Source organism: Curtobacterium sp. GD1 (assembly GCF_020882855.1).
Taxonomy (GTDB): Bacteria; Actinomycetota; Actinomycetes; order Actinomycetales; family Microbacteriaceae; genus Curtobacterium.
In genome coordinates this window covers 1-113,928 of sequence record NZ_JAFEVQ010000007.1, presented here as the reverse complement: position 1 = coordinate 113,928, position 113,928 = coordinate 1, and the positions used below count along the sequence as shown (strand labels likewise).

Sequence of the window (113,928 nt, the reverse complement as noted above, 5' to 3'; positions counted from 1 at the left end):
AGTTCCGGGTCGAACTGGCCCTGGTGTTCGTCGTGCTCCTCGCCGCCGCGAACCTCCGGGGTGTCCGCGAGTCGAGCAAGGCCTTCGCCGTGCCGACCTACCTCTTCGTGGCGAGCGTCTTCGTGATGGTCGTCGTCGGGCTCGTCCGGGCCGCGGCCGGCAACGCCCCGGTCGCGGAGTCCGCCGCCTACACCGTGCAGAACGTCGAGCACACGACGCAGGCAGCGTTCATCCTGCTGCTCCTCCGCGCGTTCGCGTCCGGCTGCTCGGCGCTGACCGGTGTCGAGGCGATCGCGAACGGCGTGCAGGCGTTCCGCCGCCCGAAGATCAAGAACGCGCAGATGACCCTCGTGTTCATGGGGTCGATCGCGATCGTGCTGTTCGTCGGCCTCATCACGCTCGCCCTCATCTCCCGCGTGCACTACGCCGAGAGCGCGTGCGACCTGCAGGGCTTCGCGCAGTGCGCCACGACGCCGCAGCGTTCCCTGATCGCGCAGATCGCGGCCGCGACGTTCGGCGACAACACGGTCCTCTTCTTCGTGATCCAGGCGACGACCGCGGCGGTGCTGCTGCTCGCCGCCAACACGGCGTTCAACGGCTTCCCGCTGCTCGGGTCGATCCTCGCGCGCGACTCGTACGCCCCGAAGGCCCTGTCGACCCGCGGCGACCGGCTCATCTACTCGAACGGCGTGATCGTGCTCGCCCTCGTCGCGGCGGCGTTGCTGATCGTGTACCGGGCGAACGTCACGAGCCTCATCCAGCTCTACATCATCGGTGTGTTCGTGTCGTTCACGCTCGGGCAGACCGGGATGATCGTGCACTGGACGCGGTTGCTGCGGGCGGACCGGGCGGGCACCGCGGACGGTCCGGTCAACCGTGGGCAGGTCATGCGCTCCCGTGCCATCAACGCCACCGGCGCGACCTTCACGTTCGTCGTCCTCGTCATCGTCACGATCACGAAGTTCACGCACGGCGCCTGGCTCGTGTTCCTGATCATGCCGATCCTGTTCGTGCTCATGCTCGGCGTGAACCGGTACTACCGCGACGTCTCGCACGAGATCGAGGCCGACGAGGAGACCCGGTTCGGCGCGACCGGCGACCACGCGATCGTCCTGGTGAACAAGCTGCAGAAGCCCGTGCTCAAGGCCCTCGACTACGCGATCGCCGCGAAGCACGCGAGCTTCGAGGCCCTGCACGTCGCGATCGACGACGCCGATGCGGCCCGACTCCGGGCGCAGTGGGAGGAGTACGGCATCGAGGTCCCCCTGACCATCGTGCCGAGCCCCTACCGCGACATCTCGATGCCGCTCATCAAGTACATCAAGGCACACCGGATGGAGCACGGCTCCGAGGTCGTGACCGTCTACACGCCGGTCTTCATCGTCGGGCACTGGTGGGAGACCTTCCTCCACAACCACCGCGGTCGTCGCATCCGGAAGAAGCTGTTGCTCGTGCACGGCGTGACCGTCGCGCTCGTGCCCTGGCTGCTCGACTCCTCCGAGCTCCTGTACGGCCGGCGATCCCGCCCGCTCCCCGGCCAGGAGCGTCGCGGCGAGCCGATCCGCCCGGCACTCCGCCGCTCCCCGCACGGCGTCGTCCAGCACGACGCCGAGGACGACCGGCTGCTCCGGTCGGCCCAGCGGAACAGCCTGCAGCCGCGCCGCGCGACCCGTCCGGCCGGTCCCGCCGAGGGCGTCGACCCGACCCAGTGCACCGGCGAGATGCACGTCCTCGTCCCGTCGCCTCCACGCGGCGACGGTCGGTCGTCGTAGCATCTGTCGTCATGACGATCTCCGACCTGCGCACGTTCGCCACGTTCGACGGGCACGGCGGCAAGGTCTCGAAGCGCGTCGAGGTGCTCGACCACGAGCCGACGCCCGGCGGCCCGCACGAGGGACTCGTCGCCGTCCGCGGCCCGCACCCCCTCGGTGCGCTCGACGAACGGGCGGCCGAGGACTCGACGCACCGCATCGGCTGGGTCGACCCGGCGACGCTCCGCGACTGGTACCGCCCGGACCGCGTGGTGGTCTCCCGCATCGAGGCGCGTCGGTCCGGCATCGAGCCCGGCACGTACGCGGATTCGCGCGGTCGCGGTCGGGTCCGGATCGACGGCCTGGAGGCGCGGCTCGCCCCCGACGGTCGGCCCGCCTTCCGCGCACTGGCGGGTTCCGCGGACGCCCCGGTCGTCGACGTGCCGCTCCCCACCGACCAGGCGGTGCGGCTCGTGGCGGTGCGCGCGGTCGACGAGGGCCTCGAGATCGTGACCACCCCGGTGTCGCCGTTCCTGTCGCCCGGTCGGTACCCGGCCTTCGGCGACGACGTCGTGGGGCTGCCGCCGCGCTCGGGCACCGGGCACGTCCTGGTCCGCGCTGCCGTCCTGATCGACGGAACCCTGCACGAGGTCGAGCGGATCGACGAGCGTGCCGCGACGATCTGGATCCGCCGCGAGGACCGGTCGGTCCCGATCGCGGTGAGCTCGGTCGGTCCGGACCTGGTGCGGTACACCGCGGTCGCGGACTGACCGCGGGTGCTGCCGCGGGTGGGCGCTCCCGCGGGCGTGGGCGCTGCCGCGGGCGTGGGCGCCGCGTGTCCGGGGGACGCCACGGTGGGGTTTCCGGTCGGGGGTGCGGCGTAGCGTCCACGCCATGAGTGACGCAGACCCGATCGACGACCGCACCGACCAGCCCGAGACCCTCGGCGGCGCCCGCCCCGACCCCAGCACCGACGCCAGCAAGGACCCCGAGCAGTGGGTCACCGGTGACGAGCCCATGACCGGGCCGCAGCGCAGCTACCTCGACACCCTCGCCCGCGAGGCCGGCGAGGAACTCCCGGCCGACCTCACCAAGGCCGAGGCCTCGGAGCACATCGACCGCCTGCAGCAGCAGACCGGACGCGGCGCCGATTCCTGAACGCGGGTCCGCGCTTCTGCGGACCCGGGCCTGGGCATGTTCTGGTGATGTCCGGGAAGTCCCCCGGACGGGGGTGGATGATGACGCGTCACCGGTTAGCTTCGACGGCATGCGAACGACATCGACCTCCATCGGCCTGACCGTGCTCCGCATCGTCCTCGGCGTGGTGTTCATCGCCCACGGCGCCCAGAAGTTCGCGCAGGGGATCGGCTCCGTGTCCCAGGGCTTCTCCGGCATGGGCGTCCCCCTCGCCGAGGTCGCGGCGCCCCTCGTCGCCGGGCTCGAACTCGTCGGCGGGGTCTTCCTCGTGCTCGGCGTCGCGACCCGGATCGTCGGCGTGCTGCTCGCGGTCGACATGGTCGTGGCCGGCCTGCTCGCGCACGCGTCCGCGGGGTTCTATTCGCAGGACGGCGGGTTCGAGTACGTCCTCGTGCTCGCGGTGGCGTCCCTCGCGGTGGCGCTGACCGGGCCGGGGCGGTTCTCGCTCGACGCCGTGTTCCTGCTGGCCTCGCGCCGGCGTCGTGGCGTCGAGGAGCCCCTGCCCGCCTGACGCCGGCGCCAGTGTGCGAGGTTCCGCGCTCGGTGGGACGGCCTCCGCCCCGCACCGGGCGCGGAACCTCGCACGGTGCGTCGGCGAGGTCGCACCGTGCGAGGTCAGTCGGACCCGACCGCCGGCGCCGACCCCGCATCGTCACCCGCGAGCACGTCCATCACCTGCCGGGCGATCCGCCGACCGGCACGGTTCGCCCCGATCGTCGACGCCTGCGGCCCGTACCCCGCGAGGAACAACCGCGGCTGGTCCACCGACCGACCGTCCTCGACCACGATGCCCCCGGCCGCGGTCCGCAGGTGCAACGGCGCGAGGTGCCGCAGGTCCGCACGGAACCCGGTCGCCCAGATCACGGCGTCGGCGTGCACGTGCTCACCCTCGGCCGTGACCACGCCGGTCTCGTCGAGCCGGGTGAACATCGGCGAGTCCTGCAGCACACCCCGCTCGAGCCCGGCACGGATCCGGCGCGACACTGGGACACCGGTGCCGGAGACGATGCTCGGCAGGGTCTCCCCCGCCCGGGCGGCCCGGTCCTGCTCGTCGACCGCCGCCACCGCGGACTCGAGGTCGAGCGCCGCCGACTCCGACCACACCACCGGCCGCCGGGTGAACCACCGGGTCCGCGCGGCGACGCCGTCGAGCTCGAGCAGGAACCCGATCGCGCTGGTGCCACCGCCGACGACCACCACGTCCTGACCGGCGAACTCCGCCGCACTCCGGTACTCCGTCGTGTCCAGCTGCCGACCGCCGAAGGCATCGCGACCCGGGTACCACGGGACGAAGGGCGTGCCCCACGTTCCGGAGGCGTTCACGACGACCTCGGCGCCGATCCGGCTCGTGCGCCCGTCGGCGGTCCGGACGGTGACGCACAGGCCTCCGGACGCTCCGGGGCTGTCCCCGATGCGCGACACGGACGACACCGAGACCGGACGACGGACCCGCAGGTCGTAGTGCTGCTCGAAGCGCCGGTAGTACTCGCCGACGACGTCCCGCGCCGGTCGCGACCGGTCCGCGTCGTCGAACCGGAGGCCCATCGCGTTCATCCCGGGCAGGTCGTGCACGCGGTGCGCGGCTCCGAGGCGGAGGGCCTCCCACCGGAACTGCCAGGCTCCACCCGTGCTCGGCGCCCGGTCGAGCAGCACCAGATCGCTCCCCGGCGTCAGGCCGAGCCGGCGGAGGTGGTATCCCACCGAGAGGCCGGCCTGACCCGCGCCGATCACCACGACCCGGGCGTGCTGGTCGGCCGGGGCCTGCGCGTCGTCTGTCATCACTTCGATTCTGCTGTGGGCGGGGCCGTCGCGGCGACGTCCAGATCGGGGTACATGGTAGAGTGATCGGCAGATTTCAAACCACGAAACCGTTCGGTTCCCCGGGTGACTCCTCTCCCGCCAGGACCGGACCAGAGCCGATCACGAGGGGGTCACGCATGGGGCGCGGCCGTCAGAAGGCGAAGCACACCAAGGTCGCCCGGGAACTGAAGTACTTCAGCCCGGAGACGAACTACGGTGCGCTCGAACGAGAGCTCTCCGCCGGGCAACACTCGGACGAGAACTCCTACGTCGACCGCTGGGCAGACCAATACGGTGATGACCAGCTCGAAGAAGACGACGAGTTCGAACCGCAGCAGGACCAGAACAAGTCCGCCTGACCCAGGCTCGATGACGACGCCGCGCACCCTCCGGGGCAGCGCGGCGTTTCGTCGTGCGTGCCGCCCGGTGCCGCCCTGTCGCCGTGCCGCCCGCGTCTGACGTCGGCCGGGGCCCCGCGGACCCGGAACGACATCCTCGACGTCGTACGACAGCGACGATGTCGCACCCGCGCGCCCGCAACGACCCACTCACGCAAAGAACGACCACCCCGAGGTCGCACGACCTGCCGCGCCCGTTCTGCCCCGGTCGCACGAACTGCCGCCCGGAAGGAGTCCGGACGGCAGTTCGTGCGACCTCGAGCCCGCGCGGCCCGCGCCCCCGCGCTCAGCCCGCGTACGCCCCCACGAGCCGCACCGCGCCACCGTCGACGCCCTTCGCGCCCTGCTCGAACCCGTCGAGGTCACGCGCCGAGGTCGAGATCGTCCCGACCGCCCACGACGGCAGCCCGGCGGCCCCGAGCGACGCGATGACGTCCGACGCCGCAGCGGCCGACACGACCGCGAACATGCCGATGCCGAGGTTCCAGGTGCCCTCGGTGTCCTCGATGGGCGTGCCCGCCATCGACGCGAGCACACGGAAGACGGGGAGCGGCTCCCACGTGGAGCGATCGACCTCGACCCAGGACCCGACGGGCAGCACGCGCGCCAGGTTCGCCGCGATGCCACCACCCGTGACGTGCGACAGCGAGTGCACGGCGCCCGGGTGCTGCTCGATGAGCGACAGCAGCGGCGTCGTGTAGAGGCGCGTCGGCTCGAGCAGGGCTTCCCCGACGAGGCCGCCGAGCTCCGGCAACGAGTCGGTGTACCCGACGCCGCGCGACGACAGGATGTGCCGCACGAGCGAGTACCCGTTGGAGTGCAGCCCGGAGGACTCGATCGCCACGACGACGTCGCCGTCCTGCACGAGGTGCGCGCCGAGCTGCGACCCGGCCTCGACCGCACCGACCGCGGCACCGGCCACGTCGTAGTCGTCCGGCCCGAGCAGCCCGGGGTGCTCCGCCGTCTCGCCCCCGACCAGCGCGGTGCCGGTCTCCGAGCAGCCGCGGGCGATGCCGGCGACGATGTCCGCGATGCGCCCGGGGACGACCCGGCCGCAGGCGATGTAGTCCGTCATGAAGAGCGGCTTGGCGCCGACCACGACGATGTCGTCGACGACCATGCCGACGAGGTCCTGCCCGATCGTGTCGTGCTTGTCGATCGCCTGCGCGATGGCGACCTTCGTCCCGACGCCGTCGGTGGAGGTCGCGAGCAGCGGCCGTGAGAAGTCCTTCAGGAACGAGACGTCGTAGAGCCCGGCGAAGCCACCGACGCCGCCCATGACCGACGGGGTGTGGGTGGCCGCGACTGCGGACTTCATGAGTTCGACGGCCAGGTCACCGGCGGCGGTGTCCACTCCGGCTTCGGCGTACGGGTTGGGCATGCTGAGTCCTTCGCGGTGACATGGCAGACTTGTTCGGTACCCCCCGATTCTACGGTCTGGAGCACACCCGCGAATGTGCGGCATCGTCGGCCTCGTTGCACAGGGCCCCGCCAACCAATCCATCTACGACGCACTGCTCCTCCTGCAACACCGGGGACAGGACTCGACGGGCATCGCCACGGTCGAGGGTCACATCCACCACATGCACAAGACCCGCGGTCACGTGCGGGAGTCCTTCCGCACCCGTGACATGCGCGCCCTGCTGGGCACCATGGGCCTCGGGCACGTCCGGTACGCCACCAAGGGTGCCGCCAGCAACGAGGAAGAGGCCCAGCCGTTCTACGTGAACGCGCCCTACGGCATCGTCCTCGTGCACAACGGCAACCTGACGAACACGCGGGAACTCACCCGTGAGCTGTTCGACATCGACCGGCGGCACCTCAACACGAGTTCCGACACCGAGCTGCTGGTGAACGTGCTCGCGCACGAACTCCAGGGCCAGGTGCGCGGCAAGGACCTCGACCCCGGGCAGGTCTTCGACGCCGTCGAGCGCGTGCACGAGCGGGTCGAGGGCTCCTACGCCGCCATCGCGACCATCGCCGGGCACGGGCTGCTGGCGTTCCGCGACCCGTTCGGCATCCGCCCGCTGATCCTCGGGCACAAGTTCGACGAGGCCGGCAAGCCGGAGTGGGTCGTCGCCTCCGAGTCCCTCGTGCTCGAGTCCGGCGGCTACGAGATCGTCCGCGACGTCGCCCCCGGTGAAGCGATCTTCATCGAGATGAACGGCCAGATGCACGCCCGTCAGTGCGCGAGGAACCCGCGCCTGGTGCCGTGCTCGTTCGAGTACGTCTACCTCGCCCGTCCCGACTCCGTCATGAACGGCATCTCGGTCTACGACGCCCGCCTCCGGCTGGGCAACCGCCTGGCGGACACGATCGCGCAGTACGCCCCCACGGGTGACATCGACGTGGTCATGCCGATCCCGGACTCGAGCCGCCCGGCCGCGATGCAGGTCGCGCAGAAGCTCGGCATCGAGTACCGCGAGGGCTTCTACAAGAACCGCTACGTCGGCCGCACGTTCATCATGCCGGGGCAGGCGGAGCGCAAGCGGTCCGTGCGCCAGAAGCTCAACGCGATGTCGTCCGAGTTCAAGGGCAAGAACATCCTCATCGTCGACGACTCGATCGTGCGCGGCACCACGAGCCGCGAGATCGTCGAGATGGCCCGCGCCGCCGGTGCGAACGAGGTCACGTTCACGAGCGCCGCTCCCCCGGTCCGGTACCCGCACGTCTACGGCATCAACATGCCGACCCGCGCGGAGCTCATCGCCCACGACCGGAAGATCCCGGAGATCAACAAGGTGCTCGGCAGCGACCACCTGATCTACCAGGAGATCGGCGACATGCGCGACGCGATCATCGAGGGCTCCGACGTCACGGACCTCGAGATGAGCTGCTTCACGGGCGAGTACGTCACGGGCACGGTCAGCCCGGAGTACCTGTCCTGGGTCGAGGCCAACCAGCTCAGCTGAGCGACGGTCGCGAACGCGACCCAGCAACGGACTGGAGGCGCGGTGCCAGCTGGCACCGCGCCTCCCGTCCGTTCGTCCGGTCGCGTCTACCGCGCCTGGTCGCCGTGGTCCTCGATCTCGCCGTCCACCGTCTCGGGCGGCAGCTCGACCTCGACGCGCTCCGCCGTGAGGCGAGCCGCACGGCGCGAGAACACGCGGTCCAGGACGACGGCGACGACCGCGCCGACGAAGGCGCCGATCGTGACGCCCCACAGGCTGAAGTACCCCACCAGGCTGCCGAAGCTCGCGGTCTCCTGCGTGTCCCCGCGGTCGATGTCCATGGTGAGCGACACCACGATGAGCGTCGCGATGAAGCCGAGCACCGCACCGCCCACGATGAAGACGCCGAACTTCGGGGCGCGACGGATCGTCACCTCGTCGGAGGAGGAGGCGGCGTTCGGCGCCGGAGCCGGTCGTTCGTCGGGTCGATCGGTGTTGCTCACGGTCCCATTGTCCCCCACTGTGGGACGTGCTCCGGTCTGTGCGGCCAGGTCGATCCGGGAGAGGATGGTCCCTACCGATCGGTATCCACGGGGAGGAGGTACGGCAGATGCGCGAACGGACCACTCGTGGTTCCCGGATCCCGGCGCGGATCGGCTGGCCGATCCTCCAGCGTCGCGAGGAGGACCGAGCCGTCTCGGTCGTCGCCGAGCACCGGTGGAGCGTCGCGCTCGTCGGGGCTCCCGGTCTCGGCAAGAGCTCGGCGGCGGTGCGGGTCACCGACCGCGTCTCCGGGCGTGACACCTCCGGCCGGACCCTCGTCGTGCCGATCACCGCCGTCGCCGCCAGCCGCTCGATGCCGTTCGGCGCGGTGGCCGAGCGCTTCGGGGAGCTCCCCGGGTCGCTCGCCGAGCTCGTCGGTGCCGGGGGTGCCGAGCAGCGCCTCCGCGAGAGCGAGGAGCTCACCGATCGCGACGTCCTCCTGCGCGTGGACGACGCCGACCACCTCGACGCGATCTCGGCGCGGTACGTGGCGTGGCTCGTCCGCGAGCAGGGTGCCCGTCTCGTGCTGACGTGCCGCGACTTCACCGCGCTCCCCGAACCCCTGCGCGCCCTGTGGCAGGACGACCTGCTGGAGCGCATCGACCTCGAACCGCTCGACCTGCACGAGACCTCGTCCCTCATCGCCGAGGCGCTCGGTGCCCAGCTCGAGACGGCGTCGGCGGAGCGGGTGCACCGCGCCACCGCCGGCAACCCGCTCTACATCCGCGAGGTCGTCCGGTCCGCACTCGCCTCCGGTGCCCTCGACCAGACCGCGACGGGCTGGTACTGGCGGGGCCGGGTGACGGCGTCGAACAGCCTCGCCGACATGTACCGGACCGAGCTCGGCTCGCTGCCGGAGGACCTCCGCGACGTGGTCGACATCGTCGCCCTCGCGGACCCGATCCCCCTCGCGCGGCTGATCGGGCTCGTCAGCGGCGGGGACGTCGACCGGGTGGTGGCGCTCGGCCTCGTCCGGATCGACTCGCTCGACGACGGCGCCGCGGTCGTCCGTCCGTCGCACCCGCTCGTCGGCGAGGTCGTCCGGGCACTCGTCCCGGTCGCCCGGCGCACGGCGCTGTTCGCCCGCGCCAACGCGTTCCGCACCGACCGCCCCGAGGGCGCCCCGCCGGCGGCCCGGCTCCGTGCCGCGCTGTGGTCGCTGGAGTGCGGCGTGCTGCCCCCGGTCGACCAGTTGCTCGACGCCGCCCAGGTCGCCGTCCGGCTGCAGGAGCACGAGAGCGGCATCGCCCTCGCCTCGGCGGCCCTGCGCACCACGCTCAGCCCGAGCGAACGGGTCGCCGCGCACTGCCTGCGGTCGCTCGCGCACTCGTACAGCACTGGTCGCGAGGCCGGTCGCGCCGACGCCGAGGCCGCCTGGGCCGTGGTGTGCTCGGCCCCGACCGAGGTCGACGACCACGCCGTGATCGAGGCGTGCGAGACCCTCGCGAACATCCGGCAGTTCCACGACGACGACGTCCTCGCCGCGGTGGCCCTCACCGACGTCGCCGCACGGTTCGTCTCCGGCGACGCCGTCGAACGGCTCCGGCTGCTGCGGCTCGCCCACCTCGGCTGGGGCGGCAGCTTCGACGAGGTCCGTGCCGAACTCGAGCGCTCGGGCATCGTGCACGCGGCGACGGTGCCGTTCGCCTTCCTCTGCCTGGCGCCGTGCGCGGTGATGGCCCTCGCGACCGGGGGCCGGCTGGACGAGGCGGCGGCGTTCGGCCGGGCCTGCCTGGCGACCGCGGTCGAGCACCTCGAGGACGCCCCCTGGAGCGTCGGCGAGATCGTCTCCGTGCTGCACCAGCTGCAGGTCTGGCGGGGCGACATCGCCGACCTCATCACCGAGGTCCCGGTCCGCCGGTCCAGCCCCTACCTGAAGTACGACTTCACGCTCGAGCTCATCGGCGAGGGCAACCTCGCGCTCGGCCAGCGGCGCTGGGACGACGCCATCGCCGCGTTCTCGGCCGCCTGCGAGCGGTACGACGTGGCGGACCACGGCGGGTTCGCGGCCTACCCGTGGGCACGGCTCGCGATGTCGTACGCCTACGCCGGCCGCGCCGAGGAAGCGTCCGCAGCGCTCGAACGCGCCCGGTCGACGCCGCTCCGGGCGATGCGGATCATCGGCGAGCAGATCGCGGTGACGATCGCGTGGACCGAGGCCGTGCTCGGCAACCCGGCGGGCCTGCGGCACGCGGACGACATCATCGAGCGCGGGACGGCGAGCGGGTCCTGGACGCACGTCATGTACGCGCAGACGCTGCACTACACGAACGACATGCTGAACGGGCGGGACTCCGCCGCGTCCCTCGAGCGGATGCGCGACGCCGCCACCCGGGTCGACGGACCGCTCGCGGGAGCCATCGTCGAGTACGCCGAGGCGATCCGCGCCGACGAACGGACCCGGATCATCGCGGCCCAGGGCGTGCTCGCGTCGCACGGGATGGCGGTGTCGGCCGGACGGGTGAAGCCACCGCTGACCAACCGCGAGTACGAGGTCGCGGAGCTCGCCGCACAGGGCATGAGCAACCGTCGCATCGCCGAGGTGCTCGGCCTCAGCGTGCGCACGATCGACGCCCATCTGTCGCGGGTGTTCACGAAGTGGGACCTGCACGCGCGCACGGAGCTCGCCGAGCTGCTCTGATCGGCGAGTCGTCCGGGCGCAACCGCGCCTCCGGAAGCCGCAGGTTCGTTGCGGAATGCAGCACGACTCGCCGGAACGGTTGACAGGATGTACGGAATGTCGCGTACCTTTGACCCTGTCGCCGGGTTCGGACCCGTTCGGGTCGGGTCCGAATCCCGGCGACTTCTACGGTATTCGCCGTGTCGGTGACGTCACATCAGTAGGTACTACCTAATTCGGTGAGGCCGACTAAGTACTTGCGTCCGTATGGACCAGGAGGCGCGGGGCGGGCTGGCACCGTTCCTCCCGTCTGGCACACGCGACCGTCTGCTGGCTGCTCCGCGACCGTCTGCTGTCCCGCTTCGGGGCCGTCTGCTGTCCCGTGTCGGCGGCCGTCTCAGACGGCCAGACGCACCGGCAGGAAGTCCGTCAGGTCCGCACGTGACCCGGACGCGCTGACGCGCGACTGCGCGACGGCCTCGTCCCAGCGCAGCTCGCCGGTGGCGAGCGCGAGCCACGTGGCCGCGTCCGTCTCGACCACGTTCGGCGGCGTCCCACGGGTGTGTCGGGGACCGGGGACGGCCTGGACCGCCGCGAACGGCGGGACCCGCACCTCGACGCTGTTGCCGGGCACGTCCTCCGCGAGGCGCTGCAACGACCACCGCACCGCGGTCGCCAGGGTCGGCCGAGCGGTGGCCCCCTGTTGCACGGCGGTGAGCGCGGCGCGGCCCTCCGCGTCCTCGATCCTCCTGGGTGGCATGTCCACAGGCTAGCCGTCGCATCGCAACGGGCGAGTCGGGATCGGTAGGGTGATCGGGTGCGAATCCTCGTCCTCGGTTCCGGTGCCCGCGAGCACGCGATCATCACGGCCCTCCTCGCAGAGCAGGCCGGTCACGTCATCACCGCAGCGCCGGGCAACGCCGGCATCGCGGCCGACGTCGAGACCGTCTCGATCGACCCGACGAACGGTGCCCTCGTCGCCGAGTACGCGCTCGAGAACGGTGTCGAACTCGTCGTCGTCGGTCCCGAGGCGCCGCTCATCGCCGGTGTCGCCGATCCGGTTCGCACGCGGGGCATCCCGGTGTTCGGTCCGAGCAAGGCCGCCGCGCAGCTCGAGGGCTCCAAGGCCTTCGCGAAGCGGATCATGTCCGAGGCGGCGGTGCCCACCGGGCGCCCGGTGTACGCCGGCACCGTCGACGAAGCCGTCGCCGCGATCGACGAGCTCGGCGCCCCCTACGTCGTGAAGGCGGACGGGCTCGCCGCCGGCAAGGGCGTCCTCGTGACCGAGGACCGCCAGGCAGCGATCGACCACGCCACCTACTGGCTGCAGCACGGCCACGTCGTGGTCGAGGAGTTCCTCGACGGCGAAGAGGTCTCCCTGTTCTTCCTGAGCGACGGGCACGACGTCCGGCCGCTCAGCCCCGCACAGGACTACAAGCGACTGGGCGACGGCGACGTCGGGCCGAACACCGGTGGCATGGGCGCGTACTCGCCGCTGCCCTGGCTCGCCGACCGCTGGGCGTCCGAGCAGGCCTTCGTGGACGAGGTCACCGACCTGGTCGCGCTCCCCACCGTCCGTCGGCTCGAGCACGAGGGCACGCCGTTCGTCGGCCTCCTCTACTGCGGACTCATCGTCACCGAGCAGGGCGTCCGGGTCATCGAGTTCAACGCGCGCTTCGGCGACCCGGAGACCCAGGTCGTCCTCCCCCGCCTGGCGACCCCGCTGAGCGGGCTGATGCTCGCCGCGGCCACCGGGCAGCTCGGGGGCACCCCGGCGCCGTCGTTCCGCGACGAGGCCGCCGTGACGGTCGTGCTCGCGAGCGAGGGCTACCCGGAGAACCCGCAGACCGGTCGGCCGATCACCGGGATCGACGCCGCGAACGCGCGCGAGGGGGTCTCCGTCGCGCACGCCGCCACCGGGGTCCTCGACGACCAGCTCGTCGCGACCGGCGGGCGGGTGCTGAGCGTCGTCGCCACCGGGTCCTCCTTCGCCGAGGCCCGCGACCGCGCCTACGCCGGCCTGGGCGACATCACGCTCGCGGGAGCACAGTTCCGCACCGACATCGCCGCGAAGGTCGCCCGATGAGCCCGGCGCCCGTCCTCGACGGCTGGCAGCACGTCTCCTCCGGCAAGGTCCGCGAGCTCTACGTCCCCACCGGCACCGCCGACGTCGCGAGCGCCACCGAGCTGCTCCTCGTCGCGTCCGACCGGGTGAGCGCCTACGACTTCGCGCTCGAGCCGCCGATCCCGGGCAAGGGCGAGCTCCTCACCCGGCTGTCCCGCTTCTGGTTCACCCAGCTGGCCGACGTGCCGAACCACCTCATCGCGCCGTCCGCCGGCGGGACCCCGGTGCCGTCGTCGGTGGCATCGCGTTCCATGCACGTCATGCCGCTCGAGATGTTCCCGGTCGAGTGCGTCGTCCGCGGGTACCTCGTCGGCAGCGGGTGGGCCGAGTACCAGCAGTCCGGCAGTGTCTGCGGCGTGCCCCTCCCCGCTGGTCTGTCGAACGGCGACCAGCTGCCCGAACCGATCTACACGCCGGCGTACAAGGCGCCGCACGGTGAGCACGACGAGAACATCTCGTTCGAGCAGACGGTCGACCTCGTCGGGTCCGACGTCGCGACGCAGCTGCGGGACCTCTCGCTCCGCGTCTACTCCGAGGCGGCGGCGATCGCGCTCGACCGCGGGGTGGTCATCGCGGACACGAAGTTCGAGTTCGGGCGTGATGCCTCGGGGCAGATCCGGATCGCCGACGAGGTCCTGACGAGCGACTCCAGCCGCTACTGGGACGCCCGGTCGGGGAACCGCACGGAGTCGTTCGACAAGCAGATCGTCCGGGACTGGCTCAGCGCGAACTGGGATCGGCAGGGGACGCCGCCGGTGCTGCCCGAGGCGATCGTGGGGCGGACGGCCGAGCGCTACCGCGAGCTCATCGAGCGCCTGGGCGCGTAGCGCCCGCGCCGGCGCGGGCGCGCGCGGCGCCGCGAGCGGGCACAACACGCCGCTCACGTCCGCCGAGGGGGCACGAAGTGCCGCCCGCCGGCGCCGAGCGCGACAGAACGTGCCCTCTCGGCGCCTGACCCGCGCGACCGCCGGACGGGAGGCGCGGCGACAGGCCGACCCGCGCCTCCAGGCCGCACGCACGCCGGACGACCCGCGCGCGGGCACAACACGCCGCTCACGTCCGCCGAGGGCGCACGAAGTGCCGCCCCGCGGCGACGAGCGCGACAGAACGTGCCCTCTCGGCGCCTGACCCGCGCGACCGCCGGACGGGAGGCGCAGCGCCAGGCCGACCCGCGCCTCCAGGCCGCACGCACGCCGGACGCCCCCGCGAACGAGCACAACACGCCGCTCACGTCCGCCGAGGGGGCACGAAGTGCCGCCCGCCGGTGCCGAGCGCGACAGAACGTGCCCTCTCGGCGCCTGACCCGCGCGACCGTCGGACGGGAGGCACGACGCCAGGCCGACCCGCGCCTCCAGGCCGCACGCGCGCCGGGTGCCCCCGCGAACGAGCACAACACGCCGCTCACGTCCGCCGAGGGCGCACGAAGTGCCGCCCGCCGGCGCCGAGCGCGACAGAACGTGCCCTCTCGGCGCCCCGCCCGCCCGCGCCCCGTCAGTCGCGCGCGACGACCACGACCGTCAGGTCGTCCCCCGGGTCGTGCGTCGCCGCACGCGCCCGCACCCGCCCGAAGAACACGTCGAGCTCCGGCGCGTCCCGCCACATCGCCCCGAGCGCACCGAGGGACGCGAGCGTGGAGTCCCACAGCTCGAGCGCCCCGTCGCTCACGACGATGAGGACGTCCCCGCGCTCCAGCTCGAGCGTCCCGGTGACCCGCGCGGCACCGACCGGGTGCAGCCCGATCGGCAGGTCGTACGAGCGCAGCACGGTCTCGGTGCCGTCCGAGTGCAGGTGCAGCACGAGACCGTGCCCCGCGTCGGTGAACTCCATCCGCCCGGTCGAGGTCGTCAGGCGGCCGTGGAACAGCGTCGCGAAGGACTCGGCACGACCGAGGTCCGGGGCGACCTGGGCCTCGAGCGCCGCCACGGCATCGCGGGACGACGAGGTCCCCCGGGCGAGCAGCGCGCCACGGATGGTCGCGGCGAGGAGCCCGGCGGACATCCCCTTGCCCATGACGTCGGCGACGGTCACCGAGAGCGACGCCCCGTCGACGTGCCAGTCGTGGAAGTCACCGGACACGACCCCGTGCGGCTTGGACATGCCGCCGACGCGGTACCCGGGCAGGTCGACACCGGCCGGCTCGAGTCCAGCGAGCACCGAGCGGAGACGGTCCTCGTCGGCGCCGGCGGCGAGCTCGCGCTCCGCCCACACGCCGAGCTCCTGCAGCAGCGCGAGGTCGTCGTCGTCGAGCGTGCGCGGTGCCGGGTCGATGAGGCAGAGCGTGCCGACCTTGACGTCGTCGTCGCCCACCCGCAGGGGCACCCCGGCGTAGAACCGCACGTTCGGGTCGTCGACGACCATCGGCATGTCGGAATACCGGACGTCGGCGCGGGCATCGGGGACCACGACGGGGCCGTCGACCGCGAGGGTCCGGCCGCAGAACGTGTCGTGCAGCGGGATGGTCGGGCCGAACACCGTGTCGCTCTGCTGCGACTTGATGAAGACCTCGGACTCCCCCGCGAGGTTGAGGAACGAGCCGGTGACGCCGAACGCCTCGCGCGCGATCCGCGTGATCCGTTCGAAGCGTTCCTCGGGCCCGCCCTCGACCACGTCCAGCGCGGCGAGGAGCGCTGCCCGCCGGACGGCGTCCGTGGCGGGTCGGTCGGTGACGACGGGCTCGTGGTGCATACACCCACGCTAACGCGCCTACCGGACAGTGGCCGTCCCCAGTACGGAGGACGCCGGGGTCGGCCGTGACAGATGTCATGCCCGATCCGTGACGCACGGCAGAGGGGCACGTCCGCACGCAGCGTCAGGCTGTGGACCATGAACGACACACCGGTCATCCAGCTCCGCGACCTCCGCAAGCGCTTCGGCGCCGTGGCCGCGGTCGACGGCGTCGACCTGACGATCCGTCCGGGCGAGGTCGTCGCCCTCCTCGGCCCGAACGGCGCCGGCAAGACCACGACCGTCGACCTGGCGCTCGGGCTGTCCACGCCGACGACCGGCCAGGCCCTGCTCTTCGGCGAGGAGCCCCGCGCCGCGGTCGTCGCCGGCCGGGTCGGCGCGATGCTCCAGGGCGGCGCACTCCTGCCGGACACGACGGTCCGGGACGCGGTCGCGCTCGTCGCCGCGGCACACCGGCGTCCGATGCCGGTCGACGAGGCCCTCCGGCGAGCGCGGTGCACCGAGATCGCCGGACGCCGGGTCAACAAGCTCTCCGGCGGGCAGCTGCAGCGCGCACGGTTCGCCGTCGCCGTGGTCTCGGACCCGGACCTCCTGGTGCTCGACGAGCCGACCGCGGCGATGGACGTCGAGGCCCGGCACACGTTCTGGTCGTCGATGCGCGAGTTCACCGACGCGGGGCGCACGGTCGTGTTCGCGACGCACTACCTCGACGAGGCCGACACCTTCGCCGACCGCATCGTCATCATGCGCGCCGGCCGGATCGTCGCGGACGGCACGCCCGCCGAGATCAAGGCGATCACCGCCACGCGCGCGGTCCGGTTCTCCGGGCTCGGCGCCGACGCGCACGTCGCGTTGCGCGGTCTGCCGGGAGTCGTCTCCCTGGAGGCGCGGCACGACTCCGTCACGCTCCGCTCGGACCGCAGCGACGACACCCTCAGGGCCCTGCTCGCCACGTTCCCGCAGGCGCACGACATCCAGGTGGTCGCCTCGACCATGGACGACGCCTTCCTCGCGCTCACCGCCGACCCCGCCGCAGCTCCCACCGACACCGCTCCCGAAGGAGTCCTCGCATGACCACCGCCACCGCCTCCGGCCGCCTGCCGATCCGCTACGTGTACCTCGAGACGAAGCGGCAGCTCCGCAACGTCCGCGCGATGGTCTTCACCTTCGCCGTCCCGGTGATCATGCTGCTCGTGTTCGGCTCGGCGTTCGGTTCCCAGACCGACCCGACGACACACCTGCAGTACCTCACCGTCACGACGCTGCAGATGGCCTCGTACGGCGCGATGATGGCCGCGCTCAGCCAGGCGTTCGCGATCGTCAACGAACGGTCGATCGGCTGGAACCGGCAGCTCCGCGTGACGCCGCTGTCCGGGTGGGGGTTCATGGTGTCGAAGGTGATCGCCGCGATGGCCTTCTCCGCGGTGTCGATCGTCATCACGGTGCTCGTCGCGACCGTGGTCCTGCACGCCTCGCTCGACCCGCTGCACTGGTTCGCCGCCGGGTTCGGCATCTGGTGCGGGGTGATCCCGTTCGCCCTCATCGCGATCCTCATCGGGCAGTTCGCGAAGCCGTCGTTCGCGCAGCCGCTCTTCATGGTGGTGTTCATGGGCCTGGCGATCCTCGGCGGCCTCTGGGTCCCGCTGTCGGTGATGCCGGGCTGGATGGGGAGCGTCGCGCACCTGCTGCCCTCGTACTGGCTGAACCGGATCGGGCAGATGGGCGCCGGTGCGACCGGGTCCTCGGGCATGACCGAGCCGGCGATGGTCCTGGCGGGCTGGGCGATCGTCCTCGCCGCGGTGATCGTGTGGCGCTACCGCCGCGACGCCGCACGACAGTGACCGACGGTCCTACGCTGGCACCGATGTCCGAGGCGACCAGCACGACCGAGGCGCGCGGTGCGGAGCACGCACCACGCGCCTCCAGGTCGTCCCGCCCGTCACCGCGATCGTTCCCGTGGGCCGTCCCACCGGGCGCGAGCGACGACGACATCCGCGTCGGGCGGCGCCGCTGGTACACCGGTGCGGTGTTCGCGCTCCTCTGGCAGGTGCTCGAGATCATCGCGGTCTGGGGCGACGGCCGGAGCCTCCGGGCGCACGTCCTCTCCACCGTGGCCCTCGCCGTCGTCTACGCCGCGTACCTGTTCGCACCGGAGCTCATGTGGCGACGGAGCCTGCGCGGACGAGTGGTGGTCCTCGCCGGGGTCGCCCTGCTCGCGGGGCTGCTGCTGTTCGTGGTCGGGCCGCTCGCCGTCTGGACCTGGCTGCTCGTCGCCGCACTGTCCGGGTTCGTCGCGGAACGGTTCTGGGTCGCCGGCGTGGTCGTGCTCGCGATCCTCGGCGCACAGTTCCTCGTCGCCGCGAGCACCGGCTGGGACACTGCGGTGAACAGCGGCATCCTGTTCGCCCCGGTCATCACCGTGTCCGTCGGAGCGTCGATGCTCTTCTTCGGCCGGCAGCGCGAAGCGGAACAGCGGCTCGGCGTCGCGCAGGACGAGATCACCCGGCTCGCCGTCGTCGAGGAGCGCGCACGGTTCTCCCGCGACCTGCACGACGTCCTCGGCCACTCGCTCACCGTCGTGGCGATGAAGTCCGAGCTCGCCGCACGGTTGGTGGACGTCGACCCGGCACGGGCGAAGACCGAGATGCAGGACGTCGAGCGGCTCTCCCGCGAGGCCCTGCAGGGGCTCCGGCGCGCGGTGAGCGGCTACCGCGAGGCCGACCTCGACGCCGAACTCGTGTCGGCACGGGCGGCGCTCGAGGCCGCGGCGATCGACGCGGTGCTCCCCCGCGACGGCGACGCGGCGGCCGACGACGTCCGGAGCCTGTTCGCGTGGGTCCTGCGCGAGGGCGTCACGAACGTCATCCGCCACGCGGCAGCCAGTCGGGTCCGGGTCACGCTCACCCGGTCCGCCCTGACGATCGAGGACGACGGCACGGGTCTGCTCGACCCGGACGCCGCTTCCACCACCCCGGGCAACGGGCTGCGCGGGCTCCGCGAGCGTGCCGACGCCGTCGGGGCGACCCTGACCACCGGCACGAGCGACCTGGGCGGCTTCCGGCTGCGGGTCGAGAGGAACCGACGATGACCGAGACCATCCGTGTGCTCCTCGCCGACGACCAGGCGCTCGTCCGCGGTGCGCTCGCGTCCCTGCTGTCGCTCGAGCGGGACATCGAGGTCGTCGCCCAGGTGGCCCGCGGCGACGAGGTGCTCGAGGCAGCACGGTCGTCCGGCGCCACCGTCGCCCTGCTCGACGTCGAGATGCCCGGCGCCGACGGGCTCACCGCCGCCGCTGCCCTCGCCCGCGCGCTGCCCACGTGCCGATCGCTCATCGTGACGACGTTCGGCCGGCCCGGGTACCTCCGGCGCGCGCTGGAGGCCGGGGCCGCGGGCTTCGTCGTGAAGGACACCCCCGCCGAGCAGCTCGCCGACGCCGTCCGACGCGTCGCGGGCGGGTTCCGGGTCGTCGACCCCGTGCTCGCCGCGGAGTCCCTCGCCGCCGGCCCGTCCCCGCTCACCCCGCGGGAGACCGACGTGCTCATCGCCTTCCGCACGGCGCCGACCGTGGCCGGGGTCGCCGGGTCGCTGCACCTGTCCGAGGGCACGGTCCGCAACCACCTGTCGTCCGCGATCGGGAAGACCGCCGCGCGCAACGCGACCGAGGCGCTCCGGGTCGCGGCGGACAACGGCTGGCTGCTCGGGACGGCGTAGCCTTGCCGACGTGCTCCGACGTGTCGCCCCCGTGTTCGTCCTCGGCGTCGCCGCGGCCCTGACGCTCACCGGCTGCGGTGCGCACGACTCCACCGGGCAGCTGTCCGTGACCGTGTCAGCCAACGCCGCGGACCACCCCTACGAGGTGAAGGTCTTCACCGCCGAGACCGGGAAGCTCTCCGAGCACCAGCGGGTGTTCCCGGGCGGCACCGCGGACTTCGCCGGGGTTCCGCTGGGCAAGGTGACCGTGCGGGCGAACGAGCTCTGCCCGCAGGAAGCGACCGTGTCGAACGGCGAGGTCGCGACGGTCACGCTGACGACGACGGGCTGCTGACGCACAGGAGGCGCGGTGCGGGTCGGACCCGCACCGCGCCTCCTGTGCGGGGTCCGGCTGGTCAGCCCTCGGAACGGCCCGACCGCCGGAGCGTCTGGTGCGGACTCTCGCCGAACCGCTGCCGGTACGAGGCCGCGAACCGGCCGAGGTGCGCGAAGCGCCAGCGCCGCGCGATGTCGCGGACCGTCACGACCCCGCCCCGGCGGGACGTGAGTTCGAGGTGCACGCGGTCGAGGCGGACCTCGCGGAGGTAGCGCATCGGCGTCACGGCGAGGCGCCGGCGGAACAGGTCCTGCAGACCCCGTTCGCTGAGCTCCGCGCCGGCGGCGATGTCCGCGACTTCGAGGTCCTCGTCCGCGTGGTCGTGCACGAAGCGGATGGCGCGACGCAGCCGGTGCTCGACGTCGGAGCGGGACCGGGTGAACGTCGACAGCACGACCGTGGCCACCCGCCGGTTCAGCGCTGCCCGCTCGGTGGCGTCGAGGTCGGGGTCGAGGATGCGGTCGGTCACCTCGCGCAACAGCGTCAGCAGGGGCTCGACGCCGGGGTCGGCGGCGTCCGGTTGCACGAACTCCGACGGCTCCTCGGCGTCGCCGAGCATCGCGGGCGCGACGTGCAGGAGCGTCATCGCGGTCGCGTCGGTGTCGAACGCGTACGCGACGGGCGCCGACAGCATCATCGGTCGTCCGGGCCCGACGTCCCACTCGCTGCCGTCGTCGGCGGTCAGCGTCGCCCGGCCGTTGGCGAGCACGAAGACGACGTGGTCGGGGCGGGGGCCGATCGTGCCGGCCTGCGGCCCACCGGTGCGGATCTTCCGGAGGGAGACGTGCTCGTCGCCGCCGGAGCGGTAGTCGAACGGCTGGTCGGAGGACGTCACGAGAGCCTCCGTTCGACGATCCGCGCGCCGGGTCCGGCGGGCCACCGAACGCTACCGTGACCGTCCGGCGCACGCGAGACCCCCGTCCGCGTCGCGCAACGGGTCGGCCGTTCGCCGTCGATCACGGGTCCGGGACCGCGTCCCAGACGTCGCCGTGCCGTGACAGCACCGTCCACCGCGACACCGGCCAGGTCGTGACGAACGCCCGACCGACGACGTCCGACACCGGGACGGTCCCGTGCGCCCGGGAGTCGGCGGAGTCGTACCGGTTGTCGCCCATCACCCACAGCCGGCCCTTCGGCACGGTCACCGAGAAGTCGGTCAGCGCGACCCGGTCGGAGCCGGGCTGCAGCACGACGTACGACTCGTCGACCGCGTGACCGTTCACCGACAGGCGCCCCTGCGCGTCGCAGCACGACACGGTGTCGCCGGGCAGGCCGATCACCCGCTTGATGAGGTCGTTCCCCTGCCCGGGCCCGAGCCAGCCGCCCGGGTCCTCGAAGACGACGACGTCGCCGCGTCGGAGCGGCACCACTCCGGGGACGAGTTCGTTGACGAGCACCCGGTCGCCGACCAGGAGCGTGTTCGCCATCGACAGCGAGGGGATGAAGAACGACCGGACGAGGTACGACTTCACCAGGAAGGACGCCAGCAGCGCGACGACCACGATGATCGCGAGGTCACGGAGGAACTTCCAGCGGGCACGCCTGCGGGGCTCGGCGACGGCTTCGTCGCTCAATGCGTCAGCACCACCTTGACGACACCGATGACGAACGCGACGGCGGCGAGCACGATGCCGCCCCAGAGCCCGAGGAACGTCGGCCGCTTGCCGCTGAACCGCTGCATGAACACACCGACCATGCCGATGCGGACCACGAGGATCACGAGCGCGGCCGTCTGCGCCCACGACGCGGGCAGCCAGCCGATCCACGCGACGGCGTACAGCACCGCGGGGATGAGGCCGGACGTGGCGATCGGGTTCGCGTTGCGGACGATGGTGACCACGGACTCGCGACGGACGTCGTCGGACGCGTCGTCGTCCCCGAGCCCGTGCGCGACCAGGTGCGACAGCACGTGCGCGAGGTACGTGAGCACCGCGGTGCCGAGGACCGCCCACACCGCCGAGCCGTGGTGGATCGCGGCGGGGTCCACGGCGATCGCGGCGGCGAGCACGGTGATGTTGCCGTAGACGTACGACGACATCCGGTCGCGCATCTGCTCGATCGGCAGGTCGCGGCGGTCCGGACGGCCACCACCGCGGCCGTCCGCTCGGTCCGGCAGTCGTCGTGTGCGTGGCATCCCTCCATCTTGGCCCTGCCCGGGGCCGCGCAGCCGACAGGACACCGAGTGCGATGGCACGCGCCGTGCTCGCGATGGCACACGCCACGTGTGCGATGGCAGACGTCACGCCCATTTGGTTGACGCGTCAACCAAATGGGCGCACACTGGTCGCATGACCACGCAGGACCTCCTCGCCGCCGACACCTCGATGGGCGCCGTGACGCTCCGGGTCGCCGACCTCGACCGCATGATCGGCTACTACCGCGACGGCGTGCGGCTGTCCCTCCTGTCGAACGAGGGCGGTGTGGCGGTGCTCGGGCGGGGCACGACCCCGATCGTCATCCTCGAGCACGCGCCGTCGATGCAGCACGCCGGGCCGCACGACGCCGGCCTGTTCCACACCGCGATCCTGTTCGACACGAAGGCCGACCTGGCCGCCGCGCTCTACTCCGTCGCGACCCGGTACCCGCAGACCTTCACGGGCAGCGCCGACCACCTCGTCAGCAACGCCTTCTACTTCACCGACCCCGAGGGCAACGGCGTCGAGCTCTACTGGGACCGCGACCGCACCGAGTGGTCGTGGACGCACGGCATGGTCGACATGGCCACCATCTCCGTCGACCCGAACGCCTTCCTGCAGGAGCACCTCACGCAGGACGCCCTCGACGGCGCAGCAGCACGCCCCGGACGTGTCGGCCACGTGCACCTGTCGGTCGGGGACGTCGCCACCGCCGAGGAGTTCTACGTCGACCGGCTCGGCTTCGCGACCACGGCCGGTTGGGGTGAGGCGCTGTTCGTCAGCGCCGGCGGCTACCACCACCACATGGCGATGAACACGTGGAACTCGCGCGGGGCCGGACGTCGCCAGCTCGCGCTCGGACTCGGTCTCGTCCGGATCGAGGTGCCCGGCGCGGACGACCTCGGCGCCCTGGTCGAGCGGATGCACGACTCCGGGGTGCGGTCGGCGGACGACGGTCGGACGGTCGCCTTCGAGGACCCGTGGGCGAACCGGATCGAGGTCACGGCGCCGGGTCGCGGCTGACCCCACCGCACCGGGACGGACGGTCTCCGGCAGGATGGACCCGTGACTGAGGACATCCGGTGGGAGGTGGTCGAGGAGAGCACGCTGTCGCTCCCCGACCACGAGGCGATCGCAGCGCTCCTGGGGCAGGCGTTCCCGGACTGGTCGCACTGGTACGTGGGCGGCCGCAGCTGGGCGGGCATGCAGCCCGAGCGGCGCGTGCTCGCCCGTGACGCCGACGACGTCGTCCTCGCCCACGTCGGGATCCGCCGGATGTTCATCACCGTCGGCGGCCGGGACGTCCTCGTCGGCGACACCGGCCTCGTCGCGGTGTCGCCACGACTGCAGGGCACCGGCAAGGGCCGCGACCTGATGGAGCGTGCGCACGCCGTGCTCGAGGGGCTGGCGGTGCCGTACGGGTTCCTCGGCGCCGGCGAGAACCGGGTGCCGTTCTACGCGAACCTCGGCTGGCACGTGTTCGACGACGTCGTCGCGGACTACACGGCCTTCACGGCCGAGGGCGCCGGGCTGCCGATGACCGACCAGGGCGGCTGGATGGTGCTCCCCGTGGCCGAGCGGCTCGAGGACTGGCCGGCCGGCCCGATCTGGCTGAACGGCCAGCAGGTCTAGGGATCGCACCGGACCTGCGCAGCAGGACGACGACTGCACGCGGTGGACCGTGCGCAGTCGTCGTGGGACCGCGCACAGACGGGAGGCGCGGTGCGGGTTCGACCCGCACCGCGCCTCCCGTCTGGTGGAAGCGGGGCTTACGCCTCGACCGCGACCTTCTCCGGGTCCTCGTTCGAACCGGGCGCGCTCGGCGCGACCGCTGCGCGCACGCGCGCGCCGAGGTCGGCGTCGACGTTCGTCCAGTAGGCGAACACCCGCTCGCGCAGGTCGTCGCGCGTCACCTTCGAGACGTGCCCGGCGATGTTGCCGACCAGGCGCTCACGGGCGGCGTCGTCGAGGACCTCGCGCACCAGGGTGCCGGCCTGACCGAAGTCGTCGTCCTCGGGGTGGAGGGTCGCGGCGGAGCGCTGCAGCGCGCCGTCGGACTCCCAGCCGGGGGTCTCGTCGGTCGCGGCCGGGTCGGCGTGCGCACCGCCGAGCGAGTTCGGCGCGTACACCGGGACCTCGGACTTCTGGAAGTCGAAGCGCATCGCGCCGTCCTTCGAGTACGAGTGCACCTCGTTCTTCGGGGCGTTCACGGGCAGCTGCGCGTGGTTCGTGCCGACGCGGTAGCGGTGCGCGTCCGCGTAGCTGAAGATGCGCGCGAGGAGCATCTTGTCGGGGCTCGCCGCGATGCCGGGAACGAAGTTCGAGGGGGCGAAGGTCGCCTGCTCGATCTGCGCGAAGTAGTTCTCCGGGTTGCGGTTGAGCTCCATCGTGCCGACCTCGATGAGCGGGTAGTCCGCGTGCGGCCACACCTTCGTCAGGTCGAACGGGTTGAAGCGGTAGCCCTCGGCATCGGCGTAGGGCATGACCTGCACCTTGAGGGTCCAGCGCGGGTTGTCGCCGCGCTCGATGGCCGCGTGCAGGTCACGGATGTGGAAGTCCGCGTCCTCGCCGGCGATGCGGTCGGCGTCCTCCTGCGTCAGGGTCTTGTGGCCCTGCTCGGTGAGGAAGTGGTACTTCACCCAGAAGCGCTCGCCCGAGGCCGAGATCCACTGGTAGGTGTGCGAGCCGAAGCCGTCCATCTCGCGCCACGACGCCGGCAGACCGCGGTCGCCCATCAGCCACGTGACCTGGTGGGCCGACTCGGGCGACAGGGTCCAGAAGTCCCACTGCATGTCGTGGTCGCGCAGGTGCGAACCCGGCAGGCGCTTCTGCGAGCGGATGAAGTCCGGGAACTTGATGCCGTCGCGGATGAAGAACACGGGGGTGTTGTTGCCGACGAGGTCGTAGTTGCCGTCCTCGGTGTAGAACTTCAGCGCGAAGCCGCGCGGGTCGCGCCAGGTGTCCGGGGAGCCCTGCTCGCCGGCGACGGACGAGAAGCGGGCGAGCATCTCGGTCTGCTTGCCCGGCTGCAGGAACGCGGCACGGGTGTACTTGCTGATGTCCTGCGTGACGGTGAAGGTACCGAAGGCACCGCCGCCCTTGGCGTGGACGACCCGCTCCGGGACGCGCTCACGGTTGAACTGGGCGAGCTTCTCGACCAGGTAGTGGTCGTGCAGCGCGAGGGGGCCGTCGGCGCCGACACCCATGGAGTGCTGGTCGCTCGACACCGGCGCGCCGGAGTTGGTGGTCGTGGTGGGGGTGCCGGCCGGCTGGCCGGGCGTCGTGTTCTGGTCGGACACGGTTCCTCCTTGGGTGGAACGGTTGGTTCGGTCAGGGGTGCTCGGGTTGCTCGTGGTCCCGGTTCGGTGCCGGGAGCGGGAACGACTGCGGTCGTCCCCGGGTCGGGGTGTCGGCGGTCAGGCCGGGACGGCCAAGGTGTCGTCGCGTTCGGCGGCGGCGCACTGTTCGCAGATGCCCCAGTAGGTGACCTCGGCCGTGGTGACGGCGAAGCCGTGCGTCTCGGACGGGGTGAGGCACGGCGCGTGGCCGACGGCGCAGTCGACGTCCTCGATCGCGCCGCACATCGTGCAGACGATGTGGTGGTGGTTGTCGCCGGTCCGTCGCTCGTACCGGGCGGGGCTGCCCGCGGGCTCGATGCGCCGGACCAGTCCGACGCCGGTCAGTGCCGCGAGGACGCCGTACACCGCCTGGTGACTCGTGGTCGGCAGCTCGGCGGCGAGCGCGGTGACGATGTCGTCGGCGGTCGCGTGCGGCATGGTCTCCGTCGCACGGAGGACCGCCAGGCGTGGTGTCGTGACCCGGAGACCGGAGGCGCGGAGCAGGTCGGCGTCGACGTCCATGCTGAGCCTTTCTTTTGCAGAGATCAAGACAACACCGCCACTGTACACCAGGCGATCCGATGGTCGAGCGCGAACGGTGGGGCATGACAGATGCACCACCAGTCGCTCCCGTCCCAGCCGCGCTCCCCGCCCGCCTCGTCGCCGAGGCCGCGGGGACCTTCCTGCTCGTGTTCGCCCTCGTCGGCGCCGCGACCTCCACCGCCGTGTTCCCCGACGAGCACAACACGCTCGGGATCGGGCTGCTCGGGGTCGCGCTCACCCTCGGCCTCGTGGTGATGATCGGCGCGAGTGCGTTCGGTCCCGTCAGCGGGGGACACTTCAACCCCGCGGTGACGATCGGCCTCGCGGTCGCCGGCCGGCACCGGTGGGCGGACGTCGGCCCGTACCTCGTCGCCCAGTTCGTCGGCGGCACGGCCGGGGCTGCCGTCCTCGTCCTGTTCGCCGGACTCGGACCGGCCACCGCCCTGCAGAGCACGCTCGACGGCGGCTTCGCCTCGAACGGCTTCGACGCGCAGAGTCCCGGCGGTTCCACCCTGCTCGGCGTCGCCCTCGCCGAGACGATCGCGACGGCCGTCTTCGTGACGGTGATCCTCCGCGTGACCGGAGCCCGCGGGAGCGCGGTCCCGGCGCCCGTGGTCATCGGCGCGACCCTCACGATCCTGCTGCTGACGCTCATCCCGATCTCGAACGCGTCCCTGAACCCGGCGCGGTCGTTCGCCACCGCGGTGTTCGCGGGGCCGGACTGGCTCGCGCAGTGGTGGGTGTTCCTGGTCTTCCCCGTGCTCGGCGCCGTCGTCGCGGGAGCCGTCGGTCGGATCGGACGGACGTCACGCGCGGACGACGCGACGGTCGAGCTCGACGCGCCGCGGGCCTGAGCCGACCCGGGCGCGGGCGGGCCGGGCGACCGGCTCGACCCGCGCCTCCCGGAGCTCGTCCGCAGCGGCGCGACGTGCGGAACGCATGCCAGGCGCAGGCCAGTCGCATGCCCCTGGCGGAATACGATGTGTCACGATCCGGTCGCGATCGGCTGGAACGACGCTGGGAGGGCGGGAACCCGCGCTACCGTCCCGACATGTCCATGCAGCAGGGCCTGCCGCAGCAGGCGCACAGCGCTCAGGACGTCCGGGGGATCATCGCGCAGCGGGACCTGGTCGTCGACCTCATCCGGACGGCCTGCGTCGTCCTCGTCGTCTTCGTGCACGTCACGATGGTCGGTGTCGCCGTGGGGGCGGGCGGCATCGCGGTGACGAGTCCGCTCCAGGAACTCCCCTGGTACGTCGCCGCGACCTGGATCGGCCAGGTGATGCCGCTCTTCTTCGTGGTCGGCGGCTTCGCCAGCGCCGTGGGGTGGCGTTCCACGGTCGCGCGGGGCGGCGGCGCGCGGGACTTCATGGCGACGCGGCTCGTGCGGCTGTTCCGGCCGGCGATCCCGCTCTTCGCGGTGCTCGCGCTCGGGCTGGGCGTCGCCACGCTGCTCGGCACGCCGCCGGAGCTCCTCGCCGAGGTCGCGTTCGGCATCGGCTCCCCGCTCTGGTTCCTCGCCGCGTACGGGATCACCCAGTGCTGCGTGCCGGTCATGATGCGACTCCACGAACGCGCTCCGTGGCGCACGCTCGGCGCACTGCTCGTGCTCGCCGCGGCCGTCGACGGCGTGCGGTTCGCCACCGGGACGGCAGAGGTCGGTCTCCTCAACCTCGGCCCGGTGTGGCTCTTCGCGCAGCAGCTCGGCTTCCTCTGGGCCGACGGCTGGTTCGCCCGACGATCGCGCGTGCTGCTCGTCGCCGTCGCCGCGGCCGGGTACGGCGTGCTCGTACCCCTGACGTCGATCGGGCCCTGGGCTCCGGACATGCTGCAGGACCTCAACCCGCCGATGCTCCCGCTCGCCGTGCTGGCCATCGCCCAGGCCTGCCTCGTGCAGGTCGTGCACGCCCCGCTCACCCGGCTGATGCGCACCCGCGCGGCCCAGGGCGCCGTCTTCCTGCTCGGCCGGGACGGGATGACGATCTACCTCTGGCACCTGCCGCTGTTCATCGCGCTGAACGGGGTCGCCCTGCTCGTCGGCGTGCCGTTCCCGGCGCCGGGGTCGCCGACGTGGTGGGCGACCCGTGGGGTGGCCCTCGTCGTCCTCCTCGCGGTCGCCCTCGGCACCGCCCGGGCGCTGCGCCGGTTCGACCGGCCGCTCCCCCGACTCGTCCCCGGCACCGATCGCCCGGCCTGGCCCGTGCTCGCCGTCGCGGCGCTCTGCACGATCGGGCCCGCCTTCGCGGTGATGCAGCTGCACCTGTCGTTCGGGGTCGCCCTGCTCGGTGCGCTGGCCGTGCCGGTGGGGGTCCGGCTCCTGACGAGGACCGTGCCGACCCGGAGCGCCGCCCGGATCTGAACCGGTTCTCACCGGCAGGGGCTGCTCCGGGGTGCGTACCGGGCGGAGGATTGTGGTCGGCCGCACGATCCTCGAGGAGGCACCCCACGCCGTCGACACCCGAGTTCTGGAGCACGTGGCACCTCGACCCGCTCGCGGCCGTCCTCATCGCCGTGGCCGCGGTCACCTACGGCTGGTGGGTCGTCGGTGCCGCCAGGCGGGGCACCCGGTGGCCGTGGTGGCGGACGCTCGCCTTCGTCGGGGCGCTCGTCCTGTTCGGCATCCTGCAGTTCGGGATCGTCGGCATCCACGACCAGGACCTCCGGTGGGCGTTCGTGCTGCGGTTGGCCCTGCTCTTCTTCGCGGTCCCCACCTTCGCCGCGTTCGCCGCGCCCGTCTCGTTGCTCCGCTCGGGAGGCCCGGCTCGTCTCGCGCAGGCAGCCTCCGCAGCGCTCGCATCGCGTCCGGCACGGGTCCTCGGCAACGCGGTCGTGTCGCCGCTGATCGCCCTCGCGCTGTTCTGCGTGCTGCTCACCCCGTTCTCGGCGACGATCCGCGAGTCCCCGGTCTGGGCGACGGCGATCACGGTGTTCGTGCCGATGCTCGGGTTCGCCCTGCTGACCCCGCTGTCCGAGCCGGGGATCCTCCGCTCGTCGACGTTCGTCACGATGGAGTTCCTGCTCGCGTTCGTCGAGCTCATGGCGGACGCGATCCCGGGCATCGTGCTCCGGATCACGAACCACGTGCTCGACGGATCGGTCACGGCGGCGGTCGGGCAGCCGTGGTTCCCGTCGCCCCTGCGCGACCAGCACCTCGCCGGGGACCTGCTGTGGTTCATCGCCGAGGTCGCAGACGTCCCGGTGCTCATCTCGCTGTTCATCCGGTGGCAGCGGTCCGATCGCCGCGAGGCCCGCACCGTCGACGCCCTCACCGACGAGGAGATGGCGGAGCTCACCCGGGCGCACCTGCAGCGCCGCGGGTGAGGCGGTGTCGGTGTCGGTGTCGGTCGTGACGCCGCGACATCGACATCGTGCCGGTCGATCGACGGGTGTCTTGTCGACCGATGCACACGCAGTGGATGCACGCGCAGAGAACGACGTTCCACGAGTCGATCACGACGTGTCTTGTCGCGAAGTCGCCCCGCACGCGACGGAGCCCCGCGCCGCACAGTGCGACACGGGGCTCCGGGGCTCCGGGCTGGCTCGGATTAGGCGTCGGCGTGCCGCCCGTGGTGGTCGGTCGCGGCGAGCTCGGCCTCGGCGGTCTCCGGCGCGGGTGCCGCGGCGTGGACACCGTGACGCTGCTCGGACCCCACCACGCTGCCGTCGGACGCAGACGCGGGCGACCCGTCGGACGTGCCGCCGGTCTGCTGCCACGCCACGGTCTGCTTCGGCTTCGCCAGGAACAGCGCGGCGACGATCCCGATGCCGAGCACCACGGCCGGCAGCACGAGCGACTGCCCCATGGCGGTGGCGAACGGCTGCTGCAGGAAGGCCGGGAGCGCCCCGACCTGCTGCTCCGCACCGCCGGCGCTCGTGCCGCCGGTGGACGCCGGGAAGTTGGCCGTGATCCGCGCCTCGATCAGCGCCGCGATGCCGGCCGAGCCGAGGACGGCACCGATCTGCCGCGTGGTGTTGTAGACGCCCGAGCCGGCGCCGGCGAGCTTCGGCGGCAGGTTGCGCGTCGCGGAGACCGAGAGCGGCCCCCACATGCAGGCGTTCGCGAGGCCGAGGAGCGTCGACGGCAGGAGCACCCAGCCCCAGTCGGCACCCGATGCCAGGAGCGACCCGAACCAGAACAGCGCGCCGGAGAAGCAGGCGAGTCCGAACGCCGCGACCCAGCGGAGGCTCCACCGGTTGAGGTTCTTACCGACGAGCGGGGCGAGGCCGGCCGAGAGCACGGCCTGCGGGACGAGGAGCAGCGCCGCCTGGGTCGGGCTGAACGTCAGCACGTCCTGCGCCCAGAGCATGATCGGCAGGGCGAACGACGAGATGGCGACGCCGACCGCGGTGATGGCGATGTTCGCGAGCGTGAAGTTGCGGTCCTTGAAGAGGCCGAGCGGCAGGAGCGGCTCACCCTTCTGCACGCCCTGCCACACCACGAAGGCGATGAGCACGACGATGCCTGAGATGATGAGCGACCAGACCGAGATCGGGCCGGTGATGGTCCCCCAGTCGTAGGTCTCGCCTTCCTGGATGCCGAAGACGAGCAGGAACATGCCGACGGCGCTCAGGACGATGCCGAGGGTGTCGAAGCGGTGCCCGTGCCGGTCGAACGACGGGACGAAGCGCTGCGCGAGCACGAACGCGACCACACCGACGGGGACGTTGACGAAGAAGATCCACTCCCAGCCGAAGCCGTCGACGAGCAGGCCGCCCACGATCGGCCCGACGAGCGAGGCGACACCGGCGACGGCACCCCAGAGGCCCATCGCCGCGCCGCGGTTCTGCGGCGGGAAGATGCGCGTGATCACGGCCATCGTCTGCGGCGTCATCATCGCCGCGCCGAGCCCCTGGACCACACGGGCCACGATGAGCACCTCGATCGAGCCGGCGAGCCCGCACCAGAGGCTCGAGAGCGTGAACACCACGAGCCCGATCTGGTACATGACCTTCGGGCCGAAGCGGTCACCGAGCCGGCCGGTGATGAGGAGCGGCACGGCGTAGGCGAGCAGGTAGGCGCTCGTCACCCAGATGACGGAGTTGATGCTGGCGTCGAGCTTCGCGGCGATGGTCGGCGTCGCGACGGACACGATCGTCGAGTCGACGAGGATCATGAAGAAGCCGACGACGAGGGCCCAGAGGGCCGGCCACGGCTTCTTCTCGGTGGTGGTCCAGACGGAGGTCATCGAGTGGGTTCCTTGCTGTTCGTGGTGGTGCCTGTGTCGGTGGGGACGGCCGGGCCGTCCCAGGGGATGTCGCCGCTCGCGATCCGGTCGGCCGCGGCGTCGAGCCACTCGATCTGCGCGGTGAGCATGGCACGGACGTACGACACGTCCAGCCAGAAGCGGTCCGCGAGACGCTTGGCCTGGAGGCCCGTGGCGGCTTCGTCGTACTGCTCGCGTTCCGTCCGGAGTGCGCGGGCGCGGGCGCGCAGGGCGGTCGCCGCGTCCTCGGCGCTCAGGTTGTCGACGTGGGAGACCGCGAGTTGGAACTCCGGGTACTCGTCGGCGGGCTCGGCGATCATGCGGCGGAGGCCGTCCTCGAGCGCGGTGCGCCCGTGGTCGGTGATCGCGTAGGTGGTGCGTTCCGGTCGGTTGCCCTCGCGCGCGGTGCCGAGCGCCTCGGCGTAGCCGAGGTCCACCAGGCGACCGATCTGGTGGTAGAGCGTGCCCGGTCGGACCTTGACGTTCTGGTCCTCGCGACGCTGCAGCATCGTCTGGAACATCTCGTAGGGGTGCATGGGCGACTCCGCGAGGAGCCCGAGCGCGGCGAACGCGAGGGGCGTGAGCGACGCCATCCGTGCCTCCTGGACTGGTCCGTACCGATTATTCCAAGTGGAATGTACGCCTTCGAACAACCGAGCGCAAGCGCGTCCGACGCGCCGCGCGCGCCCCGTAGACTGTTCGCGTCCCACCCATCCCCGAAGTGCTGGAGTGAACACGTGCCAACGATCGTCGTCGAGGTCATGCCGAAGGCCGAGATCCTCGACCCCCAGGGCAAGGCGGTGGGCAACGCCCTCGCCCGTCTCGGCAAGGCAGACCTGACCAACGTCCGCATCGGCAAGCGCTTCGAGGTGGCCGTCGACGGCCCGGTCGACGATCAGAAGCTGGCCGAGGTCCGCGAGATCGCCGCCGACGTCTTCTCCAACGCCGTCATCGAGGACGTCGTGTCCGTGACGGTCGAAGGCGAGTGACACCGGTGCGCATCGGCGTCATCACGTTCCCGGGCTCGCTCGACGACCGCGACGCCCAGCGCGCGGTCCGTCTCGCCGGCGCCGACCCCGTCGCGCTCTGGCACGGCGACCACGACCTGCAGGGCGTCGACGCGATCGTCCTCCCCGGCGGGTTCTCCTACGGCGACTACCTGCGTGCCGGTGCGATCGCGGCGAAGGCCCCGATCATGGCCGAGGTCATCGACGCCGCCGGCAAGGGGATGCCCGTGCTCGGCATCTGCAACGGCTTCCAGATGCTCGCCGAAGCACGACTGGTCCCGGGCGCGCACACCCGCAACGCGCACCAGCAGTTCATCCGGCGCGACCAGAAGCTCCGCGTCGAGACCACCGCCACGGCGTGGACGAGCGGCTTCACGGCCCAGCAGGAGATCACCATCCCGCTGAAGAACGCCGACGGCCGCTTCGTCGCGGACGCCGACGAGATCAAGCGCATCGAGGACAACGGCCAGGTCGTGTTCCGCTACGTCGGCGTGAACCCGAACGGGTCGATCGACGACATCGCGGGCGTCTCCAACGAGCGCGGCAACGTCGTCGGCCTGATGCCGCACCCCGAGCACGCGACGGAGCCCGGGTTCGGCCCGGACACCCCCGCGGCGATGGCCTCCGGCACGGACGGCCTCACCTTCTTCACCTCCGTGATCGAGTCGACGCTCGTCAAGTGACGACCACGCCGACGAACACGACTCCAGTGACAGGGAACGACACCACCGTGACGACACACGTCCGCCCGAAGCCCGACACCGTCCAGGACGCCGCAGCCACGCCCGACAAGGAGCAGCCGTACGAGGCGCTCGGGCTGAAGGCCGACGAGTACGCGAAGATCCGCGAGATCCTCGGCCGCCGCCCCACCTCGGGCGAGCTGGCGATGTACTCCGTGATGTGGTCCGAGCACTGCTCGTACAAGTCCTCGAAGAACTACCTCCGGCAGTTCGGCAAGAAGGTCACGCCGGAGATGACGAAGAACCTCATGGTGGGCATGGGCGAGAACGCCGGTGTCATCGACGTCGGCAACGGCTGGGCGGTGACCTTCAAGGTCGAGTCGCACAACCACCCGTCCTACGTCGAGCCGTACCAGGGCGCCGCGACCGGTGTCGGCGGCATCGTCCGCGACATCATCTCGATGGGCGCCCGCCCGGTCGCCGTGATGGACCAGCTCCGCTTCGGCGCGATCGACCACGAGGACACGCAGCGCGTCGTCCACGGTGTGGTCGGCGGCATCTCGTTCTACGGCAACTGCCTCGGCCTGCCGAACATCGGCGGCGAGACCTACTTCGACCCGGTGTACCAGGGCAACCCGCTGGTGAACGCCCTGGCGGTCGGGGTCCTCCGCCACGAGGACCTGCACCTCGCGAACGCCTCGGGTGCCGGCAACAAGGTCGTGCTCTTCGGTGCCCGCACCGGCGGCGACGGCATCGGCGGCGCGTCGATCCTGGCGTCCGACACCTTCACCGAGGGCGGCCCGACCAAGCGTCCCGCCGTCCAGGTCGGCGACCCCTTCGCCGAGAAGGTCCTCATCGAGTGCTGCCTCGAGCTGTTCCAGAAGGAACTCGTCGAGGGCATCCAGGACCTCGGTGCCGCCGGCATCTCGTGCGCCACGAGCGAGCTCGCCTCGAACGGCGACGGCGGCATGCACATCTCGCTCGACGACGTCCTGCTGCGCGACCCCACGCTCACCGCCGAGGAGATCCTCATGTCGGAGAGCCAGGAGCGCATGATGGCGGTCGTCCGCCCCGAGAAGCTCGACGAGTTCCTCAGCGTCGTCGGCAAGTGGGAGGTCGAGACCAGCGTCCTCGGCGAGGTCACCGGCACCGGCCGGCTCGTCATCGACTGGCAGGGCCAGGAGATCGTGAACGTCGACCCGCGCACGGTCGCCGTCGACGGCCCGGTCTACGACCGCCCCGTGGCCTACCCGACCTGGATCGACGCGCTGCAGGCCGACTCGGCTGCATCGCTCGACCGCCCGGCCGACGGCCCCGCCCTCAAGGCGCAGTTCCTGCAGCTGCTCGGCTCCCCGAACCTGGCGTCGAAGAACTGGGTGACGAACCAGTACGACACCTACGTGCTCGGCAACACGGCGCTCTCCTTCCCCGACGACGGCGGCATGATCCGCGTCGACGAGGAGACCGGGCTCGGCGTCACGATCGCGACCGACGCGAACGGCCGCTACTGCCAGCTCGACCCGAAGCAGGGCGCCCGGCTGGCCCTCGCCGAGGCCTACCGGAACGTCGCCGTCACCGGTGCCGTCCCGGCCGCCGTGACCGACTGCCTGAACTTCGGCTCCCCCGAGAACCCCGAGGTCATGTGGCAGTTCTCCGAAGCGGTCGAGGGCCTCGCCGACGGCTGCATGGAGCTCGGGATCCCGGTCACGGGCGGCAACGTGTCGTTCTACAACCAGACCGGCACCACCCCGATCCACCCGACCCCGGTCGTCGGTGTCCTCGGCGTGATCGAGGACGTCGCGCTGCGCGTGCCCTCCGGCTGGCAGGACGACGGCCACAACATCTACCTGCTCGGCACCACGTCGCTCGAGCTCGACGGGTCGGCCTGGGCCGGCACCGTGCACGGACACCTCGGTGGCCGTCCGCCGGCGGTCGACCTCGAGCGTGAGAAGGCCCTCGCGGACCTCCTGCACGCCGCGGCGAACGAGCAGCTGCTCACGAGCGCCCACGACCTGGCGGACGGCGGCCTCGGCCAGACCCTCGCCGAGTCGGTGCTCCGGTTCGGGCTCGGTGCCCGCGTCGTGCTCGACGAGCTCGAGGCCCGCGACGGCGTCGACACCGCCACCGCACTGTTCTCCGAGTCGACCGGCCGCGTCATCGTGACCGTCCGGCGCGAGGACGACGTCCGCTTCCAGGGCCTCTGCGACGGCCGCGGCTTCCCGGTGCTCCGCATCGGTGTCACGGACGCCACGAGCGGGTCGCTCGAGGTCCAGGGTGCGTTCGAGGCGACGATCGACGAGCTGCGCGGCACCCACGGCGCCACGCTCCCGAGCCGCTTCGGGGACGTCATCGTCGAGGACGTGACCGAGGGCTACGTCGGTCGGGGTCCGCTCGACGACCACGGCTCGTTCTCGCCGCGGACCGACTCCTGAACGGGTCGGACCGGAGCGCCACGACGACGGGCACCGACTGATGCCCGTCGTCACCCTGCCGTTCCGTGGACTCGTCGATCGCTTCGGCCCCGTGCCGGAAGGCATCGAGCTCGACGTATGGGACGTCGAGGCACCGTACGGACGCCCCGACGACGTGGCCATCGCGTTCCTGCCGTTCTACTTCGGTGGCCGGCACCGGTGGCAGTACGTGCACGACCTGCCGAACCTGCGGCTCCTGCAGCTGCCGAGCGCCGGGTACGAGCACGCGGTCCCGCACGTCCCCGGCCACGCGCAGCTCGCGAACGGCCGCGGCATCCACGACGACGAGACCGCCGAACTCGCGGTGGGGCTCGCGCTGACGTCACTGCGCGAGCTCGGGGCGTTCCAGGCCGACCGTACGAACGGCGTCTGGGACGCCCGGACCACCCGGTCCCTCGCCGACCGTCGCGTGACCGTGGTCGGCTACGGCGCGATCGGGTCCGCGATCGCGACCCGCTTCGAGGCGTTCCGCACCGAGGTCACCGTGGTGGCGCGGACCGCGCGTGAGCAGGACGGCCGGCAGGTCCACGCGTTCGGCGAGCTCCCGGAGCTCGCCGCGACCACCGACGTCCTGGTGCTCATCGCCCCGCTGACGGACGAGACCGAACGGCTGGTGGACGCCGACCTGCTCGCCGCGCTGCCCGACGGCGCCCTCGTGGTGAACGTCGCCCGCGGCAAGGTCGTCGACACCGACGCCCTCGTCGCCGAGCTGCGGTCCGGACGGCTCTCGGCAGCGCTCGACGTCACCGATCCCGAACCCCTGCCCGACGGGCATCCGCTCTGGACGACGCCGAACACGGTCCTGACGCCGCACGTCGGCGGCAACACGGACCTCAGTGTGCCGCGGTCGATCGAGCTGATGCGTCGTCAGGTGGCCGCGTTGGCCGAGGGCCGACCGTTCGAGAACGTCATCGAGTCCTGACCACCCGGCCGGCCGGCCGGTCAGTCGGTCAGTCGGTCAGCAGCGCCATCCCGAGGCTCGGTGCGACGTCGTCGAAGCCGAGCGACCGGTAGAGGCGCTGCCCGGGCGGGTCGCCGACGAGGGTGACGTACGCGCCACGGGGTGCCCGGGAGCGGATGTCCGCGACGAGCCAAGCGACCACCGCACGACCGATCCCCCGGCGTTGGTGCGCCGGGTCGGTCGCGATGTCGGCGATGTGGAAGTACCAGCCGCCGTCGCCGATCGTCCGGCCCATCGCGACGGGCCGCCCGTCGGGATCGAGGACGTGGCAGGCGGACCAGCTGCCGGCGATCGCCCCGGCGCCCTGGTCGGCGTCCTTCGGCGTCAGGCCGGAGTCACGGCGCAGCCGGAGGTAGTCGTCGAGGGGAGGCGGGCCGGGGACGAGGGTGTAGGACGCGTCCATGGGGTCGGACTCAGACCGGCACAACGACCGGGACGACGCACGCCGGCGTGCCGACCGCGATCTGCGCGACGGCCTCGCCCGGGACACCGTCCTCGCCGAGGGACAGGACCGCGATGGCGTCGGACATCTGGTTCGCCACGAGGAGGAACCCGGGCACCCGCGCGAAGTGCCGGGGCCACACCCCACCGGAGGACGCCGACCCCACGAGCGACAGCCCGCCGTCGGATGCGTCGAGCACCACCACGAGGTCGCGCCCGCGCACCGCGACGTACACGCGCCCGGCGTCGTCGACCTCGATGTGGCTGAGGAGCGACTCGCCGACCTCGCCGGTGAAGGTCGCCGCGGAGGCCACCGACACGAACGACCCCGAGCCGTCGCGGCGGAGGCGGTGGACCCGGCCGTCGAGCTCACCGGCCACGATGAGGTCGCCCTCGTACCAGGCGAGGTGCCGCGGTCCGACACCCGGGGTGACGTGGTGGACGCGGACCTGCTCGATGGTCGGGGCGTCCGTGATCCGGAACTCGTGCAGGGCGTCGCCGCCGAGGTCCGCCACGAGCACGGTGCCGTCCGGCGTCGCGGTCGACTGGTGGGCGTGCGGGCCCTCTTGCCGGTCCTCGACGGGGCCGGTGGCGTCGGGGAGGACCTCGGTGACGAGCGCCGACGCGGGCACCGTCACCTGGTCGTCGCTGCCGTGCGCGCCGATCAGCCCGTCGCTGCCGAGCACCGACGCGGCGTGCGACTCCGCTGCGGCGAGCGAGATCGCAGTGACGGTGCCGGAGACGTAGTTGGTGACGACGAGCGCGCCGGACGGGTCGACGCGCACGTGGCACGGGGCGTCGCCGCCGGCCGGAGCGTCCCAGAGGTGTTCGAGCGACGAGCCGCCCAGGCGAAAGGCCGAGACACCGCCGTCTGCCGTCTCGGACACGGCGTAGACCCGGTCACCAGAGACGGCCAGGAACGACGGGTCGTCGATGACCGCGACCGTGCGAGCCGTCGGCGCGCCGCCGTCCGCGCCCCCGACCGGTCCGCCGGGCACGATCGAGATGCCCGTCGCGTTCCCGCCGCCGGTGGCCGTGTACGAGCCGACGAGGAGCGTCGGGAGCGCGTCGCTCACTCGTCGCCGCCGGCGATCTGCTCGTGGTGGTGGATGACCTCGGCGACGATGAAGTTCAGGAACTTCTCCGCGAAGGCGGGGTCGAGGTGCGACTCGGCGGCGAGGGAGCGGAGTCGTGCGACCTGGATCTGCTCGCGGCCCGGGTCGGCCGCCGGCATCCCCGCTGCTGCCTTGAGGTAACCGACGCGCTGGGTGTACTTGAAGCGCTCGGCGAGCATGTGGATGACCGCGGCGTCGATGTTGTCGATGCTCTGGCGGATGCTGGCCAGTTCGGCGACGGCCGCCGGGTCGTACTGGGGCGTGGTGTCGTCGTCGCTCATGCTCCGAGCCTAACGGCCGCGACCGCTCGGCAGGTGTCGGTTACGTCGTCGGCCCGCGACCGGAACCTGAGCGAGACCTGAGCACGCCTTCGGAACTGCGAGAATGGGGACCATGTCGGTCCTGCTCGTGATCTCGTGCGTGTTCGCGGTCCTCGCGGGCCTCGTGCACGTGTACATCTTCTTCCTCGAGTCCGTCGCGTGGACGAGTCCCCGTGTGCGGAAGATCTTCGGCCTGTCGTCCGAGACCGAGGTCCAGGCCACCCGCTCGATGGCGTTCAACCAGGGCTTCTACAACCTGTTCCTCGCGATCGGCGCGATCCTCGGTGTGGTGCTCGCCGTCACGGGCAACGGGGCCACCGGGTGGACGCTCGTGGTGTTCTCGACGGCGTCGATGCTCGGTGCCGCCGTGGTCCTGCTCGGGACGGGTCGCCGGTACCTCAACTCCGCGTTCGTGCAGGGGTCGTTCCCGCTGATCGCCCTGCTCTTCGCGTTCCTCGGTTCGACGTTCGGCGCCTGACCGCAGCGTCGCGACGCGACCACAGGAAGACGGGAGGCGCGGTGCCAGCTGGCACCGCGCCTCCCGTCGTTCCGCATCGGCGTCAGCCGAGCTTCGCCTGGAACTCGTCCGGCAGCTTCTCGAGCGCCCACTCGATCGCGGCGGTGGTCCCCATCGAGAACGCCGACGACACGTCCGGGTCGTCGAACACGATGGCGTGCCCGGCCTCGACCGACGGCACCTTCTGGAAGAGCGGGTCGGACTCGGCCTTGGACGCCTCGACGTAGATCGGCAGGATCAGCGTGAGGTCGGCGTCCAGCAGGTCGAGGTTCTCGTCCGACAGGTGCACCGAGAACGCCTTGCCGGCCTGCTCGTCGATCGCCTTCGGGATCGTGAAGCCGAGGTTCCGCATGAACGTCGAGCGGCTGTCCGTCGAGGCGTAGGCCCCGAAGCCCTCGGACGTGTAGGCACCGACGACCGCCGACTTGCCCGCGAAGTCCGGGTGCGCCTTGCGGGCGGCGGCGTAGGCGTCGTCGAGGCCGGCGAGGAGCTTCTTGCCCGCGGCCTCCTTGCCGAGCGCCTTCGCGATCATCGTGGTCTGCTGCTCGGTCGAGGCGAGGTAGTTCTCGCCGCCCTTCGGGATCGCCACGGTCGGTGCGATCGCGGAGAGCTTCGCGTAGCGGTCCTTGTCACCCGACGACTTCACGTCGAGGATCACGTCGGGCTTGAGCTTGAGGATGTCCTCGTAGCTCGGCTCGAGCGTCTGGATGATCTTCGGCGACTTCGTGTACGCGCCCTTGAGCCACGGCCCGACGCCGTCGCCACCGAACGCGAGCCAGTCGCTCGCCCCGACGGGCTGCACGCCGAGTTCGAGCGCGGTCTCGGCGTCGCCCCAGCCGAGGGCGACGACGCGCTTCGGCTGCGAGTCGATCTTCGTGGTGCCGAGGGCGGTGGTGATGGACACCGGGAACTGGCCGTCGGCGGACGTGGTCGCGGCGTCGTCGGACGACGAACCGGAGCCGGAGGCGCACCCGGCGAGGACGAGGGACGCTGCGACGACGGCTCCGGCAGCGGCGAGCGCTCGGCGGAAGCGGGAGGGAGTTCGGATCACGAAGGTAAGCCTAACCTAAGCGCTCGGCGCGGAACACGCCTGGATAGGCTGACGGGGACATGTACTCCGACCCCTCCCGGACCCGCCTCGCGGTGCTCGGCTCCCCCATCGCCCACTCCCTCTCCCCCACGCTGCACGCAGCGGCCTACGACGTGCTCGGGGTGCCGTTCACGTACGGGAGGCACGAGGTCGCGTCCGGCGGACTGGACGCGTTCGTCGCGGGGCTGGGTCCCGACTGGCGCGGCCTGAGCCTGACCATGCCGCTCAAGCGCGAGGTCCTGCCGATGCTCGACCGGACGACCCCGCTCGTCGACGAGCTCGGGGTCGCCAACACCATCGCGTTCCGCACGGTCGGCGACACCGTCCTGCGGTCCGGCGCGAACACCGACGTCGAGGGGATCGTGCGCCCGGTCGAGGCGCTCGGACACCTCCCGGGCGAGGCGACCGTCCTCGGCGGCGGTGCGACCGCGGCGAGCGCCCTCACCGCGGCCGTGCGGCTCGGGGCGTCGCTCGTGCGGGTGTTCCTGCGCGACACCGCGAAGGCTGGACACCTCGTCGACCTGGCCGTGCGGCTCGGGGTCTCGCTCGAGGTGCTCCCGCTGACCGAGCTGCCGGGGAGCCGTCACGGGTTCGTCGTCTCGACGCTGCCCGGGGGTGCGGCGGACACGCTCGACCTCGTGCCGTCAGGGCCGGACGCGGTGCTCTTCGACGTGGCCTACGAGCCCTGGCCGACCGCCGTCGCCACGCGGTGGGCGGACGCCGGCGGGCGCGTGCTGAACGGGCTCGACATGCTCGCCGAGCAGGCCCTCGGGCAGATCCGGTTCTTCCTGAGCGGTGACCAGGACGAGCTCCTGCCGGCCGAGGCCGACGTGCGGAGGGCGATGCGCGCCTCCGTGGGCCTGCCGGAGACCATCGGGGCCTGAGCCTCGGTCAGCGTCGAGCTCGTGCCTCGGCGTCGAGCAACGCGACCGAGACGTCCCAGAGCCGCTCGGCGGCGGCCGGCTCGAGCGCCCACGGGAGCACGCCGTGCAGCCCGTCGGTGATGCGGTCGACGACGGCGGCCTCGTGGCAGTCCTCGAAGTACCGGCCGCTCACGCCGTCGAGCTCCGGAGCGGTGGCGAGGAGCACCGACGTCGCCGCGCCCTGCTCCGGGGACTTGACGACGTCCACCGCGGAGACCTTCGTCGCCGCGAGCACCTCCGGGTCCCAGTGCTTCTGCAGCCCCGTCCAGATCCCTCCGGGCATGCACGCGTTCGCCGTGATCCCGTCGGCGGTCCATCGTCGACCGACCTCGACGGCGAAGAGCACGTTGGCGGTCTTGGACTGGGCGTAGGCGAGCCCGGGCTCGTACGGGCGACGCCGGAAGAACAGGTCGTCGAACACGACCGGCGAGCTGCCGTGCCCGCTCGACGACAGCGAGACGATCCGCGCACCGGAGGCCGCGGCGAGCGCCTCGTGCAGCCCGATGGCCAGCGCGAAGTGCCCGAGGTGGTTCGTGGCGAACTGCGTCTCCCACCCGGCCGAGGTGTACGACTCCGGGCTGTCCATCACCCCGGCGTTGGCGACCAGGACGTCGAGGGGCCCGGACCACGACGCCGCGAACGCTTCCACGGACGCCGGGCGGTCGAGGTGGAGCTCGGCGACGTCGGGCGCGGTGCGTCCGGTGGTGCGGGCGATGTCCGCCGCGACCCGCTGTCCGGCCCCGACGTCGCGGACCGCCAGGGTCACGGTCGCACCGGCCCCGGCGAGCGCTCGGGCCGTCTCCACGCCGATGCCCGAGGCGGCCCCGGTCACGACGGCGGTCCGTCCCCGGAGGTCGAGCCCCGCCACGACCTCGGCGGCGGTGGTGTGGGCGCCGAAGGCGGCGAGGTCACGGTCCGGCACGGTGTACTCCTGTCTGCGGACGGAGGCGCTCAGGACACCGCGCCGTCCACGTAGGACCACCGGCCGTGCTCGCGCACGAAGTCGCTCGTCTCCTCGAGTGTGCCCCGCTCGTCGTCGGTGCGCCACCACGCGCGGAAGGCGACGGTGCCGCGGGAGTCGAACGGGCCGCCGGACTCCGTCGACAGGACGTCCAGCCGCGTCCAGCGCTGGGCCGGGTCGAGCTCGAGGCTCGCCGGGCGGGTGCGCGGGTGCCACGTCTGCAGCAGGTACTCGGGCAGGCCGAGGGCGAACGCGCTGAACCGCGACCGCATGAGCCGCTCGGCGGTCGGGGCCGCGGCGCCCGCGTGCAGCGGGCCGCAGCACTCGCCGTAGGGGTTGCCGCTCAGGCAGGGGCAGCGCGACTCGTCGGTGACCACGGGCGGAACGCTAGTCGACGATCGACAGCGCGACGGTGATGTTGCCGCGGGTGGCGTTCGAGTAGGGGCAGATCTCGTGCGCGCGCTCGGCGAGACGCTGGCGCTGCTCGGGTCGGGCGACCGGCGCGTAGACGTCGAGCTCGACCGCGAGGCCGAAGCCCCCGTTGCCGGTGCCGCCGATGCCGACCTCGGCCGAGACCTCGGCGCCGGTCGTGTCGACGTCGAGCTCCCGGCCCGCGGCGTGGAGCGCCCCGAGGAAGCACGCGGCGTACCCGGCGGCGAAGAGCTGCTCGGGGTTCGTGCCCTCGCCGCTGCCGCCCATCTCCTTCGGCGGACGGGTGTCGAGGTCGAGGCGGTCGTCCTCGCTGCGCACGTGTCCGTCGCGGCCGCCTCCGGTGGCGTGGGCGGGGGCGGTGTAGACGATGTCGAGACTCATGGCACGAGCGCACCGTGTGTTCCTGGACGACCGCTGGAGCGGGGCGCAACGGCGGGCGGCGGCGGTCGGTCGATGAGGACGCGTCGGGCGTGTCCGGCCCCACCGCTGTCAGCTTCACGGAGTAGACGGAACCTCGTGTTCAGACTCGGGTGGCAGGTGCTGCGGGAGCGGATCGCCACGGTGGTCGATCCCGCACGCGCCCGTCGTGCCGTGTGGATCGCCGCCGCGTGCTCCGTGGTCGTGCTGGTCGGCGCCGTCGTGCTGCAGCTCGCGTTCGGCTGGGCCGGTACGGGGCCCGTCCGACCGGTCGTGGTCATCGCGCTCGTGTCCCTCGGCCTCGGATCGATCGTGTTCTCCGCCTTCCGGACCGACCGTCCGCTCGACCCGGCAGCGACCATCAACGGGCGACAGGTCCGGCCGGACTGGCAGATGAGTGTGCGGTGGTCGGTGGAGCCCTACCTGGGCAGACGGCAACGGCCGGTGGCGCCCGAGGACCGCGCGGCCGTGCTGACCGACGTCGGACTCCTGCAGCGCGGGCTGGTCCGGCGGCTGACGCGGCTCACCCCGCTCCTCGGCGGGGTCGCACTGCTCGGGATCGCGGCCGTCGCGCGCAGCGACGTGCGGCCGATCGCGCTGCTGTGGGCAGCGGTGTACGTCTGCACGCTGCCCGACCTCGTGGTGCGGCTCGGCCGCTCGGAGCGCGCGCGGCTCGCAGCCCTCGCGGTCGATCCACCGGCCGGAGACGCCGATACGGGGAAGCACGGGGTCGACGGCTCGAAGGTGCGGCTCCCCGGTGGCTGAGGCCCGCGAGCAGGAACCCCGGACCGTCTTCCGCGCCGGGTGGCAGGTGTACCGCGAGCGGCTCCCCGAGCTCGTCGACCGGCGCCACCACCGCCGTGCCGTCCGCGTCGGGATCGTCGTCGCGGTCGTCGCGTTCGCCGGGCTGCTGCTCCTGGGGGCGTTCGTCGAGCGCCTCGACGGAGCCGTCCCGGTCGCAGCCGGGGTCGTCGTGGCGCTCCTGGTCGCCGCGGGCATCGGGTGCGTCGGTGCCGCCCTCACGCCGATCGGCCCCCGGGGATGGTCGCTCCCACCCGTGCCCGGTATCGGGTGGCGTACACAGGAGGCGATCGCCCGGTACTTCCGCCGCAACCCGCCGCCGGTCGCGCCGGAGCACCGCGACGCCGTGCTGCAGGGCATGCCGGCGACCCGCGACCTGCTCGTCCGAGCGGCGTACCGCTCGCTGTTCCTCACGGGCGGGTGGATCGGCATCGTCCTCGGCACCCTGGTGTTCGACGTGGCCTCGTCGGTGGGCAGCGACACCGTGATCCTGTTCCCGGGCGTCTGGATCTTCTCGATCGTGATCACGAGCGGCACGGGGGTCATCGGCATCCGCACGCTCGGGCGCCAGGAGCAACTCCGCGTCGAGGCCGAGGCGTTGCCGCCCGTCCCGCCCGCGCCGCGCCGAGGCCGCCCCGACAGCCCGAGCGGCAGCAAGCTGGCGCTCCCGGGCGAGTGAGCGCGTGAGCGCGTGTCGGTGGCACCGGGCACACTGGGCGCATGTGTGGAAGGTTCGTCGTCTCCGACACCACGGCCGATCTGCTGCCGGAACTGATCGGTGAGCTCGCCGACCGGACCGAGCACGTCGACGAGGACACCGGCGTGGTCGGCACCGGCCTGGTCCCGAGCTGGAACGTCGCACCGACCGACCCGGTCTTCGCGGTCCGGCAGCGGCACGGGCAGCGCGAACTCCCGCAGATCAGCTGGGGTTTCGTGCCGAGCTGGGCGAAGGACTTCCAGAAGCAGCGCCCGAAGCCGATCAACGCCCGCATCGAGACCGTCGCGACGAGCGGCATGTTCAAGCGGGCGTTCGCGACGAACCGCTGCATCGTCCCCGCCCAGGGCTACTACGAGTGGGTCGTGCGCGAGGACGGCAAGGAACCGCACTTCGTCCACGAACCCGGCGGTGCCCTCGCGATGGCCGGCGTCGTGAGCGCGTGGCCCGACCCCACGAAGCCCGACGGCGACCCGGACAAGTGGCGGCTGTCCCTGGCGATCATCACGCGGGACGCCCACGTGGCCCCGGGCGAGGTGCACGACCGCATGCCGGCGTTCCTCACCCCGGACGGCTACGACGCCTGGTTGGACACCGAGCAGGGCGGCCTCGGACAGGACGACCTGCTCGCCCTGCTCGACCACGAGTCGCTGACGGTCGCGGCGGGCCTCGAGCAGTACGAGGTCTCGCGTGCGGTGAACAGCGTCAGGAACGACGGGCCGCAGCTCATCGAGCGGGTCGCCTAGCCACGCCGCTCAGCAGACGTCGGACCCCGGCGTGGTCATCCCCACGGTCACGTCCGACAGGTCCTGGGTCCGCAGGGTCCCCAGCGGCCCGGTCGTCGTCACCCGGAGCCCGGTCAGGTGTCCGCCGTGCGCCAGGCTCCTCGAGCGCATCTCGGCGACGACCCGGACGTCGTGGTGCGGCGCGATCACCGTACCGTCGGCGTCGAGGACCTGCGCGCCGTCGACGACGCTCGCGGTGTCGCCCATCAGTGCGCCCGTGCCGGATCCCCGGACCTTCTCCGCGAGGACGACGCGCACCGAGCGGAGCCCGGAGTCCCACGTCGCACGGACGCCCCGGAGCGTGACGGGCCGGTCGGACGGGTTCCGCAGGACGAACCCGGCGGACATCCGGGTCTCGTCACGTCCGGCCTCGTCGTCCGACCACCCGCCGCAGACGCCGCTCGCGCCCAGCGCGCGCAGCGGCGCGGGCGACGAGGTGACGACCACGAGCCCGGCGAGCAGGACGAGTGCCGCGACGACGCACGTCGCCAGCACCGCGCGTGCAGACGGGCCCGCTCGGTGCGGAATGGTCGCGTGCTCGTCCGACGTCATGGTCCCCCCGGTCCGGGCCGAGCGTCGGCCCACGTCGAGAGCATGACAGACAGGAGGCCCGGATCACGTCAGCCGATCGGCTGACGCGGTCCGGGCCGCAGTCCAGAGCGTCAGGCGCCGTCGCGACGCACGTCCGGCAGGAGCACGTGGAGCCGCTCGGCGAGCCGCAGCTGGGCTTCCTCGAGCGACCGGAAGTCGCCGACGTACTGCCCGAAGGTGTCGGATACGAAGTAGTGCGCACCCTGGCGGTCGACGGTCCCGCCGTAGTAGCCGCCGTAGTTCGCCGCCCAGAGCCCCGTGTCCGGCCGCGACCAGAGGATGCGCGGGTGGACCGGCTCGTCGACGTCGGTGTCGACGACGACGTCGACCTGGGCGTCCATGCCGGTGATCGCGACCATGGTGGCGGTGTCGACGGTCACCTCGGTGTGCTGGTGGTGGTCGACGGGCGTGCTCATGGTCGTGCTCCTCTTGGTGCGTGCTGCTGTGGTGCGGCGTTCCGTGGTGCGGGTGGTGCGGGGTGGTGCAGTGCTCCGGGGAGCGACGTGCTAGTCGACCGGGCGGATCACGGACGGCAGCATCACGTGCAGCTGGTCCGCGAGCTTCGCCTGTGCCTGCTCGAGCGACGCGAAGTCGCCGACGACGAGGCCGAACGTGTCCGAGGCGACGTAGCGGTCGTCGCGCTTGTCCACCGATCCGCCGAAGTACCCGCCGTAGTTGGCGACCCACTCGCCGTCGTCCTCCTGCGTCCAGGTGAGCTTGGCGCGGGCAGGGCGGGCGTGCGGTTCGGCCTGGGCTTCGAGGATGGCGATCGTGTCGACGGTCTCGGTGTCGAGCGTGACCTCGGCTCGGGTGTCGGTGCTGACGGTGGTGCTCATGTCGCTCTCCTTCGCGATCCGGGGTACATCGGCTGACATGAGAACGCTACGAGACCGCCCCCTCCACCCGCCAGCGACGCCCGCCGATTCACGGGTTCCGTCAATGCGCCCCATCGGCGAAGCCCGGGTTTCCGGGGTCGGGCGTCGCACTTCCGGGGTACAGGGGACAGATCGGGGTACTCGTTCTCCGGCCAATCCGCTGGAGGACCGTCAGGCGCTCGTTCGGCCGGCAGCCCGGCGGTACGTCCCCGGTGTCATCCCGGCCAGCGGCGTGAACTGCTCGATGAACTGGCTCGTCGTCGCCCATCCGCAGGCCGCCGCGACGTCGGTGACGCTGTGTCCTCCCGCGAGCAGCACGAGCGCACGGTGCACCCGGAGCTGCAGGCGCCACTGCCGGTACCCCGTGCCCGTCTCCTGCCGGAACAGCCGGGTCAGCGTCCGTTCCCCGAGCCCCGCCCAGGCCGCGAGCTCGGCGAGCGACAGCGGGGTCGACAGGTCGCGCTCGACCCGTCGCACCACCCGGCGCAGCCGGGGGTCGCGCGGCTCCGGCAGGTGCAGCGGCTGCTCCGGCGCGGACGCGACCTCGTCGACGACGACCGCACGGAGGTGGGACCTGGCCGTCTCGGAGCGCGGCGCCGGTGTCGTGAGGGCGAGCAGCGCCTCCCGTGCGAGCGGTGAGACGGACAGGACCGCAGGGCCGGACGGGAGGCGCGCGGCGGCCTCCGCGGACAGGTACACGATCCGCATGTCGGTCACCCCGTGGGCCCGGTGCCGGTGCTCGGCACCGGCCGGCACCCACGCGACCCGGTTCGACGGCGCGATCCACGCACCGTCGGCGGTGATGAGGGACAGCACGCCCGTCGCCGCGTGCACGAGGTGACCGAGCGGGTGCGCGTGGGGCGGGACCGTCTCGGCGTGCTCGAAGCGGTACGCCGCCTCGGTGCGGTCGTCGACGATCCGCTCGTGGGCGTGGCTGGAAACCGACATCGAGCGGCAGCATACGTGTTCCGGGCCGGTCCCGCCGGATGGTGGGATCGATGCATGACCACCGCTTCCACCACCGTGCCCGACACGAGGCCCCGCCGGCGACTCCTGGCCGCCTGGTACGTCGGCGCCGGACTCCTGCTCGTCGCGCTGAACCTGCGGATGGGCGTGGCGTCGGTGGGTCCGGTCCTCGGTGCCGTCGAGCGCTCCCTGCACCTCGGGCCGTCGGCGGCGAGCCTGCTCACCACCATCCCGGTGTTCGCGTTCGGGGCGTTCGCGTTCCTGACGCCGCTGCTGACCCGGCGGATCGGGCTGCACCGGCTGCTCGGCCTGACCATGGCCGTGCTCGCGGTCGGCATCGCGCTGCGGATCGAGCCCCACGGCTGGGCGCTCTACGGCGGCACCGTGCTGGCCGGCGCCGCGATCGCGGTGGCGAACGTCCTCATGCCCGCGGCGATCAAGAGCGACTTCGCGCACCGGGTCGGGCTGATGATGGGGCTGTACTCGACGGCGTTGTTCCTCAGTGCCGCGATCGCCTCGGCGGCCGTCGTCCCGCTCGCGGCCGCGTTCGGGTCGTGGCGACCGGCGCTGGCGTTCTGGGCGGTGCCGGCGGTCGTCGCGTTCCTCGTCTGGTTGCCGCGGGCGCTGCGGAACCCGGGGCACACCGGGCGCTCGCGGACGGTGGACGACGCTCCGGTCGAGGCCGCCGACGAGCCGACGTTCGCCCGCCTGTTCCGCGACCCCGTGGCGATCGCGGTGACCGGGTTCATGGGGTTGCAGAGCCTGTCGTACTACGCGTTCCTCACCTGGGTGCCGACGGTGCTGCAGGACGCCGGGGTGACCGCGCACGAGGCCGGCCTGATGCTCGCGTACTCGAGCCTGCCCGGGATCGTCACCGGGGTGACCGGGCCCGCGATCGCGCGGCGACTGCGACCGACGTGGGTGCCGGTCGTCGTCGTGGTGGTGGTCTGCGCGGTGGGGTTCGTCGGCCTGCTCGTGGCTCCGGCCGCCGGGGCGTGGCTGTGGATGACGTTGCTCGGGCTCGGGCAGGGCGGCGCGATCAGCCTCTCGTTGAGCTACATCGTGTGGCGGTCGCCCGATGCCCGGCACACCGCACACGTGTCGACGATGGCGCAGGGGACGGGGTACCTGCTCGCGGGGCTCGGACCGCTCGGGATCGGGTTGCTGCACACGGCGACCGGGGGCTGGACGGTGCCGGTCGTGGTGCTGCTGGCGCTGCTGGGGGTACAGCTCGTGGCCGGCGTCGCCGCGAGTCGCGAGCGGCAGGTGCTGGCGCGGCGCTGAGCGGCGGGCGGCCGGGGCGCAGGGCGCCCGCGCGTCAGCGCCCGGCGCGCAGTGTGCCCGCGTGTCAGCGCACGGTGCGCAGGTGCCCGCGCGTCAGCGCCCGGCGCACAGTGTGCCCGCGCGTCAGCGCCCGGCGCACAGTGTGCCCGCGCGTCAGCGCACGGCGCGCAGCGCGTCCGCGACCACCACGAGCGCCGCGGCGATCTCGTCTGCCACCCGCTCGTGCGTCGCCGTCGACCGGCGGTACGGGTCATCGACGTCGTCGCCCGTCGGGTCCGCGAGCGGCGGCACGGTCCCCCGCAGCCGGGCGACGAGTTCGACGAGCTCCTCGGGCGTGGACACGCCGCCGAGCTCGGCCGGTTCGAGCCCGTCGAGCACCCGGGCGAACTGCTTGACCGTGAACGCGCGCTTCGCCGTCCGGGGCGCGAGCGAGACCACGGCCGCACGGTGCGAGCGCTCGGCGGTGAGCACGAGGTCCGCCGACCCCGCGATCGCCGCGGTGAGGTACCGCGCACGGTGCCCGTCGGGCGACCCGCCGAGTCGCACGGACTGCGCTGCGGCGGCATCGTCCATCGGAGCGCCGTCCTGCGCGATGGTGCCGGCGGACTCGACCACGAACGCGGGTGCGTCCGGGCCGAGTCGCGCCGTGAGGACCTGTGCGCCGAGCGGCGAACGGCAGATGTTGCCGCTGCAGACGAACAGGACGCGCATCGTCAGGCTGCGGTGTCGCCGAGCAGGTCGTGCCGCACGACGATGGCGTCACGCCCGGGGCCGACACCGATCGCGGAGATCCGCGCCCCGGACATCGCCTCGACCGCGAGCACGTAGTCCTGCGCGTTCTTCGGCAGGTCCTCGAACGAGCGGGCACCCGTGATGTCCTCGGTCCAGCCGGGGAACTCCTCGTAGACGGGCTTGGCGTGGTGGAAGTCCGACTGGTTGACCGGGACCTCGTCCACGCGGACGCCGTCGACCTCGTACGCCACGCAGACGGGGATCGTCGACAGCCCGGTGAGGACGTCGAGCTTCGTGAGCACGAAGTCCGTCACGCCGTTGACGCGCGCCGTGTAGCGGGCGATCGGGGCGTCGTACCAGCCGCAGCGGCGCGGGCGACCCGTGGTGGTGCCGAACTCGAAGCCGTTCGCCCGGAGGAACTCCCCCGACTCGTCGAACAGCTCGGTCGGGAACGGACCGGCGCCGACGCGGGTCGTGTACGCCTTGACGATGCCGATGATGCGCTCGAGCTTGCCCGGGCCGATGCCCGAACCGGTCGCCGCGCCACCCGCCGTCGCCGACGAGGAGGTCACGAACGGGTAGGTGCCGTGGTCGACGTCGAGCATGGTGGCCTGGCCGGCCTCGAACAGGACGGTCTCGCCACGCTCGAGCGCACGGTGGATCTCGAGCCCGGTGTCGGCGACCATCGGACGCAGGCGGTCCGCGAAGGACAGCAGCGACTCGACGACCTCGTCGGCGTCGATCGCGCGCCGGTTGAAGACCTTCACCAGCAGGTGGTTCTTCTGGTCGAGGGCCGCTTCGACCTTCTGGCGCAGGATGTTCTCGTCGAAGATGTCCTGGATGCGGATGCCGACGCGGTTGATCTTGTCGGCGTAGGTCGGGCCGATGCCGCGACCGGTGGTGCCGATCTGGCGCTTGCCGAGGAACCGCTCGGTCACCTTGTCGATCGTGCGGTGGTAGTGCGTGATGACGTGGGCGTTCGCCGACACGAGCAGCTTCGAGGTGTCGACGCCGCGGGCCTTCAGCGCGTCGAGCTCCTGGAAGAGGACCTCGAGGTCGACGACCACGCCGTTGCCGATGACGGGCGTGACGCCCGGTGTGAGGATCCCCGAGGGCAGCAGGTGCAGGGCGTACTTCTCGCCGCCGACGACGACCGTGTGCCCGGCGTTGTTGCCGCCGTTGAACTTCACGACGTAGTCGATGCGGGACCCGAGGAGGTCGGTGGCCTTCCCCTTGCCCTCGTCGCCCCACTGGGCTCCGATGATCACTGCAGCGGGCATCTGGTTCTCCTCACGTTGGCGGAGGACCTCACACGACCAGTCGGGCCGGTGGTCCACCCGAGTCTATCGGACGGCCACCGGCACGCTACCTGCCGGTCGCCCGGTGCGGCCGTCGCAGCGCCCGCCGTCGGACCGACGGACGGTACCGGAGACGGACTGGAGGCGCGGTGCCAGCCGGCACCGCGCCTCCAGTCCCCGAGCGGGTCGCGCCCGCGCGCTCAGCTGCGGAAGAAGTCCTGGTACGACGGGTCGCCCACCGGGGCCGAGTGGCCCGGCTCGGCGAGGCGTTCCTCGATCATCGACTGGATGACGTCCGGCGGGGTGAGCCCACGGCGACGCCACTCCATCGGGTTGGCCCGGAGCTGCTTCAGGGTGGTCTGCGTCTGCATGCTGCAACCCTCCCACCGGATAACTAGTTTGTCTAACTACATGTCCTCTTGACGCACTGCGGGCCCCGCCGCTGGGGTGCGACGGGGCCCGAGTGGTGGTGTCGGTGCCTAGCGGCGAGCGACCTTGGCGGTCGACTTCGAGGTCGACGTGCCGTCCTGGTAGCCCTTCGCCGTCGCGACGACCTTCACCGAGAAGGTGTGGCCGGCGTCGGACGTGCCGAGCTTGTAGGACGAGCTCGTCGCGCTCTTCACCGCCTTGCCGTCACGGAGCCACTGGTACGAGTACGTGACGCCCGAGCCGTTCCACGTACCGTGGTTCGCCTTGAGCTTCGTGCCGACCGTCGGCTTGCCGCTGATGGAGACCGCACTGCCCTTGACGAGCGTCAGTGCCGGGGCCACCCAGGTCGCCGCGGCGCTCTGGGCCTGGCTGCCGACCGCGTTGCCGAGGTGTAGCAGCAGGATCCGGGCGCTGGCCACACCGGCGCCGCGGGTGACCTGGAGCGTGCCCTTGTCGGCGAACAGCGTGCCGCCCTGGCCACCCTGCGCGAACGTGAGCGTCGGCTTGGCGAGGTTGAACTTCGCCGTCGAGGTCACGTCGACCACCGAGGACCCGCTGGTGGCCGCACCCGGCGCGTACGCCGACTCGGTCTCCACCCGGTACGAGATGGTCTTGCCCGCGGCACCGATCGCCGAGGCCGTCACCGGCAGCACCTTGACGGCACTGTCGAACGTGTTGACGTCCTGGCCGGGGGCACCGCCGTTGAGCGGGAAGGCGTCGACCACCGGGTCGATGTCGGGGTCGTCGACGGCCTGCGCAGCCTTGGCGAGGTCGATCGTCGTGACGAGCGTCGCGTCGACCACGGACGACTTCGCGTCGTAGACGAGGTAGTCGTCCTTGCCGTCGCCGTTCGTGTCGATGAACACCTCGACGTTGGTCACGGCGCCCGGGTTGGCGTCGGGACCGGCCGTCTGCACACCGAACGCGAGGGTGTCCGACGCCTTGTCGTAGCTGACGCCGTAGGCACGGACGTCAGCGGCCTTGAGCGACTGCGACGCCGAACCCGTCGGGAACGACTCCACGCCGTCCGTCCCGCCGAGCACGAACGGTGCGACCGCGGCGTGGTAGCCCGAGGTCAGGCCGCCCTGGTCGACCGTGCGGCCGCTCAGCGCGAGGTTCGCGGTCTTCTGGGACCCGGTGAAGGACACACCCGAACCGCGCACGGCGCTGACCGGCTTCGGCGCGACGTACGTGCCGAGGCGCAGCGGGTCGAGCGTCTTGTCGGTCGGGGTGAAGGTCACGAGACCGGTCGCGGCGGTGACGAACTCCCGCTGGTAGCCCTGCTGCACCGACTCCTGGGTGGGGTCGATGACGCGGCGGAGCTGCGTCGGGTCGGCGACCGTGAAGGTCAGGTCCACGACGGCACCGCGACCGGGGCCGACGGTGACGCGCTTCGTGCTGAGCGAGAACGCGACACCCGGCTGGGACACCTGCGGCTGGTAGGCCACGTCGTAGGTGTGGGCCGTGGAGTCGGTGTTCTCGATGAGGAGCGACCGGGTCTCGCTGGTCTTGCCCGCGACCTCGACGACACCGAACGAGGCGGTCACGAGCTGACCGTTCTCGACGCTCTTCACGGTGGTGTCGGCGGTGACGGCCTGCAGGGCGTCGACGCGGCCGGTGCCCTGGCGCAGCAGGGTCGCCGTGCCGGAGCCGTCCTTGACGTCGTGCGTGGCCGTGTTCATGAGCGCGGCCTTGACGTCCGGGGCCGACCAGGTCGGGTGCGACTCGAACGTCAGCGCGGCGATGCCCGCCACGTCCGGCGTCGCCATCGACGTGCCGCTCATCGACATGCGGTCGTCACCGGTGCCGTTGGCCGCGGAGATCACGTTGACCCCGGGGCCGGCGATGTCCGGCTTGACGATGTCACCGAACGAACCGTGGACACCGCGGCTGGTGAACGACGCGAGCGTGTTCACGGCCTCGGGGTCGGTGGCGAGTTCGAAGCCCTTGAGCTCGTCGGCGAACTTCACGTGCAGGGTCCCGGCCTTGGCAGAGGCCAGGAGGCTCGTCACGCTGTCCTTGGTCAGCTCGGCACCCGGGATGGTCGCGTTCCCCGCGATGCCCGAGCTGAAGGTGTTGATCGTGCCCGCGAGGAGCACGCCGACGCCGCCGGCGGCCTGGACGTTGTTGAACCGGACCCCGGACCCGCACTCGAGCGCGGCGTCGGTCCACTTGAGCCAGACGACCTTGCCTGCGACGGCCGCGGCGTCCGCACCCGTGAAGGGCGTGCAGCCGTCGACGTTCGTGGTCGGGACGACGACGTCGCCCTCGACCGGCAGCGTGCCCTGGAAGTTCTGTGAGTACTGCGCGCGGTAGGTCTTCGCGACGGCGGACGGGGCGGTCACCTGGACACCGTCGTAGAGCGACTGGCCGGTGGCGCTGGCGGCGACCGTCAGGGCACCCTCGGCGTTCCCGGGCGAGCCACCGATGTCGGTGAAGTCGTCGGCGTTGCCCGAGGCGATCACGGGCAGGACACCGCGGGCGGTGAGCGCGTCGATCTTCGCGTTGTCGGGGTCGTCCGGTGCGCCGTAGTCGGAACCGAGCGACAGGTTGAGGACGTTGATGTCCTTGCCCTCGGTCAGCGACTGGCCGACCCAGTCGAGCGCGGCACCGGTGAGGTCGGTCGAGCCGCCGCCGTCGCCGAACACCTTGAGGGCGTAGAGGCCGGCCTCGGGCGCGGTGCCCGGACCGATCCACATGTCCTGCACCTGCTGCGTGGTGAGCTTGGTGTAGTCGCCGTCGAAGGTCTGCTTGTCGGCGTCGAGGCCGTAGCCGGCGATCGTGCCGGACACGTGCGTGCCGTGGTCGCCGCCCTTGCCGTCGATCGGGTTGTCGTCCGGCGCGGGCACCGGCTGGTAGGTGTCGGGGTCGGTCGGGTCCGCGTTGTAGGTCGGCCCGGCGAAGTCGTACCCGCCGAGGAACTTCTGCGGGTCGTACGAGCCCTGAGCAGGCGCACTCGTCGAGGCGAGGGCAGCGTCGTAGGCGGCCGTGGTGCCGGGGCCACCGAAGTCCGCCTGGGTGTAGTCGAGGCCGGTGTCCAGCACGGCGACGTTGACGCCCTTGCCGGTGTGGCCGGTCTGCTGCCACGCGTTGAGCGCCCGCGTGTAGACGTCGCTCGCCGCGTTCTTCGGGCTGACGCCGTCCGCGCCCGGCTTCACGAGGCTCGGGTCGACGCCGGACGGGGCCGCCGAGGCGTCCTCGTTGACCGTCGGCTCGACGACCTTCTTCGGCGTGAGCGGGATGATGCTCGCGACGTCGGAGCGCGCCGCGACCTTCCGGAGCGCCTCGACGTCGGCGACGACGGCGATGCCCGGGACGGTGTACTCGGTCGAGTAGAGCTCGGTGGCGTCCGCGTCGGACTGCTTGACGGCAGCGCGGACCGCGTCGACGGTCGAGCCGATCGCCTTGACGCGCTGCTTCGCGGCCGAGGACTGCGTCTTCGACTTCGTCAGGTCGCCGCCCTTGGCCTTCGCGTCGACCTCGAGGGCGCCCTGGCCGGTCGTGCGCACGAACGCCGCGATCGTCTTCTGGGGCTTCGCGTCACGCAGCGGCTGCGCGATCTTCAGGTCGGCGGGCGAGAGGCCGGACGGGGCCGCGGAGGCCGCCCCACCGACGGCGAGCCCACCGCACGCGAGGGCCGCGGCGGCGATGCCGGCGGTCAGCACGCGTGCGATGCGATGCGGGTTCGGGTTCGGGTTGTCGTTCGGTGTTGCACGGTTCAAAAGGCGCACTCCTGGCTCCGTCCGTGTTCTTCATGGAATTGCTGTGAAGTTATGCGCTTGCTCTCAGGGAGCGCAGTCGGCACTTTGGGGGACCACCCCCGGTCGGGGGTGCTGGAACTGATAACTTGCACACGTGTGTGCACGTTATTACGATGGGGTGCGTGACCACTCCTGACCAGCCCGCACGCGCTCCCCGCCGGGACGCGACGGAGAACCGGGCTGCCCTGATCGAGGCGGCGAAGACCGCACTGCAGGCGGACCCGGACGTCTCGCTCGAGACGATCGCGTCCGCCGCGGGACTCTCCCGGCGTGCGGTCTACGGACACTTCCCCTCCCGTGACGACCTCGTGCGCGAGGTCGTCACCGCCGGGGCCGCTCGTGTCGCCGGTGCGATGCCGACCGCGGCGGACCTCGGCGCACTCCCACCGGCCGCTCGGCTCGCCGCCATCGCGGTGACGCTGTGGTCCGAGGTGTCCCACGTCCGGTCGATGGCCCGGGTCGCGATCCGCAGCCCGTTCAGCGAGTCCGTGGCCGCGGTGTTCGCTCCCCTGCGCGCCCAGGTCCGCGACGCGTGCGCCCTCGGGATCGCCGACGGCACCATGCGCGACGACGTCGACCCCGCGACGCTCGGCCGGCTCGTCGAGGGCGCCTGCATCGCCGTGCTCGACGAGGCCACGCGCTCCGGCACCTCGGACGACGACGGACGCCGCATGGTCGTCCTCTCGGCGCTCGGGATGGCCGGCATCGACTGGCGCACCGCTTCGCTCTCCGAGCCGGCCGCCTCCACCACCACGAAGGTCTCCACAGAGAAGGACCGCGCATGACGCTCGAACTCGACCACGTCGGCATCGGCGACGAGCCCGGTGCCGCGCTGCCCGTCGTCTCCGCCGTCGCCGCCCCCGGCCGCCCCGGTGTCGTCGCCGTCGAGACGGAGCAGGCACCCGTGCTCGCCTCGCTCGTCGCCGGCGGGCGCATGCGGCCCGAGACCGGTCGCGTGCTGCTCGACGGGCACGACGACGCCGCGGCGGTCCGGAGGACGTTCGCCCTCGTGGACACGCCGGGCATCGCTGAGCCCTTCCCCGTGATGAGCCTCAAGCGCATCGTGCGCGAGGAGCTCGCCTTCGCCGGACAGCGGCCCTCCCGCGAGCACGTCGACACCGTGCTCGACGAGCTCGGGCTGCGGGACTACGCCGACACGCACGTGCAGCGGGTCCCGACCGACGTGCGGGTCCGGCTCCTCGTCGAACTCGCCCTGCTGCGGGACGGGGTGACCGGGCTCGTCATCACCTCGCCCGAACGGCACGGCGGCGCCGTGGAGGGGTGGTTCGCGGTCGTCCGCGACGTCGCCCGCCGCGGCGTGACCGTCGTGCTCGTGACCTCCAAGGCCGCAGCCGCGACCGTCGAACACCTGCTCGACACCATCCAGACCGAGGACCCCGAGGACGTGGCCCGACCTGACGGAGACGACCCGCGCCTCCAGTCCGACACCGACCACCTGCCCACGGAGGCGACCGCGTGACCACCACCTCGCTCGTCCGCGCCGAACTGGCGCGACTCACCGCGACCCCGCTCGCACGACTCGCGTTCATCGCGCTCATGGTCGTGCCGCTGCTGTACGGCGGCGCCTACCTCTGGGCGAACCGCGACCCGTACGCGAAGCTCGACCAGGTCCCCGCCGCCATCGTCGACCAGGACGCCGGGGCGACGCTCGACGGCGACCACGTCGACTACGGCAAGGACGTCACGAAGGAGGCCATCGACGGCGCCGACTTCAAGTGGACGAAGACGACCGCGGCCGACGCGCGCTCCGGCGTCCGGAACGGCACGTACGACTTCGTCGTGACGATCCCGCACGACTTCTCGGAGTCCCTCGTCTCCGCACAGTCCGACGACCCGAAGCGTGCCGAGCTCGTGATGACGACGGCGGACACGAACTCGTACCTCGCCTCGACCATCGCGGAGCAGGCGGGCAAGACGATGCGCACCGCCGTCGCCGAGCGGGTCGGGAAGCAGGCGGCGAAGACCCTGCTCGTGGGCCTCGCCGACGTGCGCGACAGCCTGGGCGACGCGGTCGACGGCGCGGGGCAGCTCGCCTCCGGTGCGAGGTCCGCTGCGTCGGGCGCGGCCACGCTCGCGGACGGCACCGGCAAGCTCGCTTCCGGGGCGGCGACGCTCGCGGACGGGACCGCCGCGTTGCCGTCGCAGACCGCTGCGCTCGACCAGGGCGCCCAGCAGGTCGCCTCCGGGGCGGCGACGCTGTCCTCGGGGCTGCAGACGGCCAAGCAGCAGACCGCGTCGCTGCCGGCGCAGACCGCGCAGCTGAACGAGGGCGCACAGCAGGTCGCCGCCGGCAACAAGGCACTGGCCGACCAGACCGATCCGGCGCTCGACGCGCTGAACGGCCTCTCCCCCGACACCGTGACGGCGGCGATCACGAAGGCCGCCGCGGACCGTGGAGTGGAACTGACGCCGGAGGTGCAGGCGGTCATCACCTCCACCGTCGAGGCGCAGCTCGGTGACGACAAGACGAAGGCTGATCTCGCGAAGGCCAAGGCCGCGCTCGAGGGCGTCGACCAGCTGCGCGACGGGTCCGCCCAGGTCGCGGCCGGCACCTCCGCCCTGGCGACGGCGGCCCCCACCCTGGCCAGCGGGGTCTCCTCCGCTGCGGACGGTGCCGCGCAGTTGGCGTCCGGCTCGTCGCAGGTGGCCTCTGGCACCTCGCAGCTCGCGTCGGCCGCGCCCACGCTGTCGTCCGGTGCGGCTTCCTTGGCGTCCGGAGCGGCCTCGGCCGACGACGGCGCGAAGTCGTTGGCGTCCGGGCTGACGAAGCTGCAGAGCGGCTCGTCCGAGCTCGCCTCGAAGCTCCACGAGGGCCGCACGAAGATCCCGGCGTCGAACGCCTCGCAGCGTGAGGACCAGGCGTCGGTGATCTCGGACCCGGTCAAGGTCGGGGACGACAACGTCGCGGCGGCGGACAACTACGGGGCCGGTCTCGCGCCGTTCTTCATCTCCCTCGCGGCCTGGATCGGCATGTACGCGCTGTTCCTCATCCTCAAGCCGATCTCGAAGCGGGCGATCACCGCGGTGCGGAAGCCCCTCGCGGTGGTGTTCGGCGGATGGCTGACGCCGGCGCTGCTCGGACTCGTGCAGATGGTGGCGCTCTTCTTCATCGTCCGGTTCGCCCTCGACCTGAACGTCGTGCACGCCGGGGCGACGATCGGGGTCATGGTGCTGGCATCGGCGACGTTCGCGGCGATCATCATGGCGCTGAACGTGCTGCTCGGCTCGGTGGGGCAGTTCCTCGGCCTGGTGCTCATGCTCGTGCAGCTCGTCACCGCCGGCGGGACGTTCCCGTGGCAGACGCTGCCGGGGCCGTTGGCGGCGCTGCACTTCGCGCTGCCGATGACGTACTCGGTCGACGCGATCCGGCAGACGATGTACGGCGGGGACCTCGGTGCGGCGTGGTCGGACGCGGGCGTGCTCGCGTGCTGGCTGCTCGGGGCGCTCCTGGTGTCGTTCGTCGTGACGGCGCGGCAGACGCGGTCGCGGACGCTGCGCGACCTGCGCCCGAGCCTGATCGGGTAGCGGGGGCGCGGGCGCGCGCCCCGCCGCGCCGCTTCGTGAGCAGAAATGGTCGGGTGACCTCAGGGAACCCGACCGTTTCTGCTCACGAAGTGCTTCGCCCGAGCGGCAGCTCGACCATGTCGCCGCCGAGGTAGCGGAGGTCCTCGGCGGGCAGGGCCGCACGGGCGTCGGGGTCCAGCACGCCCGAGGCGTCGTCGACCGGCACGAAGCCGATCCGCTCCCCTGCGGTGAGGTCGGCCGGGGACCCGGTGTTCCGGGACAGCGCCCACACGACGTGGTGCCCCGGGCCCCGGAGCGCGATGGTCGCCAGCACCAACCGCACCAGGTCGTCCGGCGAGCTCCACATCAGGAGCGCACGACCGGACGACGGCTGCTCGCCGAACGCCCCGATGCGTGCCGAGACGATCGACATCCCGAATCGGTCAGCGAAGAGACTGCCGAGGAGTTCCATCCCGGCCTTCGTCACGCCGTAGTACGTGTCCGGACGGGGCAGCCGGTCCCCGGGCACGCTCCCCGGTTCGTCGAGCGGCTCGGGCACTCGGCCGACGGCGTGGATCGAGCTCGCCTGGACGACCCGGAGGACCCCGGCCGCGGCCGCTCGCTCGAGCACGTTCTTCGTCCCGGTGAGGTTCGCCGCGACGAGGTCGTCCCACGCGGCCTCGGTCGGGATGCCCGCCAGGTGGACGACGGTGTCGACGCCGATCAGCGCGTCGTCGAGGGCATCGGCGTCGTGCACCGACCCGGGCACGAAGCGCTCACCGCCGGTCGGTGGGTCGTCCGGCGTGCGCTCGTCGAACAGCACGAGGTCGTGACCGGCCGCGAGGAGTCGGGGCCGGATTGCAGCGCCGATGCGTCCTGCGGCCCCGGTGATGAGCAGCGTCGCCATTGCCCGGACGCTACCCCCGGCGTGTGAGCACCGACCGCAGGTGTCCGATGGCCTCGGCGAGGTACCGGGTGAGGTCCGAGCGCGACCACCGGACGACGACCCAGCCGAGGCGCTCGGCCTCGCGGTAGCGCCGGAGGTCGCTGGCCCACTGCGCGGCATCCGTGCGGTGGTGGTCGCCCTCGTACTCGATGAGGACGCGGTGCCGCGGGTAGGCCATGTCGACCCGACCGACGAAGGACCCTGCCTCGTCTCGGATCTCTACCTGTAGTTCCGGTTCGGGAAGGCCCGCGCGGATGATCGCGAGCCGCGCCCGCGTCTCCTGGGGCGAGCCGGCACCGACCCGGACCAGCTCGATCGCCGTCCGCAGCTTCCGGACGCCTGCTCGGGCTCCGGCCCGGACGAGTGCGGTCCGGAGGTCGTCGATCGTCGTGCGACACCGTGGCTCGGTCACGATCGCGTCGCCGAGCACGACGAGCTCGTCGGTCGTCAGCATCGCGCCGCAGTCGACCCACAGCGCTGCGGGAGTGCTCGCGGGCATGCCCCACCGCTCGGCGACGTCCGCTCGGTCGGGCGTGATCCGGTGTCCGACCACGCCCGTGCGACGCGGTTGGGCGGTCGGGATCGGACTCGTGACGTGCACCGGCGCCTCGTCGTCGACCGGGACGGGCAGCCCCCAGAGCACGGCGGCGGAGACGTGGCTGACGAACTGTCCGGGCAGCAGGACCGGCCGGAGGGCTCGGATCCGGTGCACGGCGTCGGGTGGGCGGTCGCGGGCCCACCGGATCGAACGGGTGGGCCGGACGAGGTCGCTCCGTCGGAGTCGCTGTCGGGAGACTCCTGCGCGGTCCGCGGCGTGGACGTCGAACGCGCGGTTGCGGAGCGCGGGCGGAAGCGGGCGTGGTCGCATGCGGTCACCCTCGCGCCCCGCGCTCCCGCACCGCCCGCGTACCGAAGCACTCGTGCACAACTCGCACCGCGCCTCCCGTGTGGAGGAGTGACCACGCGCAGATCGTGAGCAGAAGATGTCGGGTCGGCACCACGCACCCGACCATTTCTGCTCACGAAGCGGCCGCGCGCCCGGCGCGCCGCACGCGCGCCACCCCCGCTACCATCGACGGGAGAGCCACGGAGGTCGATGCAGATCATGGGAGCCGGCAAACCCGCGACCATCTACGACGTCGCCGCGCGCGCCGGGGTCTCGAAGTCCCTCGTGTCGCTCGTCCTGCAGCGCTCCCCGCGGGTGAGCCAGCAGCGGCGTGACGCGGTGCTCAAGGCGATCCAGGAGCTCGACTACCGCCCCTCCACGGCCGCGGTGTCGCTCGCGGGCACGCGCTCCCGGACGATCGGCGTCGTCCTCGACGACTTCCGGAACCAGTGGTTCGTCGACCTGCTGACCGGGCTGCGCGAGGCACTGCAGGACCAGGGCCACCGACTCGTCGTCGCCGACCGCTTCCTCAACACCGGGCTCGACGCCTCGCCGGTCGAGGGCTTCCTGTCCATGCGCGTCGAGGGCATCGTGATCGCCGGCGAGCCCGACACCGACCTCGCGATCCCCGCCTCGACCCCGCTCGTCATCGCCGGCGGCCGCGTCGCGATCCCCCGCGCGGACACCGTGGCGAACGACGACCGCGCGGGCGGGGCGATGGCCGCGGAGCACCTGCTCGCGCTCGGCCACACGCGCCTCGGGTTCGTCGGCGCCTCGTCGGCCGCGTCCGACGAACGACGCACGGGGTTCAGCGCCGGTGTCGACGGCCGCGCCGAGGTCGCGACGGTCGTGCTCCCGGGCGAGCCCACCGAGGAGGCGGGGTCGCGCGCCCTGGCGCAGCTCCTCGACGCGCACCCCGAGGTGACGGCGGTCTTCGCCGCGAACGACGTGATGGCGCTCGGCGCGCTGTCCGAGCTCGCCGAGCGTGGGCTGCGCGTCCCCGAGGACGTGTCGGTCATGGGCTACGACGACACCCCGCTCGCGGCGACGCGGTACGTGGGGCTCACGAGCATCGACGACCGCAGTGTCGAGATCGGGCGCGGCGCCGGCGAGCGACTCCTCGCGCGGATCGCCGACCCGACGTCGGCGGCGACCGAGGTCCTGGTCGAGCCCCGGTTGGTCGCGCGGCGCACCACCGCGGCGCGCTGACGCCTACGCCGACGCCGACGCTGACGCGCCGGACGACCAGCGCTCCACCGCGGCGCGCTGACGCCGACGCGCCGGACGACCACCGCACCACCGCGGCGCGCTGACGCCTACGCCCCGGACAACCCGAGCGACCGCCCCTGCTCCACGGCCTCGCGCCGCGTCGACACCCCGAGCTTCCGGTACACGCTCCGCACCTGGGTCTTCACGGTGTTCACCGACACGTGCAGCTCGGACGCGATCCCCGGCACGCTCAACGGCTCCCCGAGCAGCCCCAGGACGACCGACTCCCGCTCGGACAGCACCACGCCGACGTCCGGCCCCGGGAACACCGACCGCAGCCCGCTCAGCGACGCCCACAGCGCCCGCACCCGCTCGTCCCCCGACGCCTCGACCAGCTGCCGGACGTCGTCCCGCGGCGGCGTGAGCAGCTCCCCGCGGAGGCCGTGCCGGTCGAACAGGTCCATCGCCTCGTGGAAGGCCGCGACCGCGCCGAGCACGTCACCGGTCCGTCGGAGCGCCACGGCCCGCAGCAGCACGAGGAGCGCGGTCGTGCGGGCCTGGTAGACCCCGTGCACGGTGACGGCGTTGACGATGGCGAGTGCCCGGTCCGGCTCGGCCCGGGCGAGTGCGAGGCCCATGTGCTCGGCGGCGTTCCAGACCTGCACCGGCCCGAGCGCCCCGAGCGCGCGCTCGGCCTGCGACAGCTGTCCGGCGGCGAGTTGGAGCCGCACCCGGGCGAGGGCGAGCATCCGAGCGCCGACGCCCCCGGCGGTGCTGCGCTGCCGGTAGCGCTGCACCCCGGCGTCGTGCGCGGCGAGCTGGTCGGCCGGCGGGACCCGCCCGGCGACGGTGCTGGCACGGGCGCGGAGGGCGAGCACGATCGGCCAGTGCTCGAATGCGCCGAAGAGCGGGTCGACCCTGCGGAGGATCTGCTGCACCTCGTCCGGCTCGCCCTGCTCCAGCGCGACGATCGCCGTCGCGAGCGCGCCCGTGGGCACGTCGAGCGGTCGTCCGCCGTCGAGCAGCCGGCGCGCGACGTCCACCTCGCCGCCGAGGGCGTGCACGAGCGCCGTCAGCCCCTCGGCGGCCGCACGCTGCAGGTCGCCGTCGGCACCCTCGACGGGCTCGATGCGGGCGAGGGTGGCGAGTGCCCCCTCGCCGTCGCGGTCCGCCAGCTCGGTGGCCGCGATCTGCTGAAGGACGAACGGGAGGCGCGGTGCGAGTCGGTCGGCGGACGTCGCGTCGAGCGCGTCGAGCCGGGTCCGGGCCGTGGTCGCCGCCGCCACGGCGCCCACGTCGTCGCCGACGATCCGCCGGGCCTGTGCGTCGATCGCGGCGAGGAACACGGCGTCGGCGGGCGGGGCGGTGGGCAGGACGGCGGCCACCGCGGGGATGACGGCGGCGTTCACCCGGGAGGCTCGTGCGTGGTGCCGGTCGGCGGCCGACTCCGACCGGGCGATCGCGGCGAGCACGACGGGGTGCCGTGCCGCGCGCTTCGGACGGATCGGGTCGAGGAGCCGGGCGATCGCCGGGGCCCCGGGGCCGGTGATCCGTGTCCACGCGGCGGTGAGGACGTCGGAGAGCAGGTCGAGGTCGTCCAGCTGGACGGCCGCGTCGATGGCGGTGACGGTGTCGTCGTGGGTGATCGCCCACGCCGCGGCCCGACGGACGACCTCGCGGTGGCGCTCGGCGTCCGTCGCGGCACCGGCGGCCCGGAGTGCCCGGGCGATGCCGTCGAACCAGGTGAACCCGTCGTCGTCGAGCTGTCCGAGGCCGGCGTCCGCGGCTGCCCGGTGCACCGAGGCGAGGTCGACGTCTGCGTCCCCGCCGAGCTCGGCCAGGAACTCGTCCGGGGCGGACGGCACCACCGCGGCCCGTTCCCCGAAGGTCCGCAGCCACGGGTCCTGCACGGTCTCGCGGACCCACGCACCGGTCGCCGCCGTCGCCGCGTGGTCGAACCGTGCGGCGAGGTCGACGGGTGGCCGGTCCTCGTCGGCGACCGTGGCGGCGGCAGCGGCGAGCACGCCCGCGACACCGCCCACCTCGGCAGCGGTCCGGGCGACGAACGCGGGGGCGATCACGACACCGACCGCACGGCCGAGCAGGGCGGCGGTCTCGGCGGCGTCGAACGCGAGGTCCCCGGGGCCGATCACGGTGGCGTGCGTCTCGTCGGCGACGGCGTCGAGCACGGCCCCCGGCCGTCCGGCGAGGACGACGGGACGCTCCGCGCCGGCGGCGAGCAGGGCCCGTGTGCCGGCCGTCCCGAGCAGGTGGGCGTCGTCGACGAGGAGGGCGCGCCTCCCGGCCCGCTCGTCGTCGGCCACCTGCCGGAGCTGCCCCGTGGCGCCCGCGGCGTGCTCGACCGGCACCGACGTCCGGTCCGCCCAGTCGGCGACGAGCGTCGTCACGCCGGACCGCGGTGGGCCGGCGACGACGACCACCCCGCCGGCGCGGACGGCTCGCTCGATCGTCGACACCAGCCGCGCGCGGTGGAGGAGCGGCGTGGCGCGACGGACACCGCCCACCTGGGCGGTCGCGTGCGGGCGAGGGAGGGGCACCACCGGTGGACGGGCCGTCAGGCCGCGAAGCGCTCCACGCGCAGCACGCAGGAGAGGCCGCTCTCCGAGGTGTCGATCGTGGTGTCCCAGTCCTCCGACGCACCGGCGCCGACGGCGGCGACGTCGACCTCCTTCACGGCGCGGGTGTCCGACTGCCCCTTGAGCAGCGAGACGTAGATGCGGTAGCCCTGGCCCGTCTTCTCGGGGTTCTTCACGGTCCCGGCGACGGCCCACGACGAGCCGGAGCGCTTGCACGAGGTGACCTGCACGTCGGACTTCGCGCCCACGAACTCACCGGTGCCGCCGGCCGGGGTCTCCACGTCGGTGATCGCCGGACGCTCCGTGGCGGCCGTGGTCGAGGACGCCGAGGGCTTCCCGTCGGGGCCGTCACCGCCCGAGCAGCCGGCGAGGCCGACGCCGAGGGCGGCGACCCCGGCGAGTGCCAGGAGCCGGACGGACAGGGAGCGCGAGGGGCGCAGGGTCATCGGTGTTCCTTCCTGGGGCGACGGCGGCTCCCGATGACCGCCGTTGCGATGCCGAGTGCCACGAGGAGTGCGGCCACGGCGATTGCCGGCACGGGGTCGGACCCGGTGAACGCGAGGGCAGGGACCCCCGCGGCCGGGTGGACCGCGATCCGGACGGTGTCGGGCGCTGAGGTGATCGGGCCGGTGCCGGGCAGGGTCCCGGGCGTCGGCGTCCCGATCGCCGTCGCGCTGTTCTCGACGCTACCCGAAGCGCCGTCGGCCTGACCGACCACGTAGGTCGCCGTGGCGGTCACGCGCTGCCCGGGGGCGAGGACGCCCGCGGCGCCGGGCCACTGCCCGTAGACGACGTCGGAGAGCCCGGCGAGCCGGTCGTCGACGTGCACGCCGCGCAGGGTGACGGTGCCGGTGTTCACGAGCGTGAAGCCGTACTGCAACTGCTGCCCCACGGCGCCGTCGGTCCCGGTGGCGTACTGCACGGTCTTGTCGATCGTGAGCGAGCCGCGGCCGGCGACGGGTGCGGTGGCCGAGGAGGCTCCGCTCGTGACGTCGGTGCCGTCCGGTCCGGTGCCACCGACGGTCGCGGTGTTCACCACGCCGCCGGCGTCGACGTCCGCCTGGGTGATGCGGTAGCCGGCGGTACCGGTCGCCTGCTCACCGGGGGCGAGCGTGCCGGCGGTGCCCGGCCAGGTCCAGGTGACGTCGGTGAGCCCGGCGAGGCCGTCGTCGAGCGTGACGCCCGTGATCGGCGCGGAGCCGTCGTTCGTCACGGTGAACGTGTAGTCCACGCGGTCCCCGACGGCGCCGGTCGCCCCGGCCGCGAGCACCCCGCGCTTGTCGAGCGTCAGGTGCGGCGCGTTCGGCAGTGAGACCCCGGCCTCGGAGGTGTCGGTGACGGTGCTGCCACCCGGAGCGGTGCCGACGACCGTCGCCGGCGAGGACAGCGACCCGGCGTCCACGTCCGCCTGGGTGACGACGACGGTCGCGTCCACCTCGACGGTCTCGCCCGGCAGGAGCACGCCCGGTTCGCCCGGCCAGGCGTAGGTCATCGCGGAGACCCCCGCTCCGGCGTCGCGCACGGTGACGCCGCGCAGGGTCGTGTCCCCGCCGTTCGTGACGACGTAGTGGTACCGGACGGTGTCGCCGGCGGCGCCGGTCGTCCCCGGGGCCAGGGTCGCGGTCTTCACGATCGAGATCCCCGCGGCCGCGGTGCCCGTCGGGACCGTCGCGGCGCCGCCGCCGTCCACCACGACGCCGTCCGGTGCCGTGCCGGTCGCCCGTGCGGTGTTCACGACCCCGCCGGCGTCGACGTCCGCCTGGCCGACGGTGCTCGTGCCCGTGACCCGAGCGGTCTCGCCCGGCGCGAGGGTGCCCTCCGCCGCCGGCCACGCCGTGTCGGTGGTCCGGAAGCCGGCGAGGTCGTCGGTGACCGCGACCCCGGTGAGCGTGACGATGCCGCTGTTCCGGACGTCGATCGTCCAGCGGAGCTCGGTGCCACGGCCCGCAGTGGTCCCGGATGCGGGTGCGCCGGACTTCGTGACGGTCAGGGCCGGGGTCCCGGTGACGGTGGTCGACCCGGCGTCCGAGGCCCGCACGGTCGCGCCGGCCGGGCTCGTGCCGGTCGTGGTCGCCGTGCTCGAGACCGAACCGCGGTCGACGTCCTGCTGGGTCAGCGTGTACGTCGCCGTGGCCGTGGCGGTCTGCCCGGGTCGGAGGACACCGGACGTCGCGGGCCAGTCGACCGAGATCGCGCCGAGGCCGGGCTGGCCGTCCGCGACGGTGACCCCGCGGAGGGTCGCGGCCCCGGTGTTCGTGATCGTGAACGTGAACGCCACCTGGTCGCCCGCACGCCCCGGGGCACCGTCGGCGAGGCGCTGGGTCTTCACGATGTCGATGCCGGCGTCGGCCGCGGCGAGGGGCACCGTGGCGCTGCCCGCGGCCGAGACCGGGCCACCGGTCGGCGGGTTCGCCGTCGCCGTCGCGGTGTTCACGACGCTGCCGGCGTCGACGTCCTCCTGCGTGACCGTGTACGCCGCGGTCGCGACGACGTCAGCCCCGGGGGCGAGCGTGCCGTCGAACCCGTCCGGGTACGCCAGCGCGCCGAGCCCCGGCAGCGGGTCGCTGGCGGCGACGTCGCGCAGGGTGGTGGTGCCGGTGTTCCGGATCGTCAGGCGGTAGTCGACGGCGTCGCCGACGGACCCGGCCGCACCGTCCGCGAGCGCGCCGTCCTTGCCGACGGTGAGCGCCGGGGCGCCGGGCAGCACGAGCGTCGCGTCCGCGCTGGCCGTGACGTCGGTGCCGGTCGGCGGCGTGCCGTTCGTGGTCGCCGCGCTCCCGGTGCTCCCGCGGTCGACGTCCGCCTGGGTCAGCGTGTACGTCGCGGTCGCGGTGACGACCTGCCCCGGTGCGAGCGTGCCCGGGGTCCCGGGCCAGTCGTACGACACGGTGCCCACGCCGTCCTGCGCGTCGGCGACCGTGACGCCGGAGAGCGTCGACGTCCCGCTGTTCGTCACCCGGTAGGTGAACGTCACGACGTCGCCGGCCCGCGGGGCGGTGTCGCCGTCCGGCAGCGTGGCGGTCTTCGTGATCCCGATGCGGGCGTCGGCGGGGCCGGTCTCGACCGTCGCCGTCGCGTCGGCGGTGACGACGGCGCCGTCCGGCGCGGTCCCGGAGGCGGTGGCCGGGTTGGTCACCCGTCCCGCGTCGAACTGGGCCTGCGTGATCGTCGAGGTCGCCGTCGCGGTGACGGTCTGCCCCGGTGCGAGCGCGCCCGGGGTGCCGGGCCAGGTGCCGAACGTCACGTCGCCGGTGCCCTGGAGCTGCTGGGCGATCGCGGTCCGGTCGAGGGACACGGTGCCGGAGTTCGTCACGGTGTACGTCCACTGCACGGTGTCGCCCACGGCGCCGGTCGCGCCGGGTGCGAGCGCACCCTGCTCGGCCAGCTCCAGGGCCGGGCGCGCGGTGATCGCGACGGCGGCGGTGTCGGCAGCGTCGACGGTCGCGCCACCGGGTGCGGTGCCGGTCGCGGTGACGCGGGAGACCTGGGTCCCCTCGTCGACGTCGGCCTGCGTGAGCGCGTAGGCCGCGGAGGCGCGTGCGGACTCCCCGGGTGCGAGCACCCCGGTGGTCCCCGGCCAGGCGATCGTGATCGCGGACGTGCCGGTCTGCGCGTCGGCGAGCGTCACACCGCGGAGCGTCGACGTGCCGGTGTTCGTCACGACGTAGCCGAACTCGACGGTGTCGCCGGCCCTGCCGGTCGCGCCGTCGGCCAGGCTCGCGGTCTTCGTGACGGCGATCTGCTGGGTCGAGGCGCGCAGCGCGACCGTCGCACCGTCCCGCTGCGGACCGGGGTCGCTCACGCCGGTCGGCACGGTGGCGTCGGCGGTCGCGGTGTTCACGACGCTGCCGGCGTCGACGTCCGACTGCGTGACGGTCGAGCGTGCCGTGGCGGTCACCGACTGCCCGGGCAGGAGCTGCCCGGCGGTGCCGTTCGGCCACGTCCCGACGACGGGCGCGGAGACCCCGGGCAGGGCGTCCGCGACCGAGACGTCGGTGAGCGTGACGGTGCCGGTGTTCGTCACCCGGTACGTCCAGTCGATGCGGTCGCCCAGGTCGCCCCGGTCGCCGTCCGCGAGCACGCCGGTCTTGTCGAACGTCCACGACCCGGTGCGGACGGTGTCCAGGCCGCCGTCGGCCGTGGCGGTGACGACCTCGCCGGAGGGGACGGTCGCCGTCGTCGTGGCGGTGCTCGCGATCGAGCCCCGGTCGACGTCCGCCTGGGTGAGCGTGTACGTGGCGGTCGCGGTGACGGACTGCCCGGGCGCGAGCGTGCCGACGGTGCCGGGCCAGGTGCCGTAGGTCACGGCGCCGAGGCGCGTCTGGTCGTCGTCGAGCGTGACGCCGGTGAGCGTGCGGTTCCCGGGGTTCGAGACGGTGAACGTGAGCGTGACGGTGTCGCCGGCGACCCCGGTGCCCGAGGTGACGCGCTCGTCCTTCACGAGCGCGATCGCGTCGGACGGGTCCGCGGTGCGGATCGTCGCGCCGTCGGTCGCGGTCACCGGTGCGCCGGTCGGCGGGTTGCCGACGACGGTCGCCTGGTTGACGACGCTGCCGGCGTCGACGTCGGCCTGGGTGACCGTGTACGTCGCCGTCGCGGTGACGACCGCGCCCGGCGCGAGGGTCCCCGCCGTGCCCGGCCAGTCGGCGTCGATCGCGGAGAGCCCGGCGAGCCGGTCGGACGCCGTGATCCCGGCGAGGGTGACGCTGCCGGTGTTCTCCGCGCGGAACGTGTAGCGCACGGTGTCGCCGACGCGACCGGTCCCCCCGTCGGCGTACGCGGCGGTCTTCGACAGCGTGATCGACGGCGACGGGGCGATCGTCACCGAGCGGGTGTCGGCGTCGCTGACGCCGGTGCCGCCGGGGGCGTTGCCCGTGGCCGTGACGGTGCTCGTCAGGGTGCCGCGGTCGACCTCGGCCTGGGTGAGCACGTGGGACGCCGTCGCGGTGACGGTCTCCCCCGGTGCGAGGCGCCCGGCGCTGCCCGGCCACGTGCCGTACACGACGGTGGACGCGTCGGTCTGGTCGTCGCGGGCGGTGACGCCGGTCAGGGTGACGTTGCCGGTGTTCGTGATCGCGTAGGTGTACTCGACGCGGTCGCCGGCGACACCGGTCGCCCCGCTCGCGAGCGCCGCGGTCTTCACCACGCCGATGCGCGGGCCGGACGCGGCGGTCTCGACGGTGGTGCCGTCGGTCCCGGTCACGTCGGAGCCGTCGGGTGCACGCCCCACGACGGTCGCGGTGTTGGTGACGGCGCCGGCGTCGACGTCGGACTGCGTGATCGTGTACGTCGCCGAGGCGGTGACGGTCTGGCCCGGGGCGAGGACGCCGACCGCTCCCGGCCACTCGTCGACGGTCGGGTCGCTGAGACCGGGCATGCGGTCGATGAGGTCGAGCAGCGTGACGGTCACGTTGCCGGTGTTCGTGGCCGTGAAGGTGTAGCGGATGCCCTCGCCCGCGGACCCGGTCGCACCGGGCGCGAGCCGACCCTGCTTGAGCAGGGTGAGCCCTGGAGCCTGGGCGAGGTCGACGCCGGCGGTGTCGGTGGCGCGCACCGTGCCTCCCGTCGGTGCCGTGCCGGTGGCGGTGGCGGCACTCGCGACGCGACCCGCGTCGAGGTCCGCCTGCGTGAGCGCGTACGTCGCGGTCGCGGTGACGGACCGGCCCGGAGCGAGCGTGCCCGCGGTGCCCGGCCACGTGCCGTACGTGACCGCGCTCGTGCCGGTCTGGGCGTCCGCGACCACGACGTCCCGGAGCGTCTGGTTCCCCGTGTTCGTGATCGTGTAGCCGAGCCGGACCGTGTCACCGACGGCCGGGGTGCCGGTCGCGGTGCGCTGCTCGGTCTTCGTCAGCGCGATCGCGGGCGCTCCGTCGTCCGTGCGGATCGTCGCGCTGTCGGATGCCGTGACGTCCGCGCCGCGCGCCGGCGTCGCCGTGACGGTCGCCTGGTTGACGACGGCGCCCGCGTCGACGTCGGCCTGCGTCACCGTGTAGCCGGCCGTCGCGGTGGTCGACTGTCCCGGTGCGAGCGAGCCGTCGCCGTTCGGGCCGGCCTCCACCGTGATCGTGCCGAGTCCGGCGAGGCGGTCCGTCACGCGGGCCGAGCCGAGCGTGACCTGGCCCGTGTTCGTGACGGTGAAGGTGTAGCGGACGGTGTCGCCGACGCGGCCGGTGCCGCCGTCGACGTACGCGGCGCGCTTCGTGACGCCGACGCCCGCGGCCGCGGTGAGCGCGACGGAACCCTGCGCCGTGTCGCCGACCCGGGTGCCGGTCGGGCCCGTGCCCGTCGTGGTCGCGGTGCTCGCGACGCTGCCGCGGTCCACGTCCGCCTGGGTCAGCGTGTACGACGCCGTGGCCGTGACGGACCCGCCGGGCGCGAGGGTGCCGACGGCGGTCGGCCAGGTGCCGAACACGATGTCGGACAGCCCCGCCTGGGCGTCCTCGAGCGCGACGGCGGACAGCGTCGCCGTGCCGGTGTTCGTGATGGTGTACCCGAACCGCACGGTGTCGCCGGCGGTGCCGGTTGCACTGCCGGCGAGTTGCTCGGTCTTGTCGAGCCGGATGCCGGGCACCGCCGTGGCGAGCGCGACGGTCGCGGCGTCGGACGCCGTGACGGTGTCGCCCGCGGGGGTGCGGCCGGTGACGGTGGCGTCGTTCAGGACGCCGCCGGCGTCGACGTCGGCCTGGGTGACGCGGTACGTCGCGGTACCGGTGACGAACTGCCCGGGGGCCAGCCGTCCGGCGGCGGTCGGCCAGTCGGCGACCTCGACGTCGGACACCCCGGCGAGGACGTCGGCGACCTCGACCCCGCTGACGGTGACGGTGCCGGTGTTGGCGACGCGGAACGTGTAGCGGACGGTGTCGCCGACGGCACCCGTCGAGCCGCCGAGGCTGCCGGTCTTGTCGATCGACAGGGCGCCACGCGGTGCCACGGTCACGCCGCCGTCGTCGGACGCGGCCACGTCGGCGCCGCGGGGCGGCGTGCCCGTGGTCGTCGCGGTGCTCGCGATGCTGCCGCGGTCGACGTCCTGCTGCGTGAGCGCGTACGTGGCGTGGGCGACGACGGACTGCCCGGGCGCGAGGCGTCCGGCGGTGCCACCGGGCCAGGCGTCGAACCGGACGGCGGACAGACCCTGCTGCGAATCGGTGACCCCCACGCCGCTGAGCGTGACGTCGCCTGAGTTCGTGACCGTGAAGGTGAGGTCGACGGTGTCGCCGGCGGCGCCCGCTCCCCGGTTCGTCTCGGTCTTCTGGATCCCGATGCCCGGCGCTCCGGTCGTCGTGACGACGGTGCGCGTCCCCGATCCGGACACGGTCGTGCCGGCGGGGGTGGTGCCCGTGGTGGTCGCGGTGTTCGCGATCGACCCGGCGTCCACGTCGTCCTGCGTGACCGTGCGGTCCGCCGTGACGACGACCGCCTGGCCGGGCGCGAGGGTGCCCGCCGTGGCGTTCGGCCACGTCGTGGTGGGGGTGCCGAGCCCGTCGAGCGGGTCGTCGACCGTCACGGCGGTGAGGGTGGTCTGCCCCGCGTTGGTCGCGGTGACGGTGTACCGGACGACGTCGCCGACCCGGACGGCACCGACGTCGCCGGCGCCGACGACCGCGGCCGTCTTGCGCGTCGACACGGCCGAGGTCGGGTCGAGCACGACGCTGCCGTCGTCGGTCGCCGAGACCGCGGCTCCGCTGCGCCGGTCGGTCGCGGTGGTGGTGGCACCGCTGGACAGTGCGACGTGGCCGTCGGTGTCCGCCGCGGCACGGTCGACGTCCGCCTGGGTGAGCCGGTGGCTCGCGGTCGCGGTCACCGACTGGCCCGGGGCGAGCGTGCCGGTCGTCCCGGAGGGCCAGGCGCCGAACACGATGCCGGACAGCCCCTGCTGCTCGTCGGTCAGCCCGACGCCCGTCAGCGTCGTCGTACCGGTGTTCGTGATCGTGTACCCGAAGCGCACGGTGTCACCGGCGACGCCCGCGGACCCGTCGGCGACGGCCTCGGTCTTGTCGAGGGTGATCGTCGGGGCGCTCGCGTCGACCGCGGTGGTGCTCGTGGCGGTCTTCGTGATCGCGGCGCCCGCGGGCGGGCTGGCGACGGCGTTCGCGGTGTTCACGACGCTGCCGGCGTCCACGTCGGCCTGGCTGATCGTGTACGCCGCCGTGGCCGTGGCGACCTCGCCCGGTGCGACCACCCCGGGGCGGGACGGGTCCGGCCACGTGTACGACAACACCCCGACGCCCTGCAGCTGGTCGGTCATCTGCAGCAGGTCGAGCGTGGTGTTGCCGGTGTTCCGCGCGGTGAGCGTGAAGCGGAGGTCGTCGCCGACGGCCGCACTGCTGCCCGCGGGCACGCCGGACTTCGTGAAGTCGAACGTGTTCACCTGCGTGACGGGCACCGTCCGGTAGCTCGTCGCGGTGACGGCCGCGCCGCCGTTGGACGGGGTGCCGCGGGTCATCGCCGGGCTCGTGACGTACCCGGCGTCGATGTCCGCCTGGGTCAGCGTGTGCACGGCGGTGGCGGTGACGGTCTGGCCGGGGGTGAGCGTGCCGGTGGTCCCGGACGGCCACGTGCCGTACGTCACGGCGCCGTCGCCGGGGTCGGCACCGGCGTCGGTGATGCCCACGCCGGTCAGCGTGAAGTCGCCGGTGTTGGTCACGGTGTACGCCAGGTCGACCGGGTCGCCGGGCCGCGGCGCACCACCAGAGCCCGGGACGGACGCGTCCTTGACGATGCCGATCGCGGCGGTGTTGTCGGCGTCGGTGGCGATCGTCACGGTCGCGTCGCGGCTCGTGGTGGCTCCGGCGGGTGTGGTTCCGGTGACGGTCGCCGTGTTCGTGATCGCGCCGGCGTCGACGTCGGCCTGCGTCACCGTGTACCGCGCGGTGGCCCGGAGCCGCTCGCCGGGTGCGAGGGACCCGGCCGTGCCGCCGGACCACTCGAGGTCGCGGAGCTGGCCGGCGGCCGCCGCGTCGGCGACCGGGGTCGAGGCGCCGAGCCCGATGAGCTGGTCGCGCAGGGCGAGGCCGCTCAGGGTGACGGAACCGGTGTTCGTCGCGAGGAACGAGAAGACGACGGTGTCGCCGACCCGGCCGCTCTGCACGGCGCCGTCGGCGGACTGGCCGTAGCGGGCGGTCTTCGTCAGCGTCACGGCCGGGGTCGGCGTGATCGTGACGCCGTCGGTCGCGGTCGCGGTGACGCGGGTGCCGGCCGGGGTGGTGCCGAACGCGGTCGCCGCCGAACGGATGCCGCCGGCGTCGACGTCGGACTGGCTGAGCGTGTAGGTCGCCGTGGCGGTCGCCGAGCGACCGGGGGCGAGCGTGATGGTGGTGTCGCCGTCGGCGAAGACGACGCTCGAGATGCCACGCTGGGCGTCCTGCACGCCGACGACGGTGAGCGTCACGTTGCCGGTGTTCGTGACGACGTAGCGCATGTCGACCTGGTCGCCCGCGGTCGCTGCGCGGGTCGTCGAGCCGTCGGCGTCGAAGGTCTCGGCCTTCGTGACGGCGAGCCCCGGTGCCGCGCTGGAGGTGGGGACGGTCGCGGCGGCCGTGGCGGACACGGTGGCCGGGTCGGTGCCGGTCGGTGCGGTGCCGGTGACCGAGGAGGTGTCGACCAGGGCGCCGGCGTCGACGTCGGCCTGGGTGACGGTGGAGGTGGTGGTCGCGGTGACGGTCTGGCCGGGTGCGAGGGTGTTCGGCGCGTTCGGCCAGGCGTACGTCACCGTCCCGCCGAGCGCGTGCACGACCTCGGGCACGGTGAGCGTGACGGAACCGGTGTTCGTCGCCTGGTACGTCCACGTGACGACGGAGCCGACGCCGCCGGACCCGCTCGTGACGGACCCCGTCTCGGTCAGGGACACCGCCGGGGTGCGCTTCGTGCCCACCGAGCCGGTGTCGGTCGCGCGGACGGTGGTGCCACCGGGCGACACAGCCGTGGTGGCGGCGTCGCTCGAGACGGTGCCCCGGTCCACGTCCGCCTGGGTGAGCGTGTAGGTCGCGGTGACCGTGACGGACTGCCCGACGCCGAGGGTCCCCGCGGTGCCGGACGGCCACGTGCCGTAGGTGAACGCGGAGTGGCCGGACTGCTCGTCGGTCAGGGTCACGTTCGTCAGGGTCTGGTTGCCGCTGTTCGTGATCGTGTACCCGAGCCGGACGGTGTCACCCGCGACGCCGGTGGCACTCGTGGCGAGGCGCTCGGTCTTCGCGAGGGAGATCGCCGGCGCACCCGAGGCCGGGGTGACCGTGGCCGCGCCGGTGGCCCGGACGGTGCCGCCGGTCGGGGTGGTCGCCGTCGAGGTCGCGGTGTTGACGATGCTGCCGGCGTCGATGTCGGACTGGGTGACGGCGTAGGTCGCGGTCCCGCGCACGGTCTGCCCCGGCGCGAGGGTGCCCGTGGTGCCGGACGGCCACGTGCCGAACGTGATCCCGGACAGCCCGGCAAGCTGGTCGCGCACCCCGACGCCCGTGAGCGTGGTGGTGCCGGTGTTCGCGACGTCGAAGCGGTACGTGACCGTGTCGCCCGCGGCGCCGGTCCCCCCGACGACGGCGCTCTTCGACACCGCGATGCCCGGCGCCGGCGTGATCGTCTGCGCGGCGGTCGCGGGCGTGGACACACCCGTCCCCTGCGGCGTGGTGCCGGACACGGTCGCACGGTTCGCCACGGTGCCCGCGTCGACGTCGCCCTGGGTCACCGTGTACGACGCGGTCGCCGTCACGGACTGCCCCGGTGCGAGTCGCCCGGCGGCACCGGGCCAGGTGTACGTCAGCGTCCCGAGCCCCGCGTGCGGGTCGGTGATCGTGACGCTGGTCAGGGTCTGGTTGCCGGAGTTCGTGGCGCGGAACGTGTAGTCCAGGGTGTCGCCCGCGCGGCCGGTGTACCCGGTGCCCGTGGCGACCGACTTGGTGAACCCGAGCGCGGGCGACCCGGTGAGCGGGATGGTGCCGGAGCCCTGCGCGGTGGCGGTCGAGGTGCCCGACGGGCCGGAACCGGTCGCCGTCGCGGTGTTCGTCACCGAGCCGGCGTCGAGGTCGGTCTGGGACACCGTGCCGGTCGCCGTCGCGGTCGCGGTCTGCCCCGGGGCGAGCGTGCCGGCGGTCCCGGGCCACGAGTACGTCAGCCCGGACAGCCCGGCGAGCGAGTCCGTCGCCCCGACCGAGGTCAGGGTGGTGGTCCCGGTGTTCGTGATGCGCAGGGTCCAGGTGGTGCGGTCACCCGCGGTGCCGGTCGACCCGGCGTCGAGCGCGCCGGACTTCGCGACGCTGATCGCGACGGTCCGGTCGACGGACACCGACGCGGCGGTCGCCTGCGAGACCAGGGTGTTGCCGGGGGTGGTGCCCGCGACGGTCGCGGTGTTCCGGACGGTCCCGGCGTCGACCTGCGCCTGGGTCAGCGTCGAGGTCGCGGTGGCCGTGACGGTCTGCCCCGGCGCGAGGCGTCCGGTGGTCCCCGGCCACGAGTACGTGATCGCCGACAGGCCCGCGAGCTGGTCGGTGATCGCGACGCCCGTGAGCGTGACGTTGCCGGCGTTCCGGGCGCTGAACGTCCAGTTCACGGTGCCACCGGCGGTCGGCGAACCGGACCCCGCGACGGCACCCGTCTTCGTGAACGACAGGGCGCCGGACGACGGGACGGGCAGCGTGTTCGGGCTGCTGGCCGTGACGGACCCCTGCGCGGGCGTGGTCGCGGTCGCGCGGGCCGTGTTCACCACGCTGCCGGCGTCGACGTCGGCCTGGGTGAGCGTGTACGTCGCGGTGGCCGTGACGGTCTGGCCCGGAGCGAGGGTGCCCGCGGTCCCCGAGGGCCAGGTGCCGTACACCGGCGTGGAGACACCGGCGAGGGCGTCGCCGATGCGCACGGCGGTGAGCGTCTGGTTGCCGGTGTTCCGCGCGGTGAACGTGTAGTCCACGGTGTCACCGGCGCGACCGGTCGCGCCGGACGCCAGCGCGCCGGTCTTCGACACGGCGATCCCCGGCGTCGCGGGCACGGTCGTCCGTGCGGTGGCGGCGTTCGTCGCGGTGGTGCCGTTCGGGGCGGTGCCGGTCGCCGTCGCGGTGTTCTGCACGAACCCGGCGTCGACGTCCTTCTGGGTCAGCCTGTAGGTCGCCGTCCCCGTGGCGCTCTGCCCGGGGGTGAGACGCCCGGCGGTGCCCGGCCACGTGTACGCGATCGTCGACAGCCCGGTGAGCGGGTCGGCGACGGTCACCCCGGTGAGGGTGGTGTTGCCGGAGTTCCGGACCGTGAACGTGTAGTCCACGGTGTCGCCGACGGCGCCGGTCGCCCCGGACGCCAACGCGCCGGTCTTGGCGATCGCGATGCCCGGTGCGCGCGACACCGCGACGGTGGCGGAGGTCGTCGACGACGCGGGCTGGCCGGAGCCGTCGGCACGGGTGTTGCCCGCGCCGGTCGCGGTGTTCACCACGCTGCCGGCGTCGACGTCGGACTGGGTGAGCGTGGACGTGGCCGTCGCGGTGACGGTCTGGTTCGGGTCGAGCTGTCCGGTGGTGCCGGGCCAGCTGTAGGTCAGCGCGGAGATGCCGCTCAGCCCGTCGGCGATCGCGACGCCGTACAGCGTGGTGTTGCCGGTGTTCGTGGCGCTGAACTGCCAGTTCACGGTGTCGCCGACCTTGCCGGAGGCACCGGTCGCCAGCGCGCCGGTCTTCGTCACGGCGATCTTCTGCGCGGCAGCGATGTTGACGGTCTTCGAGGTCTGGCCGCTCGTCACGGCGGTGCCGGACGGGTTGCTGCCGTTCGCGGTCGCGGTGTTCGTGATCGAGCCGGCGTTCACCTGCGCCTGGGTGAGCGTCGAGGTGGCCGTCGCGGTGACGGACTGGCCCGGCGCGAGCTTGCCGGTCGTACCGGAGGTCCAGGTGCCGTACGTGATCGCCGAGATCCCGGCGAGCGGGTCGGCGATGGTGACGCCGGTGAGGGTGCGGTTGCCCGCGTTCGTCACGGTGAAGGTCCAGGACACGGTGTCACCGGCCCGCCCGGTCGCGCCGGACGCCAGGGTCCCGTCCTTGACGATGGTCAGACTGGAGGCATCGGTCACCGCCACGGTCGCCGTCGCGTCCGGCGCGGTGACGGTGCCGCCGGTGGCGCCCTTCGCCGCGGCTCCGGCGGTGTTCACGACGCTGCCCGCGTCGACGTCGGTCTGGGTGAGCGCGGAGGTCGCGGTGGCGGTCACCGTCTGCCCCGGCGCGAGCGTGCCGCTCGTGCCGGACGGCCAGGTGCCGTAGGTGAGCGCGGAGACGCCGGCGAGCCGGTCGGTGATCGAGGCGGCGGTGACGGTCTGGTTGCCGGTGTTGCGCAGCGTGAACGACCAGTTCACGGTGTCGCCGGCCTTGCCCGTGGACCCGGCGGCGACGGCACCGCTCTTGGTCAGGACGAGTGCGTTCGCGGCGGGGATCGCGACGGTGGCGGTGGCGGTGGGTGCCGTGACGGTGCTGCCGGTGGCGCTCCGACCGGCGGCGGTCGCGGTGTTCGTCAGCGTCCCGGCGTCGACCTGCGCCTGGGTGAGCGTCGAGGTGGCGGTCGCGGTGACCGTCTGCCCGGGGGTGAGTCGGCCGGTGGTGCCGGACGGCCAGGTGCCGTAGGCGATGGCGGAGACGCCGGCGAGCTGGTCGGTGATCGCGGCACCGGTGATGGTCTGCGCGCCGGAGTTCGTCAGGCGGAAGGTCCAGTTCACGGTGTCGCCGGCCCGGCCGGTGCTCCCGGACGCGAGGGCGCCGGCCTTCGTCAGCGTCAGGGCGTTCGCGGCCGTCAGCGGCTGGGTGCGCGACGCGGTCGCGCTGGGCTTCGGGCCGCCGTCCGGGTCGGTGCCGGTGACGGTGGCGGTGTTCGCGACCGAGCCGGCGTCGACGTCGGTCTGCGTCAGCGTGTAGGTGGCGGTCGCGGTGACGGCCTGGCCGGGCTGGAGCGTCCCGCTGGTGCCGGACGGCCAGGTGCCGTAGGCGAGCGCGGAGAGCCCCGACAGCGGGTCGGTGATCGCGACGCCGGTGAGCGGCGAGGTGCCGGAGTTCGTGGCGGTGAACGAGTAGTTCACGGTGTCGCCCGCCTTGCCGGTGGCGCCGGAGGCGAGGGCGGAGGTCTTCGTGAGCGCGAGCGACGACAGGTACGTGTTCGTCGCGTTCGTGTCGGTGACGGTGATCGTCGGGTCGCCGGTGACCTGACCGGTCGCGGTCACCGAGCTCGTGGTGGACGCGGCGGTGGGTGGCGGCCCCGTGCACCGGACCGTGGCGGTCGCACCGGAGGCGAGTGGCCCCGCGATCGTCGTCGACGGCGTGCAGGACTCGGTGTCCGGGAAGGTCAGCTGGATGTTCGACAGCGACACCGAGCCGTTGTTCGTCACCGTGATCGTGAACGAGGTGTTCTCGGTCGCGGTGCGGTACTGGTCGTTCGTGCTGCCGTCCAGGGTCTTCACCACGCTGAGCGCCGCGGTCGGGACGGACAGCACGGCGTTCTGCAGCAGGTAGGAGTCACCGCTCGTGCCGACGGTGAGCGTCATCGACGTGTCGCCCTTGTCGACCCCGCTGAGCGTCTGGGTGTGCACGTCGACGCTCTGGTTCGTGAAGGTCGACGTGTCGCCGGTCTGCGTGTACCGCACCGACCCGTCCGCCTGGCCGACACCGATGTTGCCGGAGGCGTTCTTCGTGTTGAGCACCTCGGTCGGACTGCCGCCCTGCGGGGTGTATCGCATGTAGTCGCCCGTGATGCCGCGGTCGCCCTCGTACAGCGTGTAGCCGAACTTCACACCGGGCTGCAGCGCCGAGAACCCGGTGAAGTTGACGGTGAGCGGGCTGTCCGACGCGGCCTCGCGCACGTGGCCCTGGTAGTAGATGACCCGGTGCGGGGCGCTCGCGGCGTTGCCCGGCACGTACTTGCCGTAGTCGTAGACGACCGTGAGCGACCAGCCCGCGTAGCAGCCGGCGCCGACCGCTGCCCAGATGTTGCCGGCGCTGATGGTGAGGGCCGACCCGGTGGTGGCGTTCGCGAACGCGCCCGTGACGTCGGCGGAGGCCGAGTAGTACAGCGCGCTCGCCTGCGACGCCGGGTCCTCGAGCAGGGCCTGCGGCGCGACGGTCTGGATCGCGCCGGAGCCGACCTTGAACTGCACGCCCTGGGTCCGGTAGCCCGCGGCGGCGTCCGGTCGGGTGGCGTACCACTGCGAGCCGTTCGCCGAGTTGCCCGAGCAGGTCACGTTGCCCGCGCCGGTGAAGACACCCGTGTTGGCGCTCCAGTCCAGGTACGCCTTCGCGACGGTGGCCCCCGCCGGGATCGTCAGCGCGCCGGTCGACGAGTTCGTGGTGAAGCCGGAGACGGTGTTCGAGTTCACCATCTTGAAGTAGTCGTTGTACGACGTGGAGACGCCCGTGCCGGGGTTGTTGGCGTGCAGGTCCGTGCAGCTGCCGCTGGTGTTCGTCGCGGTGAGCGCGGAACCGGTGCAGGCGAGCACGCCGTTGCCCGTCATCGTGAAGTCGCCGTTGACCGTCGCCTGGTAGTTCGGCGACTGGTCCGAGCCGGTGCCCCACTGCACGACGGCGGCCTGGGCGACGCCCTCGGTGCCGAGTGCGACGCCCGCGGTGGGGATGAGCACGGCGAGCGCCATCGCGATCCCACGGAACCAGCGGGGACGGGCGATGGTCTCCGCGCGGTGGCGGGGACGGGGTGCGAGCAGCAAGCAGTGACCTTCCGGGCACGACGAACAGACCCTTGGGAGTGGTCGGGTCCACGCTGCCGGGTGGGATCAGGGATGTGACGACCGCCTCACAGGTCGTCCTGTCGATCTTCTGTCGCTTCTCTGACACCCGTCGCGCAAACGGGGGTTTTTCACCCTGCGATTCACCCCGTTCGGGGGACAACCCTCAGTCGGTGGCGGCGTGCTGGACGACCCAGCTGTGCATGACGATCGCCGCGGCCGCCGAGGCGTTGATGCTCCGCGTCGACCCGAACTGCGTGATCTCGAGGTGTCCGTCCGCCCCGGCGACGGCCTCGTCGGTCAGCCCGGGGCCCTCCTGCCCGAACAGGAACACGCACCGTTCCGGGATCGGCGCCGTCTCGATGCGGGACGCCCCGGGGGTGTTGTCGATCGCGATCACCGGGCGGCCCTCGTCGCGCATGGCCTCGAGGAAGGCGGCGACGTCGGGGTGGTACCGGACGTGCTGGTACCGGTCGGTGACCATCGCGCCGCGCTTGTTCCACCGACGGCGCCCGACGATGTGCACGGTGCCGGCGAGGAACGCGTTGGCGCTCCGCACGATCGACCCGATGTTGAGGTCGTGCTGCCAGTTCTCGATCGCCACGTCGAACGCGTGGCGGTGCGTGTCGAGCTCGGCGACGATGGCGTCCATCGACCAGTATCGGAACCGGTCGACGACGTTGCGGGTGTCCCCGGTCGCCAGGAGCTCCGGGTCGAGCCGCGGGTCGTCCGGCCAGGGCTCGGGGTGCGGCCCGACCCCGTTCGTCGTCCGCTCGTGGGACGGTTCGGGGACTGCGGTCACGCCACCAAGCGTACGGCGGGGTCGCCGGTCACCGGATCCGGGACTCGATCCCCGCGATGAGGACGTCGAGCCCCAGCGCGAACCGGTCCTCGTACGAGTGCGAACCGAGGATCTCCGCCACGAGCTCGTGCCGCTCCGGACGACCTGCCGCGGCCGAGCCCCGGCCGACCTGCACGCCGGTGTGCCCGACCACGAAGTCGTACACGACGAAGAACGCGTACATCGCCTCGGCGTCGGGCAGGCCGGCCGACCGGAGCGCACCGACGACCTTCGCCACGACGGCGTCGGACTCCGTCGACACCAGGGCCCCGCGGCGGCTGTGCGACTCGAGCACGAGGGGGTGGGTCAGCATGAGGTCGCGGAAGGTCGTGGCGAATGTCCGGACGACCGCGTGCCACTCGTCCGGCCAGACGAACGTCGCGGTGAACTCGTCGACCGTGCGGCGGACGAGCTCGGCGTGCAGGTCGTCCAGGCCGCCGATCGTCCGGTGCACGGTCATCGGTGCGACGCCGAGCCGGACGCCGAGCGCGCGGAAGGACAGCCGGTCGAGGCCGTCCTCGTTCGCGATGGCCGTCGCGGCGTCGATCACCTGCTCGCGGCTGAGGACGTTGGGGCGGCCACGGCGCCGTCGCGGAGTCGCCTCGGCCTGCTCCGGCGCCGTGAGGGGCCGGGGTGCGACGGGCGGGGTTCCGGGTTCGACGAGCACGGGGCGTCCTCCTTCTTCCAGTACGTGTCCCGAAAAGCCTAGGGCAAAGCCGACCGGCATTCGGTGTCTCGACCATCTCGGGTCCGCGACCGGCGCGCAAGAGCCGATCCGTGCCTCCCGGCCTTCTCCGAGCCGACGCCGAGCCGGGCCGTCACGGGCGCGCACTAGGGTGAGGGGCATGGCAACCCGCGACGAGGTCGAGTGCTGGCTGACCGACATGGACGGCGTGCTCGTGCACGAGAACCAGGCGCTCCCCGGGGCGCCGGAACTGATCCAGCAGTGGCTCGACGAGGGCACGGAGTTCCTCGTCCTGACCAACAACTCGATCTTCACCCCGCGTGACCTCAGCGCCCGGCTCCGCTGGTCCGGCATCCACGTCCCCGAGGAGCGCATCTGGACGAGCGCCCTCGCCACCGCCGACTTCTGCAAGTCCCAGATGCCCGGCGGCTCCGCGTTCGTCATCGGCGAGGCCGGCATGACCACGGCCCTGCACGAGGCCGGCTTCATCATGACCGAGACCGCCCCCGACTACGTCGTCGTCGGTGAGACCCGCAACTACTCGTTCGAGGCGATCACCAAGGCCGTGCGCCTCATCCGCGACGGTGCCCGCTTCATCGTCACGAACCCCGACGCGACGGGCCCGTCGGCCGAGGGGGTCCTCCCGGCGACCGGCGCCATCGCCGCGATGATCGAGAAGGCCACCGGCAAGCAGCCGTACGTGGTCGGCAAGCCGAACCCGATGATGTTCCGCTCGGCGATGAACCGGATCGGCGCCCACTCCGAGAACACCGGCATGATCGGCGACCGGATGGACACCGACGTGCAGGCCGGCATCGAAGCAGGACTCCACACCGTCCTCGTCATGACCGGCATCAGCGACCAGGCCGAGATCGACCGCTACCCCTTCCGCCCGAGCGAGGTCATCTCCGGCGTCCACGAGCTCGTCCGCACCGAACCCTTCGAGGTGGAGCTGTAGCGATGCGCTGGGACCCGTCGCGGTACGCCGCCTTCGCGGACGACCGCGCGCGGCCCTTCCACGACCTCGTCGCGCAGATCGCGTGGCCGGCGGGTGCGGGCCAGGAGGCGCCACGTCGCGTCGTCGACCTCGGCTGCGGCCCCGGGACCCTCACCGCCACGTTGGCAGCGCGGTGGCCTTCCGCGTCGGTGGTCGGGATCGACAGCTCGGCGCAGATGCTGGCGTCGGCGCCGACCGGCCCCGGGTTGTCGTTCGAGCTGGGCTCGATCGAGGACTGGACACCCGGCCCCACGGACGACGTCGTCGTGACGAACGCGGCGCTCCAGTGGGTGCCGTCGCACGTGTCCCTGTTGCCGCGGTGGCTCGACGCGATGCCGTCCGGGTCGTGGTTCGCGATGCAGGTGCCGGGCAACTTCGGGTCGCCGTCGCACGCGCTCATGCGGTCCGTCGCCGCCTCCGGGCCGTGGGCGCCGGCGTTGGCCGGTGTCCTCCGCGAGGACCCGGTGCTCGACCCGGCGGGCTACCTCGGCATCATGCTCGACGCCGGGTTCGAAGCCCGCGCGTGGGAGACCACCTACGCCCAGCTCCTGCCGGGCGTCGACCCGGTGCTCGACTGGGTGCGCGGGACCGGGCTCCGGCCGGCGCTGCAGGCGCTGGACGCCGCGGACCCGTCCGGCGCCCTGACCGGGGCGTACGAGGCGGAGTACGCGGCGGCGCTGCGGTCGGCGTACCCGGCGGGGGCGCACGGCACGGTGTACCCGTTCCGGCGGGTCTTCGCCGTCGGCCGCAAGCCCTGAACCGAGCCCCGTGATCGCCGCCGCTCATCGGGCGCGGCAACGCGTTGCCACCTGGTTGCTCGACCGCGTCGCCGCCACCAGACTCGGAACTCCTGAAACATCAGATTGGAGTTCCACGATGAAGCGAATCCTCTCGGTCGCCGCGGTCGGCACGATGGCGCTCGGCCTCTCGGTCGCTGCACTGCCCACCGCCGCGTCCGCCTCGGCGCCCGGACCTCGGGACCCGTCAGCCCCCGGCTGTTCGACGACGACGATGGTCGCCGACCACCTGAAGGGCTGGGTCCACTGGACGATCGAGTGCACCGAGGCCCGCACCGTCGTCGTCGACGCGACGGCGTTCTCGGGCACGCCCGACGACCACGTGATCGTGGACGAGCAGCAGGCCTCGCGGTTCGTCGCCGCGGGCGACACGTGGACGGACTTCGTCAGGCTGCCGACGGCGGGGGTCGACCAGTTCCGCGCACAGGCGGTCACGTTCGTCACCGCGGACCCGTTCGAGCGTCCGGCGATCATCGGCGGCGCCACCGGCTGATCGCCGCCGCTCGGCGCCCTACTCGACCGTGACGAGGGTGCCGAGCGGCAGGGCGTCCACCGCCGCCACCGCCTCGGCGTCGAGCCGCACGCAGCCGTGCGACACCGCACCCGAGGTCGTCGCGTTCCAGTGCAGCCCGATCAGCCCGCCGTCGTGCCCGCCGTACGGCTCGTCGGCCGCGCTCGAGTGCAGCGAGGTCAGCTGGATCGGGTGGTCGCCGGTCCCCTGCGCGGGGTCGACGTACCGCTGCTCGAGGTAGCCGGTGACCCCGGTCGGCGTCGGGGTGTCCGCCGTGCCGACCCCGGCGCGGAACCGCTGCACGGCCCCGCCGTCCGACGAGACGATCGACACGGACTGGTCCGTCGTCGAGATGACGACGCGGGAGGTCGGGGTCGACACCTCCCGGAGCGACGCCACCGGTACCCACGCCGAGGTCTGCGCCGCCGCCGATCCGTCGGCGGCCGAGGGCAGCTCCTGGCGCGCCGGGGTGAGGACACGCTCCCAGTCCCCGTCGCGCTCGACCCCGACGACCGTGGTGGGCTGCCGGAGGAAGTCGGAGGCGGCGAACCGCGCGACCGGTGTGGTCCGCGCCGCGCCGAACAGGGGTGCGTCGGCCCGGAGCCGGAACACGGTGTCCGAGGTGATGGTCCGGTCGAACGGCATGAGCCCGCCGATGACCGCCGAGTACTGCGCCTCCGGCAGGGCGGCGAGCGCGGCGGCCCCGACGTGCGGCACGGCCGGGGTGACGTGGGACCGCGTCGCCGACGCCGACGGGACGGGCGCCGAGGCGACCGGGGTGGACCCGAGCAACGGGACGGCGACCGCCCCGGCGAGGACGACCGCGGCAGCGACGCCGGTCGCGGTCCAGAGGGTGCGTGTGCGCATGGGGGGTGCTCCAGGGGTGACGGGAACGGGAAGGCGGCCGGCGCCGCCGCACGCGACGGACGCCGGCCGGCCCGCGATCAGCCGGAGACGACCGGCAGGTGGATGCCCGTCCCCGGGTCGGCGACGGTGCCGGTGCCGCCGCTGCCGGCTCCCGTGCCACCGGTGCCCGTGCCCGACCCGGCAGCGGCCGGGGTCACCGTGATCGCGAGCGGTGCGACGAGCGCCGAGGCGCCGGAGGCGTCGACCACGTCGATCGTGTGCGCTCCCGTGGCCGTGCCGGCCGGGATGGTGACGCTGCCGGACACCGTGCCGTCCGCCGCGACGGTGAGCGTGCCCACCGTGACCGGGGTGGAGTGCAGGACGACCCGGACCGAGGCCCCCGGGGTGAACCCGGTGCCGGCCAGCGCGAGCGACCCTCCGGCAGCGACCGAGGTGCCCTTCGGCGCCGTGAGGACGCCGGTCACGACGCGAGCGGTGCCGCCGGTCGAGAGGACCTTCGCGGAGCCGTCGGCCGACACCGCGACCGTGGCGCTCGTGGCGGCGGCGAGGTCGAGGCGCTCCCACGAGCCCGCGGCCGAATCGGACTGGTCGAGCGGGTAGCCCGACGCGATCTCGGTCTGGGCGAGCACGGCGGTGCGCTGCGCGTCGGTCAGGGTCGGGAACGCGGTGAGGAGCAGGTTCGACGCACCGGTCGGCACCGAGGGGGCGAGCCCGGTGGTGCCGGTCGCCGCGAAGCCGTAGGTCATCCGCTCGCGGTAGACCGCCGCGGCCGAGGCGCGGTCGGTGACCACCTGGGCGGTGCCACCGGGGATCGCGGCCCCGCCGTACGGGTCGTCCGAGTACGCCGTCGAGTGGGCGATGCAGTTCGCGAGCGTGTCGCCGCACTGCTGCTCGAGGTACGAGACGAGTTCCTTCCGCGCCGGCTCGAGGACCTCGGTGCGGTACTGGGTGTCCGACCAGCGGGCCGCGAGTGCCGCTTCGCCGTCGATGCGCCCGCCCATGATGTCGAGCGGGTAGTGGACGCCGAGCACGATGCGGTCGTTGCCGGCCTCGGAAGCGCGGGCGAGCAGCTCCGGCGCCAGCTCCGGCACGAGCGTGGCGAGGGTGATGCCCGCCTGGTACGCCGTGGTGGTGTGGCCGCTCGGGTACGAGCCGCCCGTGCAGATGCCGGCGGTGCCGTACCCGGGGTCGAGCACGACGTCGTTCGGCGAGAACTCGTGCGACGTGTCCGTGGCGACCGGCACCCGCGTGATGTCGAGCGTCCCGTCCGCCGATGCCCAGGCCCTGCCGGCGCGGTTCGCGGCGAGCGACGACGCGTTCACCTTCGCCGGGGCGCAGCCGGTCTGGTCGTCGGTCGCGGGCAGCGTCGCGGTGCTGCTCGCCGGCAGGTACGGCCGCGGGTAGCTGTAGTGCGCCTTCGCGTCACCCGTGCTGACGTACGCGCCGCTCGTGCCGTTCGAGGAGTTCACCACCGCCGAGGTCAGCGGCAGCTTCCCGGCGTTCCGACCCTCGACGTAGATCTTCTCGAGTGCCGGACCGAGCCCCTGCGACACCGTCATCGACTGGTCGTAGGCGGTGTTCGTGGCGTTCTGGTACTCGGAGTCCTGCAGCGCCTTCAGCTGCTGCGCCTTCGTGGCGTGCTGGTTGATCCACGAGGTCAGCCGGTCGTTCTCCGCCAGCGTCCCGGCATCGAGCACGGTGCCGTGCAGGTCGTTCGTCCCGCTCGACTTCCAGTAGTGGTCGTACCCGCTCAGCAGGGAGACGAGGTCGGGCTTGGCGGTGTCGCTCGGGTACCCCGCCGCGGTGGCGACGAGGGGCGAGCCGACGACGAGGGCGGTCGCGACGGCGGCGACGGTCACCCCGCGGAGTGCTGATCTGTGCATGCGCCGAACGCTAAGGACGGGTGGTTGCCGAGCGGGGAACGGTGCACCAAGCCGAGGTGAACCGGACCGCAGCCTGTGCGCACTCGCAGCCCCGCGCCTCCCGTCCGTCCGTCGTCAAGACACGGCGGACGGGAGGCGCGGCTCGTCGCCCAGCACCGCGTACGCCCCCATGGGCGGCACGGTCCGCCACCGGCGCCGCAGGCGGCGCGGCCGGTCGTCCCGCCACGCGATCACCCCGCCGGCGACGACCCCGAACGCGAGGACCGCGAAGGACAGCAGCCCGATCACGCCGACGACGGCGAGCTTCGACGGGTCCTGCACGTCCGTCGTCGCCGAGAGGCCGATCGCCCCGAAGTCCCAGAACGCGTGCAGCAGCCCCGGCAGCAGCAGGTTCCCGGTCAGCCGACGCGCGACGTAGAGCGTCGAACCGAACGACGCCGCGAACACGACCTGCACGAGCGTCACCCCGAGACCGGCCCCGGCGAGGGCGTTGAGCAGGTGCAGCACCCCGAACAGCGCGCACGACGCGATCCACACGCCGAACTCGGGCAGGCGCCGCCGGAGCCCCACGAGCAGGACGCCGCGGGTCATCAGCTCCTCGAAGACCCCGACGAGCAGCACCCCCACGGCGAGCAGCAGGAAGTAGCGGACCGGCAGCGCCGACCAGTCCACGAGCGGCAGCCGCACGATGCACACGACCACGATGAGGATCGGCGCCACCATCGTCCACCGCAGGCGCGTGCGCGTCGGGTCGACGGTCGCGATGCGCCACCAGCCGAGCCCGGTCACGACGAGGCAGAGTGCGACGGCGGCGATGCCCTCCGGGACGACGAGCGACCGGACGACGCTGTCCACCGTCTGTCCGAGGGTCGGGTAGTCGTCGCTCGGCCGGGCCCGCCAGGCGCTCACGGCCGCGAACACCACGAGCGGCGCGAGGCCGACGAGCAGCGACGGCGGAACGGGCCAGCGGCGGCGGCGACGGGAGGGGTCGGCGGCGGTCACCTGCCGTTTGTACCATTGGGGCATGCGCTTGCCCTCCCTGTCCACGATGGCGGAGGACTACGTGAAGCTCGTCTGGAAGGCGAGTGAGCGCGGCGGAACGGGTCTGGCCACCCGCGACATCGCCGCGGCGCTCAAGGTGTCCGCGTCGACGGTCTCGGGCAACCTCCGGAAGCTCGACCGCGACGGCCTCATCGAGCACACCCCGTACTACGGCGTCGTGCTCACCCCGCTCGGCCAGCAGGTCGCCGTGGCGATGGTCCGGCGGCACCGGCTGATCGAGACGTTCCTCGTGCAGCGGCTGGGGTACTCGTGGGACGAGGTCCACACCGAGGCCGAGGCGCTCGAGCACGCGGTGTCGGAGACCTTCCTCGACCGGGTCGACGCCGACCTCGGGCACCCGACGCACGACCCGCACGGCGACCCGATCCCCCGCGCGGACGGCACCGTGCCGGACTCCCCCGGGACCCTGCTCGGGGCCATCGAGCCCGGGGCGTGCGGCACCGTCGACCGGGTGTCCGACGACGACCCCTCGCTGCTGCGGTACTTCGACGAGCTCGGGGTCGGGCTCGGGACGCACCTGCGGGTGGAGCAGGTGCGGGACTACGCGGGCGTCATCGCGGTGTCCCGGCGGTCGTCGGACGGGTCGGAGTCCCTCGTGGACCTGCCCGCGGCGGCGGCGTCCGCGATCTGGCTCGCCCCCGACGCCGACTGACGCCCCGCGCCCGTCGCGCCGCTCGCGGCCGCGCCGCTCGCGGCCGCGCCGCTCGCAGCTGCGCCGCACCGCGGTCGCACGACATGCCGCTCACGTCCGCCGAGCGGGCACAACGTGCCGCCCGGCGACGCCGAGCGAGACGTTTTCTGCCCACTCGGCGCGCGGCCGACGGCATGTCGCGCCCGCTCGTGGGAACGCACCCACCGGACGGACGGGAGGCGCGGTGCCAGCCCGCACCGCGCCTCCCGTCCCAGCGGGCGGAATCCACCGCCGCCGACCGGGCACGACGCGCCGCCTGGCGGCGCCGAGCGTGACACATCCCGCCCACTCGGCGCACCCCCGCGCCGGCCCCGCACGCGCCGCGCGCCGGCCGCCCGCGCGCCCGCGCGTCAGCCCCGCAACACGGGGGACGACGCCCGGCGGAACGGCGCCGTGACCGTCGGCAGGATCTCCCGCCGGTTGATCCAGAACACCACGACCGCCGCCACGAGGTGCACGATGCTGAGCAACCACCGCCCGTTCGTGTCCGTCACGAAGAACTGCACCGCGAACAGCGCCGCGAGCCCGATCGCCGACCACCGGTGGAACCGCAGCGCGATGATGATCGCCACGCCGAGCACGGTCTGCGACGCGGTCAGCATGAACTCCTCGACCTGCCGACCGTCGAGCGGCAGCCCGCCCGAGGTGCCACCGCCGAGCACGTGCGCGATCGGCAGCGACCCGACGAGCAGCGACCACTGGTTGACCTTCGACGCGATGAGCGTGCCGATCGCCGCCCCACCCATCCCCCGCAGCGCGAAGAGCGCGGCGACGATGAACTCCGGCGCCTCCGTGGCGAGCGGCGCGAGCCACTGCACGAGGAAGTAGCTGTCGATCCCGAGCGCGCTGCCGGACTGCACGAGCGCGTCCGCGAACGGCTCCGCCGAGGACAGGATCACGGCCGCGGCGACGACGAACAGCGCCACGATCGTCCAGCGACGCCCACGCTGCGGCATCGAGGCGATGTTGCCCGCCATGCCGACCATCTCCTCCTCGTCGTCGTCGCCGTCCTCGACCTTCGACGCCCGCCAGAGGTACCAGACGAACGCGGCGAGCAGCACGAACCCGAACCACATCGGGATCGAGCCCATCAGCGGGATGAGGAACGCGACGAGGGCCAGGAGCGCCAGGAACCCGATGTCGAGTCGCGACGACCGTTCGAGCTCGAGCACCCGGGTGGCCGAGGCGGGGAGCGACCCGGTCCGGACGAACCGGCGCGCCACGAGCAGCGAGATGATCACGACGAGAGGCCACCCGAACCCGAGCAGCAGCCGGTTCGAGCCGGTCATGTTGGCCGCGGCGAACTGCTCGTACGAGGGGTCGTACCCGGAGCGGAACGCGTAGTACAGGTCGACCGCGTACTCGGGCAGCACGGCGATCAGGGCGAGGATCGCGATCGCGAGGGCGCCGGCGATGTCCTTCTGCGCGGCCTCGGCAGCCCAGGCGAGCAGGAACGAGGCGGCGACGACGGCACCGCCGAAGACGAGCAGGTCGACGACGGGGTTCGGCGCGAACCCGCCGATCCGGAAGACGACGGCGGGCAGGGCGATGGCGATGCAGATCGCGATGCGGCCCCAGGCGCTGGCGCCCATCCGGGACGCCACGACGCCGGGCGTCGGAGCAGGAGACAGGGTGTCGGTCATGGTGGTCCTCGTGGTCGAGCCATGACGCTGCACACACTCGAGCGGCTTCGGCCATGGCGGAACGGCCGAAGGTCTCGCTCGCCTCGAGGGCCACGTGCACCGGGCCGATCGTCGTGATGGCCAGTGTGTCGATGCACGCGCTGGGAGCTACTCCCCTTCGCCACCCACCTTGGCGCGCTCCGATCCGCGTGCGCAAGCCGATCGGGCCTGTTCGGCATCCCGAATCCCGGTGTTCCCCGACCCGCCCCGGAACGGCCTGGAGGCGCGGGGCGGCCCCGCCCCGCGCCTCCCGTCCGTCATCGGGTCGCGCCCACCGCGTTTCGTGCGCAGAAATGGTCGGGTCGCCCCCGCCAACTCGACCGTTTCTGCTCACGAAACGACGCGGCGCCGCGCGCGACGCCGCGCCCCGCGCGCGCTACCCCTTCGCGGATCGGGTACGGCCGAGGGCGACCTCGCGGCGGGCGCGCTCGACGGCGAGGGCACTCGCGGCGTCCGGGTCGCGGAGCAGGCGGTCGACCTCGGCCACGTGCGCACGGACGTCGTCCGCACCGCGCGCCGAGGCGTCGTCGAGGACCGGTCGCACCGCGTCCTCGCCGAGTGCGACCAGGGCGCGGGACAGACTGAGCCGGGTCTCCTGGTCGCCACGGCCGAGGTGCTCCGCGAGCGTCCGGGCGAGGGCGTCCCGCTCGGCGTCCGGGACGAGTGCGGCCGCGGTGCGCCAGGCTGCTCGGAGGACCCCGACGTCGGAGTCCCGCAGCAGGGGCCGCACCGACGGCCAGACCGCGGGGTCGCCGATCTTCGAGAGCGTGTGCAGCGCCTGGCTCCGGGCCTGCGGCAGCGGTCGGTCGAGCTCGGGCAGCACCCGACGGACGACCGCGTCGGCGGGGAGCCGGATGAGCGCCCACGTGAGCATGTCGCGGACGAAGAAGTCCGGCTCGACGGCGCACTGCTCCACCAGCACGTCGAGGTCCGCCGGGTCCGGGTGCGTCCCCGCTGCCATGACGGCGCGGAGGCGGACGGACGAGCGCGGGTCGGCGAGTGCGGTGGTGAGCGCGGACATGGCCCCATGCAAGCGCACCGTCCTGCGTGACGTCCGGAGACCGCCCGCCAAGGGTCGAGGCATAGCGTGGGCGGGTTCGTTCGACACGACCACGAAAGGATCCCCATGCCCCGCATCGGTACCAGTGACCTCACGGTGTTCCCCCTCGCCCTCGGCGGCAACGTCTTCGGTTGGACGGCCGACGAGCAGACCTCCCACCAGGTGCTCGACGCCTACACCGCGGCCGGCGGCGACTTCGTCGACACCGCGGACGTCTACTCCGCCTGGGCCCCCGGGAACTCCGGCGGCGAGTCCGAGCAGGTCATCGGCTCGTGGTTCGCGAAGTCCGGCAAGCGCGACGACGTCGTCATCGCCACGAAGGTCTCCCAGCACCCGCAGTTCCAGGGCCTCTCCGCCACGAACGTCGCCGCGGCCGCACGCGCGAGCCTCGAGCGCCTCGGCACCGACCGGATCGACCTGTACTACGCGCACTTCGACGACGAGTCGACCCCGCTCGAGGAGACCGTGCGCGCGTTCGACCAGCTCGTGCGCGATGGTCTCGTCCGGTACACGGCCATCTCGAACTACTCGAAGGAGCGTGCGGCGGAGTGGATCCGCATCGCGCGGGAGAACGACCTCGCCCTGCCCGTCGCGATCCAGCCGCACTACAACCTGGTCACCCGCGAGCCGTACGAGTCGGACATCGCTCCCCTGGCCGCCACCGAGCACCTCGGGGTCGTGCCGTACTTCTCGCTCGCCGCGGGCTTCCTCACCGGCAAGTACCGCACGAAGGAGGACTTCGCCGGCAAGGACCGCGAGGGCCAGGTCTCCGGCTACTTCAACGAGGCGGGACTCGCGGTGGTCGACGCGCTCGCCACGATCGCCCAGGACCGCGGCACCGAGGTCGCGACGGTCGCCCTCGCGTGGCTGCAGGCGCAGCCGGACGTCGTCGCGCCGATCGCCAGCGCACGCAACACCGAGCAGCTGCCGGCACTGCTGGCGTCGGCGGAGCTGGAGCTCAGCGCCGACGAGCTGCGGACCCTCTCCGACGTGTCGGGGAAGGTGTCGGCCGCGGCCTGACACCGGCGCGGTCGACCCGGGACGACATCATCGACGTCGTACGACCTCGGTGATGTCGTTCCGGGTCCGCCCGGCCCGACCCCTCACGCGCTCGGCGCGACCGACCCCGTCATGGTTTCGCCCGACGACCGGGTGACGAAGCACGAGATGAACGTGTCCCCCTGGTCCCACGTCGCCTGGTCGGGCGCGTAGGACCCCTGCACCTGCACGTCCCCGTACGCCGCCGCGGCCGAGGCGTTCAACGCCGCCGAGGTCTGGCACTGCTCGGCCGCCTGGGCCGCGAGCGCGTCCGGCCCGGGCCACTGGTTCGCCGAGACGGGCAGCCGCGCGGTGAGCTGGGCGACGTGCGGCGTCTGGCAGTCGACGACCGTGTAGGTCTGGGCCCACGCGTTCGTGAACGGCGACAGGCACTCCCCGCCGGCGAGGTCGGTCCACGCGTGCTCGCCGGGGGTCGCCGGCGTCGTCGCGAACTGCAGCGTCTCGAGCGAGGTCGATGCCGACGAGGGCTGCGACGCTGCGGCGGACGGCGTCTCCTTCGGGGTCGCCGCCGCCGAGGCCGCCGAGGTCGACGTCGGCGCTGGCGTGCGCTCCTCGATCGAGTTGCCGAGGATCCACCGCGTCAGCGCGAACACGGCGACGAGCAGCACGACGATGAGCGCGACCGAACCCCAGATGAGCAGCCGCTTCCCGCGCTGTCCCTCGTTCCGGAGCTTCGCGAAGCCCTCGTTGATGAAGTTGTCGCGGTCACCCCCGCCCGCGGAGGCCGACGGCACCGGCGCCACGGGTGGCACGGGCGTGCGCTCGGGCGCGGGTGCGTGCGCCGGCGTGGCACCGACGGCCGGCATCATGCGCGTTCCGGTGTCGTGCGGGTCGTACCCCGTCCCACCGAGCTGCCCGACCGCCTCGGTCCCGAAGAGGTCCTTGATCGCACTCGTGTCGCTGGTCTCGCGACCGTCCCACTCGGACTGGTCGAGGTCGTCCGGCGCGGCGGCCGGGAGCGGTGCCGGCTCGTCGCGCTGCGGCGCCGGCTCGTGACCGCGGATGCCCATCACGGCGTCGAGGTCCTGCCCGACCGCCGGAGGCAGGTGCGCGGGGTACGCGCTCGGCTCCGCCTCGGACGCGGCCGGTTCGACCAGCGGCGGGGCAGCCGTCGGCGGCACGGTGCCGTCCGGCTCGGCCCACCACGGGCCGCCGGCGACCGGCAGCGCCGTGGTCGGTTCGTCGGCCTGGAGGCGCGGCTCGTCCTCCGGCGCCTCCGTCGCGCCGTCGAGGTGCCCGGGCTCCACCGCCGTGGTCGGCTCGACGACGGGCGTCCCGCCGACCGGGGTCGGCAGCGCACCCGCGACGACGTCGTCGTCCGAGTCGTCCGGGTCGTCCGAGTCGTCCGAGTCGTCCGCCAGGCTCCACGAGCCACCGGCCAGCGCCGTCGTGTCGAACGCGTTCGTGGTCAGGGTCGCCGGCACCTCGCCGGCCTCGTCGTCGCGGATCGCCCAGTCGAACGGGCGCTCCTGCCCGCCGGTGCCCTCGCCCTCGCCGTCGGCGATGCGGAGCAGCTCCGTGAAGCTCGGCGGTTCGTCGGTGGCCGGCAGGACGTTCTCCACGCCGACCGGCTGCGGCACGACGGGGAACGCAGGGGCAGCGGGCGCGTCGGCCGGCTGCGAGCCCGTGGCCCGACCGAGCCAGTCGACGTCCTCGCGTCCGGCGCCGAACGGGTCGGTGCGGCGCCGCTCCTCGTCGATCGCACGGTTCTCGGCCGCACGCTGGTCGCGGTGGGACTGGGCGGTCGGCAGGCTGATCGACGACGGGTGCGGAGCGGTCGACGACGGCGGGACCGGGGCCGCTGCGGGGATCCGGTCGGAGAGCGTGGCCCGCTCGGCCTCGGCGTCGGCCTGGGGGTTCTCGGACGGTGCCTCGAGCTGCTCGGGCATCGAGATCGCCTGCGTGGAGTCGTCCTCGGCGGACGACGCGGACGACGCGGACGACGCGGGCGAGGCGGGCGAGGCGGACGACGCGGGGGTCACGGGCTCGTCGGACACCACCGGCTCGAACGGGTCCGGCAGGGGTGCGCCGGTCTCGCGCGCGGTCTTCTCCGCCTCGCGCCGCTCACGGCGCGAGGGCCAGTCGTCCGCGCCCCGCGGCGCACCGAAGATGTCGGCGGCACTGCGGAGACCGTGGAACGGAGCGTCCGGGGCGGAGTCGCGCCGTGCCTCCAGTCCGTCGTCCCCGTCTGCGGGACCGGCGGTCTGGTCGGGCTCGTGCGCGTCGTCCGGACGCTCCTCGGTCACGCGCTCAGCCCCAGATCAGCCAGCCCGATCGCCGCGAAGTACGGGTACCCGGCAGCCTCGATCTTCTCCTTCGCGCCGGTGTCGCGGTCGACGACGACGGCCACGGCGGCGATGATCGCGCCCTCGCGCTCGAGTGCCTCGGCGGCCTTGAGCGGCGAGCCGCCCGTCGTCGAGGTGTCCTCGAGCACGATCACGCGCTTGCCGGCGAGGTCCGGCCCCTCGACCTGCTTGCCGCGGCCGTGGTCCTTCGGCTCCTTGCGCACGACGAATGCGTCGTAGGCGAGTCCGCGGGCGGCGGCCTGGTGCAGCACGGCGCTCGCGATGGGGTCGGCGCCCATGGTCAGTCCGCCCACGGCGGCGACGTCCGGCACCTGGCCGATGAGGTCGGTCATCACCTGACCGATGAGCGGGGCGACACGGTGGTCCAGGCTCACCTTGCGGAGGTCGATGTAGTACGTCGCCTTCTTCCCGCTGGTGAGGGTGAAGTCTCCGTGGAACACCGCTTCGTCCGTGATGAACTGGATGAGCTGGTCGCGCGCGTCGGTCACAGCCCACAAGGGTAGCCGGTCGTCCCCGCAGCGCGCTGCCCCGTGTGGGTGGGGTGCGCTGCGAGCCACGCTCGGTACGCTCCGGTCATGTCCTCCGACGCGCGCCCGGTCAGCGAGGTCGTGCGTCCGACAGGCGGCTCGCGGTGGCGCGCGCGACGGCTCGCGGTCGGCCAGGAGGCGCTGGGCGCCCTGGTCGCGCTGGCCCTGGCCGTCATCGCCCTGCGCCACGTCGTCGCGACCTCCAGGGTCGCCCTGCTCTGGTACGACGGGGACTCGGTGCTGCTGCCGCTCGTCGAACGGTCGATGCAGCTCGGGCAGCCGTTCGAGTGGGCGATGTCCCCGGCGCTGTTCTTCTTCCCGGAGCTGCCGGTCTACCTCCTCTGCTCCGTCGTGACTGCCACGCCGCAGCAGGCGCTCGCGCTGAACGGCGTCCTCGTACTGCTCGCCGTGTACGCGCTCGTCCGGGCCGCGGCGAACGAGCTCATGCCGGCGGCCCGGCGGTCGGCCCGGATCGCGGTGTCCGCGGTCGCCCTCGGGTTCGTGACGCTCCTGGTGCTCACCGAGTCGTCGGCCACCGCGACCTCGTTGGAGCTCGCGTCCCTGCTCCCCACGACGACGTACTACTACGGCGCGGTGCTGGCGATGCTCGGCACCGCGGTGCTCGTGCTCCGTGCGGTGCGGCTCGGGCGGGCGTCCGTCACGGTCCTCGTCGTGCTCGGCCTCGTCGCCGCGTGCACGACGGCGTCGAACCCGCTGTACGTCCCGTGGTCGGCCGCCCCGGTCGTCGTGACCCTCGTGCTCCTGGCACTCGCCCGCCGGCTCCCGTGGCGTCCGGTCGGGCTCCTCGCCGCGACGCTTACCCTCGGGTCCGTCGTCGGGTACCTGCTGCGGATCCCGCTGCGGCCGTTCGTGTCCCTCGACCCGTCGACCTACGTCCAGCCGTCGCGGGCCGGCGAGACGCTCGGGTTCTTCGCCGCACTCACCGACGACCGCGCGGGGTCGGCGGCGGGCGACGCGGGGCTGCTCCTGCTGCTCGTGGGGGTGCTCCTGTCGGTCGGCGGCACCGTCTGGGCATGGCGGGTCCGGACCTCGCGGACCGTCCTCGTCGCCGCAGCGCTCCCGCTCGTCACCGTCGTGGCGGTGTCGGTCGGGGTCGTCGTCGCGGGTTCGGAGACCCCGCGGTACCTCGAGCCGATCGTGACGGCACCGCTGCTCGCCCTGGTCGCGGTCGCCGAGCTCGCCCGCACCGCCGTCCGCCGGACCCAGGTGCACCGGCCGCGACGCGGCATCCGGGCCGTGCTCGCCCTCGCGGCCGCCGGGGTGCTGCTCGCCGGGATCGCCACCGCACCGAGCACCGCCCGCGCGGTCGCACAGGCCCGCTACGACCCGGCGGCCTGCCTCGACCGCTGGGCCGACGGGCGGGACGTCGTCGGGGTCGGGCAGTTCTGGACGGTCCGCCCACTCGCCACGTACGCGTCCACGAACGTGCAGCTGTTGCAGGTGCGGGACACGTTCGCGACCTACCCGTGGCTCGTCGACCTGGGGGCCTACCGCGATGCCACGCCGACCTTCGTGGTGATCGGGTCCGGCGACGTCTGGACGACCGCCGTCGAGGACTCGCTCGGCCCGCCCGCGACGATCACCCACTGCACCGGGTTCGACGTGTACGACTACGCCGGGACGTCGGGCGCCGCCGTCCTGCAGCGGGACGTCGTCGACAGTGCCGATGCCGTCCGGCGGGAACGCGGCTTCTGAACGCCCGCCCTGCGAAGTTGTCCACAGCCGCGCGGCGACGGCCGATCGTGCCTGAACGGATGTATAGGCTCGTGCCCGTGACTCGTCCCACCAGCCACTCCCGTCCCCGTGCCGCCGTCCGACTCCGTCTCGCCGCCACCGGCCTCGCGCTCGCGGGCCTCGTCGGCACGGTGGTGTTCGACGCGCCGGTGGCGAGCGCGGCGACCTACCCCTCGTGGGACGAGGTCATGGCCGCGCGCGGGCAGGAGTCCGACAAGCAGGACCAGATCACCGAGATCCGCGGCATCATCTCCGGGCTGTCGAGCAAGGTGAAGGCGGCCGAGGCCGAGGCCGAGCGCCTCGGCACCGAGTTCTTCGATGCGCAGAGCGAAGCGCAGGACGCCGCCGAGAAGGAACAGCGGCTCCGCGCCGACGCCGACGACCACGCCGAGGTCGCCGAGCAGAGCGCCGCCCAGGCGGGGCAGTTCGCCGCCCAGATGGCCCGGTCCGGGGGCGCCGACGTCACCGCGTCCGTGATCTCCGGCGGCCAGGACGCCAGCGACCTCCTCTACAACCTCGGTGCGCTCAGCAAGCTCTCCGAGCAGGCCGAACGCGTCGAGGCCGCAGCCACCGCCGACGCCGCCGTCGCCCGGTCCCTCACCGCCCAGGCCGACCGTGCGTCCGAGGCGCTCGACGACCTCGCTGCCGAGGCCGAGCGCCGCATGCAGGCCTCCCAGGCCGCGGCGGACAAGGTGCAGGCCGCCTACGACGAACAGCAGACCAACAAGGCACGGCTCGACGCCCAGCTCGCGACGCTGACCTCCGGCCGGGTCCGGACCGAGGCCGAGTTCGCCAAGGGCGAGGCCGTGCGCAAGGCGGCGGAGGAGAAGGCCGCGCGCGAGGCCTACCTCCGGGCCATCGCCGCGCAGAACGCCGCGAACGCGGCCAACGCCGGCAGCGGCGGGGGTGGCGGTACCGGCAGCAGCGGCTCGGGTTCCAGCGGTTCGCCGGGGTCCGGCTCGGGGACCGGGTGGGTCCGTCCGGCCAGCGGGTACGTGATCAGCCCGTACGGGTACCGCGTGCACCCGATCTACGGCACCGTCATCAAGCACGACGGCGCCGACCTCGCGAGCGGGTGCTCGACGCCCATCGTCGCGGCGGCCGCCGGCACGGTCGACTACGCCGGCTGGTACGGCGGGTACGGCAACTACGTGCGGATCAGCCACGGCGGCGGGGTCCAGACGGCATACGGGCACATCGTGAACGGCGGGTTCCGGGTCAGCCCCGGCCAGCAGGTGTCGGCCGGGCAGCTGATCGCGCTCGTCGGCTCCACCGGCAACTCGACCGGCTGCCACACGCACTTCGAGGTCCACGTGAACGGCGCCACGGTCGACCCGGTGCCGTTCATGCAGGCGCGGGGCGTGGCCTTCTAGCCGTCCCGTCGGGCATCCGGTCCGGCGCTCGTCCCGTGGGCGGTCTCCGTGCCGGAGGCGGTCTCGATGCCGTCGTCGTCCAGGTTCCACAGCGCCCGGTACCAGGCCGTCCGCTCCTCGTCGACGGGCAGCCCGTACGCCTCGTGGAAGAGTCCGTCCCACCCGGGGCCGTAGTTCCACCCGAGCGCCATCGTCGCCACGCCCAGGTCCGCCCAGCGGTCGGCGATGCCGAGGGCGTCGAGGTCGACGTGCCCGGCGAACCGGCCGTCCGCGCCGATCAGGGTGTTCGGCGTGCACGGGTCGCCGTGGCACACCACCACGCGGTCCACGGGCGGCTCCGGACCGAGCGCCTCGGGGTCGGCACCGGCAGCGCGGGCCCGTCCGGCCCGCTGCACGGTGGACCACTCGAACGGGCAGTCGAGCACGGGCAGGGTGTCGTGCAGCGCCCGCAGTCCCTCGCCGGCCGCGATCACGGCCGTGCGCGGTTCGTCGTGCCACCGGGGGTCGACCGCGCTCCACCCCGGCAGCGCGCGGGTGCGGAGCCAGGCCCCCTCGTCGTCGACCCCGTGGTCGAGGAGCTCCGGGACCCGCGCGTACCGGGAGGCCCAGGTCAGGCGTGCGGCCTCGCCGACGATCCACGGCGCGTAGGCGTGCGGGAGCACCTTGACGTACTCCTCGGCCAGGCCGTCCGCACCGATGCGGAACGTCCGGCCACCGATCTCGTTGACCCACACGGCCTGCACCGGACGACCCCGTGCAGCGCCACGGACGACCGCGGGCACCGCGACGGCACCCCGCGCACGGGACAGTCCGTCGATCGAGCGCGGCATGCCGACCTCAGTGCACCCGGTCCGTGCGGCCGGAGCCCGCACCGCCCCGGGCGATCTCGAGCAGGACCGGCAGACGGTCCCCGAGCAGGGCGTCCAGGTCGGCGACGATGTCCTCCACCCCGGTCGTGATGTCGCGCGGCGAGGCTCCGCGACGGGGTCGGACGCGGATCCGGATCGCCCGGCTGCCCCGGACCCGGAACACATCGACCGCGAGCGAGCCCACCTGCGGCATGGCACCGATCGCCGACGACAGCGCGTGCTGCACCGCGGCGGCGTCGATCCGGACCGAACCGGCGACCCCGCCGGCGGACCCGTCGTCCTCGACCACGGTGCCGACCCGACCGCCACCGAGCGTCGACAGCACCACGATCGCCAGGACCCCGAGCACCACCGCACCGCCGAGGACCCAGGTCCACGCCGTCACCGAGGCCTCGCGCGGGGCATCCGCGCCCAGGGCGTCGAGCACGCCGGCACGCTCGTGCCACGCCGTGGCCGCCCACGGCAGCGTCTGGACGAGGATCGCCCCGACGCCGAGCACGAGCAGCGCGAGTCCGACCAGCACGAGCGCCGTCCGTCCGACGACGCGGTTCGTGGCGTTCATCCGTCCACCCGTCCGGTCGGCTGCACGCGGACCCGCGCGGTGACGCCGGGCTGCGCGTCGATCGCGGCGAACTCCGCGGTCACGGCGTCGGTCGCGGCGACCGCGGGGACGTCGGCCCCCGCGGGCGGGCGGAGCACGACGTCGACCGTCCGACGGCCGACGGTGCCGACGGCCGCGTCAGGACCGAGCCGGGTGGCCGACCGTGCGGCCCGCGCGGCGGCCGATGCGAGCACCTCGTCGTCGACGACCACGGCGAGCCGCGACGACGACATCGCGTGCCGGGGCCGACGCTGCGGCAGGAGGCCCTGCGCGAGGAACACGAGACCGACCAGGGCGACGATCGCCGCGATGCCGACCACGACGGTCGCGTCGAGCCCGCGGGGCGCCCGGGCGGCGGCGTCCACGACCGCACGGGGATCGACACCGAGCGCACGCTGGTCGAGGAACACGAGTGCGGCGGCGAACACGGCGGCCGCGGCGAGCACGAGGGTGACGAGCATCGCGACGACGACCGCTCCCGACCGCGAGGCGTTCGTCTCGCGGCGGACGATCCGGCGGTACACCCGGTCGTGGGTCGGGCCGGCCGGCAGGGAACGCTCGGTCACCGGACCCTCCTCGGGGTGTCGACGACGGACGACGAGAACGTCACGGTCACCCGTTCGACCTGTCGGCCGGTGATGGTGCGGAGCCGCTCGGCGATCGTGCCGCGGGCGCGGTGCGCCGAGGTGGTGACGGGTTCGTCGGGGACCGCGTGGCTCCCCAGCGCGGGGACGGCGAGCGGTGCGGTGATCTCGACCGCCAGCCCACCGCGGCCGTCGTCGGCGACCCGGGCACGTGCCTCCTGGAACGGCACCCGGAGCGCTTCCGCAGCGACCGCCTGCGCGGTGTGCACGAGGGCTGCCGAACCGATCCGGTCGGAGCCGGGGACCCGTCCGCCGCTGCCGGGACCGGCGACGGCGGGCGTGCTCACGACGAGCTCCGGCGTCCGCGCAGCACGTCGAGGAGTCGGCGCACGTCGACGTCGCCGGTGACGATGCGGGCGACGATCCCGCCCACGAGCATGCAGACGGCGACCACGACGAACGCCCAGGCACCGAGCGTCACGGCGACGATCGCGAGCAGTGCGCCGACGCCCATGCCGACGACGGTGGCGTTCACCGGACGCGGCCCTCGGCGTCGTCGACGACACCGTTGAGGGCGGGGATGTTCACGTCGTTGATGGCGATGTTGACCTCGGTGACCTCGAGCCCGACGAGCTCGGTGACCGCGGTCGTGACGGCCGTGCGCACCGCGGTGGCGACGTCCATCATCGGCGTCGGGTAGTCCACGACGATCGTCAGGTCGACCGCGACCTGCGTCTCGCCGACCTCGACGCGGACGCCCTGGCCGAGCGCGCTCGAGCCGATCGCGTCACGGATCGCGCCGAACGCCCGGGCCGCGTTGCCGCCGAGCGCGAAGACGCCGGGGACGTCCCGGGCGGCGATGCCGGCGACCTTCGCGACGACCGTGTCGTCGATGATCGTCCGGCCCTTGGTGGTGACCTGCGTCGTCGTGGTGCCGGTCGTCGCGGTCCCGTCGACGCGGTTCGTCGTCGATGCCATGAGTGCCTCCGATGCAGTCTCGTCCTGTGATCCAGCGAACACCATCGTGCCGTGCACCGCCCGGGAGCACGGTCCGGCACGCGGAGCCCCGCCGGGCCGGCGCACGGTAGGTTCGGACCCATGCGCGTGGCGACCTGGAACGTGAACTCCGTCCGCACCCGAGTGGGTCGGATCGTCGACTGGCTGGTGCGCGAGGACGTCGACGTCCTCGGCATGCAGGAGATCAAGTGCAAGCCGGAGCAGTTCCCGGTCGAGGCGTTCGAGGCCGCTGGCTACCAGGTCGAGGCGCACGGCCTGAACCAGTGGAACGGGGTGGCCTTCGCGAGCCGACTCCCGCTCGAGGACGTCACCCGCGACTTCCCCGGCCAGCCCGGGTTCCTCAAGGGGCACGAGGGCCCCGACCTCCCGGTGGAGGCCCGCGCCCTCGGTGTCACGGTCGACGGCGTCCGCCTGTGGAGCCTCTACGTGCCGAACGGGCGCGAGGTCGGCGACCCGCACTACACGTACAAGCTCGACTGGCTCGGGCAGTTGGCCGACCGCACCTCGGAGTGGCTCACGGCGCACCCCGAGCAGCCGCTCGCGCTGATGGGCGACTGGAACGTGGCGCCGCTCGACTCCGACGTGTGGGACGTCTCGGTCTTCGAGGGGCACACGCACGTCACCGAACCCGAGCGCGCGGCCTTCCGGGAGTTCGAGGCGCGTGGGCTGCAGGACGTCGTCCGCCCGATCGTGCCGGACGGCTACACCTACTGGGACTACAAGTCCCTGCGCTTCCCCCGCAACGAGGGCATGCGCATCGACTTCATCATGGGCTCGCAGGCGTTCTCGGACGTCGTGACGGACGCCCGCATCCACCGCGACGAGCGGAAGGGCGACGCGCCGAGCGACCACGTCCCGGTGTCGGTCGACCTCGACCTCGAGACCTCGCTCGACGACGACCGGCCGATGATCTTCTGACGCCTTCTGTTACTCCCCGCGTCCGCCCTCGTTGAGCGGGGCCGACCCAGCGACGTACGTTGCCTGCACCGAACCCCTTCGAGAGCAGGTGAAGCCATGTCCCGCACGACCCCGTCGACGATCCTTCCGATCCAGCGCGTCATGGCCGACGCCACGCCCCGTGCCTGGAGGGACGGCGTCGTCGTCGAGACACGCCCCGCCGACGTGGTGGTCGCGTTCCTCGACGGCGGCGTGACGCAGCTGCGGGTGGCGGACGCCGACACGCTCGTGTCGGTCGGCGACCCGGTCGCCCACCACCCGGCCGCGGAGATCCTCAGCGCCGGCGGTCGGAAGACCACCGCGCGCACCGCGTGACGCGTCAGGCGGTCATCGAGGCCATCATCGCCTCGCACTTCGCGACCATCTCGTCGCACGCCATCGCGCAGTAGCGGCACGACTCGTCCATGTCCGCGTGGCTGCGGCACTCGGCGGCACACGCCGTGCCCATCGCGACGCAGGCCGTGAGCATCGCGCGCATGCTGTCGGCGTCCATGCCCATCGGACGCATCATCATCCGCATGCCGGTGTCGGCCATCATCGCCGTGTTCGAGCACATCGCGGCACAGGTGGCCATGTCGGCACCCATCTGCATGTCGCTCGCGGAGCACATCGTCGCGGCCATCGACGCGGCGTTCATCGCCATCATCGTGTCCTGCATGAGCTCAGCGTCCATCGCCACGGGCATCTCGCTCGTGGACATGGTCTTCATCATCGCCATGGTGTCCATCGGGGACCTCCTCTTCCGTTCGGTGGCGCCCACGGTACGCGCCGCCCCGATGCGTCACGCGACTACGGGTGCAGGAGCGCGGCGACCGCGACCAGCACCGGCACGGAACCGATCGTCGAGATGAGCACCACGTCCCGCGCGACCGGCACCGCCGCCCCGTACCGCTGCGCGTAGTTGAAGACGTTCTGCGCCGCCGGCAGCGCCCCGAGGGTCGTGAGCACGAAGACGTCCTGGTCCCCCAGCCCGAACACGAACCGGGCGAACACGAACGCCACGGCCGGCATCACGACGAGCTTGATCGCCGACGCCACGATGACGTCCGTCCGGATCGCCGGGTCGCGGAGCGGGGTCGCACCGTGCAGGCTCATCCCGAACGACAGCAGGACCACGGGCACGGCGGCCGCGCCGACCAGCGAGAACGGCTCGAGCACGGGCGTCGGCAGGTCGATGCCCGTCGCCGAGAAGACCAGGCCCACGAGCGAGGCGATGATGATGGGGTTCCGGAACGGCCCCGAGACCCGGCGCCACCAGCTCCCGCCCGCCGAGGTCGCGGTGTCCAGGATCGTCAGCGCGATCGGCGCGAGCACGATGAGCTGCAGCAGGATGACCGGCACGACCGCGGTGGCCTGGCCGAGGACGTACACGGCGACCGGCAACCCGATGTTGTTCGCGTTGACGTAGCTCGCGGCGAGCGCCCCGACCGTCGTGGTCGCGAGCGGCCGGCGCAGGACGACCCGGAAGACCACGCCGGCGCCGATGGCCACCACGACCGCGCTGAGCAGGGACACCCACAGCATCGGCGACAGCAGGACGTGGATGTCCGCCGTGGCGATCGTGTGGAAGAGCAGGCAGGGCATGAGCACGAAGAACGCGAGCCGGCTCATCACGAACTGGGCGTGCTGGCCGAGCAGTCCGATGCGTCCGACGACGTACCCGGCGGCGATGATCGCGCCGATGATCGCGAACCCGGTCAACACGCCACCCATCGGCTCCATCCTTGCACCATGTGACGTTGCTCAGGCCGGAAATGCGAACGCATCGAATACCGTTGTGCCCACCATGACCTCGACGAACTCCAGCACGCTCACGCGTTCGACCGACTCCAGCCAGCCCCTCGTCCCCCTGCTCGAGGAGCGGTGGAGCCCCCGTTCCTACGACGAGACCGCGACGATCGACGACGCGGCGTACGACGCGGTCCTCGAAGCCGCTCGCTGGGCCCCGTCGGCCATGAACTTCCAGCCGCGCCGCTTCGTCGCCGGCCGCCGTGGCACCGAGACGTTCCGGAAGATCAACGAGAACCTGCTCGGCTTCAACGCCGCCTGGGCCTTCCGCGCCAGCGCCCTGGTCGTCGGCGTGCTCGAGACCGTGACCGAGGACGGCGACGAGCGTCCCTTCGCCCAGTACGACCTCGGCCAGTCCCTCGCGGCCCTGACCGTCCAGGCGCACGCCGAGGGCCTGCACGTGCACCAGATGGCGGGCATCGACGCCGAGGGCCTCCGTGCCGCGTTCGACCTGCCGGAGCGGTTCCTGCCCTACACGGTCACCGCGATCGGCACCGTGGCGGACCCGTCGCAGCTCGACGACAAGGCCGCCGAGCGCGAGGTCGCCCCGCGGACCCGTCTCCCCCTCGACGAGGTCGTCCTCGTCAAGGAGTAGTCCTGCACCACCGCACGCGGCCGCATCCCCACCGGGGTGCGGCCGCTGCCGTGTGCGGCGGGGCGTAGCATGTACTGACATGCAGCACGACGCGAACACCCCCGGCCCCGAGATGAACTTCTACACCCGCAAGTGGGTCCGTCCGGAGGACCTCAACGCCAACGGCACCCTGTTCGGCGGCAGCCTCCTCCGCTGGATCGACGAGGAAGCCGCCGTCTACGCGATCATCCAGCTCGGCAACGGCAAGGTCGTCACGAAGTACATGTCCGAGATCGTGTTCGTGTCGTCCGCGCGAGAGGGCGACATCGTCGAGATCGGTCTCGTCGCCACCCGCTTCGGCCGCACCTCGCTGACGATGCGGGCCGAGGCACGGAACCTCTTCACGCACCGCAGCATCCTCACCATCGACGAGGTCGTGTTCGTCAACCTCGACGAGGACGGCTCCCCGGCGCCGCACGGCTACACCGACATCACGTACGACCGCGACCGGGTGCCCGCCACGCACCGCGCGTGACACCGCAGACATCGCGCAGCGCCGTCCGGGCAGGGCATCGCACCCGGCATGTGATCGGGGGCCTCTGGCAGGATCGGGGCATGACCACGCCCCGCCTCGTCGCCTTCGACCTGGACGACACCCTCGCCCCCTCGAAGTCCGCGCTCGACCCCCGGATGCTCGAGACCTTCGCGTCCCTGCTCGAGGTCGTGCCGGTCGCGGTGATCTCCGGCGGCAACTTCCAGCAGTTCGAGCAGCAGCTCGTCGCACCCCTGCGGCGTCGCGACGGGCTCGTGCTCGACGACCTGCACCTCCTGCCGACCTGCGGCACCGCCTACTACCGGTGGACCGGCGACGACTGGGCGCTCCAGTACGCCGAGGACCTCACCGACGAGCAGAAGGCGCGCGCCCTGGCCGCGGTCGAGGCCGAGGCAAAGGCCGCCGGGTTCTGGGAGTCCGAGACGTGGGGCCCCATCCTCGAGGACCGCGGGTCCCAGATCACGTTCTCCGCGCTCGGCCAGTCCGCTCCGGTCGACGTGAAGAAGCAGTGGGACCCGACGGGCGCGAAGAAGGACGAACTCCGTCGGCGCGTCCAGGCCGAGCTGCCCGACCTCGAGGTCCGTTCCGGTGGCTCGACGAGCGTCGACATCACCCGCAAGGGCATCGACAAGGCGTACGGCATGCAGCGCCTGGCCGAGATCACGAGCGTCGCGCTCGACGACATGCTGTTCGTCGGCGACCGCCTCGACCCCGAGGGCAACGACTACCCGGTGAAGGCCCTCGGCGTCCCCTGCCACGCGGTCGAGGGCTGGGAGGACACCGACGCCTTCCTCACGGAGCTGATCCCCACCCTGCGCTGACGCGCCGACGGACGGGAGGCGCGGCGAACCACTCAGGGGATGCTGCGGACCGCCTCGACGAACGCCCGGATCTTCGCCTCGTCCTTCACGCCGCGCTCGGACTCGACACCGCTCGACACGTCCACGCCGTCCGGGTCGAGCGACTCGATCGCCGCGACCACGTTGGCCGGCGTCAGCCCGCCCGCGAGGATCCACGCTTCGTCGACCTTCCCCGTGATCGAGGCGGGGTCGATGAGCCGCCCGCTGCCCGGCACCGCGGCGTCGAGCAGGAGCAGGTCGTGGTCGTAGGACGCGCGCTGTTCCGGCGTCTCGGCCAGGTAGTCCTCGGCCGCGACCGCCCGGATCGTGAAGAACCCGGCGTCGCGGGCGCGCGCGAAGTCCGTGGCCGACTCGCCGCCGTGCAGCTGCAGCGTGGTGAGCCCCACGGCCGAGGCGATGCCGACGACCTCGTCGATCTCCTGGTCACGGAAGACCCCGACCGCGTCGATGCCGTCCGGCACCCGCTCGACGAGCTCCTTCGCGAGGTCCGACGTCACGGTCCGGGGGCTGCCGGCGGCGAAGACGAACCCGACCGCGTCCGCACCCGCGTCGATGGCGGCGTCCACGGTCGCAGGGGTCGACAGTCCGCAGATCTTGATCCATCGCTGGTCGGTCATGCCGTCCATCCTGCCAGGGACCCCGGAGGTGCGGAGCGGCCGCCGGTACGGGGTGCGCGGCGGCCGTGCGACCGGCCTAGTGCAGGGTGCCGGCGACGTAGGACGCCCCGCAGGCGACCAGGACGCCGAAGGCCGCGAACGACCCGACGAGCACGTTCCGCCGCCGCCAGCGCCGCACGGTGACGAACGTCCCGCGCTTGGCGTGCCGGTGCGCGGCACGGTGCAGGCGGTGGTCGCGCTTGTGCTTCACGCGCTGCGGTCCCAGCGGCACCGGACCGGTGATCTGGGCGGAACCACCGCGGAGGGCGTTCGCGATCGCCACCGCGGTCGGGCGGCGGTCGGGGTTGCGCGCGGTCATCTTCGCGAGGAGGTCCCGCCACTCCGGCGCGATGCCGTCCGGGATCTCGGGGTCGTGGCGGAGCCGTGCGAGCGCCGCCTCGATGAGGGTGCCGGAGTACTCCTGCTTGCCGGTGAGGGCCTCGAGCAGCACCAGTCCGAGCGAGTAGACGTCGGTGGCGAAGCCGATCGGTTCCCCGGCGACCTGCTCGGGGCTGAGGTACGCGGCCGTGCCGATGATGGTGCCGTCGTTCGTCAGGCGCGAGCCGTCGACGAAGTGGGCGACGCCGAAGTCGGTGAGCTTCACGGTGCGCGCGAAGCCCGACGAGCCCTCGTCGCTGATGAGGATGTTCGCCGGCTTGACGTCGCGGTGGACGATGCCGCGCGAGTGCACGTACGCCAGCGCGTCGGCAAGCTGGGCCCCGAGGTCGGCCACCTCGTAGTTGTGCAGGGCGCCCCCGGCGAGCCGGCGCAGGAGCGTCGTGTCCGCGATGAGCTCCATCACGATGTACCGGTGCGGACCGTCCTCGAAGTCGTGGGTGCCGGCGTCGTACAGCGGGATGAGCCCCGGGTGCGACAGCATGCTGAGCAGCCGGATCTCGCGCTCTTGGCGGACCCGGTCGGCCGTGGTCATCGACTCGGGCGTGGCGAAGAGCTTCACGGCGACGGCGCGGTAGGTGTGCTCGTCACGTGCTTCGTAGACGGATCCCATGCCGCCCGTGCCGATGAGCTTCACGAGGCGGTAGCGGCCCGAGAGGACCGTTTCCGACCGTGTGTCGTTCAGCAGGGTCATGGCTGATGTCGTTCCGTCCGGAGCCGGTGTTCCGTGGCAGTTGCCAACGTGGTGACTCACCCACTACGGTACGCGGCCGCCCCGTGATCCGCGCGGACGTTATGACATCGTGATCGGCCTACTTCCCTGTGTTCATGCGGATGCATCGGGGTACAGTCCGACGTCCGAACAGGTGAGCGATCACGCAAGGAGGACACCATGGCGCTGTCGAAGGGCGACACCGTGCACTGGAACACGTCGCAGGGGAAGACGACCGGCACGCTCGTGCAGAAGCGGGTCTCGGACTTCGAGTTCGACGGCCAGTCGTTCAAGCCGCGCGACGACGACCCGTACTGGATCGTCGAGTCGGAGAAGTCCGGCAAGCGCGCCGCCCACAAGGAGTCGGCGCTGACGAAGGCGTGAGCGCTCAGTCGCCGGCGGGCTCGGCGCGACGACGGCCTCGGGCAGCCACTGCGCCGTGCTCGGTGCGCTGGTTCCGCTCGGCTCGGACGCGTCGGACCCGTCGGACCCGTCGGACGACGAACGTCACCACGACGACGGCGATCGCCACGTAGAGGACCCGGTCGATCCACTCGGTGTACTGCTCGACCTTGTCGTACTGGGTCCCGAAGGCCGCTCCGAGCAGCACCAGGGCGCTGTTCCAGATCCCGCTCGCGATGATCGTGAACACCGAGAACGTCCCGAGGTGCATCCGGTCCGCTCCGGCCGGCAGCGAGATGAGGCTGCGGACGATCGGCACGAACCGGCCGAAGAAGACCGCGCTCTTGCCGTGCCGGTGGAACCAGTCCGCCGCCTTGCGGAAGTCGTCCTCGTCGACGAGGGGCAGCTTGCCGAGCCAGCGCGTCGTCCGCTCGAAGCCGATGACGGCGCCGAGCCAGTACAGCACCAGCGCGCCGAGGTAGGAGCCGAGCGTCGCGAGCAGCAGGACGAGCACGAGGTTCATCCGGCCGGCACCCGCCAGGAACCCGGCCAACGGCAGGATCACCTCGGACGGGATCGGCGGGAAGACCGTCTCGACGAAGAGCATCAGCGCGACGCCCCACTCCCCCAGGGCGTCGATGAGCTGCAGCACGAGGCCGGAGAGCCCGCCCATCTCGGGGTCCGCGGCGGAGTCGCCGGCGGCGACGGTCATGGTGTGGGCAGGCGCAGCCACGGCAGTCGTCATCCCCCGATGGTGCCTGAGTGCCCTGTCAGGACCCGGCACGCAGCCTGGACGTCAGCCGAGTCCCATGTGCGTCGTCCGGACGTGGGTCAGGGAACGGGCGAGGGCGCCGCGGGCCACGGCGTCGCGGCCGACCGTCGACGGGACGATCTCGACGGGGTGCCGGAGCTGCGGCGTGACGATCTCGGTCAGGGCCTCGCAGAACACCGGGGCCGCGGGCAGGACCTCGCCCCCGACGACGACCACCTCGGGGTCGATCGTCGCGATGAGCTGCACGACCCCGGGCGCGACGTCCGCGGCGAGCGCCCGCACGGCCGCGGCGGCGTCCGGATCGCCCTGCCCGGCCGACGCCATGACGGACTCGACGTCCGTACCGGGGGCGATCCGCGCCTCCAGTCGGGCGGGTGCGTCGGGCCAGCCGGTCGATGCCAGGCCGCCCATCTCGCCTGCCGCCCCGCGCGCACCGCGTGCGAGGGACCCGTCGACCAGGTAGGCCGCGCCGATCTGGCGACCCATCACCAGGTACAGGCCGTCCTGCACGCCGCGGAAGCGTCCCCACATCGCCTCGGCGGTGGCGGCGAGCTTGGCGTCGTTGTCGAAGAACGTGGTGGCCGTGGGGAACAGGTCGCCGATCCGGCCGGGGACCCGTCGCTCGACCCACTGCGGGACCGCGACGGTGTAGTCGATCTCGCCGGAACGGTCCACGACGGCCGGGACCCCGAAGGTGGCGGCGAGGAGCCGTGACGGGTCGGTGCCCTCGACCAGACGACGGACGACGTCCTGCACGCTCTCCCACGCCTGCTCGGCGGAGGCGAGGTCGGTGTAGACCTCCTCGACCCGGGCGAGCTGCCGACCGCGGAGGTCCGAGCGGAGCCCCACGATGCCGTGCAGCCCGAGGTCGACCCCGAGCACCGATCCGGCCCCGGCGTCCGCGCGGAACCGCTTCGCGCGGCGACCCGCCTTGTTCGGCGTGGCGATCGCCTCGGCCTCGGTGACCCACCCCTCGTCGACGAGGTCGGCCAGCGCCGCCTCGACCGTGGGGCGCGACAGGCCCACGGTCTGCCCGAGCTCGGTGACGGTGTGCGAGCCGTCGTCACGGAAGAGCTCCGCGAGGAGCGCACGCGAGTTGATGAGTCGGAGCATCCCCGGTGTGCTGCCGACGACACCGTTCGGAAGCGTTGACACGGTCTCGTCCACGGCCATAGCCTCCATATTACGAAAGATCATTGAGGAATGGTGGACTCCGGCATGCTCATCCCACGGCCGCGCCGCACCGAACCGGGTGCTGGCGCCTTCGCGATCACCCCGTCGACCCGCATCGCCGCAGACGCCGCGAGCGAGTCGGTCCGACTGTACCTGCAGCAGACCCTGCGGGGGTCGACCGGGCTGCCGGTGCGCGACGCCGACGACGCGGCCGGGGTCGACACCGCGCACTCGGGCGTGATCGCACTCCGTGTCGCCGACGACGACACGCTCCCCGCCGGACCGGCCGGTGACCGCTCCGAGTCGTTCCGGCTGCGGGTCACGGCCGACCGGGTCGAGATCACCGGCGGGGGCCCGGCGGGCGTCTTCTACGGCGTCCAGGCGCTCCTGCAGTCGCTCCCGGCCGACGTCTACCGCAAGGGCCGGGTCGGCACCGGCCCGTGGACGGTCCCGGTGGTCACCGTCGAGGACGCCCCCGCGTTCGCCTGGCGCGGCGTCATGCTCGACGTCGCCCGGCACTTCCGCACCAAGCACGAGGTCATGCGGGTGATCGACCAGCTCGCCGCGCACCGGCTCAACCGACTGCACTTCCACCTCACCGAGGACCAGGGGTGGCGCATCGAGATCCGGAAGTACCCGCGCCTGACCGAGGTCGGCTCGTGGCGGAAGGAGTCGCAGGTCGGGGCGCACGTGCCGGACGCCAATGGGGTGCTGCAGCCGGCGGCGTTCGACGGCCGTCCGCACGGCGGCTACTACACGCAGGACGACATCCGCGAGATCGTCGCCTACGCGGCCGACCGGTTCGTCACCGTCGTCCCCGAGATCGAGACGCCCGGGCACGTCCGCGCCGCCCTCGCCGCCTACCCGTCGCTCGGCGTCTCGGGCGAGCCGATCGACGTGTGGACGGAGTGGGGCATCGCCGAGGACGTCCTCAACGCCGAGGAGTCCACGATCGCCTTCTTCCAGGACGTCCTCGACGAGGTCATCGCCCTGTTCCCCTCGGAGTACATCGGCGTCGGCGGCGACGAGTGCCCCAAGGTCCAGTGGGAGGATGACCCCCGCACGCAGGAACGCATCCGCGAGCTCGGCCTCGACGACGAGGAGCAGCTCCAGGCGTGGATCATCGGCCGGCTCGCCTCCCACGTCGAGTCGCACGGGCGGCGGGCGTTCGGGTGGGACGAGATCCTCGAGGGCGGCACGCTCTCGAAGTCCGCGACCGTGCTCTCGTGGCGCGGGCTCACCGGCGCCCGGACCGCGGCGAAGCGGGGGCACGACGTGATCTCCGCCCCGGACGACCAGGTGTACCTCGACTACCGGCAGAGCGACCTCGAGACCGAGCCCATCCCGGTGTCGATCGTCCTGTCCGTCGACGACGTGTTCGCCTTCGACCCGGTGCCGGCGGACCTCACCGACGCCGAGCGCGCCCACGTGATCGGCGGCCAGGGCAACATGTGGACCGAGCACGTGGACACCGCCCGCAAGCTCGACTACCAGCTCTTCCCGCGGGTCGCCGCCCTCGCCGAGGCGCTCTGGTCGGCCGACGTCGCCGGGCCTCGAGACGTCGCCGAGTTCCGGGGACGGCTCGCCGAGCACCTCGCTCGGCTCGAGGCGATGGGGATCGAGTACCGGCACGACGCCGGGCCGTTCCCGTGGGAGCAGCGGCCGGGGGTGCCGGGGCGGCCGCACTCGCGCGAGGAGCGTGCGGCCTACATCGACGCCGTCACCGCGAACATCGCGGACTGAGTCCGCGCGCCTGCACGCGCGCGCCCGCGCTGGCGCGCGCTGCGTTTCGTGAGCAGAAACGGTCGGGTCGTGCCTGCCCACCCGACCATTCCTGCTCACGAAGTGCGGTGGTTGCGACCACGGACGGACGGACGCACGGGAGGCGCGGTGCCAGCCGGCACCCCTCCCTCGCAGGCTCGGTCGGCGCGCCCCGCGCAACGCTTCGCGTTGCCGCTGAGCGGGGCGCGCCCGTCAATCAGGTGGTGACGACCACTACACGGCGACCGCCACGCGGTCGTCCGCCGTCTCGGACACGGCGGCGTCGGCCGCCGGGGCCCGCCGCACGAACTTCTTCAGCCCGACGAGCACGAGCGCCGACACCACGGTGCCCGCGAGGATCGCGACGATGAACATCGCCACGTCCCCGATCGCGAAGAACACGAAGATCCCACCGTGCGGCGCCCGCGAGGTCACGCCGGCAGCCATCGAGATCGCTCCAGTGACCGCAGCACCGACCATCGACGCCGGGATGACGCGCAGCGGGTCGGCCGCCGCGAACGGGATCGCACCCTCGGAGATGAACGAGGCACCGAGCAGCCACGCGGCCTTGCCGTTCTCGCGCTCGGGCTTCGTGAACCCCTTGCGGTAGAGCACGGTCGAGGCGAGCGCCAGGGCCAGCGGCGGGACCATGCCCGCGGCCATCACGGCCGCCATGATCTCGAACGGGACGACGTTCGTCGCGGATCCGGCGCCGAGGCCGGCGACCGCGAACGCGTACGCCACCTTGTTGACCGGGCCGCCGAGGTCGAACGCCATCATCAGGCCGAGGATGATGCCGAGCAGGATCGCCGAGGCACCGGACAGCGAGTTGAGGAACTCGGTCAGCTGGGTCATCAGCCAGGCGATGGGACCGCCGAGCACGAGCAGCATGAGCCCCGAGGCGATGATCGACGCGAACAGCGGGATGATCACGACGGGCATCAGGCCACGCAGCCAACGCCAGGTCGGGATGCGGCCGATCCAGTAGGCGGCGGCACCGGCGATGAGACCACCGATCAGGCCACCGAGGAACCCGGCGTTCATGAAGACGGCGATCGAACCGGCGACGAAGCCGGGAGCGATGCCGGGCCGGTCGGCCATGGCGTAGGCGATGTACCCGGCGAGCGCTGCCACCAGGAACCCGAGCGACACGCCACCGATCTGGAACGCGGCGGCACCGAGGTAGTACGCCAGACCCTCCGGCGGCAGGTTCAGGAGCGTGTAGTTCGTCAGCGTGTAGACCGCGTTGTTCTGCCCCGAGTCACCGTGGGTCAGCGCGATGCCGTAGCCGGCGAGCAGGAAGCCGAGCGCGATGAGGAGCCCGCCGCCCGCGACGAACGGGATCATGTAGCTCACACCCGTGAGCAGCCAGCGCTTGAGCGCCTGCCCGAAGTGCTCGTCCTTGGCGGTGCTCGAGCCGGCCTCGGCCGCGTTGCCGTGCACGCGTGCGGCGTTCGGGTCGTCAGCGGCTCGGAGGGCCTCGGCGATCATCTTGTCCGGCTCGTCGACACCGCGCTTGACCGGGCCGGCCACGAGGGGTTTGCCGGCGAAGCGGCCGCGGTCGCGGACGTCCACGTCGACCGCGAAGACGACGGCGTCGGCGCGGGCGATGAGGGCCGGGTCGAGCGGCTCGACCTGCGAGGACCCCTGCGTTTCGATGTGCATCTCGGCACCCGCGCGCTGGGCCGCGGCGACGAGGGCGTCGGCTGCCATGTAGGTGTGCGCGATGCCGGTCGGGCACGCGGTGACGCCGACGAGCACCTTGCGTGCTCCGGCGGTGGACCCGGCCGCGTCGCCGTCCGCGGCGTGCGTGGCGGCGGCGGGTCGCGCCTCCTGGCCGGTGACGGTCGTACTGGAGGCGCTGCTCGCGTTCCCGACGCCGGCCTGCGCGACCTCGCCGCTCACCTCGCGGTCGACGAGGTCCACGATCTCCTGCGGGGTGGCGGCGGCGCGGAGGGCGGCGGTGAAGTCCTCGCGGATGAGCGCACGGGCCAGGGTCGAGAGGACCGTGAGGTGGTCCTTGTCGGCCCCTTCGGGCACGGCGATCATGAAGACGATGTCGGCGTCGCCGTCCGGGGCGCCGAACGACACCGTCCGGGCGAGGCGGCTCATCGCCAGGGTCGGCTCGGAGACCGACGCGGACCGGGCGTGCGGGATCGCGATGCCACCGGGGACGCCGGTGCCGACGCTGGCCTCGCGCTTGATCGCGTCAGCGGCGAGGGACGCCCCGTCCGCCGCGCGGCCGGTCGCGGCGACGCGGTCGGCGAGGACGCGGATGACGTCGCTCGAGGTGGCGCCGAGGTCCTCGTCGAGACCGACGAGCTGGACGCTGATGAGGCGTGGACTCGTGTTGACGGACATGGGTTGCTCCTTTGCAATGGCGCTGGGGGCGCGGGTGCTGCGGGGTTGAGTGTGTGTGCGGGGGT

At 72.8% G+C, this 113,928-nt stretch carries 101 protein-coding genes (1 of these 101 only partly in view); 47 read left to right on the top strand and 54 right to left on the bottom strand.

All coding sequences use genetic code 11. From position 1 onward, the window contains the following. From JSX79_RS05725 to JSX79_RS05710, 4 genes are all read left to right on the top strand, one after another. Positions 1–1,772, top strand: partial view of an APC family permease gene (locus tag JSX79_RS05725; RefSeq protein ID WP_071294480.1) — the 3' portion only. It extends 442 nt beyond the left edge of the window; 1,772 of the gene's 2,214 nt are visible here — the last part of the coding sequence; the start codon falls outside the window, past its left edge; its stop codon occupies positions 1,770–1,772. Positions 1,773–1,783: 11 nt separating this feature from the next. Next, positions 1,784–2,521 (top strand): hypothetical protein, encoded by a 738-nt coding sequence (locus JSX79_RS05720; RefSeq protein WP_229085422.1) that lies wholly within the window; start codon positions 1,784–1,786, stop codon positions 2,519–2,521. A gap of 124 nt (positions 2,522–2,645) precedes the next feature. After that, complete coding sequence (locus JSX79_RS05715) at positions 2,646–2,909, top strand: DUF3072 domain-containing protein (RefSeq protein WP_070416997.1); 264 nt, start codon at positions 2,646–2,648, stop codon at positions 2,907–2,909. A 109-nt stretch (positions 2,910–3,018) separates the two neighbouring features. After that, a complete protein-coding gene (locus JSX79_RS05710; protein ID WP_229085421.1) occupies positions 3,019–3,459 on the top strand; it encodes a DoxX family protein in 441 nt (146 codons plus the stop codon). A 104-nt stretch (positions 3,460–3,563) separates the two neighbouring features. On the opposite strand, the gene JSX79_RS05705 is transcribed toward JSX79_RS05710, so the two are convergent. Then, on the bottom strand, positions 3,564–4,727 hold the full coding sequence (locus JSX79_RS05705; RefSeq protein WP_229085420.1) for an NAD(P)-binding domain-containing protein: 1,164 nt from the start codon (positions 4,725–4,727) through the stop codon (positions 3,564–3,566). Between the two features lie 158 nt (positions 4,728–4,885). Here JSX79_RS05705 and JSX79_RS05700 point away from each other — a divergent pair, with 158 nt between their 5' ends. Next, positions 4,886–5,107 (top strand): DUF3073 domain-containing protein, encoded by a 222-nt coding sequence (locus JSX79_RS05700; protein ID WP_070417000.1) that lies wholly within the window; start codon positions 4,886–4,888, stop codon positions 5,105–5,107. Between the two features lie 325 nt (positions 5,108–5,432). Here JSX79_RS05700 and purM read toward each other — a convergent pair whose 3' ends face one another. Continuing rightward, on the bottom strand, positions 5,433–6,527 hold the full coding sequence (gene purM / locus JSX79_RS05695; protein WP_070417001.1) for a phosphoribosylformylglycinamidine cyclo-ligase: 1,095 nt from the start codon (positions 6,525–6,527) through the stop codon (positions 5,433–5,435). Between the two features lie 73 nt (positions 6,528–6,600). Here purM and purF point away from each other — a divergent pair, with 73 nt between their 5' ends. Next, positions 6,601–8,058 (top strand): amidophosphoribosyltransferase, encoded by a 1,458-nt coding sequence (gene purF / locus JSX79_RS05690; protein ID WP_070417002.1) that lies wholly within the window; start codon positions 6,601–6,603, stop codon positions 8,056–8,058. Between the two features lie 86 nt (positions 8,059–8,144). On the opposite strand, the gene JSX79_RS05685 is transcribed toward purF, so the two are convergent. After that, the gene (locus JSX79_RS05685) at positions 8,145–8,540 is read right to left on the bottom strand and encodes a hypothetical protein (RefSeq protein WP_229085419.1); all 396 of its coding nucleotides are present in this window, start codon (positions 8,538–8,540) and stop codon (positions 8,145–8,147) included. A gap of 107 nt (positions 8,541–8,647) precedes the next feature. Here JSX79_RS05685 and JSX79_RS05680 point away from each other — a divergent pair, with 107 nt between their 5' ends. Next, positions 8,648–11,221 carry a helix-turn-helix transcriptional regulator gene (locus tag JSX79_RS05680; protein WP_229085418.1) on the top strand — a complete coding sequence of 858 codons (2,574 nt, stop codon included), beginning with the start codon at positions 8,648–8,650 and terminating at the stop codon, positions 11,219–11,221. 376 nt (positions 11,222–11,597) lie between these two features. Here JSX79_RS05680 and JSX79_RS05675 read toward each other — a convergent pair whose 3' ends face one another. After that, on the bottom strand, positions 11,598–11,960 hold the full coding sequence (locus JSX79_RS05675) for a sterol carrier family protein (protein WP_071294508.1): 363 nt from the start codon (positions 11,958–11,960) through the stop codon (positions 11,598–11,600). 57 nt (positions 11,961–12,017) lie between these two features. Here JSX79_RS05675 and purD point away from each other — a divergent pair, with 57 nt between their 5' ends. Next, complete coding sequence (gene purD / locus JSX79_RS05670) at positions 12,018–13,286, top strand: phosphoribosylamine--glycine ligase (RefSeq protein ID WP_229085417.1); 1,269 nt, start codon at positions 12,018–12,020, stop codon at positions 13,284–13,286. Beyond that, positions 13,283–14,152: a phosphoribosylaminoimidazolesuccinocarboxamide synthase gene (locus tag JSX79_RS05665; RefSeq protein ID WP_229085416.1), complete on the top strand. Its 870-nt coding sequence runs from the start codon at positions 13,283–13,285 to the stop codon at positions 14,150–14,152. Before purD ends, JSX79_RS05665 begins: the two co-directional genes overlap by 4 nt. Positions 14,153–14,816: 664 nt before the next feature. Here JSX79_RS05665 and JSX79_RS05660 read toward each other — a convergent pair. Then, complete coding sequence (locus JSX79_RS05660) at positions 14,817–16,010, bottom strand: GAF domain-containing SpoIIE family protein phosphatase (protein ID WP_229085415.1); 1,194 nt, start codon at positions 16,008–16,010, stop codon at positions 14,817–14,819. Positions 16,011–16,148: 138 nt separating this feature from the next. Between JSX79_RS05660 and JSX79_RS05655 the strand changes: the two genes are divergently transcribed. From JSX79_RS05655 to JSX79_RS05635, 5 genes are read left to right on the top strand one after another with little or no spacing between them, the layout of a single operon-like run. Beyond that, positions 16,149–17,084, top strand: a complete 936-nt coding sequence (locus JSX79_RS05655) for an ABC transporter ATP-binding protein (protein WP_229085414.1) — start codon at positions 16,149–16,151, stop codon at positions 17,082–17,084. Then, positions 17,081–17,851, top strand: a complete 771-nt coding sequence (locus tag JSX79_RS05650; RefSeq protein WP_175473755.1) for an ABC transporter permease — start codon at positions 17,081–17,083, stop codon at positions 17,849–17,851. Before JSX79_RS05655 ends, JSX79_RS05650 begins: the two co-directional genes overlap by 4 nt. A gap of 23 nt (positions 17,852–17,874) precedes the next feature. Continuing rightward, a complete protein-coding gene (locus JSX79_RS05645; protein WP_229085413.1) occupies positions 17,875–19,098 on the top strand; it encodes a sensor histidine kinase in 1,224 nt (407 codons plus the stop codon). Next, positions 19,095–19,721 carry a response regulator gene (locus tag JSX79_RS05640; protein ID WP_229085412.1) on the top strand — a complete coding sequence of 209 codons (627 nt, stop codon included), beginning with the start codon at positions 19,095–19,097 and terminating at the stop codon, positions 19,719–19,721. Before JSX79_RS05645 ends, JSX79_RS05640 begins: the two co-directional genes overlap by 4 nt. 10 nt (positions 19,722–19,731) lie before the next feature. Then, positions 19,732–20,055 (top strand): hypothetical protein, encoded by a 324-nt coding sequence (locus JSX79_RS05635; protein WP_139199461.1) that lies wholly within the window; start codon positions 19,732–19,734, stop codon positions 20,053–20,055. A gap of 61 nt (positions 20,056–20,116) precedes the next feature. Here the strand turns inward: JSX79_RS05635 and JSX79_RS05630 are convergent, their stop codons facing one another. The 3 genes from JSX79_RS05630 to JSX79_RS05620 all read right to left on the bottom strand — a co-directional run bounded on the left by JSX79_RS05630 (position 20,117) and on the right by JSX79_RS05620 (position 22,231). Next, on the bottom strand, positions 20,117–20,932 hold the full coding sequence (locus tag JSX79_RS05630) for an AraC family transcriptional regulator (protein WP_070417011.1): 816 nt from the start codon (positions 20,930–20,932) through the stop codon (positions 20,117–20,119). A 121-nt stretch (positions 20,933–21,053) separates the two neighbouring features. After that, positions 21,054–21,671 carry a signal peptidase I gene (gene lepB, locus JSX79_RS05625; RefSeq protein ID WP_229085411.1) on the bottom strand — a complete coding sequence of 206 codons (618 nt, stop codon included), beginning with the start codon at positions 21,669–21,671 and terminating at the stop codon, positions 21,054–21,056. Next, positions 21,668–22,231 (bottom strand): hypothetical protein, encoded by a 564-nt coding sequence (locus JSX79_RS05620; RefSeq protein ID WP_229085410.1) that lies wholly within the window; start codon positions 22,229–22,231, stop codon positions 21,668–21,670. The genes lepB and JSX79_RS05620 overlap by 4 nt, the downstream gene beginning before the upstream one ends. 154 nt (positions 22,232–22,385) lie before the next feature. On the opposite strand from JSX79_RS05620, the gene JSX79_RS05615 reads away from it, so the two are divergent. Together JSX79_RS05615 and JSX79_RS05610 are read left to right on the top strand one after the other, a co-directional pair. Continuing rightward, complete coding sequence (locus tag JSX79_RS05615; RefSeq protein ID WP_071294466.1) at positions 22,386–23,255, top strand: VOC family protein; 870 nt, start codon at positions 22,386–22,388, stop codon at positions 23,253–23,255. Between the two features lie 42 nt (positions 23,256–23,297). Continuing rightward, complete coding sequence (locus JSX79_RS05610; protein ID WP_071303490.1) at positions 23,298–23,864, top strand: GNAT family N-acetyltransferase; 567 nt, start codon at positions 23,298–23,300, stop codon at positions 23,862–23,864. 137 nt (positions 23,865–24,001) lie between these two features. On the opposite strand, the gene JSX79_RS05605 is transcribed toward JSX79_RS05610, so the two are convergent. Together JSX79_RS05605 and JSX79_RS05600 are read right to left on the bottom strand one after the other, a co-directional pair. Then, positions 24,002–25,531: a catalase gene (locus tag JSX79_RS05605; RefSeq protein WP_071294464.1), complete on the bottom strand. Its 1,530-nt coding sequence runs from the start codon at positions 25,529–25,531 to the stop codon at positions 24,002–24,004. Between the two features lie 117 nt (positions 25,532–25,648). Next, complete coding sequence (locus JSX79_RS05600; protein WP_229085409.1) at positions 25,649–26,092, bottom strand: Fur family transcriptional regulator; 444 nt, start codon at positions 26,090–26,092, stop codon at positions 25,649–25,651. An 83-nt stretch (positions 26,093–26,175) separates the two neighbouring features. Between JSX79_RS05600 and JSX79_RS05595 the strand changes: the two genes are divergently transcribed. From JSX79_RS05595 to JSX79_RS05585, 3 genes are all read left to right on the top strand, one after another. Continuing rightward, a complete protein-coding gene (locus tag JSX79_RS05595; RefSeq protein WP_229085408.1) occupies positions 26,176–26,967 on the top strand; it encodes an aquaporin in 792 nt (263 codons plus the stop codon). 197 nt (positions 26,968–27,164) lie between these two features. Then, positions 27,165–28,472, top strand: a complete 1,308-nt coding sequence (locus JSX79_RS05590) for an acyltransferase (RefSeq protein ID WP_229085407.1) — start codon at positions 27,165–27,167, stop codon at positions 28,470–28,472. A gap of 50 nt (positions 28,473–28,522) precedes the next feature. Continuing rightward, positions 28,523–29,434, top strand: a complete 912-nt coding sequence (locus JSX79_RS05585) for a cytochrome c oxidase assembly protein (RefSeq protein ID WP_229085406.1) — start codon at positions 28,523–28,525, stop codon at positions 29,432–29,434. Between the two features lie 224 nt (positions 29,435–29,658). On the opposite strand, the gene JSX79_RS05580 is transcribed toward JSX79_RS05585, so the two are convergent. Together JSX79_RS05580 and JSX79_RS05575 are read right to left on the bottom strand one after the other, a co-directional pair. Beyond that, a complete protein-coding gene (locus tag JSX79_RS05580) occupies positions 29,659–31,299 on the bottom strand; it encodes a DHA2 family efflux MFS transporter permease subunit (RefSeq protein ID WP_229085405.1) in 1,641 nt (546 codons plus the stop codon). Next, entirely contained in the window at positions 31,296–31,910 is a 615-nt protein-coding gene (locus tag JSX79_RS05575) for a PadR family transcriptional regulator (protein ID WP_071303488.1), read from the bottom strand. Before JSX79_RS05575 ends, JSX79_RS05580 begins: the two co-directional genes overlap by 4 nt. A gap of 144 nt (positions 31,911–32,054) precedes the next feature. Here JSX79_RS05575 and purS point away from each other — a divergent pair, with 144 nt between their 5' ends. The 4 genes from purS to JSX79_RS05555 are packed head-to-tail and all read left to right on the top strand — an operon-like array spanning position 32,055 to position 36,397. Beyond that, complete coding sequence (gene purS / locus JSX79_RS05570) at positions 32,055–32,306, top strand: phosphoribosylformylglycinamidine synthase subunit PurS (protein ID WP_070417019.1); 252 nt, start codon at positions 32,055–32,057, stop codon at positions 32,304–32,306. Positions 32,307–32,311: 5 nt separating this feature from the next. Further along, entirely contained in the window at positions 32,312–33,007 is a 696-nt protein-coding gene (gene purQ, locus JSX79_RS05565) for a phosphoribosylformylglycinamidine synthase subunit PurQ (protein ID WP_031263015.1), read from the top strand. Between the two features lie 47 nt (positions 33,008–33,054). Then, positions 33,055–35,436, top strand: coding sequence for a phosphoribosylformylglycinamidine synthase subunit PurL (purL, locus tag JSX79_RS05560; RefSeq protein ID WP_229085404.1), 2,382 nt, complete (start codon positions 33,055–33,057; stop codon positions 35,434–35,436). Positions 35,437–35,476: 40 nt separating this feature from the next. Next, positions 35,477–36,397: a 2-hydroxyacid dehydrogenase gene (locus tag JSX79_RS05555; RefSeq protein ID WP_229085403.1), complete on the top strand. Its 921-nt coding sequence runs from the start codon at positions 35,477–35,479 to the stop codon at positions 36,395–36,397. Between the two features lie 28 nt (positions 36,398–36,425). On the opposite strand, the gene JSX79_RS05550 is transcribed toward JSX79_RS05555, so the two are convergent. Genes JSX79_RS05550 through JSX79_RS05540 form a run of 3 tightly spaced genes read right to left on the bottom strand, consistent with a single transcriptional unit; the run spans position 36,426 to position 38,273 of the window. After that, complete coding sequence (locus JSX79_RS05550) at positions 36,426–36,839, bottom strand: GNAT family N-acetyltransferase (protein ID WP_092384588.1); 414 nt, start codon at positions 36,837–36,839, stop codon at positions 36,426–36,428. A gap of 10 nt (positions 36,840–36,849) precedes the next feature. Continuing rightward, positions 36,850–37,953, bottom strand: coding sequence for a beta-propeller fold lactonase family protein (locus tag JSX79_RS05545; RefSeq protein ID WP_229085402.1), 1,104 nt, complete (start codon positions 37,951–37,953; stop codon positions 36,850–36,852). Then, positions 37,950–38,273, bottom strand: coding sequence for a chorismate mutase (locus JSX79_RS05540; protein ID WP_070417024.1), 324 nt, complete (start codon positions 38,271–38,273; stop codon positions 37,950–37,952). The genes JSX79_RS05545 and JSX79_RS05540 overlap by 4 nt, the downstream gene beginning before the upstream one ends. 112 nt (positions 38,274–38,385) lie before the next feature. Here JSX79_RS05540 and JSX79_RS05535 point away from each other — a divergent pair, with 112 nt between their 5' ends. Further along, positions 38,386–38,790 (top strand): DUF1304 domain-containing protein, encoded by a 405-nt coding sequence (locus JSX79_RS05535; RefSeq protein ID WP_083295407.1) that lies wholly within the window; start codon positions 38,386–38,388, stop codon positions 38,788–38,790. Between the two features lie 82 nt (positions 38,791–38,872). On the opposite strand, the gene JSX79_RS05530 is transcribed toward JSX79_RS05535, so the two are convergent. After that, on the bottom strand, positions 38,873–39,880 hold the full coding sequence (locus tag JSX79_RS05530; RefSeq protein ID WP_229085401.1) for an iron-siderophore ABC transporter substrate-binding protein: 1,008 nt from the start codon (positions 39,878–39,880) through the stop codon (positions 38,873–38,875). 59 nt (positions 39,881–39,939) lie between these two features. On the opposite strand from JSX79_RS05530, the gene JSX79_RS05525 reads away from it, so the two are divergent. Beyond that, the gene (locus JSX79_RS05525; RefSeq protein ID WP_070417026.1) at positions 39,940–40,803 is read left to right on the top strand and encodes a shikimate dehydrogenase; all 864 of its coding nucleotides are present in this window, start codon (positions 39,940–39,942) and stop codon (positions 40,801–40,803) included. Positions 40,804–40,810: 7 nt separating this feature from the next. Here JSX79_RS05525 and JSX79_RS05520 read toward each other — a convergent pair whose 3' ends face one another. The 3 genes from JSX79_RS05520 to JSX79_RS05510 are packed head-to-tail and all read right to left on the bottom strand — an operon-like array spanning position 40,811 to position 42,616. Further along, positions 40,811–41,764 carry an SDR family NAD(P)-dependent oxidoreductase gene (locus tag JSX79_RS05520; RefSeq protein WP_229085400.1) on the bottom strand — a complete coding sequence of 318 codons (954 nt, stop codon included), beginning with the start codon at positions 41,762–41,764 and terminating at the stop codon, positions 40,811–40,813. Between the two features lie 29 nt (positions 41,765–41,793). After that, the gene (locus tag JSX79_RS05515; RefSeq protein ID WP_229085399.1) at positions 41,794–42,180 is read right to left on the bottom strand and encodes a YchJ family metal-binding protein; all 387 of its coding nucleotides are present in this window, start codon (positions 42,178–42,180) and stop codon (positions 41,794–41,796) included. Between the two features lie 10 nt (positions 42,181–42,190). Continuing rightward, the gene (locus JSX79_RS05510) at positions 42,191–42,616 is read right to left on the bottom strand and encodes an organic hydroperoxide resistance protein (protein ID WP_229085398.1); all 426 of its coding nucleotides are present in this window, start codon (positions 42,614–42,616) and stop codon (positions 42,191–42,193) included. Between the two features lie 135 nt (positions 42,617–42,751). On the opposite strand from JSX79_RS05510, the gene JSX79_RS05505 reads away from it, so the two are divergent. The 3 genes from JSX79_RS05505 to JSX79_RS05495 are packed head-to-tail and all read left to right on the top strand — an operon-like array spanning position 42,752 to position 44,914. After that, a complete protein-coding gene (locus JSX79_RS05505; RefSeq protein WP_229085397.1) occupies positions 42,752–43,417 on the top strand; it encodes a hypothetical protein in 666 nt (221 codons plus the stop codon). Beyond that, positions 43,410–44,132, top strand: coding sequence for a hypothetical protein (locus JSX79_RS05500; protein ID WP_229085396.1), 723 nt, complete (start codon positions 43,410–43,412; stop codon positions 44,130–44,132). Before JSX79_RS05505 ends, JSX79_RS05500 begins: the two co-directional genes overlap by 8 nt. 41 nt (positions 44,133–44,173) lie before the next feature. Beyond that, a complete protein-coding gene (locus JSX79_RS05495) occupies positions 44,174–44,914 on the top strand; it encodes an SOS response-associated peptidase (protein ID WP_071303480.1) in 741 nt (246 codons plus the stop codon). A gap of 9 nt (positions 44,915–44,923) precedes the next feature. Here the strand turns inward: JSX79_RS05495 and JSX79_RS05490 are convergent, their stop codons facing one another. The 4 genes from JSX79_RS05490 to JSX79_RS05475 all read right to left on the bottom strand — a co-directional run bounded on the left by JSX79_RS05490 (position 44,924) and on the right by JSX79_RS05475 (position 47,367). Then, a complete protein-coding gene (locus tag JSX79_RS05490; protein ID WP_229085395.1) occupies positions 44,924–45,448 on the bottom strand; it encodes a hypothetical protein in 525 nt (174 codons plus the stop codon). A gap of 167 nt (positions 45,449–45,615) precedes the next feature. Beyond that, positions 45,616–45,960, bottom strand: a complete 345-nt coding sequence (locus tag JSX79_RS05485) for a hypothetical protein (protein WP_229085394.1) — start codon at positions 45,958–45,960, stop codon at positions 45,616–45,618. Between the two features lie 90 nt (positions 45,961–46,050). Further along, on the bottom strand, positions 46,051–46,380 hold the full coding sequence (locus JSX79_RS05480; protein ID WP_070417032.1) for a hypothetical protein: 330 nt from the start codon (positions 46,378–46,380) through the stop codon (positions 46,051–46,053). A gap of 210 nt (positions 46,381–46,590) precedes the next feature. Then, entirely contained in the window at positions 46,591–47,367 is a 777-nt protein-coding gene (locus tag JSX79_RS05475) for a helix-turn-helix transcriptional regulator (RefSeq protein WP_083403142.1), read from the bottom strand. 54 nt (positions 47,368–47,421) lie between these two features. Between JSX79_RS05475 and JSX79_RS05470 the strand changes: the two genes are divergently transcribed. Next, positions 47,422–48,669, top strand: coding sequence for an MFS transporter (locus tag JSX79_RS05470; RefSeq protein ID WP_229085393.1), 1,248 nt, complete (start codon positions 47,422–47,424; stop codon positions 48,667–48,669). Positions 48,670–48,822: 153 nt separating this feature from the next. Here JSX79_RS05470 and JSX79_RS05465 read toward each other — a convergent pair whose 3' ends face one another. The 4 genes from JSX79_RS05465 to JSX79_RS05450 form a co-directional block, all read right to left on the bottom strand. Continuing rightward, positions 48,823–49,380, bottom strand: coding sequence for a low molecular weight phosphatase family protein (locus JSX79_RS05465; protein ID WP_229085392.1), 558 nt, complete (start codon positions 49,378–49,380; stop codon positions 48,823–48,825). 2 nt (positions 49,381–49,382) lie between these two features. Beyond that, a complete protein-coding gene (locus JSX79_RS05460; protein WP_070417034.1) occupies positions 49,383–50,681 on the bottom strand; it encodes an adenylosuccinate synthase in 1,299 nt (432 codons plus the stop codon). 218 nt (positions 50,682–50,899) lie between these two features. Continuing rightward, complete coding sequence (locus JSX79_RS05455; protein ID WP_156794772.1) at positions 50,900–51,070, bottom strand: hypothetical protein; 171 nt, start codon at positions 51,068–51,070, stop codon at positions 50,900–50,902. 108 nt (positions 51,071–51,178) lie between these two features. Beyond that, the gene (locus tag JSX79_RS05450; protein ID WP_229085391.1) at positions 51,179–54,850 is read right to left on the bottom strand and encodes a S8 family serine peptidase; all 3,672 of its coding nucleotides are present in this window, start codon (positions 54,848–54,850) and stop codon (positions 51,179–51,181) included. A 161-nt stretch (positions 54,851–55,011) separates the two neighbouring features. Between JSX79_RS05450 and JSX79_RS05445 the strand changes: the two genes are divergently transcribed. The 3 genes from JSX79_RS05445 to JSX79_RS05435 are packed head-to-tail and all read left to right on the top strand — an operon-like array spanning position 55,012 to position 58,435. Next, positions 55,012–55,674: a TetR/AcrR family transcriptional regulator gene (locus JSX79_RS05445; protein ID WP_083403140.1), complete on the top strand. Its 663-nt coding sequence runs from the start codon at positions 55,012–55,014 to the stop codon at positions 55,672–55,674. Then, positions 55,671–56,369 carry a hypothetical protein gene (locus JSX79_RS05440; RefSeq protein ID WP_070417037.1) on the top strand — a complete coding sequence of 233 codons (699 nt, stop codon included), beginning with the start codon at positions 55,671–55,673 and terminating at the stop codon, positions 56,367–56,369. Before JSX79_RS05445 ends, JSX79_RS05440 begins: the two co-directional genes overlap by 4 nt. Then, a complete protein-coding gene (locus JSX79_RS05435) occupies positions 56,366–58,435 on the top strand; it encodes a YhgE/Pip family protein (protein WP_229085390.1) in 2,070 nt (689 codons plus the stop codon). The genes JSX79_RS05440 and JSX79_RS05435 overlap by 4 nt, the downstream gene beginning before the upstream one ends. 82 nt (positions 58,436–58,517) lie before the next feature. Here the strand turns inward: JSX79_RS05435 and JSX79_RS05430 are convergent, their stop codons facing one another. Together JSX79_RS05430 and JSX79_RS05425 are read right to left on the bottom strand one after the other, a co-directional pair. Continuing rightward, a complete protein-coding gene (locus tag JSX79_RS05430) occupies positions 58,518–59,321 on the bottom strand; it encodes an NAD(P)-dependent oxidoreductase (protein ID WP_071303473.1) in 804 nt (267 codons plus the stop codon). 10 nt (positions 59,322–59,331) lie between these two features. After that, the gene (locus tag JSX79_RS05425) at positions 59,332–60,228 is read right to left on the bottom strand and encodes a hypothetical protein (protein ID WP_071303472.1); all 897 of its coding nucleotides are present in this window, start codon (positions 60,226–60,228) and stop codon (positions 59,332–59,334) included. Positions 60,229–60,456: 228 nt separating this feature from the next. Between JSX79_RS05425 and JSX79_RS05420 the strand changes: the two genes are divergently transcribed. Then, positions 60,457–61,455 (top strand): LacI family DNA-binding transcriptional regulator, encoded by a 999-nt coding sequence (locus JSX79_RS05420; RefSeq protein WP_229085389.1) that lies wholly within the window; start codon positions 60,457–60,459, stop codon positions 61,453–61,455. Positions 61,456–61,562: 107 nt separating this feature from the next. Here JSX79_RS05420 and JSX79_RS18620 read toward each other — a convergent pair whose 3' ends face one another. The 5 genes from JSX79_RS18620 to JSX79_RS05395 form a co-directional block, all read right to left on the bottom strand. Further along, a complete protein-coding gene (locus JSX79_RS18620) occupies positions 61,563–64,016 on the bottom strand; it encodes a LuxR C-terminal-related transcriptional regulator (RefSeq protein ID WP_229085388.1) in 2,454 nt (817 codons plus the stop codon). Between the two features lie 14 nt (positions 64,017–64,030). Further along, positions 64,031–64,498: a hypothetical protein gene (locus JSX79_RS05410; RefSeq protein WP_229085387.1), complete on the bottom strand. Its 468-nt coding sequence runs from the start codon at positions 64,496–64,498 to the stop codon at positions 64,031–64,033. After that, positions 64,495–79,713, bottom strand: a complete 15,219-nt coding sequence (locus tag JSX79_RS05405) for a CARDB domain-containing protein (RefSeq protein ID WP_229085386.1) — start codon at positions 79,711–79,713, stop codon at positions 64,495–64,497. The genes JSX79_RS05410 and JSX79_RS05405 overlap by 4 nt, the downstream gene beginning before the upstream one ends. A 184-nt stretch (positions 79,714–79,897) precedes the next feature. Then, a complete protein-coding gene (locus JSX79_RS05400) occupies positions 79,898–80,533 on the bottom strand; it encodes a TrmH family RNA methyltransferase (RefSeq protein ID WP_092384622.1) in 636 nt (211 codons plus the stop codon). Positions 80,534–80,561: 28 nt separating this feature from the next. Continuing rightward, positions 80,562–81,239, bottom strand: coding sequence for a TetR/AcrR family transcriptional regulator C-terminal domain-containing protein (locus JSX79_RS05395; RefSeq protein WP_229085385.1), 678 nt, complete (start codon positions 81,237–81,239; stop codon positions 80,562–80,564). 178 nt (positions 81,240–81,417) lie between these two features. Here JSX79_RS05395 and JSX79_RS05390 point away from each other — a divergent pair, with 178 nt between their 5' ends. From JSX79_RS05390 to JSX79_RS05380, 3 genes are all read left to right on the top strand, one after another. Next, positions 81,418–82,215: an HAD-IIA family hydrolase gene (locus tag JSX79_RS05390; RefSeq protein WP_070417042.1), complete on the top strand. Its 798-nt coding sequence runs from the start codon at positions 81,418–81,420 to the stop codon at positions 82,213–82,215. Positions 82,216–82,217: 2 nt separating this feature from the next. After that, positions 82,218–83,012, top strand: a complete 795-nt coding sequence (locus tag JSX79_RS05385; protein WP_229085384.1) for a methyltransferase domain-containing protein — start codon at positions 82,218–82,220, stop codon at positions 83,010–83,012. Between the two features lie 118 nt (positions 83,013–83,130). Then, positions 83,131–83,544 carry a hypothetical protein gene (locus JSX79_RS05380; protein ID WP_229085383.1) on the top strand — a complete coding sequence of 138 codons (414 nt, stop codon included), beginning with the start codon at positions 83,131–83,133 and terminating at the stop codon, positions 83,542–83,544. 18 nt (positions 83,545–83,562) lie between these two features. On the opposite strand, the gene JSX79_RS05375 is transcribed toward JSX79_RS05380, so the two are convergent. From JSX79_RS05375 to JSX79_RS05365, 3 genes are all read right to left on the bottom strand, one after another. Continuing rightward, positions 83,563–84,429: a L,D-transpeptidase gene (locus JSX79_RS05375; RefSeq protein WP_229085382.1), complete on the bottom strand. Its 867-nt coding sequence runs from the start codon at positions 84,427–84,429 to the stop codon at positions 83,563–83,565. Between the two features lie 77 nt (positions 84,430–84,506). Next, a complete protein-coding gene (locus JSX79_RS05370) occupies positions 84,507–86,312 on the bottom strand; it encodes a phosphatase PAP2 family protein (RefSeq protein ID WP_229085381.1) in 1,806 nt (601 codons plus the stop codon). Positions 86,313–86,426: 114 nt separating this feature from the next. Then, complete coding sequence (locus JSX79_RS05365) at positions 86,427–87,314, bottom strand: CPBP family intramembrane glutamic endopeptidase (RefSeq protein ID WP_229085380.1); 888 nt, start codon at positions 87,312–87,314, stop codon at positions 86,427–86,429. 22 nt (positions 87,315–87,336) lie between these two features. On the opposite strand from JSX79_RS05365, the gene JSX79_RS05360 reads away from it, so the two are divergent. Beyond that, positions 87,337–88,026, top strand: a complete 690-nt coding sequence (locus JSX79_RS05360; protein WP_071294437.1) for a metal-dependent transcriptional regulator — start codon at positions 87,337–87,339, stop codon at positions 88,024–88,026. 389 nt (positions 88,027–88,415) lie between these two features. On the opposite strand, the gene JSX79_RS05355 is transcribed toward JSX79_RS05360, so the two are convergent. Then, positions 88,416–89,708, bottom strand: coding sequence for a sodium:proton exchanger (locus JSX79_RS05355; RefSeq protein WP_229085379.1), 1,293 nt, complete (start codon positions 89,706–89,708; stop codon positions 88,416–88,418). Between the two features lie 415 nt (positions 89,709–90,123). Beyond that, complete coding sequence (locus tag JSX79_RS05350; protein WP_229085378.1) at positions 90,124–90,768, bottom strand: HEAT repeat domain-containing protein; 645 nt, start codon at positions 90,766–90,768, stop codon at positions 90,124–90,126. Positions 90,769–90,873: 105 nt separating this feature from the next. Here JSX79_RS05350 and JSX79_RS05345 point away from each other — a divergent pair, with 105 nt between their 5' ends. Then, positions 90,874–91,827 carry an aldo/keto reductase gene (locus JSX79_RS05345; RefSeq protein WP_229085377.1) on the top strand — a complete coding sequence of 318 codons (954 nt, stop codon included), beginning with the start codon at positions 90,874–90,876 and terminating at the stop codon, positions 91,825–91,827. A gap of 83 nt (positions 91,828–91,910) precedes the next feature. On the opposite strand, the gene JSX79_RS18615 is transcribed toward JSX79_RS05345, so the two are convergent. Further along, positions 91,911–94,112 (bottom strand): septum formation family protein, encoded by a 2,202-nt coding sequence (locus JSX79_RS18615; RefSeq protein WP_229085376.1) that lies wholly within the window; start codon positions 94,110–94,112, stop codon positions 91,911–91,913. Further along, a complete protein-coding gene (pyrE, locus tag JSX79_RS05335; protein WP_022905654.1) occupies positions 94,109–94,660 on the bottom strand; it encodes an orotate phosphoribosyltransferase in 552 nt (183 codons plus the stop codon). The genes JSX79_RS18615 and pyrE overlap by 4 nt, the downstream gene beginning before the upstream one ends. 87 nt (positions 94,661–94,747) lie before the next feature. Here pyrE and JSX79_RS05330 point away from each other — a divergent pair, with 87 nt between their 5' ends. Together JSX79_RS05330 and JSX79_RS18610 are read left to right on the top strand one after the other, a co-directional pair. Then, a complete protein-coding gene (locus JSX79_RS05330; protein WP_229085375.1) occupies positions 94,748–96,415 on the top strand; it encodes a hypothetical protein in 1,668 nt (555 codons plus the stop codon). A gap of 77 nt (positions 96,416–96,492) precedes the next feature. Then, positions 96,493–97,827, top strand: coding sequence for a M23 family metallopeptidase (locus tag JSX79_RS18610; protein ID WP_229085374.1), 1,335 nt, complete (start codon positions 96,493–96,495; stop codon positions 97,825–97,827). On the opposite strand, the gene JSX79_RS05320 is transcribed toward JSX79_RS18610, so the two are convergent. Genes JSX79_RS05320 through JSX79_RS05295 form a run of 6 tightly spaced genes read right to left on the bottom strand, consistent with a single transcriptional unit; the run spans position 97,824 to position 100,859 of the window. Beyond that, positions 97,824–98,657, bottom strand: a complete 834-nt coding sequence (locus JSX79_RS05320; protein ID WP_229085373.1) for an aminoglycoside 3'-phosphotransferase — start codon at positions 98,655–98,657, stop codon at positions 97,824–97,826. The two genes, JSX79_RS18610 and JSX79_RS05320, sit on opposite strands and share 4 nt — an antisense overlap. 7 nt (positions 98,658–98,664) lie before the next feature. Further along, positions 98,665–99,258 (bottom strand): hypothetical protein, encoded by a 594-nt coding sequence (locus JSX79_RS05315; protein ID WP_070417054.1) that lies wholly within the window; start codon positions 99,256–99,258, stop codon positions 98,665–98,667. Beyond that, positions 99,255–99,863, bottom strand: coding sequence for a hypothetical protein (locus JSX79_RS05310; protein WP_092384648.1), 609 nt, complete (start codon positions 99,861–99,863; stop codon positions 99,255–99,257). The genes JSX79_RS05315 and JSX79_RS05310 overlap by 4 nt, the downstream gene beginning before the upstream one ends. After that, positions 99,860–100,228, bottom strand: coding sequence for a hypothetical protein (locus JSX79_RS05305; RefSeq protein WP_092384650.1), 369 nt, complete (start codon positions 100,226–100,228; stop codon positions 99,860–99,862). The genes JSX79_RS05310 and JSX79_RS05305 overlap by 4 nt, the downstream gene beginning before the upstream one ends. Beyond that, positions 100,225–100,416, bottom strand: coding sequence for a hypothetical protein (locus JSX79_RS05300; RefSeq protein WP_070417057.1), 192 nt, complete (start codon positions 100,414–100,416; stop codon positions 100,225–100,227). The genes JSX79_RS05305 and JSX79_RS05300 overlap by 4 nt, the downstream gene beginning before the upstream one ends. Beyond that, a complete protein-coding gene (locus JSX79_RS05295) occupies positions 100,413–100,859 on the bottom strand; it encodes an Asp23/Gls24 family envelope stress response protein (protein WP_229085372.1) in 447 nt (148 codons plus the stop codon). The genes JSX79_RS05300 and JSX79_RS05295 overlap by 4 nt, the downstream gene beginning before the upstream one ends. A 120-nt stretch (positions 100,860–100,979) precedes the next feature. Here JSX79_RS05295 and JSX79_RS05290 point away from each other — a divergent pair, with 120 nt between their 5' ends. Both JSX79_RS05290 and JSX79_RS05285 read left to right on the top strand, forming a co-directional pair. Further along, positions 100,980–101,816: an exodeoxyribonuclease III gene (locus JSX79_RS05290; RefSeq protein ID WP_070417058.1), complete on the top strand. Its 837-nt coding sequence runs from the start codon at positions 100,980–100,982 to the stop codon at positions 101,814–101,816. Positions 101,817–101,912: 96 nt separating this feature from the next. Further along, positions 101,913–102,170 (top strand): nuclease, encoded by a 258-nt coding sequence (locus JSX79_RS05285; protein ID WP_229085371.1) that lies wholly within the window; start codon positions 101,913–101,915, stop codon positions 102,168–102,170. Between the two features lie 4 nt (positions 102,171–102,174). Here JSX79_RS05285 and JSX79_RS05280 read toward each other — a convergent pair whose 3' ends face one another. Both JSX79_RS05280 and JSX79_RS05275 read right to left on the bottom strand, forming a co-directional pair. Then, entirely contained in the window at positions 102,175–102,582 is a 408-nt protein-coding gene (locus JSX79_RS05280) for an aldehyde dehydrogenase (RefSeq protein WP_071294427.1), read from the bottom strand. A 62-nt stretch (positions 102,583–102,644) separates the two neighbouring features. Beyond that, positions 102,645–103,568: an AEC family transporter gene (locus JSX79_RS05275; RefSeq protein WP_071294426.1), complete on the bottom strand. Its 924-nt coding sequence runs from the start codon at positions 103,566–103,568 to the stop codon at positions 102,645–102,647. Positions 103,569–103,641: 73 nt separating this feature from the next. Here JSX79_RS05275 and JSX79_RS05270 point away from each other — a divergent pair, with 73 nt between their 5' ends. From JSX79_RS05270 to JSX79_RS05260, 3 genes are all read left to right on the top strand, one after another. Next, positions 103,642–104,238 (top strand): nitroreductase family protein, encoded by a 597-nt coding sequence (locus tag JSX79_RS05270; protein ID WP_229085370.1) that lies wholly within the window; start codon positions 103,642–103,644, stop codon positions 104,236–104,238. 79 nt (positions 104,239–104,317) lie between these two features. After that, positions 104,318–104,752: an acyl-CoA thioesterase gene (locus JSX79_RS05265; RefSeq protein ID WP_083295084.1), complete on the top strand. Its 435-nt coding sequence runs from the start codon at positions 104,318–104,320 to the stop codon at positions 104,750–104,752. Positions 104,753–104,832: 80 nt separating this feature from the next. Continuing rightward, positions 104,833–105,591, top strand: a complete 759-nt coding sequence (locus tag JSX79_RS05260; protein ID WP_071294424.1) for an HAD-IIB family hydrolase — start codon at positions 104,833–104,835, stop codon at positions 105,589–105,591. 32 nt (positions 105,592–105,623) lie between these two features. On the opposite strand, the gene JSX79_RS05255 is transcribed toward JSX79_RS05260, so the two are convergent. After that, the gene (locus JSX79_RS05255; protein WP_229085369.1) at positions 105,624–106,247 is read right to left on the bottom strand and encodes a phosphoribosylanthranilate isomerase; all 624 of its coding nucleotides are present in this window, start codon (positions 106,245–106,247) and stop codon (positions 105,624–105,626) included. Between the two features lie 76 nt (positions 106,248–106,323). After that, positions 106,324–107,376, bottom strand: coding sequence for a serine/threonine-protein kinase (locus JSX79_RS05250; RefSeq protein ID WP_071294423.1), 1,053 nt, complete (start codon positions 107,374–107,376; stop codon positions 106,324–106,326). Positions 107,377–107,574: 198 nt separating this feature from the next. Here JSX79_RS05250 and JSX79_RS05245 point away from each other — a divergent pair, with 198 nt between their 5' ends. Then, positions 107,575–107,778 (top strand): DUF2945 domain-containing protein, encoded by a 204-nt coding sequence (locus tag JSX79_RS05245; protein WP_229085368.1) that lies wholly within the window; start codon positions 107,575–107,577, stop codon positions 107,776–107,778. Positions 107,779–107,782: 4 nt separating this feature from the next. Here the strand turns inward: JSX79_RS05245 and JSX79_RS05240 are convergent, their stop codons facing one another. Both JSX79_RS05240 and JSX79_RS05235 read right to left on the bottom strand, forming a co-directional pair. Further along, the gene (locus JSX79_RS05240; protein ID WP_229085367.1) at positions 107,783–108,541 is read right to left on the bottom strand and encodes a DedA family protein; all 759 of its coding nucleotides are present in this window, start codon (positions 108,539–108,541) and stop codon (positions 107,783–107,785) included. Positions 108,542–108,592: 51 nt separating this feature from the next. Further along, on the bottom strand, positions 108,593–109,735 hold the full coding sequence (locus tag JSX79_RS05235) for an ROK family transcriptional regulator (RefSeq protein WP_229085366.1): 1,143 nt from the start codon (positions 109,733–109,735) through the stop codon (positions 108,593–108,595). Between the two features lie 36 nt (positions 109,736–109,771). On the opposite strand from JSX79_RS05235, the gene JSX79_RS05230 reads away from it, so the two are divergent. Beyond that, positions 109,772–111,484 carry a beta-N-acetylhexosaminidase gene (locus tag JSX79_RS05230; RefSeq protein ID WP_229085365.1) on the top strand — a complete coding sequence of 571 codons (1,713 nt, stop codon included), beginning with the start codon at positions 109,772–109,774 and terminating at the stop codon, positions 111,482–111,484. 252 nt (positions 111,485–111,736) lie between these two features. Here JSX79_RS05230 and JSX79_RS05225 read toward each other — a convergent pair whose 3' ends face one another. After that, on the bottom strand, positions 111,737–113,863 hold the full coding sequence (locus JSX79_RS05225) for a fructose-specific PTS transporter subunit EIIC (protein WP_229085364.1): 2,127 nt from the start codon (positions 113,861–113,863) through the stop codon (positions 111,737–111,739). Positions 113,864–113,928 lie beyond the last annotated feature (65 nt).

What these genes read in the sequence shown, in the direction of transcription:
- JSX79_RS05720 (WP_229085422.1), top strand. Translation starts at nt 1,784, where the DNA reads ATGACGATCTCCGACCTGCGCACGTTCGCCACGTTCGACGGGCACGGC.
- JSX79_RS05715 (WP_070416997.1), top strand. Translation starts at nt 2,646, where the DNA reads ATGAGTGACGCAGACCCGATCGACGACCGCACCGACCAGCCCGAGACC.
- JSX79_RS05710 (WP_229085421.1), top strand. Translation starts at nt 3,019, where the DNA reads ATGCGAACGACATCGACCTCCATCGGCCTGACCGTGCTCCGCATCGTC.
- JSX79_RS05705 (WP_229085420.1), bottom strand. Translation starts at nt 4,727, where the DNA reads ATGACAGACGACGCGCAGGCCCCGGCCGACCAGCACGCCCGGGTCGTG.
- JSX79_RS05700 (WP_070417000.1), top strand. Translation starts at nt 4,886, where the DNA reads ATGGGGCGCGGCCGTCAGAAGGCGAAGCACACCAAGGTCGCCCGGGAA.
- purM (WP_070417001.1), bottom strand. Translation starts at nt 6,527, where the DNA reads ATGCCCAACCCGTACGCCGAAGCCGGAGTGGACACCGCCGCCGGTGAC.
- purF (WP_070417002.1), top strand. Translation starts at nt 6,601, where the DNA reads ATGTGCGGCATCGTCGGCCTCGTTGCACAGGGCCCCGCCAACCAATCC.
- JSX79_RS05680 (WP_229085418.1), top strand. Translation starts at nt 8,648, where the DNA reads ATGCGCGAACGGACCACTCGTGGTTCCCGGATCCCGGCGCGGATCGGC.
- JSX79_RS05675 (WP_071294508.1), bottom strand. Translation starts at nt 11,960, where the DNA reads ATGCCACCCAGGAGGATCGAGGACGCGGAGGGCCGCGCCGCGCTCACC.
- JSX79_RS05665 (WP_229085416.1), top strand. Translation starts at nt 13,283, where the DNA reads ATGAGCCCGGCGCCCGTCCTCGACGGCTGGCAGCACGTCTCCTCCGGC.
- JSX79_RS05660 (WP_229085415.1), bottom strand. Translation starts at nt 16,010, where the DNA reads ATGCACCACGAGCCCGTCGTCACCGACCGACCCGCCACGGACGCCGTC.
- JSX79_RS05655 (WP_229085414.1), top strand. Translation starts at nt 16,149, where the DNA reads ATGAACGACACACCGGTCATCCAGCTCCGCGACCTCCGCAAGCGCTTC.
- JSX79_RS05650 (WP_175473755.1), top strand. Translation starts at nt 17,081, where the DNA reads ATGACCACCGCCACCGCCTCCGGCCGCCTGCCGATCCGCTACGTGTAC.
- JSX79_RS05645 (WP_229085413.1), top strand. Translation starts at nt 17,875, where the DNA reads ATGTCCGAGGCGACCAGCACGACCGAGGCGCGCGGTGCGGAGCACGCA.
- JSX79_RS05640 (WP_229085412.1), top strand. Translation starts at nt 19,095, where the DNA reads ATGACCGAGACCATCCGTGTGCTCCTCGCCGACGACCAGGCGCTCGTC.
- JSX79_RS05620 (WP_229085410.1), bottom strand. Translation starts at nt 22,231, where the DNA reads ATGCCACGCACACGACGACTGCCGGACCGAGCGGACGGCCGCGGTGGT.
- JSX79_RS05615 (WP_071294466.1), top strand. Translation starts at nt 22,386, where the DNA reads ATGACCACGCAGGACCTCCTCGCCGCCGACACCTCGATGGGCGCCGTG.
- JSX79_RS05600 (WP_229085409.1), bottom strand. Translation starts at nt 26,092, where the DNA reads ATGGACGTCGACGCCGACCTGCTCCGCGCCTCCGGTCTCCGGGTCACG.
- JSX79_RS05595 (WP_229085408.1), top strand. Translation starts at nt 26,176, where the DNA reads ATGACAGATGCACCACCAGTCGCTCCCGTCCCAGCCGCGCTCCCCGCC.
- JSX79_RS05590 (WP_229085407.1), top strand. Translation starts at nt 27,165, where the DNA reads ATGTCCATGCAGCAGGGCCTGCCGCAGCAGGCGCACAGCGCTCAGGAC.
- JSX79_RS05580 (WP_229085405.1), bottom strand. Translation starts at nt 31,299, where the DNA reads ATGACCTCCGTCTGGACCACCACCGAGAAGAAGCCGTGGCCGGCCCTC.
- JSX79_RS05575 (WP_071303488.1), bottom strand. Translation starts at nt 31,910, where the DNA reads ATGGCGTCGCTCACGCCCCTCGCGTTCGCCGCGCTCGGGCTCCTCGCG.
- JSX79_RS05555 (WP_229085403.1), top strand. Translation starts at nt 35,477, where the DNA reads ATGCCCGTCGTCACCCTGCCGTTCCGTGGACTCGTCGATCGCTTCGGC.
- JSX79_RS05550 (WP_092384588.1), bottom strand. Translation starts at nt 36,839, where the DNA reads ATGGACGCGTCCTACACCCTCGTCCCCGGCCCGCCTCCCCTCGACGAC.
- JSX79_RS05540 (WP_070417024.1), bottom strand. Translation starts at nt 38,273, where the DNA reads ATGAGCGACGACGACACCACGCCCCAGTACGACCCGGCGGCCGTCGCC.
- JSX79_RS05535 (WP_083295407.1), top strand. Translation starts at nt 38,386, where the DNA reads ATGTCGGTCCTGCTCGTGATCTCGTGCGTGTTCGCGGTCCTCGCGGGC.
- JSX79_RS05525 (WP_070417026.1), top strand. Translation starts at nt 39,940, where the DNA reads ATGTACTCCGACCCCTCCCGGACCCGCCTCGCGGTGCTCGGCTCCCCC.
- JSX79_RS05510 (WP_229085398.1), bottom strand. Translation starts at nt 42,616, where the DNA reads ATGAGTCTCGACATCGTCTACACCGCCCCCGCCCACGCCACCGGAGGC.
- JSX79_RS05495 (WP_071303480.1), top strand. Translation starts at nt 44,174, where the DNA reads ATGTGTGGAAGGTTCGTCGTCTCCGACACCACGGCCGATCTGCTGCCG.
- JSX79_RS05485 (WP_229085394.1), bottom strand. Translation starts at nt 45,960, where the DNA reads ATGAGCACGCCCGTCGACCACCACCAGCACACCGAGGTGACCGTCGAC.
- JSX79_RS05480 (WP_070417032.1), bottom strand. Translation starts at nt 46,380, where the DNA reads ATGAGCACCACCGTCAGCACCGACACCCGAGCCGAGGTCACGCTCGAC.
- JSX79_RS05475 (WP_083403142.1), bottom strand. Translation starts at nt 47,367, where the DNA reads ATGTCGGTTTCCAGCCACGCCCACGAGCGGATCGTCGACGACCGCACC.
- JSX79_RS05470 (WP_229085393.1), top strand. Translation starts at nt 47,422, where the DNA reads ATGACCACCGCTTCCACCACCGTGCCCGACACGAGGCCCCGCCGGCGA.
- JSX79_RS05465 (WP_229085392.1), bottom strand. Translation starts at nt 49,380, where the DNA reads ATGCGCGTCCTGTTCGTCTGCAGCGGCAACATCTGCCGTTCGCCGCTC.
- JSX79_RS05460 (WP_070417034.1), bottom strand. Translation starts at nt 50,681, where the DNA reads ATGCCCGCTGCAGTGATCATCGGAGCCCAGTGGGGCGACGAGGGCAAG.
- JSX79_RS05455 (WP_156794772.1), bottom strand. Translation starts at nt 51,070, where the DNA reads ATGCAGACGCAGACCACCCTGAAGCAGCTCCGGGCCAACCCGATGGAG.
- JSX79_RS05440 (WP_070417037.1), top strand. Translation starts at nt 55,671, where the DNA reads ATGACGCTCGAACTCGACCACGTCGGCATCGGCGACGAGCCCGGTGCC.
- JSX79_RS05430 (WP_071303473.1), bottom strand. Translation starts at nt 59,321, where the DNA reads ATGGCGACGCTGCTCATCACCGGGGCCGCAGGACGCATCGGCGCTGCA.
- JSX79_RS05425 (WP_071303472.1), bottom strand. Translation starts at nt 60,228, where the DNA reads ATGCGACCACGCCCGCTTCCGCCCGCGCTCCGCAACCGCGCGTTCGAC.
- JSX79_RS05420 (WP_229085389.1), top strand. Translation starts at nt 60,457, where the DNA reads ATGCAGATCATGGGAGCCGGCAAACCCGCGACCATCTACGACGTCGCC.
- JSX79_RS05410 (WP_229085387.1), bottom strand. Translation starts at nt 64,498, where the DNA reads ATGACCCTGCGCCCCTCGCGCTCCCTGTCCGTCCGGCTCCTGGCACTC.
- JSX79_RS05390 (WP_070417042.1), top strand. Translation starts at nt 81,418, where the DNA reads ATGGCAACCCGCGACGAGGTCGAGTGCTGGCTGACCGACATGGACGGC.
- JSX79_RS05385 (WP_229085384.1), top strand. Translation starts at nt 82,218, where the DNA reads ATGCGCTGGGACCCGTCGCGGTACGCCGCCTTCGCGGACGACCGCGCG.
- JSX79_RS05380 (WP_229085383.1), top strand. Translation starts at nt 83,131, where the DNA reads ATGAAGCGAATCCTCTCGGTCGCCGCGGTCGGCACGATGGCGCTCGGC.
- JSX79_RS05375 (WP_229085382.1), bottom strand. Translation starts at nt 84,429, where the DNA reads ATGCGCACACGCACCCTCTGGACCGCGACCGGCGTCGCTGCCGCGGTC.
- JSX79_RS05370 (WP_229085381.1), bottom strand. Translation starts at nt 86,312, where the DNA reads ATGCACAGATCAGCACTCCGCGGGGTGACCGTCGCCGCCGTCGCGACC.
- JSX79_RS05360 (WP_071294437.1), top strand. Translation starts at nt 87,337, where the DNA reads ATGCGCTTGCCCTCCCTGTCCACGATGGCGGAGGACTACGTGAAGCTC.
- JSX79_RS05355 (WP_229085379.1), bottom strand. Translation starts at nt 89,708, where the DNA reads ATGACCGACACCCTGTCTCCTGCTCCGACGCCCGGCGTCGTGGCGTCC.
- JSX79_RS05350 (WP_229085378.1), bottom strand. Translation starts at nt 90,768, where the DNA reads ATGTCCGCGCTCACCACCGCACTCGCCGACCCGCGCTCGTCCGTCCGC.
- JSX79_RS05345 (WP_229085377.1), top strand. Translation starts at nt 90,874, where the DNA reads ATGCCCCGCATCGGTACCAGTGACCTCACGGTGTTCCCCCTCGCCCTC.
- JSX79_RS05330 (WP_229085375.1), top strand. Translation starts at nt 94,748, where the DNA reads ATGTCCTCCGACGCGCGCCCGGTCAGCGAGGTCGTGCGTCCGACAGGC.
- JSX79_RS05320 (WP_229085373.1), bottom strand. Translation starts at nt 98,657, where the DNA reads ATGCCGCGCTCGATCGACGGACTGTCCCGTGCGCGGGGTGCCGTCGCG.
- JSX79_RS05315 (WP_070417054.1), bottom strand. Translation starts at nt 99,258, where the DNA reads ATGAACGCCACGAACCGCGTCGTCGGACGGACGGCGCTCGTGCTGGTC.
- JSX79_RS05295 (WP_229085372.1), bottom strand. Translation starts at nt 100,859, where the DNA reads ATGGCATCGACGACGAACCGCGTCGACGGGACCGCGACGACCGGCACC.
- JSX79_RS05290 (WP_070417058.1), top strand. Translation starts at nt 100,980, where the DNA reads ATGCGCGTGGCGACCTGGAACGTGAACTCCGTCCGCACCCGAGTGGGT.
- JSX79_RS05285 (WP_229085371.1), top strand. Translation starts at nt 101,913, where the DNA reads ATGTCCCGCACGACCCCGTCGACGATCCTTCCGATCCAGCGCGTCATG.
- JSX79_RS05280 (WP_071294427.1), bottom strand. Translation starts at nt 102,582, where the DNA reads ATGGACACCATGGCGATGATGAAGACCATGTCCACGAGCGAGATGCCC.
- JSX79_RS05275 (WP_071294426.1), bottom strand. Translation starts at nt 103,568, where the DNA reads ATGGGTGGCGTGTTGACCGGGTTCGCGATCATCGGCGCGATCATCGCC.
- JSX79_RS05270 (WP_229085370.1), top strand. Translation starts at nt 103,642, where the DNA reads ATGACCTCGACGAACTCCAGCACGCTCACGCGTTCGACCGACTCCAGC.
- JSX79_RS05265 (WP_083295084.1), top strand. Translation starts at nt 104,318, where the DNA reads ATGCAGCACGACGCGAACACCCCCGGCCCCGAGATGAACTTCTACACC.
- JSX79_RS05260 (WP_071294424.1), top strand. Translation starts at nt 104,833, where the DNA reads ATGACCACGCCCCGCCTCGTCGCCTTCGACCTGGACGACACCCTCGCC.
- JSX79_RS05255 (WP_229085369.1), bottom strand. Translation starts at nt 106,247, where the DNA reads ATGACCGACCAGCGATGGATCAAGATCTGCGGACTGTCGACCCCTGCG.
- JSX79_RS05250 (WP_071294423.1), bottom strand. Translation starts at nt 107,376, where the DNA reads ATGACCCTGCTGAACGACACACGGTCGGAAACGGTCCTCTCGGGCCGC.
- JSX79_RS05245 (WP_229085368.1), top strand. Translation starts at nt 107,575, where the DNA reads ATGGCGCTGTCGAAGGGCGACACCGTGCACTGGAACACGTCGCAGGGG.
- JSX79_RS05240 (WP_229085367.1), bottom strand. Translation starts at nt 108,541, where the DNA reads ATGACGACTGCCGTGGCTGCGCCTGCCCACACCATGACCGTCGCCGCC.
- JSX79_RS05230 (WP_229085365.1), top strand. Translation starts at nt 109,772, where the DNA reads ATGGTGGACTCCGGCATGCTCATCCCACGGCCGCGCCGCACCGAACCG.
- JSX79_RS05225 (WP_229085364.1), bottom strand. Translation starts at nt 113,863, where the DNA reads ATGTCCGTCAACACGAGTCCACGCCTCATCAGCGTCCAGCTCGTCGGT.